Annotated in this window: 96 protein-coding genes, 1 tRNA gene and 1 CRISPR repeat array (1 of these 98 running past the window's edge); of the genes, 43 read left to right on the top strand and 54 right to left on the bottom strand. The window is 47.7% G+C overall.

The genetic code is table 11. The annotated features are described in order from the left end of the window. Positions 1-2,107 carry the 3' portion of a site-specific recombinase gene (locus J3491_RS03845; RefSeq protein ID WP_207969276.1) on the top strand. 359 nt of this gene lie to the left of the window's left edge, so 2,107 of the gene's 2,466 nt are visible here — the last part of the coding sequence; the start codon falls outside the window, past its left edge; its stop codon occupies positions 2,105-2,107. A gap of 246 nt (positions 2,108-2,353) precedes the next feature. Here the strand turns inward: J3491_RS03845 and J3491_RS03840 are convergent, their stop codons facing one another. After that, the gene (locus tag J3491_RS03840; protein WP_207969275.1) at positions 2,354-4,498 is read right to left on the bottom strand and encodes a heavy metal translocating P-type ATPase; all 2,145 of its coding nucleotides are present in this window, start codon (positions 4,496-4,498) and stop codon (positions 2,354-2,356) included. Positions 4,499-4,679: 181 nt separating this feature from the next. On the opposite strand from J3491_RS03840, the gene cadR reads away from it, so the two are divergent. Together cadR and J3491_RS03830 are read left to right on the top strand one after the other, a co-directional pair. Further along, positions 4,680-5,090 (top strand): Cd(II)/Pb(II)-responsive transcriptional regulator, encoded by a 411-nt coding sequence (gene cadR, locus J3491_RS03835; RefSeq protein ID WP_243456097.1) that lies wholly within the window; start codon positions 4,680-4,682, stop codon positions 5,088-5,090. 54 nt (positions 5,091-5,144) lie between these two features. Then, positions 5,145-5,477, top strand: coding sequence for a YnfA family protein (locus tag J3491_RS03830; RefSeq protein ID WP_207969274.1), 333 nt, complete (start codon positions 5,145-5,147; stop codon positions 5,475-5,477). An 86-nt stretch (positions 5,478-5,563) separates the two neighbouring features. On the opposite strand, the gene J3491_RS03825 is transcribed toward J3491_RS03830, so the two are convergent. From J3491_RS03825 to pdxA, 5 genes are all read right to left on the bottom strand, one after another. Next, the gene (locus J3491_RS03825) at positions 5,564-6,400 is read right to left on the bottom strand and encodes a symmetrical bis(5'-nucleosyl)-tetraphosphatase (protein WP_207969273.1); all 837 of its coding nucleotides are present in this window, start codon (positions 6,398-6,400) and stop codon (positions 5,564-5,566) included. 52 nt (positions 6,401-6,452) lie between these two features. Continuing rightward, entirely contained in the window at positions 6,453-7,316 is an 864-nt protein-coding gene (gene rsmA, locus J3491_RS03820) for a 16S rRNA (adenine(1518)-N(6)/adenine(1519)-N(6))-dimethyltransferase RsmA (RefSeq protein ID WP_207969272.1), read from the bottom strand. 420 nt (positions 7,317-7,736) lie between these two features. Further along, a complete protein-coding gene (locus tag J3491_RS11980; protein ID WP_243456095.1) occupies positions 7,737-8,207 on the bottom strand; it encodes a metallophosphoesterase family protein in 471 nt (156 codons plus the stop codon). Between the two features lie 69 nt (positions 8,208-8,276). Then, on the bottom strand, positions 8,277-8,540 hold the full coding sequence (locus J3491_RS11975; protein WP_243456093.1) for a metallophosphoesterase family protein: 264 nt from the start codon (positions 8,538-8,540) through the stop codon (positions 8,277-8,279). Positions 8,541-8,701: 161 nt separating this feature from the next. Next, positions 8,702-9,772, bottom strand: coding sequence for a 4-hydroxythreonine-4-phosphate dehydrogenase PdxA (gene pdxA / locus J3491_RS03810; protein WP_207969271.1), 1,071 nt, complete (start codon positions 9,770-9,772; stop codon positions 8,702-8,704). Between the two features lie 358 nt (positions 9,773-10,130). Between pdxA and dnaB the strand changes: the two genes are divergently transcribed. The 3 genes from dnaB to argF all read left to right on the top strand — a co-directional run bounded on the left by dnaB (position 10,131) and on the right by argF (position 14,027). Beyond that, the gene (dnaB, locus tag J3491_RS03805) at positions 10,131-11,534 is read left to right on the top strand and encodes a replicative DNA helicase (RefSeq protein WP_075100921.1); all 1,404 of its coding nucleotides are present in this window, start codon (positions 10,131-10,133) and stop codon (positions 11,532-11,534) included. A gap of 188 nt (positions 11,535-11,722) precedes the next feature. Further along, positions 11,723-12,832, top strand: coding sequence for an alanine racemase (gene alr / locus J3491_RS03800; RefSeq protein WP_207969270.1), 1,110 nt, complete (start codon positions 11,723-11,725; stop codon positions 12,830-12,832). A 271-nt stretch (positions 12,833-13,103) separates the two neighbouring features. Beyond that, on the top strand, positions 13,104-14,027 hold the full coding sequence (argF, locus tag J3491_RS03795) for an ornithine carbamoyltransferase (protein WP_100749686.1): 924 nt from the start codon (positions 13,104-13,106) through the stop codon (positions 14,025-14,027). A gap of 202 nt (positions 14,028-14,229) precedes the next feature. On the opposite strand, the gene rpiA is transcribed toward argF, so the two are convergent. From rpiA to J3491_RS03770, 5 genes are all read right to left on the bottom strand, one after another. Then, on the bottom strand, positions 14,230-14,889 hold the full coding sequence (gene rpiA, locus J3491_RS03790; RefSeq protein WP_075100924.1) for a ribose-5-phosphate isomerase RpiA: 660 nt from the start codon (positions 14,887-14,889) through the stop codon (positions 14,230-14,232). 162 nt (positions 14,890-15,051) lie between these two features. Further along, positions 15,052-16,362, bottom strand: a complete 1,311-nt coding sequence (locus J3491_RS03785; protein ID WP_207969269.1) for an arsenic transporter — start codon at positions 16,360-16,362, stop codon at positions 15,052-15,054. 65 nt (positions 16,363-16,427) lie between these two features. Next, positions 16,428-17,186, bottom strand: coding sequence for an arsenical resistance protein ArsH (gene arsH, locus J3491_RS03780; RefSeq protein ID WP_207969268.1), 759 nt, complete (start codon positions 17,184-17,186; stop codon positions 16,428-16,430). Then, positions 17,170-17,580 (bottom strand): arsenate reductase (glutaredoxin), encoded by a 411-nt coding sequence (gene arsC / locus J3491_RS03775; protein ID WP_207969267.1) that lies wholly within the window; start codon positions 17,578-17,580, stop codon positions 17,170-17,172. Before arsC ends, arsH begins: the two co-directional genes overlap by 17 nt. 43 nt (positions 17,581-17,623) lie before the next feature. Beyond that, positions 17,624-17,986, bottom strand: coding sequence for an ArsR/SmtB family transcription factor (locus tag J3491_RS03770; RefSeq protein WP_075100928.1), 363 nt, complete (start codon positions 17,984-17,986; stop codon positions 17,624-17,626). A 212-nt stretch (positions 17,987-18,198) separates the two neighbouring features. On the opposite strand from J3491_RS03770, the gene ilvA reads away from it, so the two are divergent. From ilvA to J3491_RS03735, 7 genes are all read left to right on the top strand, one after another. Beyond that, positions 18,199-19,752: a threonine ammonia-lyase, biosynthetic gene (ilvA, locus tag J3491_RS03765; RefSeq protein WP_207969266.1), complete on the top strand. Its 1,554-nt coding sequence runs from the start codon at positions 18,199-18,201 to the stop codon at positions 19,750-19,752. A gap of 270 nt (positions 19,753-20,022) precedes the next feature. Further along, positions 20,023-20,466 carry an RNA-binding S4 domain-containing protein gene (locus J3491_RS03760; RefSeq protein WP_075100930.1) on the top strand — a complete coding sequence of 148 codons (444 nt, stop codon included), beginning with the start codon at positions 20,023-20,025 and terminating at the stop codon, positions 20,464-20,466. A gap of 207 nt (positions 20,467-20,673) precedes the next feature. Then, entirely contained in the window at positions 20,674-21,171 is a 498-nt protein-coding gene (locus tag J3491_RS03755) for a low molecular weight protein-tyrosine-phosphatase (protein ID WP_207969265.1), read from the top strand. A 109-nt stretch (positions 21,172-21,280) separates the two neighbouring features. Further along, positions 21,281-22,420 (top strand): UDP-N-acetylmuramate dehydrogenase, encoded by a 1,140-nt coding sequence (gene murB / locus J3491_RS03750; protein WP_207969264.1) that lies wholly within the window; start codon positions 21,281-21,283, stop codon positions 22,418-22,420. Continuing rightward, the gene (locus J3491_RS03745; protein ID WP_207969263.1) at positions 22,410-23,222 is read left to right on the top strand and encodes a YdcF family protein; all 813 of its coding nucleotides are present in this window, start codon (positions 22,410-22,412) and stop codon (positions 23,220-23,222) included. The genes murB and J3491_RS03745 overlap by 11 nt, the downstream gene beginning before the upstream one ends. A 228-nt stretch (positions 23,223-23,450) precedes the next feature. Beyond that, entirely contained in the window at positions 23,451-23,696 is a 246-nt protein-coding gene (gene ccoS, locus J3491_RS03740; RefSeq protein WP_100749694.1) for a cbb3-type cytochrome oxidase assembly protein CcoS, read from the top strand. A gap of 112 nt (positions 23,697-23,808) precedes the next feature. After that, positions 23,809-24,687 (top strand): sulfite exporter TauE/SafE family protein, encoded by an 879-nt coding sequence (locus J3491_RS03735; protein ID WP_192992919.1) that lies wholly within the window; start codon positions 23,809-23,811, stop codon positions 24,685-24,687. Positions 24,688-24,919: 232 nt separating this feature from the next. Here the strand turns inward: J3491_RS03735 and J3491_RS03730 are convergent, their stop codons facing one another. Beyond that, positions 24,920-26,074 carry a DEAD/DEAH box helicase gene (locus tag J3491_RS03730; RefSeq protein ID WP_207969262.1) on the bottom strand — a complete coding sequence of 385 codons (1,155 nt, stop codon included), beginning with the start codon at positions 26,072-26,074 and terminating at the stop codon, positions 24,920-24,922. A 264-nt stretch (positions 26,075-26,338) separates the two neighbouring features. Beyond that, a complete protein-coding gene (locus J3491_RS03725) occupies positions 26,339-26,554 on the bottom strand; it encodes a cold-shock protein (protein WP_075100936.1) in 216 nt (71 codons plus the stop codon). Between the two features lie 339 nt (positions 26,555-26,893). Between J3491_RS03725 and aroQ the strand changes: the two genes are divergently transcribed. Beyond that, complete coding sequence (gene aroQ / locus J3491_RS03720) at positions 26,894-27,421, top strand: type II 3-dehydroquinate dehydratase (protein WP_207969261.1); 528 nt, start codon at positions 26,894-26,896, stop codon at positions 27,419-27,421. A gap of 140 nt (positions 27,422-27,561) precedes the next feature. Further along, on the top strand, positions 27,562-28,863 hold the full coding sequence (locus tag J3491_RS03715; RefSeq protein WP_207969260.1) for an ABC1 kinase family protein: 1,302 nt from the start codon (positions 27,562-27,564) through the stop codon (positions 28,861-28,863). Positions 28,864-28,891: 28 nt separating this feature from the next. On the opposite strand, the gene J3491_RS03710 is transcribed toward J3491_RS03715, so the two are convergent. Beyond that, a complete protein-coding gene (locus tag J3491_RS03710) occupies positions 28,892-29,722 on the bottom strand; it encodes an ion transporter (RefSeq protein ID WP_075100939.1) in 831 nt (276 codons plus the stop codon). Between the two features lie 333 nt (positions 29,723-30,055). Here J3491_RS03710 and J3491_RS03705 point away from each other — a divergent pair, with 333 nt between their 5' ends. Further along, positions 30,056-30,805 carry a YebC/PmpR family DNA-binding transcriptional regulator gene (locus tag J3491_RS03705; RefSeq protein WP_075100940.1) on the top strand — a complete coding sequence of 250 codons (750 nt, stop codon included), beginning with the start codon at positions 30,056-30,058 and terminating at the stop codon, positions 30,803-30,805. 85 nt (positions 30,806-30,890) lie between these two features. Here J3491_RS03705 and J3491_RS03700 read toward each other — a convergent pair whose 3' ends face one another. Beyond that, complete coding sequence (locus tag J3491_RS03700) at positions 30,891-31,463, bottom strand: methylated-DNA--[protein]-cysteine S-methyltransferase (RefSeq protein WP_207969259.1); 573 nt, start codon at positions 31,461-31,463, stop codon at positions 30,891-30,893. Positions 31,464-31,546: 83 nt separating this feature from the next. Continuing rightward, on the bottom strand, positions 31,547-32,596 hold the full coding sequence (gene ftsY / locus J3491_RS03695; protein ID WP_424108343.1) for a signal recognition particle-docking protein FtsY: 1,050 nt from the start codon (positions 32,594-32,596) through the stop codon (positions 31,547-31,549). A 716-nt stretch (positions 32,597-33,312) separates the two neighbouring features. On the opposite strand from ftsY, the gene J3491_RS03690 reads away from it, so the two are divergent. The 3 genes from J3491_RS03690 (at position 33,313) to J3491_RS03680 (ending at position 36,699) form a co-directional block, all read left to right on the top strand. Next, a complete protein-coding gene (locus J3491_RS03690; protein WP_172953096.1) occupies positions 33,313-33,474 on the top strand; it encodes a hypothetical protein in 162 nt (53 codons plus the stop codon). 88 nt (positions 33,475-33,562) lie between these two features. Continuing rightward, positions 33,563-35,125, top strand: coding sequence for a M16 family metallopeptidase (locus J3491_RS03685; RefSeq protein ID WP_207969258.1), 1,563 nt, complete (start codon positions 33,563-33,565; stop codon positions 35,123-35,125). A gap of 47 nt (positions 35,126-35,172) precedes the next feature. After that, positions 35,173-36,699, top strand: coding sequence for a M16 family metallopeptidase (locus tag J3491_RS03680; RefSeq protein WP_243456091.1), 1,527 nt, complete (start codon positions 35,173-35,175; stop codon positions 36,697-36,699). 114 nt (positions 36,700-36,813) lie between these two features. Here the strand turns inward: J3491_RS03680 and J3491_RS03675 are convergent, their stop codons facing one another. Next, positions 36,814-37,401 (bottom strand): hypothetical protein, encoded by a 588-nt coding sequence (locus J3491_RS03675; protein WP_207969256.1) that lies wholly within the window; start codon positions 37,399-37,401, stop codon positions 36,814-36,816. Positions 37,402-37,588: 187 nt separating this feature from the next. Next, entirely contained in the window at positions 37,589-38,491 is a 903-nt protein-coding gene (locus J3491_RS03670; protein WP_243456089.1) for a D-Ala-D-Ala carboxypeptidase family metallohydrolase, read from the bottom strand. Positions 38,492-38,791: 300 nt separating this feature from the next. Here J3491_RS03670 and rodA point away from each other — a divergent pair, with 300 nt between their 5' ends. Both rodA and J3491_RS03660 read left to right on the top strand, forming a co-directional pair. Continuing rightward, positions 38,792-39,934, top strand: coding sequence for a rod shape-determining protein RodA (rodA, locus tag J3491_RS03665; RefSeq protein ID WP_207969254.1), 1,143 nt, complete (start codon positions 38,792-38,794; stop codon positions 39,932-39,934). Between the two features lie 611 nt (positions 39,935-40,545). Next, positions 40,546-41,160: a septal ring lytic transglycosylase RlpA family protein gene (locus tag J3491_RS03660; protein WP_075100948.1), complete on the top strand. Its 615-nt coding sequence runs from the start codon at positions 40,546-40,548 to the stop codon at positions 41,158-41,160. A gap of 111 nt (positions 41,161-41,271) precedes the next feature. Here the strand turns inward: J3491_RS03660 and radA are convergent, their stop codons facing one another. The 11 genes from radA to J3491_RS03605 form a co-directional block, all read right to left on the bottom strand. Beyond that, positions 41,272-42,711, bottom strand: a complete 1,440-nt coding sequence (gene radA / locus J3491_RS03655; protein ID WP_207969253.1) for a DNA repair protein RadA — start codon at positions 42,709-42,711, stop codon at positions 41,272-41,274. A 94-nt stretch (positions 42,712-42,805) separates the two neighbouring features. Beyond that, positions 42,806-43,516: an LPS export ABC transporter ATP-binding protein gene (lptB, locus tag J3491_RS03650; RefSeq protein ID WP_243456105.1), complete on the bottom strand. Its 711-nt coding sequence runs from the start codon at positions 43,514-43,516 to the stop codon at positions 42,806-42,808. 123 nt (positions 43,517-43,639) lie between these two features. Then, a complete protein-coding gene (gene lptA / locus J3491_RS03645; protein WP_100749759.1) occupies positions 43,640-44,167 on the bottom strand; it encodes a lipopolysaccharide transport periplasmic protein LptA in 528 nt (175 codons plus the stop codon). A gap of 104 nt (positions 44,168-44,271) precedes the next feature. Next, complete coding sequence (gene lptC / locus J3491_RS03640) at positions 44,272-44,853, bottom strand: LPS export ABC transporter periplasmic protein LptC (protein WP_075100951.1); 582 nt, start codon at positions 44,851-44,853, stop codon at positions 44,272-44,274. Then, positions 44,850-45,416 (bottom strand): KdsC family phosphatase, encoded by a 567-nt coding sequence (locus tag J3491_RS03635; RefSeq protein WP_207969251.1) that lies wholly within the window; start codon positions 45,414-45,416, stop codon positions 44,850-44,852. Before J3491_RS03635 ends, lptC begins: the two co-directional genes overlap by 4 nt. A 120-nt stretch (positions 45,417-45,536) precedes the next feature. After that, on the bottom strand, positions 45,537-46,529 hold the full coding sequence (locus J3491_RS03630; RefSeq protein ID WP_075100953.1) for a KpsF/GutQ family sugar-phosphate isomerase: 993 nt from the start codon (positions 46,527-46,529) through the stop codon (positions 45,537-45,539). Between the two features lie 218 nt (positions 46,530-46,747). Then, a complete protein-coding gene (gene hfq / locus J3491_RS03625) occupies positions 46,748-47,242 on the bottom strand; it encodes an RNA chaperone Hfq (RefSeq protein WP_207969250.1) in 495 nt (164 codons plus the stop codon). 353 nt (positions 47,243-47,595) lie between these two features. Then, complete coding sequence (miaA, locus tag J3491_RS03620; RefSeq protein WP_207969249.1) at positions 47,596-48,747, bottom strand: tRNA (adenosine(37)-N6)-dimethylallyltransferase MiaA; 1,152 nt, start codon at positions 48,745-48,747, stop codon at positions 47,596-47,598. Positions 48,748-48,919: 172 nt separating this feature from the next. Continuing rightward, positions 48,920-50,836: a DNA mismatch repair endonuclease MutL gene (mutL, locus tag J3491_RS03615; RefSeq protein WP_207969248.1), complete on the bottom strand. Its 1,917-nt coding sequence runs from the start codon at positions 50,834-50,836 to the stop codon at positions 48,920-48,922. A 45-nt stretch (positions 50,837-50,881) separates the two neighbouring features. Then, entirely contained in the window at positions 50,882-51,412 is a 531-nt protein-coding gene (gene tsaE, locus J3491_RS03610; RefSeq protein ID WP_207969247.1) for a tRNA (adenosine(37)-N6)-threonylcarbamoyltransferase complex ATPase subunit type 1 TsaE, read from the bottom strand. Then, positions 51,402-52,016: a 6-pyruvoyl trahydropterin synthase family protein gene (locus J3491_RS03605; RefSeq protein WP_207969246.1), complete on the bottom strand. Its 615-nt coding sequence runs from the start codon at positions 52,014-52,016 to the stop codon at positions 51,402-51,404. Before J3491_RS03605 ends, tsaE begins: the two co-directional genes overlap by 11 nt. A 257-nt stretch (positions 52,017-52,273) precedes the next feature. Between J3491_RS03605 and htpX the strand changes: the two genes are divergently transcribed. Further along, on the top strand, positions 52,274-53,188 hold the full coding sequence (gene htpX, locus J3491_RS03600; RefSeq protein ID WP_207969245.1) for a protease HtpX: 915 nt from the start codon (positions 52,274-52,276) through the stop codon (positions 53,186-53,188). Positions 53,189-53,313: 125 nt separating this feature from the next. Here htpX and J3491_RS03595 read toward each other — a convergent pair whose 3' ends face one another. After that, a complete protein-coding gene (locus J3491_RS03595) occupies positions 53,314-54,585 on the bottom strand; it encodes a saccharopine dehydrogenase family protein (protein ID WP_207969244.1) in 1,272 nt (423 codons plus the stop codon). Between the two features lie 431 nt (positions 54,586-55,016). Then, positions 55,017-56,234: a carboxynorspermidine decarboxylase gene (nspC, locus tag J3491_RS03590; protein WP_207969243.1), complete on the bottom strand. Its 1,218-nt coding sequence runs from the start codon at positions 56,232-56,234 to the stop codon at positions 55,017-55,019. Between the two features lie 90 nt (positions 56,235-56,324). On the opposite strand from nspC, the gene J3491_RS03585 reads away from it, so the two are divergent. Next, positions 56,325-56,990, top strand: coding sequence for a DUF924 family protein (locus J3491_RS03585; RefSeq protein WP_207969242.1), 666 nt, complete (start codon positions 56,325-56,327; stop codon positions 56,988-56,990). Positions 56,991-57,285: 295 nt separating this feature from the next. Here the strand turns inward: J3491_RS03585 and J3491_RS03580 are convergent, their stop codons facing one another. Together J3491_RS03580 and lpxB are read right to left on the bottom strand one after the other, a co-directional pair. Beyond that, complete coding sequence (locus J3491_RS03580; RefSeq protein WP_207969241.1) at positions 57,286-58,134, bottom strand: ribonuclease HII; 849 nt, start codon at positions 58,132-58,134, stop codon at positions 57,286-57,288. Positions 58,135-58,272: 138 nt separating this feature from the next. Then, the gene (lpxB, locus tag J3491_RS03575) at positions 58,273-59,604 is read right to left on the bottom strand and encodes a lipid-A-disaccharide synthase (RefSeq protein WP_243456087.1); all 1,332 of its coding nucleotides are present in this window, start codon (positions 59,602-59,604) and stop codon (positions 58,273-58,275) included. Between the two features lie 326 nt (positions 59,605-59,930). Between lpxB and J3491_RS03570 the strand changes: the two genes are divergently transcribed. Beyond that, positions 59,931-61,013, top strand: a complete 1,083-nt coding sequence (locus J3491_RS03570) for a 3-deoxy-7-phosphoheptulonate synthase (RefSeq protein ID WP_100749718.1) — start codon at positions 59,931-59,933, stop codon at positions 61,011-61,013. 162 nt (positions 61,014-61,175) lie between these two features. Here J3491_RS03570 and pepN read toward each other — a convergent pair whose 3' ends face one another. After that, positions 61,176-63,818: an aminopeptidase N gene (gene pepN, locus J3491_RS03565; protein WP_207969240.1), complete on the bottom strand. Its 2,643-nt coding sequence runs from the start codon at positions 63,816-63,818 to the stop codon at positions 61,176-61,178. Positions 63,819-64,367: 549 nt separating this feature from the next. Here pepN and J3491_RS03560 point away from each other — a divergent pair. The 3 genes from J3491_RS03560 (at position 64,368) to J3491_RS03550 (ending at position 66,657) form a co-directional block, all read left to right on the top strand. Next, positions 64,368-65,048, top strand: a complete 681-nt coding sequence (locus J3491_RS03560; protein WP_207969239.1) for a DUF6231 family protein — start codon at positions 64,368-64,370, stop codon at positions 65,046-65,048. 206 nt (positions 65,049-65,254) lie between these two features. Then, positions 65,255-65,773, top strand: a complete 519-nt coding sequence (gene pal, locus J3491_RS03555) for a peptidoglycan-associated lipoprotein Pal (RefSeq protein ID WP_207969238.1) — start codon at positions 65,255-65,257, stop codon at positions 65,771-65,773. 116 nt (positions 65,774-65,889) lie between these two features. Continuing rightward, complete coding sequence (locus J3491_RS03550) at positions 65,890-66,657, top strand: 4'-phosphopantetheinyl transferase family protein (protein ID WP_207969237.1); 768 nt, start codon at positions 65,890-65,892, stop codon at positions 66,655-66,657. A gap of 154 nt (positions 66,658-66,811) precedes the next feature. On the opposite strand, the gene J3491_RS03545 is transcribed toward J3491_RS03550, so the two are convergent. Continuing rightward, positions 66,812-67,711, bottom strand: a complete 900-nt coding sequence (locus tag J3491_RS03545) for a hypothetical protein (RefSeq protein ID WP_207969236.1) — start codon at positions 67,709-67,711, stop codon at positions 66,812-66,814. A gap of 594 nt (positions 67,712-68,305) precedes the next feature. Here J3491_RS03545 and J3491_RS03540 point away from each other — a divergent pair. Beyond that, a complete protein-coding gene (locus tag J3491_RS03540) occupies positions 68,306-69,064 on the top strand; it encodes an IclR family transcriptional regulator (RefSeq protein ID WP_105245544.1) in 759 nt (252 codons plus the stop codon). A gap of 168 nt (positions 69,065-69,232) precedes the next feature. On the opposite strand, the gene mmsB is transcribed toward J3491_RS03540, so the two are convergent. The 8 genes from mmsB to J3491_RS03500 form a co-directional block, all read right to left on the bottom strand. Further along, positions 69,233-70,186 carry a 3-hydroxyisobutyrate dehydrogenase gene (mmsB, locus tag J3491_RS03535; protein WP_207969235.1) on the bottom strand — a complete coding sequence of 318 codons (954 nt, stop codon included), beginning with the start codon at positions 70,184-70,186 and terminating at the stop codon, positions 69,233-69,235. A gap of 92 nt (positions 70,187-70,278) precedes the next feature. Beyond that, the gene (locus tag J3491_RS03530) at positions 70,279-71,544 is read right to left on the bottom strand and encodes an enoyl-CoA hydratase/isomerase family protein (RefSeq protein WP_207969234.1); all 1,266 of its coding nucleotides are present in this window, start codon (positions 71,542-71,544) and stop codon (positions 70,279-70,281) included. 61 nt (positions 71,545-71,605) lie between these two features. Beyond that, entirely contained in the window at positions 71,606-72,388 is a 783-nt protein-coding gene (locus J3491_RS03525) for an enoyl-CoA hydratase (RefSeq protein WP_207969233.1), read from the bottom strand. Positions 72,389-72,454: 66 nt separating this feature from the next. Next, the gene (locus tag J3491_RS03520; RefSeq protein WP_207969232.1) at positions 72,455-73,615 is read right to left on the bottom strand and encodes an acyl-CoA dehydrogenase family protein; all 1,161 of its coding nucleotides are present in this window, start codon (positions 73,613-73,615) and stop codon (positions 72,455-72,457) included. Positions 73,616-73,854: 239 nt separating this feature from the next. Continuing rightward, positions 73,855-75,339 carry a CoA-acylating methylmalonate-semialdehyde dehydrogenase gene (locus J3491_RS03515; RefSeq protein WP_207969231.1) on the bottom strand — a complete coding sequence of 495 codons (1,485 nt, stop codon included), beginning with the start codon at positions 75,337-75,339 and terminating at the stop codon, positions 73,855-73,857. Positions 75,340-75,651: 312 nt separating this feature from the next. After that, positions 75,652-77,691: a propionate--CoA ligase gene (locus J3491_RS03510; protein ID WP_075100975.1), complete on the bottom strand. Its 2,040-nt coding sequence runs from the start codon at positions 77,689-77,691 to the stop codon at positions 75,652-75,654. 231 nt (positions 77,692-77,922) lie between these two features. Beyond that, complete coding sequence (locus J3491_RS03505) at positions 77,923-79,593, bottom strand: fatty acid--CoA ligase (protein ID WP_207969230.1); 1,671 nt, start codon at positions 79,591-79,593, stop codon at positions 77,923-77,925. A gap of 311 nt (positions 79,594-79,904) precedes the next feature. Further along, a complete protein-coding gene (locus tag J3491_RS03500; RefSeq protein WP_207969229.1) occupies positions 79,905-81,083 on the bottom strand; it encodes an MFS transporter in 1,179 nt (392 codons plus the stop codon). Between the two features lie 567 nt (positions 81,084-81,650). On the opposite strand from J3491_RS03500, the gene J3491_RS03495 reads away from it, so the two are divergent. Then, positions 81,651-82,397 (top strand): hypothetical protein, encoded by a 747-nt coding sequence (locus J3491_RS03495; protein WP_075100978.1) that lies wholly within the window; start codon positions 81,651-81,653, stop codon positions 82,395-82,397. Positions 82,398-82,680: 283 nt separating this feature from the next. Here J3491_RS03495 and J3491_RS03490 read toward each other — a convergent pair whose 3' ends face one another. Next, a complete protein-coding gene (locus tag J3491_RS03490) occupies positions 82,681-83,199 on the bottom strand; it encodes an RrF2 family transcriptional regulator (RefSeq protein ID WP_207969293.1) in 519 nt (172 codons plus the stop codon). Positions 83,200-83,270: 71 nt separating this feature from the next. Next, positions 83,271-84,524 carry an NnrS family protein gene (locus J3491_RS03485; RefSeq protein ID WP_207969228.1) on the bottom strand — a complete coding sequence of 418 codons (1,254 nt, stop codon included), beginning with the start codon at positions 84,522-84,524 and terminating at the stop codon, positions 83,271-83,273. 226 nt (positions 84,525-84,750) lie between these two features. On the opposite strand from J3491_RS03485, the gene J3491_RS03480 reads away from it, so the two are divergent. Then, positions 84,751-84,981, top strand: a complete 231-nt coding sequence (locus J3491_RS03480) for a hypothetical protein (protein ID WP_100749732.1) — start codon at positions 84,751-84,753, stop codon at positions 84,979-84,981. 116 nt (positions 84,982-85,097) lie between these two features. Here J3491_RS03480 and J3491_RS03475 read toward each other — a convergent pair whose 3' ends face one another. Then, entirely contained in the window at positions 85,098-86,591 is a 1,494-nt protein-coding gene (locus tag J3491_RS03475; protein ID WP_207969227.1) for an aldehyde dehydrogenase family protein, read from the bottom strand. A gap of 308 nt (positions 86,592-86,899) precedes the next feature. Here J3491_RS03475 and J3491_RS03470 point away from each other — a divergent pair, with 308 nt between their 5' ends. From J3491_RS03470 to J3491_RS03450, 5 genes are all read left to right on the top strand, one after another. Continuing rightward, complete coding sequence (locus tag J3491_RS03470) at positions 86,900-87,517, top strand: TetR/AcrR family transcriptional regulator (protein ID WP_201585738.1); 618 nt, start codon at positions 86,900-86,902, stop codon at positions 87,515-87,517. Between the two features lie 230 nt (positions 87,518-87,747). Then, a complete protein-coding gene (locus tag J3491_RS03465) occupies positions 87,748-88,965 on the top strand; it encodes an iron-containing alcohol dehydrogenase (RefSeq protein WP_207969226.1) in 1,218 nt (405 codons plus the stop codon). 100 nt (positions 88,966-89,065) lie between these two features. Further along, positions 89,066-90,115 (top strand): NADP-dependent oxidoreductase, encoded by a 1,050-nt coding sequence (locus tag J3491_RS03460; RefSeq protein ID WP_207969225.1) that lies wholly within the window; start codon positions 89,066-89,068, stop codon positions 90,113-90,115. 170 nt (positions 90,116-90,285) lie between these two features. Continuing rightward, positions 90,286-90,963, top strand: a complete 678-nt coding sequence (locus tag J3491_RS03455) for a type 1 glutamine amidotransferase domain-containing protein (protein WP_207969224.1) — start codon at positions 90,286-90,288, stop codon at positions 90,961-90,963. A gap of 66 nt (positions 90,964-91,029) precedes the next feature. Continuing rightward, on the top strand, positions 91,030-91,662 hold the full coding sequence (locus tag J3491_RS03450) for a glutathione S-transferase family protein (RefSeq protein WP_207969223.1): 633 nt from the start codon (positions 91,030-91,032) through the stop codon (positions 91,660-91,662). Positions 91,663-91,796: 134 nt separating this feature from the next. Here J3491_RS03450 and J3491_RS03445 read toward each other — a convergent pair whose 3' ends face one another. From J3491_RS03445 to cysS, 7 genes are all read right to left on the bottom strand, one after another. After that, complete coding sequence (locus tag J3491_RS03445; protein ID WP_207969222.1) at positions 91,797-93,137, bottom strand: D-arabinono-1,4-lactone oxidase; 1,341 nt, start codon at positions 93,135-93,137, stop codon at positions 91,797-91,799. After that, positions 93,125-94,372 carry an alanine racemase gene (locus J3491_RS03440; protein WP_207969221.1) on the bottom strand — a complete coding sequence of 416 codons (1,248 nt, stop codon included), beginning with the start codon at positions 94,370-94,372 and terminating at the stop codon, positions 93,125-93,127. Before J3491_RS03440 ends, J3491_RS03445 begins: the two co-directional genes overlap by 13 nt. Before the next feature lie 413 nt (positions 94,373-94,785). Continuing rightward, positions 94,786-95,430 carry a pyridoxamine 5'-phosphate oxidase gene (pdxH, locus tag J3491_RS03435; protein ID WP_207969292.1) on the bottom strand — a complete coding sequence of 215 codons (645 nt, stop codon included), beginning with the start codon at positions 95,428-95,430 and terminating at the stop codon, positions 94,786-94,788. A gap of 79 nt (positions 95,431-95,509) precedes the next feature. Further along, positions 95,510-96,880, bottom strand: coding sequence for a phosphoglucosamine mutase (gene glmM / locus J3491_RS03430; RefSeq protein WP_207969220.1), 1,371 nt, complete (start codon positions 96,878-96,880; stop codon positions 95,510-95,512). A gap of 238 nt (positions 96,881-97,118) precedes the next feature. Continuing rightward, positions 97,119-98,591: an IMP dehydrogenase gene (gene guaB / locus J3491_RS03425; RefSeq protein WP_075100990.1), complete on the bottom strand. Its 1,473-nt coding sequence runs from the start codon at positions 98,589-98,591 to the stop codon at positions 97,119-97,121. A gap of 438 nt (positions 98,592-99,029) precedes the next feature. Then, complete coding sequence (locus tag J3491_RS03420; RefSeq protein WP_243456084.1) at positions 99,030-100,991, bottom strand: mechanosensitive ion channel family protein; 1,962 nt, start codon at positions 100,989-100,991, stop codon at positions 99,030-99,032. Between the two features lie 320 nt (positions 100,992-101,311). Then, positions 101,312-102,772, bottom strand: coding sequence for a cysteine--tRNA ligase (gene cysS, locus J3491_RS03415; protein ID WP_207969219.1), 1,461 nt, complete (start codon positions 102,770-102,772; stop codon positions 101,312-101,314). A 197-nt stretch (positions 102,773-102,969) separates the two neighbouring features. Here cysS and J3491_RS03410 point away from each other — a divergent pair, with 197 nt between their 5' ends. Then, a complete protein-coding gene (locus J3491_RS03410; RefSeq protein WP_207969218.1) occupies positions 102,970-103,581 on the top strand; it encodes a cob(I)yrinic acid a,c-diamide adenosyltransferase in 612 nt (203 codons plus the stop codon). A 106-nt stretch (positions 103,582-103,687) separates the two neighbouring features. On the opposite strand, the gene J3491_RS03405 is transcribed toward J3491_RS03410, so the two are convergent. Next, complete coding sequence (locus J3491_RS03405; protein ID WP_207969217.1) at positions 103,688-104,653, bottom strand: hypothetical protein; 966 nt, start codon at positions 104,651-104,653, stop codon at positions 103,688-103,690. Between the two features lie 347 nt (positions 104,654-105,000). Here J3491_RS03405 and J3491_RS03400 point away from each other — a divergent pair, with 347 nt between their 5' ends. From J3491_RS03400 to J3491_RS03370, 7 genes are all read left to right on the top strand, one after another. Next, complete coding sequence (locus J3491_RS03400; protein ID WP_243456082.1) at positions 105,001-105,762, top strand: glycerophosphodiester phosphodiesterase; 762 nt, start codon at positions 105,001-105,003, stop codon at positions 105,760-105,762. Between the two features lie 481 nt (positions 105,763-106,243). Next, complete coding sequence (locus J3491_RS03395) at positions 106,244-107,422, top strand: acyl-CoA desaturase (protein WP_207969289.1); 1,179 nt, start codon at positions 106,244-106,246, stop codon at positions 107,420-107,422. A gap of 511 nt (positions 107,423-107,933) precedes the next feature. Continuing rightward, positions 107,934-109,400, top strand: coding sequence for a protein adenylyltransferase SelO (locus J3491_RS03390; RefSeq protein WP_207969216.1), 1,467 nt, complete (start codon positions 107,934-107,936; stop codon positions 109,398-109,400). Between the two features lie 381 nt (positions 109,401-109,781). Further along, positions 109,782-112,103 (top strand): NADP-dependent malic enzyme, encoded by a 2,322-nt coding sequence (locus tag J3491_RS03385; protein ID WP_075100997.1) that lies wholly within the window; start codon positions 109,782-109,784, stop codon positions 112,101-112,103. A 212-nt stretch (positions 112,104-112,315) separates the two neighbouring features. Further along, positions 112,316-113,503, top strand: a complete 1,188-nt coding sequence (locus tag J3491_RS03380; RefSeq protein ID WP_207969215.1) for a tRNA nucleotidyltransferase/poly(A) polymerase-related protein — start codon at positions 112,316-112,318, stop codon at positions 113,501-113,503. Positions 113,504-113,596: 93 nt separating this feature from the next. Beyond that, positions 113,597-114,409 carry a pteridine reductase gene (locus tag J3491_RS03375; RefSeq protein ID WP_207969214.1) on the top strand — a complete coding sequence of 271 codons (813 nt, stop codon included), beginning with the start codon at positions 113,597-113,599 and terminating at the stop codon, positions 114,407-114,409. A gap of 96 nt (positions 114,410-114,505) precedes the next feature. Continuing rightward, a tRNA-Ile gene (locus tag J3491_RS03370) sits at positions 114,506-114,582 on the top strand. Between the two features lie 118 nt (positions 114,583-114,700). Then, positions 114,701-115,339: a CRISPR direct-repeat array (repeat unit 29 nt; unit sequence CGGTTAATCCCCGTGCTTACGGGGAACAG). Positions 115,340-115,343: the final 4 nt, after the last annotated feature.

Raw genomic sequence — 115,343 nt, 5'->3', positions numbered from 1 at the left:
TAAGCGCTCTGATGAACGCTGGCTGGCCAACATCGAGCGCGACAAGTGGGATGCGCTGGTCGAGCTATTAAAAGTCAATGAGCAGCATCTGGACCTAGTCGCTACCGCCAAAAACAACATATTAAACGCCATTATTATCTTATCGTACCGCATTAGCGGCATTGGCTTGCACCCCGATCTGATGGAGTCGTATCCTCAGATACTCAACTACTCTGCGTCTTTTGTCGCCCAAAACCAAGAAGCCGTGCTGTTTGTCAATCAGTATCGCCAAGCCCACGAGTTAGATACGCTGACAGACATCACACCCGAAAAAGCTGTAGACCCAGCGCCCTTGCTGGTCATGCTTGAGCAGTGCGAAGGCATCGTCGCCACCGTACGTAAGCGCATTTATAAAACAGGTATCTCTATTCGTCTGACCAACATGATGCTGCGCCTTGATCAAAGCCTGCAGCGCATGCGCATCTTGACCGAGCTTGTGACCGATGATCATCAAAAGCGAGATCATGCGGTGATTGAGCTGGTGCAGACGCTGATTACCACGGCCAATCGCCGCTATAGTATTGGCTATTTGATTGACAATAATACTAAACTGCTATCGCGCAAAGTCACAGAAAACGCCAGCCGCGTTGGTGAGCACTATATCAGTACCGATAAAGCTGGCTATCAAAAAATGTTTAAAAAGGCCTCTATCGGCGGTTTTGTCATTGCCTTTATGGCTACCATCAAGATACTGGCCTATCAATTGGCCTTAGCGCCAATGGGACGCGCGTTTGTTAATAGTATGATTTATGGCTTGGGTTTTGTATTCATTCATGTCATTCGTGGTACAGTCGCTACCAAGCAGCCGGCCATGACTGCTGCGGCCATCGCTTCAACGATATCGGACGGCTCGGGCAAAAAATCACGGCAATTGACCAAGCTCTCAGAGCTGGTGGTCGACATTTTGCGCACGCAGTTTATCGCTATCATGGGTAACGTCATGCTGGCTATCCCAGTTGCTTTGATTATCTCGTTTGCATGGCTACAGTACACAGGCGCACCGATGATCGACACCACCAAGGCTGAGCACCTCCTGCACGACCTTGATCCTTTTCGCTCATTGGCTCTGCCTCATGCTGCCATCGCTGGGGTTTATTTATTCTTATCAGGTCTGATTGCAGGCTATTACGATAATTTGGCGGTTTATAACCATGTCGGCGCGCGTATCCAGCGTCATCGACTCTTGCGATACGTACTGCCCAAATCTTGGCTCCAGCGGCTGGGCGGCTTTGTCGAGGCCAACCTCGGCGCTATCATGGGCAACTTTTTGTTCGGTGTGTTTTTGGGCAGTACGGCTACCATCGGCTTTATATTTGGGCTACCGATTGATATCCGCCATATCGCCTTTGCCTCAGCCAACCTAGCGCATGGATTGTTTAATATCTCCGCCGACCAAATCAGCTGGAGCGTGATTTTATTGTCGATCCTAGGAGTGGCGCTAATCGGCATCGTCAACCTGATGGTCAGTTTTTCTCTGGCGCTGTTTGTCGCGCTACGCTCCAAAGAAGTACGTTTCTTTGAATGGGGCCGTTTGACCAAATTGGTGTTTGGTCACATTATCAGTCATCCTTCTGACTTTTTTTGGCCACGTGACAAGCCCATGAAATATGCGCGTATCGATAGTCAAGGACACATGATATTTGATGACACCTCGGCACAAAAAAGCGGTAAACCCCTCCCAAGTAACTATGTGGTACGCCGCCTATCCGATGTCAGAATACTGCCTGAGTCCAAACAGGCAGGGGCACAAAATGCGCAGACCAGCACCGACATATACTACGCCAATCAGCCAAAAGGCGATCATATACAGCCGCATGCACCGCCGAAAAAAGTCATCGACTTAGATGACGGCCTCGTCGATGAAGAGCTAAACAGTGTACCGTACGCCAATGATATTCAATACGGCAAAACCAACAATCTGTCAGCTGATAGTAGCGCGCAAAACCAGCGCCATCGTACTGACCAAAATAGTGCTGACCAAAGCATGAGCGCCCCTGATAGCAAGCCTGCAGGCGATGCCAAAACGCCACTGCCAAAACCCAAAAAACCACCAAAACTGCCCAGTTAATACGGGCACTTTGCTTATGTCGAACTGGGGTTTATATAGGGCGTGCCCTTATTTTAAAAATGGTGATAAAAATGAGATGAATGGCAGCCAAACATTGTGATTAGACATTTTGATCAAACATTGTCATCAAACAACGAACACAGCACAGAGAATATCGAGCTATTAGTCAGCTAATTGACAGCATTTGGCCAGAGTTAGCCATCTTTAACCCATTTAGATGATTATCTATTGAAGTAAGGGCGTTTGCTAATGGACGTTTTTAAAACGCATTAAACGTAAAGCATTAAGTGTAACCAGCACGGTTGCGCCAGTATCAGCCAATACCGCGATCCATAAACCCGTGATACCGAGTACCGTGGTGATTAGAAACACTGCTTTTAGGCCCAGCGCAAAAATTACGTTTTGATGAATATTGGATAAGGTTGCCCGCGACAATTCAATCAGATGAGCGACGTCGGTCACGCGACTTTTTAATAAGGCGACGTCAGCCGTTTCAATCGCGACGTCAGTACCACCGCCCATCGCGATACCGACATCGGCAGTCGCTAACGCTGGCGCATCATTGATACCATCACCAATCATCGCTATTTGGGTTTTAGTCTTCATCTCTTCTATCAAACGCAGCTTATCTTCGGGCAACAGCTCAGCTTGCCACTCTATATCTAGATGACTAGCAAGCGCTTGAGCAGTAAGGCGGTTGTCGCCCGTCAGCATCATGGAGCGAACCCCCATTGCATGAAGCTGTGCTACGCCTTCTTTGGCATCGTCCCGCAGCTCATCTCGTAGCGCGATTAGCCCGAGCACCTCACGGCTTTGCTCATCGAACAGCACCGACACCGTTTTTCCTTCATTTTGTAATGCTTCGATTTGGGCATTTTGTTTGGCGGTTATTGAGGTTTGGTCGGCGGCATATACAGGAGAGCCGATGGTTAAAGAGCGCCCAGCTACCGTTGCATGTACAGCTTTACCTGCAGTCGCGTGAGCCTTAGACGCTACTGGTATGGCAATATTGGCCGCTTTGGCGTGATCGATGATGGCTTTTGCAAGCGGATGGTTAGAGGCGGACTCAACACTGGCAAACAGCGCTAATATCGCATTTTTATCTTGAGCATCCATATACTGCTGGGCAAAAGTGACAACATCGGTCACGCGGGGTTTGCCTTCCGTTAACGTACCTGTCTTGTCAAAAGCAACCGTATTGACGCGACCAATGGTTTCTAACGCGCTCCCACCTTTGATCAGTAAGCCGCGGCGCGTACCAACAGCCAGACCCGAGGCGATAGCGGCCGGTGTGGATAGGACGAGGGCGCATGGACAGGCGATGAGCAATAGTGCCAAACCGCGATATAACCAAGTTGCCCACTCCCCGCCCATCACTAACGGCGGAATAATAATAACTAAAGCGGCAATCGCCATCACTGCTGGCGTGTAGTAGCGGCTAAACTTTTCGATAAAACGTGCAGTGGGCGCTTTGGAGGCTTGCGCCTGCTCCACTAGCTCAATGATTCGTGCAATGGTATTGTCAGCGGCTGTTTTTTCTACGCGTATGTGCAGCGCGCCCTCCATATTGATGGCACCTGCAAACACCTTGTCGCCTACTGTTTTGGCAACGGGGATAGACTCGCCGGTGATGGGCGACTCATCAAGGCTAGATGCGCCCTGAGTAATAATGCCGTCAGCAGACACCTTATCGCCCGGGCGTACCAGCACCAAGTCATCGATTTGTAGTGAAGACGCCGGTACATCGCGCTGCCCGCCTTGTGCGTCAAGTAAAATTGCAGTCTTTGGCACCAGTGCCGCCAAAGCCCTAATGCCAGCACGCGCGCGATCAGCAGCCACGCTCTCTAGTAGCTCGCCGACTGAGAATAAGAATACCACTGCTGCTGCCTCTTCAGGCTCACCAATAATAAGCGCACCAATTGCCGCAACCGACATCAGCATCTCAATCGAAAAAGGCGTGCCGGTCGACGCTAAGGCAAAGGCTTTACGAGCAAAAGGAGACACACCCACAATGACGGCAACAGCAAATGCCCACATGCCATAATCAGAAAAAACCACCGATAGCGCGTAAGCGGCGCTCATCAACACACCAAGACCAATGACTTGCTTGCCTTTGCGGCTTTGCCACCAACGTGGCTGCTCTGTAGCGGATGGACTCTCGCTACTTAGATCGGTTGATTGATCCGTTATGGCAAATATACCAAACCCGAGGCGCGTAATGGTTTTTTCGATGTCACTAAATTGCGTCTCTCCATCAGGCGCTAATGTTAGCGTTAACTTTTCGGTGGCAAAGTTAAGCTGTACATCAGAGACGTCAGGCATACGGGCGAGCGCCGTTTCAATTTTACCGACGCAACTGGCACAGTCCATACCTTCGATATGATATTGCATAATTATTTTTCCTAATGCGTTGTCCTCATAACTTGTACTGCTATAAGCATTTTTTAATAAATCTATTATGAACCCTATAGTGGCTTTAGAGTCAAGGCGCTTTATATCTGACGTCATAACATTGATTTATTAGCCATTGAACTTTATAGTTACTCTAATGTTTAATGCTCAAGAGGCAGCCATGCTGATTAAAATCGGAGAACTCGCTAAACGCACAGGCGCGACAGTAGAAACCATTCGTTACTATGAGAAGGAAGGATTACTGCCTGAGCATTCACGCAGTGCAGGCAATTATCGTTTATATAATGACACGCACATCGAGCGTCTACAGTTTATCCTGCACTGTCGTACGCTTGATATGACGTTGGATGAAGTACGGGTGTTATTGCAGTACTGGGATGAGCCTGACAGAGACTGCGGTAATGTAGATGCCTTATTAGATGAGCATATTGAGGCGGTAGAAGTTCGTATTAAAGAGTTGATGCAATTAAAACAGCATCTAATGGATTTGCGAAAAAAATGCCTATCTAGCGCACCCGCGGTATCCTGTGGAATATTAAATGCTCTTGCTGATAATTCTTGTCATCAGTAGAAGCATCAGCCGCATTGTTTAGACGCTACATTATAAATAATCAAAGGAATAATTTTGTCTGAATTAAAAACTGTCGGGCTTTTTGCCATTACTGCACTAGCAGAGATTGTAGGCTGCTACTTGCCATATTTATGGCTAAGAGAAGGGAAGTCAATATGGCTGCTTGTTCCTAGCGCCCCTAGTTTGACCGCCTTTGTTTGGCTGCTGACTTTACATCCAACCGCCGTTGGTAGGGTTTATGCGGCTTACGGTGGTATGTATGTAACGATTGCAATTCTATGGTTATGGGCTATCGATGGTGTCCAGCCAACAACGTGGGACATATTAGGCACATCAGTGGCACTACTAGGCATGGCTATTATCATGTTTGCACCGCGCACTACATAGTGCAATACCCCATTGGCGACAGCCATTGCTCTCTTCAAGCCTATTAACAGACGACCTAAAACGAAATTAGCTAGCTATCGTCCTCGTCACAAGCTTGGACAGTGTGCGCTTGAGGTAACAACCTTACCATCGCTCAAGCGATAAGCCAGTAAGTGATTGCCCCATACACAGCCACCGTCTAGCGCACGTGCATGTGGCAGATCAACTTCGGCTTTGAGCGCCGCCCAATGACCAAAGAGTATCTTACGCGTACGCGGTACTTGCCAGTCAAACCACGGTGCGAAGTCATCAGGCATCGGCTCTTGCAGCCCTGCACTAAAGTCAAACTCTAAGGTGCCATCTTGTTTGCACAGGCGCATACGTGTGAAGTAATTGGCAATCGCACGCAGCTTAGTATAGCCGCTTATCTGTGCATGCCACTTATCAGCTGTCTTACTATATAGGTTAGGCAATAGCGCATCAAGCTGCGGCAAACTGCTTTGCAGCGCCGCCTCTAACTGCCGCGCATAATCAGCCGCAGCCTCGATGCTCCAATGCGGCGGCACACCCGCATGCACCAATACCGTGTGCTCATCAGGATAAGCCAATACTGACTGATGACGCAGCCACTCTAGCAACTCATCACAATCTTCAGCAGCAAAAATCGGCGCAGTCTTGTCTTTATTTTTGAGCTTTGCCGCGCCGCGCCAGACCGCAATCAAGTTGATATCATGATTGCCTAGCACGGTCGCCGCTGCGCCCTGCTCACACAGCGACTTGACATGGCGCAGCGTGCTTAACGAATCCTCACCGCGCGCGACCAAGTCACCTGCAAACCACAGTTTGTCTTGAGTCGGGTCAAATGCTAACGTGTTTAGTAATTGACGATAAGCGGCATAACAACCTTGCAAATCGCCGATGACATACTGATGACGAAACCCCATAAACCCTCAATAAATCAATCTATAAAATCATAACCAACAAACAGTAGGCTTGCTATACAAGCAAATGCCGCGAATGATTGCTTAGCGCGACAAAGTCTTGGACACTCAGCGTCTCAGGTCTGGCTTGCGGGTCGATGGCACAGGCAGCAAAGTCCGTTTCGCTTAGCGTCGGCAACAAAGTCGAATTTTTAAAGATAGCACGCAATGTCTTACGGCGATGATTGAAAGTCTCACGAACGACGATAGCAAAATACTCTTCATCTTCTGCCACCACTGGCTTGTCGATATGCGGAGTCAAGCGAAAGACGGCGCTGGTGACTTTAGGTGGTGGATTAAACGCACCGCGTGGCACTGTGAGTAGATAGTCGGTATCACAGTGATACTGCATGATGACCGATAGACGGCCATAGGTCTTGCTACCGACATCCGCGGTGATACGCTCAACCACTTCTTTTTGTAGCATAAAATGCATGTCTTGAATGACATCTGCAAAGCTAAGCAGATGAAAAAGTATCGGTGTGGAGATATTATAAGGAAGGTTGCCCACCACCCGCAGCTTACCACGCTCAGCGCTATACAGCTCGCGATAATCAACGTGCATGGCATTGTCTTTGATGATAGTAAAGTTCGGATGGCTGTTGGCACCGATACGGATACGCAGGCTATCGGCCAAATCACGATCCAGCTCCACCACCGTCATCGCATCAACTTCTGCCAATAGCGGCTCAGTCAGCGCGCCCATTCCCGGTCCAATCTCAATCAAATTATCGTCGCGCTCTAAACGAATGCTATCGACAATTTGGCGAATAACGCTGGTATCATGCAAGAAGTTTTGACCGAAACGTTTGCGCGGCTGGTGTTTGGCAGTGCGTAGACTGGAAGCAAGGCTTTGAGCATCAAAAGTAGTTTTGGACATAAAAAGGTCTTAATAGATAAAAGATAAAGGGGTTATAACGCTATGGCAGCAATGTGCTGATTATATATCAATGAATTATAACACAGCTCATCAAGGCACTCGCAATACTGGGCGACAATGACTGATGCCTGATATCCACGCCCTAGAAGGACGTGGTTTTACGGCGTTAGATGATAATAGCACTGTCTTTTTGCGATGTTTTATTAGCAAACTACCTCTACCTTAGCACAACCGACACATTGCTTTTTTTTGTTCTTAAACCATTTGGTATATTCTTGGTTATATATGGTTTTCTAGTGAGAAATTGAACTTTTGGCTGTGGGCTAATGGTAGCAATGGTTTGGTTTATGGAGATAGTTCTAGTGTATTTGTGAGTGAACATATAGCTGATATTTCGAGATTATTTTTAATTTACCATACTTACAAAGCTCGTCCAGTTTTTAATGCAAACTCCCAATCTTTGCGATTGTTTTTTAAAGCCAGTTTCGCTGCCGCTTCAAAATTATAAGGGACTTTGATATGTTCAACTTTCCACTGTTTCCCTTGTTCTGTTTCAGTACCTTGTACAAGAGCATAGCTTGCATCAGGAGAGTAGTTTTGCATTTTGTGGACAACAGGCAAATCATCAGCATAGGCAGGGTAGCCCACACTCCCAGTATTGATTACAATTTGACCTGTCGATAACTTTACCATACGCGGGGTGTGAGTATGACCGCATATGATAATAGGCTTATCAATATCGTTAAGTATGCTCAAAATATCTGAATCGCTACGAACTATTGGCTGACCAGTTTCTACATTTTCTAACAGATATACCATGTCATCAGTTGGTGAGCCGTGGCATAGATAAACATCTCCATCTAATTCATAGTCGAAAGGCAAAGCCTTCATCCATTGAATAGCCTCATTGGGCAAGTCTTCTACAATAAACTGTAGAGTTGGGTTGTAAATACCCCATTATTAACACAACGTCATCGTAGCTTCATAAATCTGCCTATCTTGGTTGCCACGAATAGTAATAATATCTTTTTGATGTTTCATCAATAATTCATAAGTGGCTTTAGGCGCAATTGGACCATATAGAATATCCCCAAGGTTAACAATTTGATTAACATTTCTTTGTTTAATATCTCTTAGTACAGCTTCGAGAGCGAAAACATTACTGTGTATATCTGAAATGGCAGCTATAGTAATTGTCGGCTTAGCACCTTTGGAATACGACATTACAATTATTTCCTTTAAAAGGTTTTTTTAAAAATATTCAAGTATACCCCAAGGGAAGCAGCTAATTTAACCTTCACCCCTATTAACAGACCACTGAAAACAGACTGAATATAGTAGAACCACCTATATTAGATCTTGTTTGATATCAAATGACAGGTATATCAATGAGTAAGTGACTTCTCAGCCATCTCATTAGCCATATTTAATGCTTGATACAGACTGGTAGCACTGGCACCCCCACTCCCTGCTAGGTCTAACGCCGTGCCATGATCCACTGACGTGCGTATATAAGGCAGCCCCAAGGTAAGATTGACTGTATCGCCAAATCCATGTGATTTGAGCACTGGTAGGCCTTGATCGTGATACATGGCGATGACCGCATCGCAGTTTGCCAAGTGTCTGGGGGTAAACAGCGTATCAGCTGGCATCGCCTCAGAGATATTAACCCCTGCAGCGATAAACTCACGCAATACGGGATTGATAATCTCTATCTCCTCTACTCCCAAATGCCCGCCCTCACCTGCATGTGGGTTTAGACCGCAGACCAAAATTCGTGGATGCATCAGACCAAATTTTTCTTGCATATCATCGATGACGATTTGTACTGTTTGCCGCACATTATTAGTGGTGATGGCAGCAGGGATGTCCTTTAAGGCCAAATGCGTGGTGACGAGCGCCACTTTCATGGCTTGATTGGCAAGCATCATCACCACTTTATCGCAGCCACTTTGCTGCATAAAAAACTCAGTATGACCGCTGAACATGGTACCATCTGGCAGTCTGATATCGGCATCGATCAGTGCTGACTTTTGTAATGGTCCTGTGATAATGGCCGCAATGGCTTTGTAGGTAGCCAACTGATGGGCAATCTCTAATTGCTGGGCGACCATGGCTGAGTTGCGCGTATTAATTTGTCCACAAACGACGGATTGAGCACAAGGCGTATTTAACAAAATAAACGCATTGCCATCATGAGTACTCATATGCATCTGCTCTAAAAAGTTATCAGCTGCTATGCCTAAATCGACAGTTTGCCAGCGCGGACAGCTTCGTAGTACGCCCGCTGCCAGCAACATATCAGCACGCTTTTGTAGCGCGGTATGATCGGCAGTGACCCATATAGGACGCGCAAAGTCTTGTAGCTTACCCTCAGCTGCCAGCATCAGCACGATATCCATACCGATACCAGCAGGTTCACCGGTAGTGATTAATAGCGGCAATTTTTTTTGCATAGTGAAAGCCATCCTGTAGTGATATTAAAATTTTGATTTAATTATATTTTTATTAGAAAAACCAGATTTCCTCGTTAAGTTTAATCTTAAACATTCTCGCTCATCAAAGACGGTGTTTTTATAGATAATTACTTATAACGTCCGAAAAAAGGGCAGAATGTGTTAAACTTTCGCCTTTCATTGTAGCATTTACTAGCAAGCATTGAGACCACGTTTGGTACCTCGAGCATAACCGTGCGTCGCCTTTGTTTTGTTGCGTCGTTTTGCTGCACTATTACTAAAATGAAAACCTTACCACATACCCATCTATACCTTTTTTATAGCATATTTATACCGACTTTTGACACATTAGGCACTCATGGCAGACAACGACAAATCCGACGACTTACTCAATCAGACACCGCCGCATAATATCGATATCGAAAAGGCGCTACTGGCCTCTTTGATGAGTATTGAAGAGGCGTATGACAAGATTGCCGATATCGTCACCAAAGACGATTTTTATGCGGGTCGGCATCAATACATTTTTGATGCGATTGCCCATTTAGCTGCCGTTGGCGAGCCTTATGACACTGTGATGGTCCATGACTGGCTAGAGGCACAAAAACTCCTAAAAAGTGCCGGCGGCGACAGCTATTTGGCAGATATTTTGAGTCAAAGCCCAGCGACCCTATTTAACCTCACCGCCTATGCGCAGCGCGTACGTGAGCTCTCCACCTTACGCCAGCTGATTACCACTGGTAACGATATGCTGGCGCTGGCATATAATCCAAAAGACCAAACGGTCAGTGATATTTTAGACAATGTCGAAAGTAAGATATTTAGCATCAATGAGCAGCATAATAAACGCGCCGAGCAGCGTGGGCCTGTCGGTATTACCTCGGTGCTGACCAATGTCATCGACCAAATTCAAGAACTAAAATCCAACCCCGATGGCATGATTGGCTTACAAACACCCTTTGCAGAGTTAAACAATAAAACGCAAGGCCTGCAATCTGGCGACTTAATCATCGTCGCCGCCCGTCCATCTATGGGTAAAACGACCTTTGCCATGAACTTAGCAGAAGGTGTATTGTTTAATGAAGACCTGCCAGTGGTGGTGTTTTCTATGGAGATGCCCGCTGAGTCTATCGTCATGCGTCTGCTATCCTCTTGGGGGGCGATCAACCAAACGCACCTGCGCTCAGGCCAGATGAACGAAGACGAATGGGCGAAGATGATGAACGCCATTCAGCATCTACAATCAAAGCATCTGTACATCGATGACAGTACGGCGCTACCGCCCTCTGAGATGCGCTCACGCTGCCGGCGCATCGCCAAAAACCATGATGGCAAGCTAGGCGCTATCGTGGTCGATTATCTACAGCTGATGAAAGTCCCGAGCCTCGATGGCAACCGTGTGGGCGAAATCTCTGAGATCTCTCGTAGTCTAAAGGCGCTCGCACGTGAGCTTGAGTGTCCGGTCATCGCCTTATCACAGCTTAACCGTAGTCTGGAAAACCGCCCAAACAAACGCCCTATTATGTCGGATTTGCGCGAATCAGGGGCAATTGAGCAGGATGCCGATTTGATTATGTTCATCTATCGCGATGAGGTTTATAATGAAAACTCAGACCTCAAAGGCGTGGCCGAAATCATCATTGGTAAACAGCGTAACGGGCCCATTGGTACCGTACGTTTGGGCTTTGAAGGCCAGTTTACCCGCTTTATCAACCTAACGCCTGAGTACTATCAAGGTGTCAGTTTTGAAAATGATGAATAACCCCAAACGCTCACGATTGAACATTGAATAAAACCCAAACAAATCATCACGAACCGAACCCTAGCCAGTGCGGTATCAGCGCCATTGATATCGCATTGGCTTTATTACTTCACCCCCTTTTTATTCGATGTATTTGCTCATAAAACAAGTTGATTTATCAAATCACGTTGCCAATAAAGAAGCCCATTATGCGTACCATTACTATCAAACCAAAAGCCCTCACTCATAACTTATACCAAGTAAAAAAACTGGCCCCAAGTGCTAAAGTACTCGCCATGGTCAAGTCCAATGCCTATGGTCATGGCGTGGCTGCGGTACTGCCCGCCCTGCAGCAGGCTGATGGCATCGGCGTGGCTACTTTGGCAGAGGCTCTAGAGGCGCGGCAGTTGGGCTGGCATAAAACCATTGGACTCATTGAAGGCGCCTTTACCGCTGATGAATGGCAGACCGCCATTGCCCAAGATATCAGCTGCGTGATTCATCATGAGCCGCAGCTGATGTGGGCGCTAGACAACATCCCACCTGCCAGCAGTGCCACGCGCGTGGTTTGGCTAAAATACAATACCGGTATGAATCGCTTAGGATTTGATGCCAAAGGCGTTATCGATGCGGCGGCGCAGCTACATGCAGCCGGCTATCAGCTGATTTTGACCACCCATTTTGCCAATGCCGATGACAGCAGCCACCCGCTAAATGCGCTACAAATTCAGCGCTTTAACGACATGCTGCAAATCTTGAAAGAAACGGTCAGCCAAGAGGTAAAAGGCTCGTTGTGCAACTCAGCAGGTATCGTCAATTTTGCAGAACATCATCATGACTGGGTACGCCCTGGTATTATTTTATATGGCAGCTCACCGGTCGTCGATCAAAGTGCAGCTACGTTAGACTTGCAGCCTGCAATGGAGTTTTGCGCCCAAATCATCGCCTTGCAGACAGTCAGCGCTAATGATGCCATCGGCTATGGCAGCTTATGGTCAGCACCGCACGATACCAAAACCGCCCTCGTCAGTATCGGCTACGGTGACGGCTACCCTCGCGTCATCAGCACTGACGCCTATGTGACCGTCATCAATGCCGCAGATCAGCAGCGCTATCGCTGTGCCGTACTTGGACGCGTGGCCATGGATATGATCGTTATCGATGCCAGCGCGATGCCAGCAGACACCGCCTTAAACAGCAAAGTCATCTTATGGGGTGAGGCACCGCACGTCGATGAAGTCGCAAGCCACGCTGGGACGATCAGCTATGAGCTATTATGTCGCCTGAGCACGCGCCCAGCCCGTATAGCCGCTCACTAAATACCTAAACTTGAATCACTGACAGGTTTGGCATCCTGACTGGCAAAGGGTTTTATGTCATTAGCCAGTCTACGCACACAGATGGTATCGGGCGTCTATAGCAAGTAATACCACAACCATATAAAAGGGTGCTGACTTGAGAAAATTGGCCGTTTACATTGGGCCTAATTGCGCTATACTAAAAGTTTGTTGTCACCCCAGTGTGCGCGTTGAGCGCTGCTGCACAAGACTGATAACGTTTCACTGACTGCGATTGACTGCTAGGACTACTATGAGTTTGCGCCATTTTTTGACTTTATCTGATTTAACCCAACAAGAACTAGAAACCCTTATCAAACGCGCAAGCGAATTACGTAAGATGCAACATGCAGGCGAGGTCTATCAGCCTTTTGTTGGCCGTACGCTGGGCATGATTTTTGAAAAATCCTCTACCCGTACGCGTATCTCGTTTGAGACCGGTATGGGGCAATTTGGCGGTAGCGCCATCTTTTTATCACCCAATGATACCCAGCTGGGCCGCGGTGAGCCTTTAGAGGACTCAGCCCGCGTCATCTCAAGCATGGTCGATATCATTATGATTCGCACCTTTGGTCACGAAAAAGTCGAGACCTTTGCTGAGTACTCTAGTGTTCCGATTATCAATGCCCTTACCGATGAATTCCACCCTTGCCAATTGCTCGCCGACATGCAAACCTTCTATGAGCATCGTGGCAGTATCAAAAATAAAATCGTCACTTGGGTTGGCGATGGCAACAATATGTGCGCCTCCTACATGCAAGCGGCCAATCAATTTGGCTTTGAGCTGCGCGTGGCCGCGCCTTATGGCTTTGAGCCTGATACCGAGCTAATGAAACGCTTCTCGCATTGCGTGAGTTTGGTCGAGGATGTACAAGACGCAGCAAAAGACTCGCACCTTATCGTCACTGACGTGTGGGCCAGTATGGGTCAAGAGTCTGAGCAAAATACACGCGCGCGCCGTTTTGCACCCTATCAAGTGACGCCCTCATTGCTTGATAAAGCCGACCCTGACGTGGTGTTTATGCACTGCTTGCCTGCGCACCGCGGCGAAGAAATCTCTCACGACATGCTCGATGATCCACGCTCCGTGGTCTGGGACGAAGCCGAAAACCGCTTACATGCGCAAAAGGCCCTGATGGAGTTTTTGCTCAAGGATAAGATTAAACTATCGGTTTAGCTGATCGATAATCGAGTCGTTTAAAAGCCAATCTTTTTTTAAAACAGATAGCAAAAAAGGCAGATTACTTATAGTAGTCTGCCTTTTCTTAGTTCCAAGTTCTTAGTTTCAAGTTCTTAGTTTCAAGTTCTTAGTTTCAAGTTCTTAGTTTCAAGTTCTTAGTTTCAAGCGTTAAAAGTTTAACGATAAATAATGACGCTTATTAACGCGTTATCGTTTCAACTCCATTACTACTCGCCTTTAGCAAAACATCGGCTTGATTGGCGGCAAAGATACCATTACAGACCACGCCGACAATATTATTCAGCTCTTTTTCAAGCGCAATAGGATTGCTGACATCTAAATCATAAGTATCGAGAATGACATTGCCATAATCAGTGACAAAATCCTCACGGTAGACTGGCTCACCGCCCATTTGTGCTAGCTGACGCGCCACATAGGAGCGCGCTTGCGGCAAGACTTCGATCGGCACAGGAAACGACCGGCCTAGTATATCGACGCGTTTGCTCTCATCGACCATACAGACGAACTTATTAGACGCTGCAGCGACGATTTTTTCACGCGTCAGCGCCCCGCCGCCGCCTTTAATCAGTTGCAGATGAGCATTAACTTCATCAGCACCATCAATATAGACATCAAGCTGGCCTGCAAAGTTTAGATCGACAATCTCGATACCCAAAGCACGCAATTTGTCTTCTGTTACTTGTGAGCTGGCCACCGCGCCAGCAAGCTTGACCTGCGGCAATAGCTCAATCAGACAGTTCACCGTACTGCCCGTCCCTACGCCAAGTATCATGTCATCTTCGATATAACTTAGAGCAGCTTTGGCTGCGGCTTGCTTTTGTGCTTGCTGATCACTCATCATAAATCCTTGGCAGAACAAACGTTTCGTCTTAAAAAATTAAAAGTTAAGAAAGGTAAAATGCGCGGCTATTATAACCGATGACTTCGATATATGTCAGCGTAAAACCAATTCTAATAATGAGGTATTCCTGCCGTAATTGATAACCAATATAAATGACTTTTAAAGTCCAGAGACATGAGGCAACCAAACCACCAAAGCCAACAGCGTAGCTAGTAACACTGGGGGCGTGATAAGCAGCCCGATTTTCATATACTGCCCCCAGCTGATTTTATAATCTTTTTCTGCTAAGACATGCAGCCATAACAAGGTCGCAAGACTGCCAATGGGCGTAAACTTCGGCCCCAAATCATTGCCAATGACATTGGCATAAACCATCAGCTCGCGAGTGGCAGCCGGTACTTGCGCGCTATCGATAGCCAACGCACCTACCAAGGTCGATGGCATATTATTCATAATAGAAGCCACAATCGCTGAAAGAAACCCCGTCCCTACTGTCGCGATAATATTGCCCTGCTGCCCTAACCAGTTGAGTATTTGAGCACCATAAGCCGTCAGTCCTGCGTTACCCAAGCCATACACCACCAAGTACATACCGATTGAAAACAAGACGATTTGCCAAGGCGCGTTGCGTACGACATCAGGCACCGAAACAACGGCATCTCGCCCGCCTTGCCACCAGCGCCCAGCGATGGCCATTAATACCAATGCCGCTGCTCCAGTGACCAAGGAAATAGGCACACCTAGTGACTCGGTGGCAAAATACGCAACCAACAACAATGCTAATAGCGGAAAAGCGGCTTTAAACACCAGCGGATCTTCGATAGCAGACTCTGGTGCGCTAAGATTGTCAATAGAATAGTGTTTTGGGATTTGGCGGGCGTAGACCATCCATAGCACTGCTAATGTCGCGATGACAGAGACGATGTTGACGGGCACCATAACCGCCGCATAACGCCCAAAGCCGATATCAAAATAATTGGCGCTGACGATATTGACCAGATTAGAAGTCACTAACGGCAAACTTGCAGTATCAGCGATAAAGCCCGTGGCGATGATAAAAGCCAATGCCGATGGCGGCGAAAACTTAAGCCGTAGCAAGATGGCGATGACGATCGGTGTCAGGAGTAATGCAGCGCCATCATTGGCAAAAAACGCGGAGATAAACGCGCCCAGTATAACAATCATGGGAAATAACAAGCGCCCTTGCCCATTGCCAAGTCTCGCCACATGGAGCGCCGCCCAACCAAAAAACCCTGCCTTATCCAAGATAAGCGAGATAATAATCAGTGCCACAAAGGTAAAGGTCGCATCCCAAACGATATCCCATACCACAGCGACATCGGACAATTGCACCACGCCAAAAGCCAAAGCGATCAAGGCCCCGCCCAGCGCGCTCCAACCAATGCCCAAACCTTTAGGCTGCCATATCACTAAAACCAAAGTCACGATAAAGATAATGAATGCGAGCATGGAGCAACCTTATTTAATCTGGCTTTGTTAACCGTATTGGTTTAACCGATTGAATTTATAACAGCCTAAATCGACTTTTGATTGACACGCTGTGATAGCTCTTCGGCACTTTCCACCCGCTCAGAGTATCTATCGGTCAGATAGGCTGAACGTCCACGAGTCAACCACGTAAACTTCACGAGCTCCTCACAGACATCGACAAGGCGCAGATATAAAGGCGACATATCCATGCGATTGTCATCGTTAAATTCTAAAAACGCCTTAGGAATCGAGGATTGATTGGGGATAGTAATCATCCGCATCCAGCGCCCCAGAATACGCAGCTGATTGACAGTATTAAAGCTTTGACTGCCACCACTGACTTGCATTACTGCTAAGGTTTTGCCTTGGGTTGGGCGTACGCCGCCCAGTGCAAGCGGAATCCAATCGATTTGTGCTTTCATAATGCTGGTGATGCTGCCGTGACGTTCTGGACTCACCCACAGCATGCCTTCTGACCACTGCGCCAGCTCGCGCAGCTCTTGAACCTTTGGATGATCGCTATCAGCATCATCTGGCAGCGGCAACCCTGATGGATTAAACATCCGCACCTCGCAGCCGTACCAACGTAGTAGTCGGCTCGCTTCCTCAGCCGCTAGCCGAGAAAATGAGCGCTCACGTAACGACCCATATAACACCAGTATCTTAGGCGGATGACGTGGGTCAGTTGGCGCAACCAATGACTCAATATCGATCGGTTGTAGTTGACTGGCATCAATATTGGGCAGGTCATCTAACTTTAATGAACCCTCTGCTTGAGGTTGATTTTTATTGGCTGTTGTCATGATAAATCGTCTCGCCGTCTTCTTTTGTAAAGCTGCTCACTGGGTTTTCTAACAATTCAAACACCCGCTCTGATGGTCGGCATAAGGCTGCGCCCTTATCCGTGACCACGATAGGACGATTGATTAAGATAGGATGGGCCATCATTGCATCGACAATATGGTCATCAGACAACTCAGGATTGTCTAAGCTCAGCTCATCATTGATGGCTTCTTTGCTGCGTAACAGCTCTCTTGGCAAGATATTCATCTTTGCCAATAGCGCAACCAGCTCGTCACGGCTCGGCGGGTTTTTTAGATACTCCACCACTTCTGGCTGCTCACCTGATGCCTTTATGATGGCAAGCGTATTGCGAGAGGTACCGCAGTTTGGATTATGAAAAATTAATGGTTTCATAGCGATATCACCTATTTTTTGAATCTAGTTATTAGGGTGTGCTTTACAGACTGTCTTTTTTATCAGATTTGGCAGTCTCACAGCCACTTAAGCTGTCTATGAGCGAAGCACACAATTCTGGATGTCCTGCGCAGCAGTCTTGCAACAAAAACTGCACGACCGCCTCCATATGCGACAACGAGGCGCGATAGATTATCTGCCGACTTTGGCGTTTTGACACCACCCACCCTGCTCGTGCCAGCACGGCTAAATGCGCGGACATGGTGTTATGCGGCACAGATAGCTGACGGGCTATTTCACCTGCAGGCAGGCCGTCAGGCTCTTGACTGACCAGTAGTTTAAAGGCTTTTAGACGCGTGTCTTGAGAGAGCGCAGCGAAGCTTGTAATAGCATTAGTTATTTCCATATGTCCAATAATACAGACATATAAAAATAATGCAATACTTATGAATTCATTATCTTATAAGAAGACTGTTTTTTACTCAAAAACCATCAAGACAGTAAAACCGCTATAAAAACTGCAATTGTGTCTTGCAAGATAGGTAAAATCAGCATAGGCTAATCTATTTCGTTTTTATTGTTATCTATACTTTTTATCGACAATTTTTAGGGGTCATTATGCTATCACATTGGGTACGTGCCATCTTGCAAGCCACCGTCTATGACGTTGCTATTCAAACGCCACTAGAAGCAGCTCCCAAGCTGACCCAACGTTTTGCTAATGACATTCGTTTTAAACGCGAAGACCTGCAACCGGTCAAATCCTTTAAATTGCGCGGCGCTTACAATCGCATTAGCCAGCTATCTGATGAGCAAAAAGCACGCGGCGTCATTTGTGCCTCAGCAGGCAACCATGCGCAAGGTGTTGCTTACTCTGCGAGAACACTTAATCTTAACAACATCATCGTCATGCCCACCACTACGCCAGACATTAAAGTCGATGCGGTGAGAGCACTTGGGGGCAATGTCGACTTGCATGGCGACAGCTTCGATGAGGCCAACCGCTACGCGATCAATCGCGCCGAGACTGAAGGCCTGACCTTTATCCCGCCTTATGATGATGAGCTGGTGATCGCGGGACAAGGCACCATCGGGCTTGAGCTCACCCAGCAGTGGCGCAACATGGATTATGTGTTTGTCGCCGTTGGCGGTGGCGGACTCATCTCAGGAGTCGCCGCGTTTTTGGGAGAGGTCGCACCGCACGTTAAAGTCATCGCTGTAGAAGCGGAACAATCGGCATCACTCAAAGCTGCTTTAGAAGCCAATGAGCGTGTTAAGCTTGAGCAAGTCGGTCTGTTTGTCGATGGCGTAGCGGTGGCGCAAATCGGTGAGCTGCCCTTTGATGTGGTACGCACACAAAAAAGCGATGGCTCCGGGCCTATCGTCGAGCCAGAAGTCGTGACTTGTACTAACGATGAAGTCTGCGCAGCGGTCAAAGATATCTTTGAAGAAAACCGTAGTATCGTTGAGCCCGCGGGTGCCCTGTCGGTCGCTGGTATGAAAAAATACATCAAAGCGCATGATTTACAAGGCAAAAACTGCGTCGGCATCATCTGCGGTGCCAACATGAACTTTGACCGCCTGCGTTATATCGCTGAGCGCACCGAAATCGGCGAGAAAAAAGAAGCCATCTTTGGTGTGACCATTCCTGAGCAAACGGGCGCTTTCTTAAACTTCTGCCGTAGCCTACATGGACGTAACATTACCGAGTTTAACTACCGCGCCGATAGTCAAAAATCGCCAGACTCGATGGAGCCTGCTTCAATCTTCGTCGGTATCGCGCTAAAAGAAGGCGAAAAAGAGCGACACACCATCAGCAAACAGCTGGCAGATGATGGCTATACCGCTCACGATTTGACCGACGATGACATCGCTAAATCGCACATCCGCCACCTCATCGGTGGCCATGCCCATGTCGAAAACGAACAACTACTAAAAGTGGTCTTTCCAGAGCGTCCTGGCGCATTGCTGACTTTCTTAGAAAAGCTTGGCGATGATTTTAATATCACCTTGTTCCATTATCGCAATCATGGCGCGGCTGAGGGGCGTGTGTTGGTCGGCCTACAAGCCTCGATGAGTAACTCGCGTCAACTGCAAGACGCCCTGCTAGATATCGGCTACGAGTGCACTATGATTAATGATAATATCGCCTATCAGTTGTTTTTAAAATAAGCAAGATGTGTCAATCACCATTGCCCACCTAGCTTAGTTTACACAGCTTAGACGATCGATAGTTTTTGGCACAGTATAACTCTCAACGGCTTGTCTTTATTAAGGCAAGCCGTTTTTTATCCTGTACTGTGCTATGATCTGCTGATGGTATCCTTTATTAGCGTGACCAATTAGGGCGTTATCAATAGCACCCTCAGGCTAAGTTGCTCTTTTAATTTATAAAAAAAGCACCATTTATGATCATAGTTTATTGATATCTATGAGGTTTTGATGAGTAAACACAATAAAAACCATAATCAACCAAGTCATAGCCAGTCAGGTATAGCACGCATGCGTATCGATAAATGGCTGTGGGCAGCACGGTTTTATCGGACACGCACGCTCGCCAAAGAAGCGATTGAGAGCGGGCGTGTGCATTATGCTGGCAGCCGCGTAAAGACCAGTAAAGAGATTGCCGTTGGTGACGAGTTGCAGATTCGTCAAGGCTCCGCCACTGCCATGACCGAAAAAACCGTCATCGTCGAGGCGCTAAGTGCCCAGCGCGGTAATGCCTCGACAGCACAGATGCTATATTCAGAGACCGAGGAGAGCGAAAAACGCCGAGCATACTATGCCGAGCAGCGTAAGCTTGCCAACCTTGCCCGTCCTGACAATAAACCCAACAAAAAAGAGCGTCGTGATTTGCAGCGCTTTAAAAACAAACAACACTCATGATCGAAACCCGAAACATCAAGGACTACCTACTTTAGGTATTCTTGGTAAATGTACTGTGAATATCACAGATGTCACCGTGCTCTTCGCCCTTGCCATTTCATGTATTAACCGTTAGGCTAGGGACTATTTTAATCACTGACATGCTAATAAGCCGCATCCCCTATGCTGGTCTTAATGGCATGTTTTTTTGTTATAAAAGGTCATAGTATGCTGATAAAAGCCTGTACCCCATCCTCTGTGTTATTGGTTTGCTTGGGAAATATCTGTCGATCGCCCACGGCCGAAGAGATTTTTCGGCAGCAAGCAGCGATTGCCGGCCTGTCCCTAAAGGTAGACTCAGCAGGCACAGGCGACTGGCATATCGGTCATGCGCCAGATGAACGCTCGCAGCGCCATGCCAAATCTCACGGCTATAACATCAGCAAACTGGTGGCTCGCCAAGTCAGCGCTGACGACTTTCGTCAGTTTGACTTGATACTGGCCATGGATAGCCAAAACCTGGCGGATTTGCAAGCCATCAAAGATAGCCTGACAGACCCTGTAGACACTCTAGCCAAGCTGGCTTTGTTTAGTGAAGAAGACCCCACTTACGGCGGCGATGATGTACCAGATCCTTATCATGGCGACGCTGAGGACTTTGAGGAAGTCATAAAACGCATTGAATCAAGTGCACAAGCTTGGATTGAAAGCTGGAAAACATGCTAGCGATAAGGTCCATATTTTTGCTACTTTTATGAGTGGTATCCTTTATAATAAACCCCGTACTAAATAAACCCCGTATTATTTGTTCTTTATCTGCCATATAGGCTACGTTATGACCTTAGTTTCACAGCGAGATGCTCACTTAGCGACTCAGACTCACTCGCCAGCAGATGCCCTACTGCGTCATGCCGTCGATTTGTCTCATCATAACACCATGGCCTTAGCCTGTAGCGCTGATACAGTCATCACCTTGCATGACGAAGCGCAGATTGACGCATTGATGGTAGATAAAACAGCGGCCATTAAAGAGCGCCCTCTCTTAATCCTCTCAGGTGGCAGTAATGTATTACTGCCTGCCAAGCTAGATGCCGTTGTCTTGCAGCCCATGATGCGCGGTATCAACGTGGTCGCGCAAACAGACAGTTATATCGATATTGAGGTCATGGCAGGCGAGAACTGGCATGACCTGGTGACTTATACCGTTCATCAAGGCTGGTACGGTCTTGAAAACCTAGCCTTGATTCCTGGTCTAACAGGGGCGGCTCCTGTACAAAACATCGGTGCTTACGGCGTACAGCTCGAAGACCATTTGTTATATGTTCGCGCCTATCATCTGCCTACTCAAACATGGCAGCAGCTATCAGCGGCACAGTGTCAATTTGGCTATCGCGACAGCATCTTTAAGCGCACGCCCAATACTTGGCTCATCAGCCGGGTGGCCTTTCGCTTGCATCTTCATGAAGCCCAAGTAAAGGTCAACTATGGCGATGTACAGACAGTAGCGCAGCGTTATGCCGATGCGCAAGGGTATCAGCACCTCACCCCAGCGCATGTGATGCAAGCGATCATCGATATTCGCCAACAAAAACTGCCCGACCCAAAGCAGCTACCCAACTGTGGCAGTTTTTTTCAAAACCCTATTATTCCTCAAGCGCAGTTTACAGCACTGCAAACCACCTATCCTGACATTGTCGGCTACCCCATGCCAGATGCGATGATAAAAGTTGCGGCTGGCTGGTTAATCGATCAAGCAGGACTCAAAGGTGGCGGCATTGCACCCATCATGACGCATCAGCAGCAAGCCCTTGTGTTGACCAACCACCAGCCTTATCAGGCGACGCAAAATGATGTGGCCACCGCGCAGCACCATATTGCCCAAGTGGTATACGAAAAATTTGCCATACGTTTATCACGTGAGCCAGTATGGATAAACGCTGATGGCTCGATTGGGTACGATGAGCATGCGGCCTAAACCATCATGGTCGATACGCTTATGGCGGCATTATCTGCGCATGGCTGAGCGCTTTCTAAAGCTGCTTCGTATTATTAATATCACTTTTTTATTGGGCACCACGTCCATCATTTTGCTACTAATTAGCTTATTTACCCCTTTGTTTTCTCAAGCCGTTGTCTATATCCTCTCCTTATTACCGCTACCAAACGTGCCATCAGCTGCCATGAGCTCACCGCCGACCGCTTATGTGGTGTTGGGAGGCGGCTTGACCAATGATCATAACAATCAAATCATTCTCAACAGCTACAGTCTTAACCGCGCCCGCACGGCTGCGACGGCCTATCATGACTTACCCTTACCTATTGTGTTAAGCGGGGCAGAAGCGCCTTGGCTTGGTCAATGGCTCATCGAGCATGGTATTGATGGTCTGATCAGTGAAAATGCCAGCATGAACACCTGCGAAAACGCGCGCTTTACCGCCAAGCGTATCCCGCTGCATCACGTGTATCTGATTACCGATAGCTATCATATGGCGCGTGCGCGCAGACAATTTGCCCTAAATGGTATCAACAGCACCCCACTGATCGCCCCTTTGCCGGTAAGACGCGACTGGCACAAACCTGCGCAGAATTTAACGCACTCACGGCGTGCAGTGTATGAAGTAGCCGCCTACTTGCGCGATGTGATAAGGCCTCAAATGGATTGTCGCCACGCCAATGATGTAAGCGAGCAGCAACTACTGACGCCTAGAGGCAATGTGGCCAAGACAACGCCCAAAGCAGAACAAACCATAGAAAACCAAACCATAGAAGAAGAATAGCATTCATATGGTTACGGCCATGCGTTTACAGTCAATACGATATAAAAACGATATCACGTTTCATTGGATGACTTGATAGCGATGTCTCCAAGCTCTAAGCAACCAATCTCCGAGTATTTGATTTATTTGGATTCGACCATACTTGCTTATTAGTTGGCTGCTGTCCAGCCACTAGTAGGGTCAATGAGTGTATAATAAGAGCAGAAACTGCTAGAAAAGAGATCTACCATGCTCAGTATATTTTTATTAATTCCATTAAGTCTGATGCTGTTTGTGGTTGCCATTTGGGCGGTGCGTTATGCGGTCAAATCCAATCAATTTGAGGATTTAGACAATGCCTCTCAGCGCATCATTTTAGATGATCGGCAAGAGCGCCGCCAAACCATGCAGACTCATGAGCGCGCCACTACCCATCAGCAGACTGATGATTCAGATAGCGTATCGGTGCAACCACAAGACCGCGATAAACTTTGAACAATTAAGGCGTTAGTCATACACGGCTGGTAGTCCTTTGATATGGTGCTATTTGACGATCAGCCGTGTCATATCATTAGACCAACTTTTTACTATTTTTAGGAGTTACCCTATGACCACAGCGTTACTTGTTGCGGCATTACTAATGGGATTTTTTGGCTCACCGCATTGCTTGGGTATGTGCGGCGGACTGGTGACTGCTTTTGGACTGTCGATGAAAGATATTAGCCCAGCCAAGCGCCGCGCTCTTGTCTTTACTTATCATTTTGGTCGTCTGAGCAGTTATGCACTGTTAGGTTTGCTGGCAGGATTTATCGGTACGACGGTGTTAGAGCCACTTATGAAAGGCAATAGCTTGCCACGTATTTTATTGGGCTCAGTATTGGTCTTTGTTGGTGTGACCATGCTTGGCGCGCCTTTTTTAAATAAGCTTGAGCGCTTTGGTATGCGCTTTTGGCAATATCTCAGCCCGCTACGCCAAAAGGTCTTTCCCCTAAATACCTTTCCACGTGCATTGACAGCTGGTCTACTTTGGGGCTTTTTGCCTTGCGGTTTGGTATATGGCGCCCTACTCATCGCGGTGGTCGCTCACAATCCTTTGGGCGGTGCAGCGTTGATGTTTGTCTTTGGTCTTGGCACGGTGCCGATGCTGGTCGCCACCCATGAGACAGTCGGCTGGTTACGTGAAAAAATTGGCCGCTTTCATCTAAGACAGCTCAATGGCGCAATCATGGTGCTGTCTGGCTTGGCTGTCGTTGCTATCCCTATGGTCATGGCAAATATGCACGGTGGACACGGCGGTGGCCATGGGCAAATGGATCATGGTAGTCACTCGGCGATGATGTCTGATGCAGACAGCACAGGTCATCATGATATGAGCCAGATGGATCATGATATGACGCCAGCGATGGATAGCACAGTCGACCATAGTATGCATGATATGAGTGATGACGCCATGAGTCATCATGCACACCATGAGCCGTCTTCGTAGACATCATACATTTAAAAGTATCAACAGCTAAGGCTGGTCTTGATTTCGACATCATCGTATTTTACTAAGACACTTTAGCCAAAAGCCCTTAACCTCACCACTGAGATTAAGGGCTTTTTGTATGAATGCGTATCCTCAACTTAATTGCTAGGGCGTGCCCTCAATTCAATCGATAGCCATCTAAATGAGTTGGAAATAAGGACATGCCCGAGCCTAGACGACAAATATCGCCCTACTCCTGCCACTGCTCTAACGCAAATTTTGTATCCAGATGCTTTTCTAATGCTGGGATATTGAACGCATCATCTTCGCTGACAAAGCTAATACTAATGCCTGTCTGCCCAGCACGGCCAGTACGGCCAATACGGTGTACATAATCATCTGGTTGATCAGGCAAGGTGTAATTGACCACATGGCTGATATCATCGACATGAATCCCGCGACCTGCGACGTCTGTGGCGACCAAAATAGCAGCATGACCGTCTTTAAAACGCTGCAAATACTTCTCGCGTTTTTGCTGAATCACATCGCCCGATAGCATGACGACTTTATGAGATTGGCGCAGCTTATGATACAGACGTTTGACTTGGTCTTTGCGATTGGCAAATACGATAACTTTTTCGACATCGCTATCACTAATAATGCGCTGCAAGGCCGTCAGCTTTTGATCTTCTGTCAATAGATAAAAGTGCTGATCGACCAGCTCACTGGTTTTGTGCTCAGGCTCGATCTCAACAAACTGCGGCTCATGCAGCCAGCGATACGCCAAGTTCATCACATCTTGGTTGAAGGTCGCGGAAAAAAGAAGACTCTGACGATCAGTATTGGCAGGCATGCGCCCGACCAACCGCTTGATGTCGGGGATAAATCCCATATCCAGCATACGGTCTGCTTCATCGAGCACCAATACCTCAACGCGATCCAAAAACACCATGCCTTTATTGGCAAGATCAATCAGACGCCCTGGCGTCGCTACCAAAATATCCACGTACTGACGCTCAAGCTCATGCTGCTGGGTTTCGTAATTGGTGCCGCCCATGATACAGACGCTATGCAGTGAAGTATATTTGGTCAAGGCAATACAGTCATCAAATATCTGCTGAGCAAGCTCGCGCGTCGGTGCCATCACTACCGCACGTGGCTCTCCCAAATAACGCTCTTCGTCACTAGTAAAAGGCCGCTTTAACAGCGCCTCCATAATGGTCAATAAAAACGTGGCTGTCTTCCCTGTCCCTGTTTGGGCTTGGCCGATCGCGTCTTGATTGGCCAAAGTATGCGGCAATATCTTTGCTTGAATGGGTGTCAGCTCGGTAAAACCCAAATCACTGACGGCACGTAGGGTCGGATTTGATAACGGTAAATCCGTAAATTTCTTAAAATTACTCAAAAAAAATATCCTTTTAGATAAATAACTTATTATAAATAATCAGATGCTAATCGCTGATGAATGACTCACTCGCTATCTTCATAAGACCGTATATTTAACAGCCCATACACAGCGCATCGCGTAAGCACAAAAAAAGCCAAGCCCGGTATCGTATCTTACCCATGCCGATTTTTTAGCATAGGTAAGACCAGACGGGCTTGACTCAGTAGTATATCAGTAGTTTGTACAGACATTATAGCGAAACCGCCGTAATGACTGGATAGATTACTCTTCCATTTTTCTGACTTCTTCAGCCTGAAGGCCTTTTTCACCTTCTACCACACTGAACTCAACCTTTTCGCCATCTTTTAAAGAACGATAGCCATCACCTTGAATCGCACGGAAATGGACAAAAATATCTTCTCCGCTGTCACGTTGAATGAAACCAAAGCCTTTTGAGTCATTAAACCACTTAACGATACCTTGCTCACGAGCTGACATAATATTACTTCCTAAAAAAGTCCGCTTAGCCCCAACTTCCTTTGCAACATTGCATATAAACGGGGTCTAAGATTGTGAAATCAAAAACTTAAGAGTACTGTTCTAACCACTATCTTTAAGCTCAGCCTTTGAGTAGGCTTGTCTCATCGATAGTAACAAACGGTAATAGCAACAAACTTGCAAGAATTGTTGCATAAAAAATATCATAGCACGGGTTTTTAGCAACATAAAGACTTTTAACTTGCTTTTTGCTAATAAAAGAGATTTTTGCCGTAATTTTTTTATCGTCCGCGACCTAAGCTGGTATGATTAACCGATTTAATAACCAAAGAGACCACTATGTCCACCACCTCTTCTGTAGCCGCTACTCACTCTTTTGAGGCCAATCGCCCAAGCGCGCTTTCTTATAAATTATTGCTGGTCAACGGCGTCAATCTAAACCTACTCGGCAAACGTGAGCCTGAAATATACGGGCACACTACATTAGCAGAGATTGAAGAACGTTTGATCGCTCGCGCCGCCGAGCATGGCGTTGAACTGATATGCATCCAATCCAACCACGAAGGCCAACTCGTGGACGATATCCAGCACTACGGACTGCTTGCCGATCCAGCGGCGCAAGTTGATGCGATCATCATCAACCCTGCCGCCTTCACCCATACCTCCGTCGCCCTACGTGATGCACTATTGGCCACCCAAAAGCCCTTTATCGAGGTACATTTATCCAATATTCATGCGCGCGAACCTTTTCGCCAGCACTCTTACTTAAGCGATATCGCGGCGGGTGTGATCTGCGGTTTGGGACAGCAAGGGTATCAGATGGCCCTTGACTACTGGTTGACCCATACCTATTTGGTCAGCCAATGACTAAAGGATGCCTACGTTTTACGCGCTCGCTAAAAAAGTCGTCATACAAGGTTACCTTAGGCACACTAGTCAAACAGCAATCACTTGATTAAAATAATAAAATAACAGATGAGCACACAATCCACTACAAGGTGATATGAATGGCAAAAACCTCCGGAAAACGCTTTATGAAACTTGCTGGCATGACAGCAAGCATCGCCGGTAAAGCCGCTAAAAACTCATTTAAGCACCTATCAAGCGATGAAGAAAAACGCCTGCAAGCCCGCTCAGAGCTGATGCAAGATGTGGGGATTCAAATCGCTGAGACCTTGGGTGAGATGAAAGGTGCGGTGATGAAAGTGGGACAAATCGCCTCGCAATATAAAGACGTGTTTCCACCTGAGGTGGCAACGGCGCTAGAAAAACTCCAAAAAGACGCGCCGCCGATGCCATATACTCAGATACGCGCCCAGATTGAGCGCGAGCTAAAAGCACCAGTAGCAGAATTATTTAGTGAATTCGAAGAGACGCCGTTTGCTGCCGCCTCCATCGGGCAAGTACACAAAGCGGTGTTGCCATCGGGGCAAAGAGTCGTCGTCAAGGTTCAATACCCCAATGTCGATGAAAACTGCGACAGTGACCTCAAACAAGTGCGTATGGCGCTTAAAATCGCCGGCGTACTCAATATGAGCAAACAATTGCAAGAGCAGCTGTTTCATGAAATACGCCAAAGCCTGCACGATGAGCTAGACTATATTAAAGAAGCGCACAATCTGCGCGTGTTTGGGGCGTTTCATGCAGAGGATACGGGTATTATTATTCCCAAGGTCATCAGCAGCCACTCGACCAAGCGAATCTTGACCCTGACAGAAGAGATGGGCGAGACGCTTAGTGTCGCGGCAACATGGGATAATGATATCAAGCAAAAAATCGCCAAGCGTTTGTTTCATTTTACTGCAGGCCAGCTGTTTGAATTATACCGTATGCACTGCGACCCACATCCTGGCAACTTTGCCTTTCGGGAAAATGGTAGCGTCATCGCCTATGATTTTGGCGGCATTCGTAGCTATAGTGACAGCGAGGTGCAGCTGTTTAAGCGCTTTGCCCAGCATGCCATCAAAGGTGATGTTACAGCCCTTGAGCAAGACTTAATCGCCCTAGATATCCGCCGCGATGATGACAAACACATCCCGGGTGAATTTTATGCAAAGTGGCTGTCTATCGGGCTAAAACCTTTATCCATTTCACCTTATCATAAAGGCGCTTTTGATTTTGGCAACAGTCAAGTACATCATGAAGTCATCACGCAGATGCGTACTTCCTTAAAGTATTTTGGCCAATTTCAGCCGTCTGCGATGACCATGATGCTGGACCGAACGGTATCTGGCCAATATTGGAACTTGGTCAACCTAGGCGTGATTATCGACTTATCACCGCTCGTCGATGACTATATAAAGCTTTGATTTATATAGCTTTGACTTCCTCCCCGCCCTAAATGTGCAGCGCATGCCCGCAGCGATCACAAAAGTCGGCACCGACTGCATGTCCAAACTTACCACAGTTTGGACAGGTCACAGGGTTGAGCTGCGGGCGCATATTACGCGCCAGCTCCGAGGTAAAAATCCCTGTCGGCACAGCAATAATAGAGTAACCTGTAATCATGACCATGGTCGCAATGGCTTGACCCAGCGGCGTTTTGGGCGACATATCACCATAGCCGACCGTGGTCATGGTGACAACCGCCCAATAGATGGACAGCGGAATACTGGTAAAACCATTCTCCGGCCCCTCGACCACATATATGATCGAGCCGAAAATCGTCACCAACAGCACCAAAGATAAGAAAAACACAGTGATTTTTTGTTGGCTGGTGCGCAGCGCTGATGCCAAAAACCCCGCTTGCTGCATATAGGCCTTGAGCTTGAGGACACGAAACACACGTAAGATACGCAACACACGTATCACCAGCAGATACTGGACGCCGACAAACATCAAGCTTAAATAGCTTGGCAACACCGACAATAAATCGACAATACCAAAAAAACTAAAAGCATAGCGCAAACGATTGGGCGCTGAAAACAATCTCAGCGCATACTCAATGGTGAACAAAATGGTAAAAAACCACTCTGCGTACAAAAACAATATGCCATACTGCAAGCGCATATAGAGCACACTGTCGAGCATGACCACCGCCACACTCGCCAAAATCGCAATCAACAACACAATATCAAACAGCTTACCCAAACGGGTATCAGTCCCTTCGATAATAATATGAATGCGGTTACGCAAATGGGTAATGGCTTCAGCGGTTGGTTGCTTCATAGAGTCAGTAACATCATAGAGTCAGTAGCGCTATCAACCCAAAGGCGACAGGCTGCCAATGAATTAAAATGCGCAGGATAAGGGCAAGTTGGTCAAACGACACAAAACTGGTTTATAATATTGCTCACTTATAGCAATCAATACAATCTATAAGTTGCCACAGTGTAACAAAAAAGCACTATCAACGACATACAAATCGTTCATGTGCCAGTAGTTCTACTACCTTGAATAGACAGACCAATCATATAATAAAAACAGATGATGTAGTAATAAATGGTTGTTATTCACCGTTTTTTCGCTCAACCAATAACACGCAAAACTTAAGGATGTCATATGGCAGGCCATTCAAAATGGGCAAACATCAAACACCGTAAAGCTCGTCAGGATGCGGTAAGAGGCAAGGTATTCACCAAAGTGATTCGTGAGATCGTCTCAGCCGCCAAACAAGGTGACCCTGATCCTGATAAAAACCCTCGCTTACGTGCCGCTATCGAAAAGGGTCTATCGGTGAACATGACCCGCGATACCATCAATCGCGCTGTTGATCGCGGCACAGGCGGCGGCGATAACGAAAACATGGAAGAAGTCAGCTACGAAGGCTATGGCGTCGGCGGCGTGGCGGTATTGGTCGAGACCATGACCGACAACCTCAATCGAACCGTCAGCGAAGTCCGTCATGCTTTTACCAAATACGATGGCAATCTTGGTACCTCAGGCTCAGTGGCTTATCTGTTTACCAAGCGCGGCGAGATTACCTTTAATGATACAAGCTTAGAGGACGAGGTCATGATGGCGGCGCTGGATGCTGGTGCCTTAGATATCGAAAATGATGGCGAGAGCTTGATGGTCATTACCGAGTGGGAAAGCTTTGGTCAAGTCAAAGACGCGCTCAATGCCGCAGGTTTGGTCTCTGACAATGCAGAAGTGACCATGTCACCCTCTACCACCGCTGAGATAGATAACGTCGAAGATGCCGAAAAGGTCATGAAAATGATCGACATGCTCGAAGACATCGACGACGTCCAAGAAGTCTATAGTAATGTGAGCTTCTCCGCTGACGTCATGGCACAGCTCGAGCAGTAGTTTTCACTATACAAAATAGCCTTCACTATACAAATAATAAAAAAGAGGCCAAACGTATTTAGCGTTTGGCCTCTTTTTATATGGCTTACCCTTTATAACTTATCCTTTCTAGCGCCAGTAAATGCGCTTTTTTGTCCAGACCGCCAGTATAACCGCCAATTTTACCATCGCTTGCAATCACGCGATGACACGGCACGATAATACTAAAAGGGTTTTTGCCATTGGCATTGGCAACCGCGCGAAAGCCTTTTGGGCTGCCCACTCGCTTTGCTAGCTCAGCATAGCTGATGGCCTCACCATAATTGATGCCTTGCAAAGCCTGCCACACCCGCTGCTGAAACTCGGTGCCCAAACTCATGTCTAGCGGCAAATCAAAGGTTTGCCGCGCGCCGCTAAAATACGCGGTTAGCTGCGTGATGGTGTCAATAAGTAGCGCTTGAGCTGGCTTATTTTTGCTTAGGCTATTTTTTGCGATAAAGCTAAAGTCTTTATCACAAAGACCATGATGTTTTTTTAGCTTAGCAATGGACTTTGAAGAGTGCCAACTGTCCCCAGCTTGTAGCCAGTTGACCTCCACCAACCTAGGCCTATCCTGCGCGTGCCCATTCGCAATCAATGCGACTCGATGCGATGCAAATACCGCTTCAGTGACTATCATGATGCCTCCTTGCTCCTACTGATACGCTCACTCGTTTTGGGTCATCACTATTTTGCTTGTTCACCCAAATCATGCTAGCAGTGCTACACTTTGTCATCGGTCTCAAACAAAGCGGCGACAAACTGCTTAGGACTAAAGGCACGCAAGTCATCAATCGACTCTCCCACGCCGATATAGCGAATCGGCACGTCCGTTGTTTCAGCGATATTAAAGACCACTCCGCCTTTGGCCGTACCGTCTAGTTTGGTGACGGTGATCCCAGTCAATGGTACAACTTTATTAAACAGCTCGACTTGATTGATGGCGTTTTGTCCGGTGCCTGCATCAAGGACGATCATGCCTTCGTGCGGCGCGCTAGGATCAGCTTTTCGCATGACACGCACTACCTTTTCAAGCTCCGCCATCAAATGAGTCTTGTTTTGCAAGCGCCCAGCCGTATCAGCGATTAACACATCGATGTTTTTGGCTTTGGCCGATTGCATGGCATCAAAAATCACCGACGCACTGTCAGAGCCATGACCCTGTGCCACGACTGGTATGTCGTTTCGCTCACCCCAGATTTGCAGCTGCTCGGTGGCTGCCGCGCGGAAGGTATCACCTGCCGCGAGCATGACAGATTTACCCTCGCCTTGTAGACGCTTGGCAAGCTTACCGATGGTGGTGGTTTTTCCGACACCGTTGACGCCGACCACCAAAATAACAAAGGGTTTTTTGCTGGTGTCAATAAGCAGCGGTGCAACCTTTGGTGTTAAGATATCAACCAGCTCATTTTGTAGCGCTTTATAAAGGGAGTGGGCATAAATCAAGTCACCACGGTCGGTCTGCTCGGTGAGACTTTTGATGATACGATTGGTGGCATTGACCCCTATATCGGCGACCAGTAGTTGATCTTCAACCTCTTCTAACAGTTCATCATCGATCTCCTTGCCGCCGATCAAAATACTAACCATGCCTTCGGCTAGGTTTTTACGTGACTTACTTAGCCCCGTTTTCATACGGTTAAACCAGCTGCCTTTTTTCTTGTCTTCTGCCGCCTCTGCTGCTTCAGATGTAGGCTGACTGGCTGCTGACGTACGAGTCGCACTAACACTTTGGCTATCGCCTAGTTTTTCTTGCAATGGCATGGCCGGGATAGTGGAAACAGTACTGGGCTTAGGCTGCGGCGGTGCTGATACGGCGTGATCACTGGTGTTATTATCACTCTCTTTAGCATCATCGACCGCGTGCTCATCCGTTTCAGTATGCGTCGTCGATGTGTGACTGATGTCACCTTGCTCATCAAGCGTCACAATGGGCGCGCCTAAAGCGACATTATCTGCACTATCTGCCGCAGAGCCATTTGTAATCGCAGTTGTGTCCTTCTGCGCTGTGTGAGGATCCTCTTGATGTTCAGGCTCATCGATAATGGGCACCGATTGCGCTGGCAGACTGGGTAAGGTAATATCATCGTCATCTAAATCGTCTAGATCGCCATCTAGATTGATGACCACACGACTGCTATTATTTGGGTTGTTCATAAGCTTGCCCTAAAAGTTGTTGCTATCAATAATTTGATTATTTTAAATGGTTTGGTATGTAATCCGTTTTCGCTATCGACGAATCCCAGCGTGGCGGATTATTTTGGTCTAGTTTAGCATAATTACAAGTGCGCTCTGCCCTACCATATCGGACAATCGATAAATGCCTTGGGTGTGAGGATTCAGGCGTGATGCCAAGTAAGTTTGGCTTAAGGTTTGGACACAAAAATCCGACCTTATATCTCCCAGACTTCGCCTACTCTACAGAGTCTTATTTAAAGATTGCCTTATCCAAACACAGTCATCTTTCATCATTATTTTTGGAAACAATTATGTCACTACATTCTTATCATAAACGCTTGAGCAAAAAAATCACCAGCATCGGTTCGGCATTATTATTGACGAGCATCGCCTTCTCGATGACTGGGTGTAGCACGACTCAAGAAATCAAGCCGACTGCCAGCGTCATGGTTGGGGCGCACAAGTCTATCTAACTGCGTGCTTTTTCGCCATGAATCATACGTCTGATTGATTGTTTTTTGTCTGTTTATTTGCTGCCATTTTATATAAGTAGAAGCTACCATGTCACTGCCCTTTTTATCGTCTGTACCCTCTGCGCCTTTATCTGCTCTATCATTACGCATCGCGTGTGCGCTAGCGTTGGCAACAACCCTAAGTGCTTGCCAAACCAGTGCTATCAGCCCACCTTCATCAGCGGCGACACCGCTTAGCGAAACGCAAAGCCAAGCAGGCCAAAAGACCGATAACAGCGCCCAACACGCTAGTCGTTCTCAGAGTGCATCGGCCTTGAGTATGGACATGTCAGGCCGCCATGAGTACCAGTTAAAAAACGGTTTAAAAGTGGTGATTAAAGAAGACCACCGCGCTCCTGTCGTGATGACACAGGTTTGGTATCGCGTTGGCTCGGCAGACGAGCCGGTCGATAAAGGGGGCATCTCGCACCTGCTTGAGCATATGATGTTTAAAGGCACAAGCGATGTATCAAGCGATGACTTTGAGCGCTTGATTGCCAAGTTTGGCGGGGTCAATAATGCCTTTACCAGCTACGACTACACCGGTTATTACGAGCTGTTCCCAGCCAACCGTTTTCCGCTAGCGCTTGAGCTAGAAGCTGACCGTATGAAAAACCTTATATTCAATGCAGATGAGTTTGCCAAAGAGCATCAGGTGGTGATGGAGGAGCGCCGTCAGCGTACTGATGACAACCCGCTTGCCAAAGCTTACGAATCATTTCGTTTGCTTGCGCTGCCTGATAGTCCAAAGGGCGAGTCGGTCATCGGCCCCATGGATGAGCTGGCGTCTATCACGTTGCCTGATTTAAAAGACTGGTACAAAACATGGTATGCACCAAACAACGCCACGTTAGTCATCGTCGGCGATGTACAGCCAAAAGATGTATTGACGCAGGTGCAGCGCTACTTTGGGCAGCTAACGCCAAGTCATCTACCCAAACGCCCAGCTGTCAGACAACCAGGCTTTCGCGGCTACCAAAAAGTCGACTCTGAGCAAGCCGTACAAGTACCCGTCTTGCTGATGGGTTATAACGTCCCAAGCCTTGTGACTGTAGATAAAAACGATGAAAAACAAGCCTATGCGCTCTCGCTCGCTCAGGACGTCCTAGATGGTGGCCTCTCTGCCCGTCTAGAGAGCCGCTTGATACGTGAGCAGGGTCTACTGACCACAGTCGGCACGTCCTATGATCTGTTAGATCGCGGTGACGGGTTGTTTTTGATTCAGGCAACACCGCGCGAAGGCGTCAGCTTAGCACAAGCTCAGCAAGCCATTATCGATGAGATAGAAAAACTAAAAACCGACCCCATCGCCACCGATGAAATCAGTCGCGCTAAGACCAACACCGTCACAGGCCTTATCTACGCGCAAGATAGCATGGAGGGTCAAGCACGTATGATTGGCTCACTACAATCTATCGGGCTCGACGATCGGCTACTGGCCGAGCTACCAAGCAAGCTTGACAACATCACAGTACAAGACATTCAGGCGGCGAGCAAAAAGTATCTGGTAAAAAACAACTTGACTGCGATGCATATCATACCGCCCAAAGAGACTGAGCGAGAAGGGTCCGTGCAAGAAAAGCTTGGACAACAAGACGCTACAGATAAATAAGCCTCAATCAGTCGCCTGCCAAATACATGATGAATAAGAAGAAAACCATGAGCCATACTAGTGATTTATTGCAAGTAATCAAAAGACCCTTCAGCTATAAACTGTCACAGCTTAGCAGCGGGGTATTATTGAGCCTGACCACACTGGTCATGCCAGCGCAAGCAGAGTCTACAGCCACAGAAGAAAACCGCAGCACTGCAATCGTCGATACCAGCGCGCCTATTGCCGCCTTATCTAAGCTCAGCAGTTTGGATAAGGCGGCGCCTTTAACCGTCACTGTCCCAGCGATTGAGCAATTTACGACCAGCGCTGGTGTGCCCGTGCGCTTTGTCCAAACAACCGCGCTGCCCATCGTCGATATCGATCTACGCTTTAACGCCGGTAGCGCCCGCGATATTAGCATACGCAAAGAAGGTTTTGGCATTGCCAATATGACCGCCACCATGCTGACACAAGGCGCCAAGCACTTAGATGAAACGGCGTTTACACGAGCCGTTGAGACCTTAGGCATCAATCTGAGTAGCCGCGCCTACAAAGATATGTTTATTGTTTCGCTACGCAGCTTATCGGATGATGTGCACTTATTGCCAGCTGCCGACTTGATGACGCAGATGCTCACCGAGCCTGCTTTCAATGATGAAGTATTGGCACGAAACAAAGCACGCTTGCTGGTCGGCTTACAACAGCAAAAACAAGACCCAAGCAGCCTGGCGAGCATTGCGTTTAGTCAAGCACTATACGGCGATCATCCTTATGCGCACCCTTCAGTTGGCACCCTTGAGACCGTACCAAACATAGACAAACAGCAGCTTATCGATTTTAAAAACCGCTATCTGGTCGCGGCCAATGCCTCTCTTGCTATCACGGGTAACCTCACCTTGGCGCAAGCAAAAAAACTGGCTGAGGACATTACCACCACACTGCCCTCCGGTCAGCCTGCGCCTGAGCTTGCCGAGCCAAAGCCCCTCACCCAAGCCAAGCATATTCATATACCCTTTCCCAGCACACAAACCACGGTGCTAATGGGGCAACTGGGTAGCAAACGCGCGACCAACCCAAAAGAGCAGCAGCAGCAAACCAACTTTGCCATCGGTAATGACATATTGGCAGGCGGTGATTTTAACGCTCGCCTGATGACTGAAATCAGACAAAACCTTGGCTACACCTATGGTATCTCAGGCGCTATGAATCCGATGCTAACACGCGGCCCGTATCAGATTGGGTTTTCGACCCGCAATGACAAAGCGCGTGCAGCCATTGATTCAAGCCTAGCGGTTATTCAAGAGACTTTGGATAATGGTCTTACCCATGATGAGATACGTCTGACCAAAGACAGCCTAAAAAACAGCTTTCCGATGGGCTTTGCCAGCAATGCAGGCATCAATGGTTTACTGGGTATGATGAACTTTTATCAACTACCAAACAGCTACCTAGACGATTATGTCAATCGTATCGATCAAGTACAGCTCGCTGGCGTCAATCAAACCCTACGCGATACATTGCAGCCTGATGATTTTTTGATTGTCACTGTCGGGCAGGTAGATCCTTGGCAAGACAAGCAGGCTAAAAAATAGCGCCAAATACCTCTCGGTGATAAAACAAACCGCCGTAAAAAATGGACGATGCCATGTGGTATCGTCCATTTTTTATTTCATGTTTTATGACTTAGATTCTATGATTGAGCGCTATTAATGTACATCAGAGACAGTAACGGCAACATCATAAACCAGATTTTCAGGTTTATACGTCGCGCCATTGTAGCTTAAGCGAATCACATGCTTATCATAAGAGCCGACCTGATAATCACCGTTGGCAAAATTATGCAGCGTTGGGACGATAAGCAAAGCTTCTAGCTGACGATTGTCTGTTTGCACAGCAATCACTTTCCCCTCTCTTGCATACAAAAAATAATCGCAGTAATCATCGACCATGACTTCAGCGGTACGCTCGACTACCGGACTGCCTACCTTTTCTTGGATAAGCTTTGGGCAGACATCAGAGCGACCAGAGGCCAATCTGGCATAAGAGTTTCTAATATTGTCTTTAATCTCTTGGGCATTTTGCTCAGCTTTGGCTTTATTGTCATTCATGACTGCTTTGTCTGCCCCTGCCGCGCCGTTTTCAGAGAAGCTCTCTGAGCTACAAGCACTGACGGCCAAAAGCAATAAAAAACTGACACCAAAAAACGTTAAATGTATATTACTTGACTGCCAAAACCCTGTCTTCGATTTATCAATCATGGCAGTTGCCACTGTGGTTATATACCGCTTTTTCATAAATCCCGCTTGTCATAAACGCCTGTTGTTACCTTATTTACCCAACAATATTTACCCAATAATATGGCATGATCAATCAATCAAGCATGCGCCACTTATCGCTATTGTATCAGCACTATTATAACGGCTTTGGCCGAAATTTATTAGGCTCTGTGCTCCCTTAGGTAAAACGGTCGTTTTTCTTGAGCTAATAGCGACATGATGAGCTACTACTGGCATGATTAAAGCCCCATTTTCGGTAGCCGTCGGTATCTAGGTGAATCGCCCCTGTGGCATATAGCCCTAACCCAAAGTTGTGCGCTTCTCCTTGATAGTGCCAAAACTGACACAGGCCATCTTGCATGGTGCTCAGTCGCCACAGATCGTCTTGGTATTCTGGCACCCAAATATCTATGGCACTTGCATTCATGTGTTTACTACTCGCAGCACCGCCGGCACACTCATTGAGCCCAGGGCTGCGATATACCGACCGTATTTCACTGGTGGCAGGCAATACACCTTGATGCTTGAGCTCGCTATATAATCGCAACGTCGGTACGATATTTGCCCACAGCTCTTGCGGTGGCAACTGGTAGGGCTCATAGCCACACTTGCTCCAGCTGCGTGCTGTGGTGAGTAGCTGCGACAAAGGCGGTACGTTTTGAGCGCCAACGCGAGCGCTGAGATAACGCTGATAATCAGCCACTTGACGGGCGCGGTAGCTGTTGCTATTGAGCCATGCATGAAAATCCATACTAGAAAAATCACGATAGGCATTATTGTAAGTATTGCGCGCGGTGTTATAGCGATTGTTGGGGGACGTATAGCTAGGTGGACGCTGCTTGATATTGACACGCTTGTTTTCTTGTATGGACAAGCTCGACTCAAAATCACGCTGTTTTTGAGCAATCAAGCTTTGCATACTGTCGCCCGATACGGCATTCGCGCCGCTGAGCATGGTCACGCCCGGACTATGATTAGAGTCACTGTTGTTAACATAAGCATTTGCCGTGCTGCTACCGTGTCTGACTTGAATACGGCGCTCACTATCGTCACTTATAATAACGGCATGAGTAGTGATACTGCTGGCACCTAGCATGAGAGCCAGCATAGGCTGATAAATTTGCCTATAGAGAGATTTTTTTGTATGAGTCATCGCAAGAAACTGCCGCTAAAAACGTTTTATCGATACTATCAAATTTTCAACAAGCAGGCTAAACTATCGCTTCTAAATAGAGGTCAAAAATTTACAAATAACACTTATGCTTAATAGTTTTATAATTACGTGACTTTATTGCTTATGTGTTACCTTATATACGGTAGGCTATCGATACTAAGACAACATCGTTAGGTTTGATGTCTTATTTTTGGCTCCCCCATTTTTTATACCAATTGTCAGCCCCACTTGCCTATGTCTTCTAACCCGCAATACCGTTTTTCACGTCAGAGCCATCATTTAGGCCAAGGTCATGCACCGACGCTGTGGCAACGTATTCATATCGACCCCTGGCTGACCCTCTTGTTATTGACGGTCTGCTGTATTGGCTTGACGATTTTGTACAGCGCCGCCGGTCAGGACGTGGACATGGTCATCCGTCAAGTGGTCAGTTATGGTGTGGCGTTTGCTGTGATGTTTACCATGGCGCAGATCCCTCCTAGCGTTTATCGAACCTTTACGCCCATCTTTTATGTCTTAGGGCTTATCTTATTGGTGTTGGTTGATATCATTGGTGAAGTTCGGATGGGTGCTCAGCGCTGGATTAACCTTCCAGGGTTCGGTAGCGTGCAGCCCTCAGAGTTTATGAAGCTTGGGATGCCGATGATGTGTGCTTGGTTTTTGTCCAAGCGTGACCTGCCGCCCTCTTTTGCAAGCATTATCATTACCTTAGCCTTGATTATGGTTCCGGTGTTGTTGATCGCAAAAGAGCCAGACCTAGGCACATCGTTATTGGTCGCGGCCAGTGGGATTTTTGTGTTGTTTTTAGCTGGTCTGTCTTGGCGGCTGATTTCCGCGGCTGCCATTCTTGCCGTACCTTTTGTGGCCATTGCATGGAATTTTTTATTGCACGATTATCAGCGGACGCGTGTCATGACGCTGCTAAACCCAGAGGCAGATGTCCAAGGCGCTGGTTGGAACATCATACAGTCCAAAACCGCTATCGGTTCAGGCGGACTCACTGGTAAAGGCTACCTTGAAGGCACGCAGTCACATCTGCATTTTTTACCAGAAGGTCATACAGACTTTATCATTGCTGCATTCTCAGAAGAGTTTGGCTTGCTTGGTGTATTACTGCTAATGTTTATTTACTGCTGCCTGCTGTCACGGGCGTTATATATTGCCTTCACGCATCCTGATATCTATAGCCGGCTGCTGGCTGGCGCCATCGCCATGTCGTTTTTTGTGTATATATTCGTCAACGTTGGCATGGTTGGCGGCTTATTACCCGTGGTTGGGGTGCCGTTGCCATTCATCAGTTATGGCGGTACAGCCATTGTCACCTTGATGGCAGGCTTTGGCCTACTGATGTCTATTCATACGCACAGACCAAGCTAAGACTACGTTCACCTATCGCATAATCCAACATTTCTCCTCAATTATCCTCTAGTACCAACCCATAGTTGGTTGGTACGGATAGATATTAATCCTTGTTTTTTACAAATAATTGCGTTACCCTCTTTTTATTGCCCTATGATACATAACCCGTACATAGGTGCTAAAAAACTTTGCATTCAATTATATTTTGGTTGTAGCTCAGCCGTATAGTTAGCGACTTGTAGATTGCAGGCTTGCAAAGACACTACTTAATTAACGGTTTAATAACAAAGTTACACTTAACACTTCTCAAACCCTTGATTAAGTTAGCAATGTGCCTTATATATTTGGCATCGTCTTTTCTCCTAAGATCGTTATCGTTTAAATCAAGTATGTATCGTTAACCATCCTTTGAGCGTTTCATAAGTAGTTAGGTCTAAAAACCACTTATGATAATGACATAAAATTAACGTATATCAATACCTAGAAAGCCTTTGGTTGTCATCAATATATATCGTGATGAGAAGGCTTTGGAGTGCTCGATACCGCTGGATTGGTCCAACGTTGTAGCGCTCCATCTAAACCTCAGAATAATAGAGTTAGGTTTTGATGTATAAGTTATCGAGGTATCTATGAATAAGCGTTTATCTGGTTTACTGACTGTGTCAGCTGTTTTGTTCGCTGGCTCTGCAGCGGCGACTCATGCAAACGCTGCTGAAGCAAAAACCAATCTTGCCATGATTTCGCAAGACAACGCCGCCCATATCGATCGCGTCTTAAGTGAGCTTAGCCGTCAGCATGACGGCGCATCAAGCTTGGTTAAGTCAGCACGCAAGCCAACATCGTTGGCACTAAGCAGCTCATTACTGGCCAGTGATACCACAGAAGTCAGCAACGACGAAGATGTATTAGAGCGTCTCACTGCCGTGGCTTCTAACTCTGTGAGCAAATTTAAACAAACAGGGCTTGCCTCTTGGTATGGTCGTAAGTTTCATGGCCGCAAAACAGCCAGCGGCGAAACTTTTGACATGAATGGTTTGACTGCTGCTCACCGTTCTCTACCTTTGAACTGCTATGTCAAAGTAACCAATAAAACCAATGGCAAAAGTGTCGTGGTTAAGGTGAACGACCGTGGCCCATTCCATGGCAATCGAGTATTAGATTTATCTTATGGCGCTGCTAAGCGTTTAGGCATTACCAATAAAGGTGTCGGTAACGTATCAATCGAGCGCGTTGCAGGACCCTAATACTGGTTTGATATTTAGTACATAGCACTAAAAAAGCACCCAACTTGAATAAGTTAGGTGCTTTTTTTATTTTAAAGGTCACTCATAGCGCCTGCTCGAGAAAAACTCCCCTCATAACTCAAAAGCACTTTCGATGGCATCATCTAGACGCTCCACCGCGATGACGTTAATTCCTTTAAACTGCGCCGCACCTTTTGCAGGCGCATTGGCCTTAGGAATAATGGCATGCTTAAAGCCATGCTTCATGGCTTCTTTGAGCCGTTCTTGGCCATTGGGTACGGGACGGATTTCACCTGAAAGACCCACCTCACCAAACACCGCTAGCGAAGACGGCAAAGCGCGCTCTTTGATACTTGACGCGCACGCAAGTAATACCGCCAGATCAGAGCCTGTTTCTATCACTTTGACCCCGCCGACGACGTTGACATAAACGTCTTGACCGCTGGTATGGATGCCGCCATGACGATGCATCACTGCCAGCAGCATCGATAAACGCTGAAAATCTAACCCCAATGCCATGCGCCTAGGCGATCCTTGTGAGTCGTCCACCAATGCCTGCACCTCAACCAATAGCGGTCTTGTGCCTTCGCGGCTGACCATCACCACTGAGCCTGCAACCGGCTTGTCGTAACGGCTCAAAAAAATCGCTGAAGGGTTCGCCACTTCTTTGAGACCTAAATCCGTCATACCAAAGATACCCAGCTCGTTGACTGCGCCAAAACGGTTTTTGACTGCGCGAATCATTCGAAAACGAGAGTCTGACTGCCCCTCAAAGTACAGTACCGTATCGACCATGTGCTCAAGTACGCGCGGGCCCGCAAGAGTACCCTCTTTGGTCACATGACCGACCAAGAATAACGCGGTACCTGTCTGTTTGGCATAACGGGTCAACATCGCGGCTGACTCTCGAATCTGACTGACGCCGCCCGGTGCCGAGCTAATGGCGTCGGTATAGATGGTCTGAATAGAGTCAATAATCGCAATCGCCGGCTGCTCTTGGGTCAATGCAGCACAGATGGTCTCTACATTGGTCTCCGCCAATACTCGCAATCTATCGGCTGGCAGCTCTAAGCGTTTGGCACGCATAGCGACCTGAGCCAATGATTCTTCGCCCGTCACGTACAGCGCACTACCCGCCAACGAGTCGGCGCGCGCCATATTGGTCGCTGTCTGCAAAAGAATGGTTGACTTGCCGATACCAGGATCACCACCGATCAGCACCACTGAGCCTGCGACCAAGCCGCCACCTAGTACGCGATCGAACTCGCTGATACCTGTCGGCAAGCGTGTATCCAGTGTGACGCTCACCGCATTGAGTGGCATCACCGCACTATGCGTCCCTGAGTAATTGCCGGTCGCGGCAGTACTGGCCGTACGAGGAGTGCCACGGCTGGCCGTAGATTTTGCCGCGCTTTTGTTATGATGCGGCATGCTGACATTTGGGGCTTCGACCAGAGTATTCCATTCACTACAATCGCTACACTGCCCTGCCCATTTACCAAAATGCGCACCGCAGCTTTGACAAACATAACTGCTCTTATTTTTTGCCATAATTTATGAGCCTTTTTTAGGTGTTTGATTGATAATACCAATAACCTGAGTACCTAGCCCCCATCATGGTAAAAAAGTATGAAAGATGGTTGGTTTATACTTGAAAGTCTTTACCCAAGTATACTGATTTCACCAACTCATTTTCTAGCACTTCACAAGAGGTACCTTCAGCGATAATGGCACCTTCGGAGACGATATAGGCTTTTTCGCAGATGGCCAGTGTGTCTCGCACATTATGGTCAGTAATCAGGACGCCGATACCGCGATTTTTTAGGGTCAAAATCACATCTTTGATATCGCCGACAGAGATAGGATCTACCCCAGCAAACGGCTCATCTAACAAAATAAACTTCGGGTCAGCCGCAAGAGCACGGGCAATCTCACAGCGGCGGCGCTCACCACCAGAGACGCTCATGCCCAAAGATTTGCGCACATGCTCTAAATGGAACTCACCAATGAGTTTTTCAAGCTCTTGGCGCTGCTGAGCGGCACTTAGTTCTGTCCGCGTCTGTAAGATCGCCAAAATATTGTCTTCGATAGAGAGCTTACGAAATATTGAAGCCTCTTGCGGTAGATACCCAATACCTGCCCGCGCACGCTCATGCATGGCGTATTTGGACAGATCCATCTTACCGAGTGTCACGCGGCCTTTGTCCATATTGACCAGCCCGACTACCATATAAAAACTGGTGGTTTTGCCAGCACCGTTCGGGCCTAGCAGTCCCACCACTTGTCCTTGTTCGACAGAAAACGAGACGTCCTTGACTACCCAGCGCTTTCCATAGCGCTTACCCAAGTTTTGCATAGACAGTCGGGTGCTTGAGACCGAGGCTTGCTGGGCGACTACAGGGTCAATACTTTGATTATCACTCATAACTTACTCATGTTTTGCAAAATTCAGGCACGACAACAAAAGCTGCCTTGCCGTCTAACGTATACCACTTTGGCTGCTGTTGGCATTGGGCGGAAACACCAGCTCTACGCGCTGATTACCACCGGCAGTGGCCTCAACATCGCCGGCTTTTAAGCTATAACGAATGACATTTCCTGCAAAACTTGCGCCGTTTTGCACCAGTCTGGCATTGCCAGTCAGCGTGATGATGCCAGTGACGGCATTATAATCAATCTTATTGGCTTGACCTTTTGCTAGGCCTTTTTCTCGTGTCACGATTTGCTGCATCGTCGCTGGTCGGCCGGTCGCCACTGCAGAGTTGATACTGCGCTGCTGAGATAGGTTGACCGTGATATTATCTGCGGTCATCTTAAAAGTCCCTTGAGTAATAATCACGTTGCCTGCATAGCTGGTGACCCCTGTACGCTCGCTATACGTGGCCTTGTCTGCCAATAGTTTGATCGGCTGGTTGGCATCTGATGGCAGAGCGTGGCTATAAAGCGGCAGCGCAACCAGCATGAGCATCGGTAGCGCGCGCAGCGTAGACAAAAATTTAGGTTTCATAAACATCACTCGTCTTATAATAGATAGGAGGACTTGCCGCCAACTGGGTTCTTTCAATGAGCTCTTTAAATGGGTACTATAAAGAGCCACTTTAAATCGGCTCTTTAAAACAGTGCCTTGTCCTGACGCTGAGCTGGCGTAAAGGCGACCGCTACTTGCCCAAATTCATAATCGCCAGTCTCAAGATTGGCTGTCATAGTGGCCGCTTCAAAACGGTTTGCCCCTTGCTCGATTTTCACAGGTGCTTCGCTATACACTTGTCCTGATTTGGTATTGCCCTTTAGCGTACTGCCCGTTACCTTGATAGGCTCGACCTCTTTATCCGGATTGCCTTCACTGATGAGGGTAAAACCGCCAGACAAGCTAAGCTCCCCTGTCTGCTGGCTGATAGCGGCACTCCCCGCCTCAATACGATAGCGCTGCTCGGCAGATGGTTCCCAGTTCATGGTAATACCGGACATCTCATCGAGATTGGTCACAGGGTTGTGGGTCAATGATTCGGCGGTCAGTTCGTATTCTGTCTCGCCTTGCTCGTTGGTCTGTACAGCCTTGATGTCCGTTGCTTCATAGTCGACATCGGTCGCTTCCATACTGACCGGCGGGGTTATCTCGCCTTGCTGCTGAAAGAACCAACCAGCGATACCAGCGATAATCAATGCCAGAACGATTAATACACGTGTATTCACAGTCCCTCATCCCCAGTTTGCGTTTGCTCAAGTGTATAATGCGCTATAAAACCCTGATAGTGCCCATGACCCTTTAAAATCAAATCGCATATCTCGCGTACCGCGCCTGTGCCACCCGCTCTCGTTGTCACCATGTCGCTGCGTTTGATAACCTCGGCATGAGCATTAGGGACAGTGGCGGCAAACCCTACGGTTTGCATCGCTTTGATATCCGGTAAATCATCGCCCATATAGGCACAGTCTGCTGCTGTGATGTTGAGCGCAGGATCCAGCATCGCTAACAACTCAGTCAATGCAATCAGTTTATCATCACGACCTTGTACGACATAATCCACACCCATCTCACGGGCGCGCTTGTCGACCATAGGACTGCTGCGCCCTGTGATAATGGCAGTCAAAATACCATAGCGTGCCAACGACTTGACGCCGACGCCATCTTGTACAGAAAAAGCCTTGGTCTCGGTGCCATTGGCATCATAAATGATTTGACCGTTTGATAAGATACCATCGACATCCATCACCAAAAGTTTGACTTTCCCTGCTTTTTTGATTAAGTCTTGCATGATATCTCTCTTTTATTATGTTATAGATAGTGATTAAACTGCATGCCCTTTAGCGGCTAATGATCTTGGTTTTTGTTTAGTGGCGCTTTGTGTTACCCACTGTACTTTTCGCAATAAAAGTTATTTTACACCAGCCTTTAGTAGATCATGCAAGGTGATGATGGCCTCTAAGCGGTCTTGCTCATCGATGATAAGTAGCTGACTGATGCCGTTTTCGTTCATCACGCTTAGCGCATCCGATGCTCGCATGGTCTTACTGACACGGCGAGGATTACTGACCATCACCTCATGCATCGGTGTTTGTAAATCAATGCCTTTTTCTAAGCCACGGCGCAAATCCCCGTCGGTAAAAACGCCAACCACTCTATCGCTATCATCAATCACCACCGTCATACCCAAACGCCCAGCTGACATCGTAAAGAGGGCGTCTTGTAAAGGCGCTTGCTGATGAATAAGCGGCAAGTCTTCAGACTTGGTGTGCATCAAGTCTTCCACGCGCGTCAGTAGCTGGCGACCAAGCGCGCCTGCTGGATGTGACAACGCAAAATCTTCTGAGGTAAAATTACGCGCATGTACCAACGCCACTGCCAACGCATCACCTAATGCCAACGTCGCTGTGGTACTAGAAGTCGGCGCTAAATTCAGTGGGCAAGCTTCTTGCGACTTGCCGAGTGTCAATACGATGTCCGCTGAACGGGGTAGCATGCCACGCTTATCACGGCTGATACTGATCAGCGGAATCTCTAGACGCTTGACCACGGGAAGTAGCATCTTGATCTCATCTGACTCGCCAGAGTTGGAGATGGCGAGCAGCACATCGCCTTTGACCAGCATCCCTAAGTCGCCATGCCCTGCCTCGCCTGGGTGCATAAAAAACGCAGGCGTACCAGTCGAGGCAAAGGTCGCCGCTATCTTGCGCCCGATCAGTCCCGACTTACCCATCCCCGTCACCACCACACGGCCCTGACAGGCCAAAATAATATCGCAGGCTTGGGCAAATCGATCATCTATCTGCTCTGTCAACAAGGCCAACGCAGAAATTTCCGTATTGATGGCTTCAATAGCAGTGCTGATAAATTGCTCGTGGGTGAGATTGCTTTGGGTATTACTCATGGATCCGCTCTATTGTTATCATGAATCAACTGTCTATTTTACTATACTATCGTCAATATTAATAATATCTTCAAACGTACTGAGAGGCGCGGGTATTAGAGTATCAACGCCCCATTGCTTGTAAAAGTATAAAAACCATATAAAAAAAACCTACTATAAAGCAGGTTTTAATTCTATCAATCATATCGCATCGCGGCGTTTACCCTGTACTAAGCCGCCTAGCCGTTATCGTCGTGAGACCCTTCGTCTGTGGGCGATTCAAAGCCGCGATCTTGACCAAATCCACCGCGCTCAAACCCACGATCTTGACCAAAGCTACCACGCTCAAACCCGCGATCTTGGCCTTGACCAAAGCCGCCACGGTTAAAACCGCTACGACTCGAAGCAAACCCACGCTCTTCAAAACCGCCGACACCCGCAGGGTTGCCGCCTCGTTCAAACCCGCCGCCTTGATAACCAGTTGGACTAACGCCTTGTGTTTGACTACCCGTGCCAGTAGTACTGCTACGTGGGTTGCGTGCTGGCACTACTGTTGAGATGGCATGCTTGTAGACCATTTGGCTGACCGTGTTTTTGAGCAGTACCACGTATTGATCAAACGATTCGATTTGACCTTGCAGCTTGATACCATTAACCAAAAAGATAGAGACAGGAATGCGATCTTTGCGCAGCGAATTCAAGAACGGATCTTGTAAAGTTTGTCCTTTTGACATGAAGTCTCTCCTAAATATTATATAATTATGTTTTGAGCGCCAATTATTTTAAGTGTGGCTTTCATTATAATGGCTGAAGATAGATACAATGATACGCTTTCATCAAACGCATCCAAATAAACACGCATGCTATGTGAGTTATTCTACTTTATCGCGAATACATCTTTATTGTAAATAATTAAGTAACCACTTGTTTCATAAAGGCTTTCTATAAACAAAGGTCAGTCAATATCCATAAAGACCGCAATAATTAGGCAATTCCCACTAGTTTACTAGGTTTAAATTATAACAGTTATCTACATTATATTTTGAAACTAATTGTCATTATTTTTTACATATTGATAAAACATGCGTTAATACAAGTAATCTCTGACGTGGGCCATGGTATCAAATGTCTGTAGCGTGATTGGATGAACGGCTTGTCGATCACTAGGATGGGCAAGCGAGTGCGCGTCATTGACCCGCGTATCAGACAGAGCGGGCAGCTGCGTGAGCTTACGTAGCCATGTGTACTGACGCTTTGCCAATTGCCGAGTGGCGTATAATGCCTTATTTTGCATTTGCTGACAAGCAAGCCGCGCACGCTCACTGGCAGAGACAGCCGCTTGATCTTGTGATGACGGGGTTAAAAAAGCATCATAAAATAGCGCTTTGTCCAAGTGGCTGTGCTCAAAGACTGGGTGGTCAATCTGGACGAGATACTCTAGCACTTGCCGATAGCCAACGCAGCGCATCGAGGGCATGTTAGGCGTTAACGAATGACGCTCAAGCAGGCCTAGGACTTCAGCGACTAGCCCTTCTTGCCACATGATATCCAAGCGCTGCTCGATGCGCTGATGTAACCACGAGCGATCTGGCATGATGGCCAGCGCATGCCATTGTTGGTCTGTATTGTGCGCGAGGGCTTGTTTGGGCTGCTGCTGCCAGTCACTGATCGCTGTATCCGTTTGCAGATACACCTCGACCGCGCGAGTGATACGCTGCGTGTCAGTGGCATTGAGACGCCGATGACTGATCGGATCCACCTTTTCCAAATAGCCATACAGCGCATCGATACCGTCCTCTTGCCGCCACTGCTCTACGCGCAGGCGTACTGCCTCATCACTATCCGGCACAGGTGAGAGCCCATCTAGCAGCGCCATGTAATACATCATGGTACCACCGACCAGTAGTGGGATTTTGCCGTTTTGATGACAATCTTCAATCAGCCGCGCCACATCACTGACAAACTCCGCGACGCTATAGCTTTGCACAGGATCGATAATATCGACCAAATGATGCGGATAACGCGCCAGCTCCTTTATTGTGGGCTTGGCGGTTCCGATATTCATCTCACGATATATCAGCGCTGAGTCCACTGAGATTAGCTCATAGCGTCCTGTGTCGTATAGCTCATACGCTAGCGCTGTCTTGCCACTGGCGGTAGGCGCCATCAAACACACCACGCTGTTGTCCGCCAAATTGGGATTTAAGCGATAAGACGAGCTATCAGAGGAGAGTTGCATAAAACGACCTTTATAAATGATTTTTATATAAATTGTGAGCCAACGCCACACTAACTGCCTTACACATGCTAAAGCACAATGGCTAATCGCAGAGTATATGATAATTATTGTAGGGTTTTTATGATAAGGTTGATGGGTGATTGGCTCTAGAAGACGAGTGCTGGTGATATGGTTATGATACTGACGGCGTGGCGGCTGATAGCATCCATGCGATTAACCGACTGCCCGTTACCGAATAAATGGCATGGTTACTTAGCAAAGCCTGTAAGTCAGCCTTAAATGCTAACGCATCTGGCATCGACATCCGCTGCCCTATCTTGCTTAGTTGCTGATTGATATCAGTGGCAATGCAGGCTTGATCTGTATCAGTACTATCCGTCCACCGATTGGGCGCAAACAGTAAGCTAAGCTGCGACTGCCATACGGCGGCACTGACAATCGAGCATTGACCTTGATGATAAAACAGCAACCACGGCAATGTATCTTTATCTATAAATGTGTCTTTATCTATATTTGTAGCAGCAGAGTCCATGAGAGGCTCGATACGATGCAAGCTGTCCAAATGGATGACCTCTAAACAGACGAGGTCTAAATAAAACGTCTTTAACCCATACTCTGTAGAGGCTACCTGCGGTGCGGCATCCCTTGACTCACCCAGCGTCTTAGTCGAGGCTTTGCCTGCTGGCGCCGCCGTTGCCGTGCTATCTGGGTTTTTGGATAGCTCATAGGGCTGCTGGTATTCACTGACTCGTCTGCTGGACTGCCGATACTGCAGCCGTGATGAGCTATCGTATTGATCATTGGTGGCGACTGCAGATGACAGCCAACGCTCAGCATCTGACCTATTGTCTGAGTGGCTATTGGTAGCATTGTAATTTGCTGATCGCTTATCTTTTTTGTGAGTAGGCTCATCTAGCAGCTGAGCCGGCATAATGGGCTTTAGCTTAGCACGAACCGCATGATTGAGATGCGCCATGATGTTGTTTAAAGGACTGATCTTAATACGCTGTTTGGTCGGGTGTACATTGATATTGAGCCACTCGGCTGGCAACTCAAAATATAGCGCGTAACCCAGACCCGCCAGCCGCGCGCTTTGGGCCAATTGACGCAGCTGATTGCTGATAATCGGCTCTTTGACCAAACGGCCATTGACGTAGAGCAGCTTTGGCATACTCTGTGCCGACGCCACTTGTGTCTCGACACTGGGCCACAACCAGCCATGGACACGGGCTCTATCACCCCACCCCATCCCAGCATCGGATGCTAAAGACTGCTGTAGTAGACCCGACAGATCAAGCATAATCTCAAGCGCATTGGTCGTCAAAGCAACCCCCAATGCTTGCTCTAGCCGTGATAGCGATAAGGGGTTTGGACTGTTTTGATGGGCATTAGCACTGCAGTTGGTCGCCCAATCTTCCGCCTGATTACGCTCGGTTGGCGTTCCATGAGAGGTCATCGGGTTGGATGAGAGTAATAGTCGTTTTTTATTATCGTGAAACAGACTCAGTGCTACGTCTGCGCGGGCCAAAGCCACATCACGAACAATCGCCTCAATATGACCAAACTCCGTGGCAATAGATTTAAGATTGCTGCGCCGAGCAGGAACATTAAAGTACAAGTCTTTGACCGTAATCGTCGTCCCACGATGGTGCACCACGGGCGTGAGCGTCGGTATATCAACCAGCACGCCTGCAACCTGTAACTGACGGCCGACGCCGCTATCGTCAGGGCTACTGGCCAAGGTTAAGCGAGAAACCGCCGCCGTCGCGGCCAATGCTTCCCCGCGAAACCCCAACGTCGTAATCCCTTGTAGATTGGCCACATCTGCAATCTTACTGGTCGCATGACGGGTAATCGCCATCACCATATCATCAGGATGAATGCCAGTACCATTATCTATCACCTCGATCATACCCATGCCGCCTTGAGTCACCCGTATCTCAATGTCGCTTGCGCCAGCATCAATGGCGTTTTCTAGCAACTCCTTTACCACGGCAGCCGGGCGCGTCACCACTTCACCTGCAGCCAATTGATTGACCAGCAGCGGTGGTAGTTTTTTGATACGGGTCTGAGGAGGAGTCTCTGGCATTTAAAAGGTATCGTTATGGCATTAAAAAAGCAAAGTAGACAAAAACTAAATATGTAAAGCAGACAGATCTATGCCTTGCGCCTGCCCTACTCTGGATAGACGCAGCTCAACATGCCGATGCTCTGTGTCGTTATCACAGTCATCGCTGGTGGCTTGGGTGATGTCGATAAATACGCTGGGCGGCGGCAAGTAGCTGTCTGCTCGGCTGGCCCATTCTATAATAACCAGCGCGTTTGGCTCATCTAGATACTCATCAAAGCCGATAAAAGACAGCTCTTCTGGATCTTGTAGCCTATAAAGATCGGCGTGATAGACCGGTTTTATTGAGCCATCGCTTTGTGCGATCGCATACGGCTCTACCAATGTATAAGTCGGGCTTTTGACTACTCCTGCATGACCAAGCGCTTGTAACCAGTAGCGGGTCAAGGTCGTCTTGCCCGCGCCCAAGTCACCTGCCAGCCACACACTACCACTTAGCGATAGCGCTGCTAACTGCGCCGCCAAACGCTGGGTATCATCTTCTGTACGCAGCGTCAACGTTTTGGTATTTTTGGCTGCTTTTGTATTACTCGACATCACGATTACCTGCCTGTACTTGCATGGTGACTGAAGGATTGGTAAAGCGCTCACCGCGGATAAGCTTGGCATAAAGCTCAGGATCATGCCATTCGCTTCGTACTTGCTCACTAAACTCAAAATCTTCTAAAATAAGCTTACCCATTTGCACGTTTGCCACATCATCAGCGAAGCACTGAGCGTAACCTGTGGCTGTTTCGTGGGCTATCACTGAGTACACACTGACGTCTGCTTCGCCGTTTTGCATTTGCGTCTGCGCTAGGATTTCTTGTGCCCAAAAAAATATCACACGCGAAAACTGCTCAGCTGAGGGTGATACTGGCAAACTGATCCAGCGCGCGCTGAATTTTTTGCAAGCAGCGATATACTCAGGATCGTCTTTGTTCCAAAAACAAATGGCATGATCAAAACTGTCAATGATGTCTTTGATCGAGGATTTTAATAAACCAAAATCATAGACCATCTGCCCGTGATCCAAACGCGTGGCCTCAAGTATCAGCTCAATCTGATAGCTATGACCATGAATAGAGTGCTTGCAACGCTCTGAGCTGCAGTTACGCACAATATGAGCGTTTTCAAATTTAAACAGTTTACGAATACGCATGATAATCAACCAAAAAAGTAAGCATCTTCGTGCCAACTATGAATAATATAAATCGTTTGCCGTGCTGACTTATCAGCCTGTGGCCCATTATAGCAAATCAAGATGACTCCGTAAGTAAGCACTGACGAATACATGTATTATTGCCTGCCATATTATATTTAGCAGGTTATAATTGTCTGCTGTTTGTTTTAGCTGTTATCGCAGTCGCAGGGTCGCGCCTAAGACTGTGGACGAATTTTTATGAGGAAGTTAGCGTCATGATGCGTATTGGATTGTTTTTATTAACCAACTTAGCGGTGATCGTAGTATTTAGCATCGTGTTTGGGATTTTGTCCCGAGTTTTTGGGGTTGGTGGCGTACATAGCGCAGGCGGGATAAACTATGCCAGCCTAGCCATTATGTGCGGTGTCTACGGCATGGTCGGGTCGATGATATCGTTATTTATCTCAAAATGGATGGCAAAAAGATCAACGGGAACGGTGGTCATTGAGGCACCAAGCAATGCCACTGAGCAATGGCTGATAGATACGGTCGCCAAACAAGCGCGCGCGGTCAATATTGATATGCCTGAAGTGGGTATTTTTAACAACTCGCAGCCCAATGCGTTTGCCACAGGCTGGAATAAAAACAAAGCGCTGGTTGCCGTCTCATCGGGTCTACTCCAGAATATGACTGCAGATGAAGTAGAAGCGGTATTGGCGCATGAGATTGGTCATGTGGCCAATGGCGATATGGTCACACTTGCACTCATTCAAGGGGTGGTGAACGCCTTTGTGATGTTCTTTGCGCGTATTATCGGTAATTTCGTCGATCGCACTGTGTTTAAAAACGAAGGCGAAGGCCCTGGTATTGGCTACTTTGTCACCAGTATCGTGATGGATATCTTGCTAGGATTTTTGGCATCCGCCATCGTTATGTGGTTCTCACGCCTGCGCGAGTTTCGTGCTGATGAGATGGGCGCCAAGCTTGCCAGCCGTGACAAGATGATCAGCGCACTGGATGCCCTGCGTCCTGCTGAGCAGCGTCCAGACCAGATGCCTGAGAGCATGAAAGCCTTTGCTATCTCGTCTGGGCAGTCTACAGGCTTTAGTATTGCAAACCTTTTCCGCTCACACCCAACACTGGATGATCGTATCGCGGCGCTGAGAAAGTACAATCCTAGTGAAGCGTAAGCCATTGCTCTAAAACGACAGATAATGGTAGATATCAGTATCAGCGCTGCTATTATCTTGTAAAACCAAGCATAAAAAAAGCCTATCTTTTAAAGATAGGCTCTTTTATGACATAAACTTACTGACTAAATATCAAACTCAAGCGCTCTATCACCATTGGCGTCTTGAATACGGGTTGGCAAGCCAATCTTATTGAGTAGATTGATAAATGGCTTAGCATCCAGCTCTTCGACATTGACCATCTGACCGGCGTCCCATTCGCCAGTGGCGACCAGTATCGCAGCAGCGACAGGTGGCACGCCTGCGGTATAAGAGATACCTTGGCTACCAACTTCATTGTAGGCGTCTTTATGGTCTGAGACATTATAAATAAATACCTCAGTATCGACGCCATTTATCTGGCCCTTGACCTTGTCACCAATGCAAGTCTTGCCGGTATAGTTCGGAGCCAGCGAGCTTGGGTCTGGTAGTACCGCTTTGACCACCTTTAGCGGAATAACTTCTTGCCCTTCGGCGGTCATCACCGGCTGCTCAGACAATAGACCTAGGTTTTGGAGCACGGTAAAGACATTAATATAGTGCTCGCCAAAGCCCATCCAAAAACGAATATTTGGCACATCTAGGTTGGCTGATAAAGAATGAATCTCGTCATGCCCACTTAAGTAGCTGTTTTGCTCGCCAACGACTGGCAAATCGTCGGTACGCTTGACTTCAAACATCTTATTCGACTGCCATTTGCTGTCCTGCCAAGAGTACACCGTACCGGTAAACTCACGGAAATTAATCTCAGGGTCGAAGTTGGTGGCAAAGTACTTACCGTGACTGCCGGCATTGATATCGATAATATCGATATCCGTCACTGAACCTTTATCCATCATGTCATAGCCCAGACGCGCGTAGGCATTGACCATACCTGGATCAAACCCTGCACCCAAGATTGCCGTGACATTATTGTCAGCGCAGCGCTGCTTGCGTTTCCATTCGTAGTTGTCATACCATGGCGGCGTTTCACAAATCTTACGCGGATCTTCATGGATAGCGGTGTCAATATAAGCCGCGCCCGTCTCAATACAAGCTTCTAACACCGTCATATTGATAAATGCCGAGCCGACATTGATTAGAATTTGAATCCCTGTATCGTTGATAAGATCGATAACAGCTTGACTATCCATGGCATCGACTTGATGGGTATGCAAGACTGCCGCTTGCTTAAAGCTGCCTTTGTCCTCGACGCTTTTAGCGATAGCATCACACTTATCTTTGGTACGTGAAGCAATGTGAATCTCGCCCAGCACATCATTATGCATCGCACATTTATGCGCGACCACTTGCGCGACACCGCCTGCGCCAATGATGAGTACGTTTTTTTTACTAGCTTTGGTTTGATTTGTGTTCAATGAACAATCCTCCTTTGTGTCCCTGTCGATACCATCGATACTGGCTATGCAAAACAGAAACGAGTGAATGATATGCGTGAATTAAAAAGGAAGACCGAGGAAAACCCACGCACCCGTCGAACAAAGCACCCTTTTTGTTTGTAGGCGCTTTGTTCGACGCGATTATAACAATTTTTATCCCACTATCGACAAAAATAATGTAGAAAAAACCAATGAATTTAAAGTTTAAACCCTTACCCTTAAGTCTTTGTTTTTGATAATTTAACTTTAACAACGAAGCCTTATATAGTCAATCCGATATAAAAACGATACAGTGAGATGAAAAGTTGTTTTTCGCAGCATCTGTCTGCGTAGGCACAGCAAGCAAGAAAAACAACTTTTCATTGAGCGGCTTGATAGCCATGTATCTGATTTATTTGGATTCAAATATACTAAGACAAGCTGGCTTTGTAATCTTGATAATCAAATTCGCGCTGCACATCAATACTGCCATCTAGACGTCGAATCACAATCGCTGGCATATTAACACCATTAAACCAGTTTTTCTTAACCATGGTATAGCCTGCCGCATTACCAAACGCAACGGTGTCGCCTACTTGCAGCTCATGCGCCAAAGCATACTCGCCAAAGATATCGCCAGCCAAGCAAGAGCGTCCGTAGATAATAGTATTGTCAGCAGCGTCTTGTTGTACTTGTTCGACAGGCAGCACCTCCACTGACTCTGCATTGACAGAAGTGATTGGCGCAGACTCACGATATATCAGCAAATCCAGCATATGCGCCTCGATAGAAGCATCGACGACGGCGAGGTTTTTGTCATTGTGCATGGTGTCCAGCACTGTTGTGACCAGCGTGCCGGCGCCATGAATACTGGCCTCACCTGGCTCAAGATAGACTTGTACGCCGTATTTTTCACTAAAGCCTTTTAGTCTGTCGGCTAATTTTTCTAGTGGATAACTAGGTGCGATAAAGTGAATACCGCCGCCGAGGCTCACCCACTCAAGCTGCGCTAAAATATCACCAAACCTGTCTTCGATATCAGCCAAGCTTGCGCTAAACGCCTCAAAGCTGTCGTTTTCACAGTTGTTATGAATCATGACCCCTGTGATATCACCAAGCACTGCGGCAATCTTATCTTTGTCATGCTCACCAAGACGGCTAAAAGGACGGGCAGGATCAGCGATGATAAACGACGAGTTACTGGTCTTTGGGTTGAGACGTAGCCCGACTGGAATGTCCTGTGCATGCGCTTTATCTTTGAAGGCATGCAGCTGCGAGATGGAGTTAAAGATAATCTTGTCCGCGTAGCTTAATACTTCATCGATTTCATCCGCGCTATAGGCGACACTATAGGCATGGGTTTCTTTTTTATCACTGTTATTGGCATCGCTGTTGTTACCAAAAGTCTCATAGCCCAAACGCACTTCATTGAGCGAAGACGAGGTCGTACCATGCAAATAAGGCTGCATCACATCAAACACGCCCCACGTGGCAAAACACTTGAGCGCAAGCAAAGCCTTGGCACCAGATAACTCACACAGACGTGCGATAATCTGCATATTGGCAACGATTGCCGTTTCATCGAGCAAATAATAAGGCGTAGGTAGAGAGGATAGATCAGAGGTTATTACAGTGTTTTCAACATTCATAAGTGGTTACCTAATCGCTGCGGTTGGCATCATGACAGATATAAATAATTGCGCTATAGTAGACTAAATTCACTATAATTAGAATATCTTATGTCATTATCAACCGATTATTCCAGCGCGGCGAGCCAAGCCAATTTATCTCAGCTTGAACCAAAAAATATCAATTTAGCGCATCTTGATGCCGATGCGCGGGCGGTTTTAGATTTTTGGTTTGATAAAGACAATGAGGCGTATTGGTTTGAAAAAAACGATGCCTTTGATCAAAAAATAAGAGAAAAATTTGGTAAGATTTGGCAAGCTGCCAAACAAGGTGAATGTGTCACTTGGCGTATCGCCAACGCCGCAGCAGATAGTAACAGCTCCATCACTGCTCTAGCAGGACGCTTGGCTGAGATTATTGTACTCGATCAGTTTTCGCGCAATCTGTGCCGCGGGCAAGCCAATGCCTTTGCACAAGATGGCATGGCACTGATATTGGCGCAAGAAGCCATTCAACAACCACATTTCGACACCCTACCCGCGCAGTGGCGCAAATTTATGATTATGCCATTTATGCATTCTGAATCTTTGATGATTCATGAGCGCTACTTGCTGCTCTTTGAGCAGTTAGATGACGCGATGACACTCGACTTTGAGCACCGTCATAAAGATATTATCGAGCAGTTTGGCCGCTATCCGCACCGTAACGACATATTGGACCGAGAGTCGACAGCGGCAGAAGAAGCCTTTTTAGAACAACCAAACTCATCGTTCTAAGAGGCGTTCGACAAAGCATGTCCTAGTAGTTCACTTCACCTGTGGTAAAACTAAACGACTGCTGCTGTAAGGTCTTACTGCTGGCTTTGCTCTTGCCGACGTGCAATCTCACAGCTTTTTAAATCATCGGTCATTGGTCATGATAAAAATAAAAAAGCATACCTCGTCAAATAAGTTCATTAAAGCTTACGAAACGTAGATTAATTACCTTAGAGTCGCCTAAAAAATACTCTCTGTCAGTACCATGGTTGAATGTGCAACACGCCCTAACGATAACGAGCATAGTCGGCGTTTATCATTCGCTCTCCAGCGCCCTTCTTATAGGGGCAAAGCTGCGCCTATGCTCTGGTAACACACCAAGCGTCGCAACGGCTGCCATATGAGCGCGCGTTGGATAGCCTTTGTGTTTGGCGATGCCATACTCAGGATACTGCGCATCTAATTCATACATGGCCTTATCACGGCTCACCTTTGCCAATATACTGGCTGCGGCGATACTGGTATGACGGCCATCGCCCTTGACCCATGCTTGACAGTCAAGCATAGCGGGCGCTATACCTGCCTTGGCAAGCTTACCACTGTCTAAATCAGGGCAGCGATTGCCATCGATTAGCACTTCGATAAAGCGATGACCTACAGCGGTCAAATGGGCGGCAACTGCTTGTAGCAGCTCCTCGGTACACAAACGCATACCGAGCATCGTCGCCTGCAAAATATTGATTTGGTCGATGACGGCGGCCGGTATCTCCGCGATGATATACCCGACCGCATACTGCTGCACCAAGGGGTAGAGCCTGTCACGCTTTTTTTCACTCAACTGCTTGGAGTCGGTCAATACAGACAGCGGGGTATCCTTTAGCGGCTGCGCTTCTATGAGCCCCGACCACGCGGCAGGTAGTAGCGCCGCGGCGACATTGACAGAACCTAGCAAAGGCCCGCGGCCAGCTTCATCGACACCTATCTGTAGTGGCAAGGCCGCGCCCTTTGTCGTCTGCCCATATTGGCTTTGTAGCTCCGAGGTATGTAGTTGACCAGACAAATGGATGGGCGCTGCTAGTTGAATATACTGCCCTTTGATATCGACTTGCTCAATACGTACATCAATCGATATCAAAGGCTGGGCACTACTAGATGGGTTACTCATAACACTGTTATATCTTTTTTTAAGGGGTGAAAGTTGGACTTAGTGACATTGTCTTTAGCGTGGCTTTTAGCATTGTTCTTAGTATGGTTTTTAGCACTTTGTCATAACAGTGCTGCCATATGGCACAGATGATATGTGTTATTGCTGGTGGTTTTGCTTATACCATTGCTCGATGACGCTGTTTGCCGGCTCATGGTTACTTTGCTGCTGTAATAGCTGTTTGGTGGTAAGCAGATCGCTCATTTGCTCGGCATAGGCGCGTGGCTGTAATAAACGCATCACCGTACGGCAGATATTGTCCCCACTCGCCTGCTCTTGTATCAGTTCAGGCACTATCGCGGTATCTGCTAGGATATTGGGCAACGCCACATAAGGCACTTTTACCAGACGCTTGGCGATCTGATAGGTCAGCTGATTTAACTGATAAATCACCACCATCGGTCGCTCAAGCAGCATCGCCTCTAGTGTCGCGGTGCCTGAGGCTAGCATCACCACATCGGCTGCTGCCATCGCTTGCTGACTAAAGGTTGGCTGACTATCATCGTAGACCACTACGATAGCGGCGCGCAGCTGTTCTGAGCGTTTATCGATGACATCTTGCACGATATATTGATGGTTTTGATCCACAGTAGGGATGATAAAACACAGTTTTGGGTCCAATAATATCAATTTTTGAATACCATCAAGCATCAAAGGCAATATGGCGGTAATCTCCCCGCGCCGTGATCCTGGCATCACGCAAATGAGCTGACTGACTTCATCAAAACGATCAATAAAAAACTGCTGCAAGCCATCATTATGCCAGACCAGCTCACTGCGGCGCTGATTGATAGGTGTCGCGAGTAGCCCTTGATCTATGGTGCGTAACAGCGGATGACCGACACAGACTGCTGGGTGGTTATGACGCTCATAGACTGGCAGCTCAAACGGAAACAAGCACAGCACCAAATCGGTGGCTGCTTTGATATTATGAATACGCGACTCACGCCATGCCCAAATAGAGGGGCTGACATACTGAACACAAAACACCCCTTTAGACTTTAGTTTTTTTGCGACCCGCAGATTAAAATCAGGCGCATCGATACCAATAAACCAGTCAATAGCAGCGTCTTGAAACGCTGCTAATAACTCACGGCGTGCCTTTAGTAAATCTGGCAATTGTGCCATTACCTCGACCAGACCCATGACAGCCAATCGCTCTAATGCAAAGATGCTTTGTAATCCTTGTGCTTGCATCTTGGCGCCGCCGACCCCGACCCAAACAATATCATCGCGCAGATTGTTCATCTGCTGCATAAAGTCGGCACCCAAGCTATCACCTGACACCTCGCCTGCGACGATACCGATGACCAGTGGACCCGCGTTTGACTCAGGTACCAAAAGCTCAGCCGTGCTGTGACTCTTAAGCGTCTGTACCGCTGCGTCTGGCGTCACACCAAGGGAGTGGTTAAGGGTAGCAAAATCTGTCATGACAAGCTCTCGATATGAAGATGATAAAGGTACGATAAAAACAATTATAAAATATAACACATGTCAGCAGCTATAAGGCCTGATAACGCTAATAACGATGCTCATTGATGCTGCCATCATACGTGACGACGGCCAAAATAGCTAAATTGACTCACAAAAACCACGCGCCGCCTGTTTTTATACCCAACGCAGGCGTCACAATGATAACTGGATTTTGGCTTCCTCATTCCAGTTATCAGTTAATTAACTGTATGACTGCCCTTGTCAACCAGCGCTTTTGTCCGCATAATGAATATCCCTATAAATCAGCTAGACGATATATAACCATGACAACACCAGTTACCCATAATGCAGATATTGACGACGTGAATATTGAAAAATTCATTCCTTTGATCACTCCCGCTGAGCTAAAAGCTGAGCTGCCTTTGTCAGACAAAGCTTATAATACCGTCCTAAAAGGTCGCAACACTATCCAAGATATCTTGGACGGTAAAGACAAGCGCTTGTTTGTGGTCATCGGCCCCTGCTCTATTCACGATATCAAAGCCGCTCACGAATACGCCGATCGTTTGGCGGTATTGGCAAAAGAGATCGAAGATAGCATATTTGTGGTGATGCGTGTCTATTTTGAAAAACCCCGTACGACGGTGGGCTGGAAAGGCATGATCAACGACCCTGACATGAATGACAGCTTTGATATCGAAAAAGGCTTGCGTACGGCGCGTAAGCTTTTGTTAGATCTCAACGAAAAAGGCTTGCCGTGTGCCACCGAGGCCTTGGACCCAAATACGCCGCAATACATGCAGGATTTGATCAGCTGGTCAGCCATTGGTGCGCGTACCACTGAAAGCCAGACGCACCGTGAGATGAGCTCAGGTTTGTCTTGTCCAGTGGGCTTCAAAAACGGCACCGACGGCGGAATGACAGTCGCGGTCAACGCCATGCAAGCGGTCAAAGAAGGCCATAGTTTCTTAGGTCTATCAGCAGATGGCAAAGTCTCTATCATCAAATCAAAAGGCAACCCTTACGCTCACGTGGTATTGCGCGGTGGTAATGGCAAACCAAACTATGATGAAACGGCGGTAGCACAAGCCGAAAACGCACTGGCCAAAGGCAAAACCAATGGCAAAATCATGATTGACTCAAGCCATGCCAACTCAGGTAAAGACCCATATCTACAACCAATGGTCATCACGAACGTCGCCGAACAAATCCAAAACGGCAACAAATCCATCATCGGTATGATGATCGAAAGTCACCTTAAGGGCGGCAATCAAAAGCTGACGGCTGACTTAAGCCAGCTTGAGTATGGCAAATCTATCACCGACGGCTGCTTGGATTGGGACAGTACGGTCACAGCTCTATACAAGCTGCGTGATATGGTCAAAGACGTCCTGCCAAATCGCTAACTCTCAATACAAAGAGCTATCGTCTAGCTAGCACGCCCAGCATTGATACTGTACTGTGATACGCTAAAAAAAGCCCGCCCGATACACATATCGGGCGGGCTTTTTATGGCTGTCTTTATTTAACTTTTTTTAATTTGATGACTTTTATTCAGCCATCCTATCCTACTCGCCTGTAGACCCAAGCACACTCTCTAAACTCTCAAGTACATGCTTAGACGATACCTGCTTTTGTAAATCAAGCAGCTGCTCATGCGCCATCTGACGGCGCGGCTCAGCCAAAGTGTTCCAGCGCGCCAGCACTTGTAGTAAGCGCGATGCCAATACTGGATTGGCAGTATCCAGTTTTTTGATGACACCAGTATAGATATCCAGTCCATCAGCTGTCCAGAGTACGGTAGGCTGCGAGGCAACGGCACCGACGACCGAGCGGACACGGTTGGGCGTATTCCAATCAAAGTCCTTATGGATAAGCAATGCAGTGATGTCGTCAGGGGTGACCGTATCGGCAGACGCCTGCACACTAAACCACAAGTCAATGACCAAATCATTGTCTTGGAAGCGCTCATAAAAATCTGCTAGATAGTCATCAGCTTTTGCCAGTTGATGATTGACCATGACCTTTAACGCGCCAAAACGCTCTGTCATACAGCTGGCATTATCATACTGCCGCTGTGCCCATTCAGCAGCCCCAGCAACGTTGGCGGTCACTGCCATATCGAGCACCACATTACGCAGCGCACGTCTGCCGCGAGCATCGGCACTGTCTTGATATGCCTGTATGGGTAGTTGCTTATAAAGCTCTGCCCACTCATCTTTTAATGCCAAAGCCAGCTGTTGATATAAACCTTCACGCTGCGCTTTGATCGCCTCTGGGTCATAGTCCTGCGGAATGGCAGATGCCAGCTCCTGCGCCGATGGAATATCCAGTAAGCGTGCCGCCAGCATCGCATCCTCGGCGGCAAGCGTTGGCAATGTCTGCGCCAGTGCATGCAGATAAATATCTGGGCTGCTTTTCTCGCCTTTGTTTTGTAGCAAGATACGATTGACCAGCATCTGCGTCACTTGCCAGCGGTTAAAACCATTGGTCTCGTGCTCAAGTAAAAACGCCAAGTCTTCATCTTGATAGTCATAATTGAGCTGCACAGGGGCACTAAAGTCACGTAATAGCGATACCACAGGCTCGCTGGTCACATTTTCAAAGACGAAGGCTTGTGTTTGTTGATCAAGCAGCAACATACGCTCGGCGACGATATTGCCAGTATTTCGCTCAAACAGTGCCGTCGCTACAGGTATCGGTAAGGGCTTTGGCGCATCAAAACCTGCGACATGACGGGTTTTTTGACTCAACGTAATGGTCAACGTCTGCGTATCGCTGTCATAGTCTTGATGACCTGTCACCACAGGCGTGCCAGGCTGACGATACCAGTCGATAAAGTCCTCAATCTTGCTATCGGTAATACTGAGCGCAGATAAAAAATCTTCCACCGTCACCGCTTGCCCATCATAACGGCGAAAATACTCATCTGTCCCTTTTCGGAAGTTGACTGGCCCTAGCGTATTGGCAATCATACGCACGATTTCCGCGCCTTTTTCATAGACAGTCGTCGTATAAAAATTATTAATCTCAACAAAGCTCTCAGGGCGCACAGGATGCGCAAGCGGCCCTGCATCCTCGGCAAACTGATGCGCGCGCAAGGTGGCCACATCATCGATACGCTGTACCGCGCTTGATTGCTGATCGGCAGAAAAAGACTGATCACGATACACTGTAAGTCCTTCTTTTAGACACAATTGAAACCAATCACGGCAGGTAATGCGGTTGCCCGTCCAGTTATGAAAATACTCGTGGGCGATGATAGATTTGACACTAAAGCTGCGCGCATCTGTGGTTGTCTCAGGACTAGATAGCACGCAAGCAGTATTAAAGATATTTAAACCTTTGTTTTCCATCGCGCCCATATTAAATTGACTGACAGCGACGATCATATAACGGTCTAAATCATAAGCGCGGCCATAGTTGACCTCGTCCCAGCTCATGGCGTCTTTTAGCGCCTGCATACCGACATCGCACTTATCGATATCGGCAGACTTGGCATAAAGCTCAAGCGTCACCTCGCGCCCTTCACTGGTGGTATATGAATCCGTCAAGACGTCCAAATCAGCGATGACGCAAGCAAACAAATAGCTTGGCTTGTTGGTCGGGTCATGCCAGATGGCATAATGGCGGTCTGCTGTACCACTGACGTCGCCTGCCTCTACCAAATTACCATTGGCCAGCAGCGTTGGATAACGCTTATCCGCCTCCAAGCGCGTGGTAAATACCGCCAGCACATCAGGGCGATCTGGATAAAAAGTGATCTTACGAAACCCCTCAGGCTCGCACTGAGTGACAAACATAGTATCGTCGCCACTGCCCGCCATATATAGCCCCTCAAGCGCTGTGTTGGTCTGCGGGCAGATACGCACCTGTATCTCTAAAGTAACGTCATCAGGGGCATCTGCTATCGTCAGCTTGCCTGCCCTATGTTGATAGCGCTCGGAGGACAATGACTCGCCGTTCATAGTGATCGCCAGTAGCGCCAAATCCTCACCAAATAGCACAAGATCCCCTGCACTTTGGCGCACCATCTGTAGCGTGCTAGCTACCTGCGCGTGGTCTTCATATAGCTTGATATCCAAATCGACCGTTTCGACAGCAAAACTTGGCTTTTGATAGTCTTTTAGATTGATTTTGCTGGGTGCTTGCGGTGGCACATCAGGCATTTCAGGATTGATAATTTGGGCGTCTGTTTCAGCAGTAGACATGGGGGTTCCTATTGTTATTTATAAAAAATACGTGTGATTAAAATTCCTAGCGCTTCCTAGGGCGTGTCTTTATTTCAAAAATGGTGATAAAAATGAGATAAATTGCAGTCAAACAAGGAAAATAGCGCCGTTAATATCGGGATATTGACCAGCTGTTTGACGATGTTTGGCAAAATTTGGCCATTTTTAGCCCATTTAGATAACTATCGAGTGAATTGAAGACACGCCCTAACCTTAACACCTAAAAGCCCTCTGTTAGATTTTAAGTTTTTTAGGTTTTTTACGTGGTTTAGCTGTTTATTTTTTAGCTACATTGGCCTAAATCACCAAATTTCAAGAGCAGCTCCCTAGATTTCAAGAGCAGATCCCTAGATTGTGGCGCTGATAATCCGCGGCTGATAGTCAAATTTAAATGAATCAGTCAGATAGCTGGCTTTGGTAAAAATAGTAAGCTTAGTCGTTCCAAGCCTCAATTTTTCATTGGATAATGCATACCAAAATGATTTAATAAAGGCACTGACGATTACCATTTGAGAAACGGCCTATCATATGACAAAGCAATCCACGCGTCGCGCAGAGGTGACGCTACCTTTATTAATAGCTTATATCGATGCGCTATTGCCCACTCTAGCACAGGAAACTGATGCGCAGACAAACACTCAATCAGACAGCAAAAGCACCAAACATAAAATTGACGATAAGCCCGAGCTACTGCCCGATCTACTGTGGGTAACCGAAGACAAAAACACGCTAGCGTTATTAAATACCGCGCTTACCAACCATGCTGCTTTTCAAGCCAGCGATACCACACAGCCCGCTGACAAACTTGCCTCATCAACCTTACTGGCGCTCAACCAACAGCCAGTATCTGAGCGGTATGAGCTGGTGTGTTTTTGGCTGCCGGCGCTATCAGCAGAGCAGCTACAGCAGTATATCCCATTACTCATGCGCTATCGCGACCTGTATGCCGCCCATCTGCTCATCGCCCTTGAGCACAATATCGACTTGCAGCCCTACGGGTTTACCCCGTTTGATATATTACAGACTTCTACTTTGACAGAAGATACCGACCTATCAGATGCCGATATGACCCAGATGCCTGCCGCCGCCCATGCTTTTGGATCAGCGACACTGTGGCAATTTAATCTGTATGACTACAAACAGCTGCCTAACTGGCTCAATGCCGACTACTGGGCAAACCCTGAAAACTGGGGCAAGCACCGCTGGTAGTTTGTCTTTCTGCCTCGATATCAGAGCATTTATCAAAACGGCTATATATATAACAAAACGAGCATATCTGATTGTAAATTCTCGAGTTATTTACAGTAATACTACTTACATAAAGTAACACTGAATATATGATAAATGGTAATTGCCTGAGTTTTATCGAAGCAGTTTACAACAACAACGTTAATTAAAAATTTTAGGAGCTCACCATGTCAATTCGTTTTTCTAAGCTTGCAGTTCTCGCTGTATTGTCAAGCGCTGTCGCAATCACTACAGGCTGTGCGACCAAACGCGCCACCTCTGAAGTTGTGGTTGCCCCGCTAGGAATCCCAGGCGGTCAGACGGGCTATAATGGTGCCGTCATCGTAGACAACGCTAGTACCGTCGTCACTGGCGCAGACAACCTACAAGCCGTCGTTTACTTTGCCTTCGATAGTAGCGAAATCACCGCACAAGCGGCCAATGTCCTCAATCAACACGCAAGCTTGCTACGCTCAAACCCAGCCGCTGGCGTAGTGATTGCTGGTCATACCGATGAGCGTGGTAGCCGCGAGTATAACATGGCGCTAGGCGAGCGCCGTGCCCAAGCAGCGCGTGACTATCTGGCCGCTCAAGGTGTCGCGGTCAACAATATCCGTATCATCAGCTACGGTGAAGAGCGCCCTGCCACCGCTGGCACCACCGAGGCCGCCTATGCGCAAAACCGCCGCGCGGAGCTGTCTTATTAAGACAAGCCCCATACGCTCGTATTACCAATCGTCAACGTAATACTAAAAAGGCCCAGCAATATCACGTTGCTGGGCTTTATACTTCCTACTCCTACATAAAACCTGCGGCTACACCTATGCCCTTATACTTGACACAAACTCATAATGTGAGGCTTGGGCCTACGACATGGTGTGCCACCGCGCATGTCCACGCCCTTGCCAATAAGCATATCAATAAACCGCCCTATCTAAGCCGATACGCCCTAAACCTCCCTATGGATGATACCCAGCAGTGGCAGTATTGCCGTGCGTCTGCAGACATATCAGAACCTGATCGGGCGCAGCAGCAGCGCCAACTACAACGGCAAGGCGTACGGCTGTTGTTACAACAGCTACTCACCAAGCTACAGATAGACGATACTTTAGATGAATCAGCCTTTCCTTATCAGCTTGCTCGTAGCAAATACTACGTATGCTTTAGCCATACAGGCGCAAAAAATACAGACGATACTGATAATAGCAGCACTCAGCCAACGAGCTGTCTAGACAATCAGGTGGCCGTCATTCTCAGCCAGCATCGTCCTGCTGGCATCGATATAGAAGCAAATGAGGTAGCTTGGCAGGTGGTTCGGCGTTTTTATGCTGATAAAGAAAAGGCGGTATTGCAACGACTGCCTGCATGGCAGCGTGATGCGATAGCAAAGCAGCTATGGCAAATAAAAGAAAGCTATATCAAGGTATATCAATACACCCTCGCGCAAGGGCTAGGTATCGACTACGCTTATCTGATTGAGGATTTGATAGACAGCGTGATAGACGGCCATCATCTGATGACTGTGATGGATAAAAAAACAGGGTACCGTATCGCCATCATTCCTAGGCAGCATATTGTACTGGTGTTTTGATGAGGATATCCAGCCAACATCTAAGGCGTGGCATGTCCTCTATCTAATCGCTAGTCATCTTACTACTGGTTACTACTTAACGCACAAAAAAACGACCCTAATAAATAGGATCGTTTTTTGTTTATTTAATAACAGCCAGTAGACTGTGATTAAATTAGAAGCGGTAAGTTGCACCAACTTTTACGATTGGCAACCACTCAAGATAGTTATCACTCTTTAACTCTCTTTGTGCTTCAGCTGCTACTTCAGCTGAAGTTTTGCCTGAACCAATGTTACTGCCTTTTACGCCTACGTTATTAGATGTACCGTTTGTACGAACAGTAGCGTCTGTCTTACCTAGATATGCTGCACCAAGCTCACCGAATAGACCAAAGTTTTCAGTAATATTTGGACGGAAACCAATAGTCGCATAAGGCGCTAGTTTGTTGCGGTGTTCGATAGTACCTTGTAAAGAACCTACGTCATTGGCGTCATATTCCACACCATCAATCTTATAGATACCGCCATTTTGTGGGTTAGCAGTTACATCGATATCGTTATCCGGTACGATGATACCCGCGCCCATAGTAAACCAATTGCCAGTAGGACGTAATTGTACGCCTAGGTATGGGTTACTAAAGTCAGAGTCTACATCATAGTTTACGTCGTCGATATCAATATCGCCGCCAAATAGCTCGGCAACATCACCACCTGCCCAACCGGCTTGTAGTTCAGTGTTTTCGTTCAAACCCCAAGCGATATTGGCACCATAACCTAGTGTACCAACTTCAGCACTGACAGCGGCTGGGTTGATAGCGGTTTGGAAGAAAGTCTTAGTACCACCAACGACGGCACCAGTGGTGTTACGTACCACACCAGCATCAGCATTGTATGCATAAGCAGGTTCTGCTTCATAAGCGACCGCAACTGGCTCTGCCTCATAAGCAACCGCAACTGGCTCTGCTTCATAAGCGACAGCTGTGTTGTCATCAACAACGACAACTGGCTCAGCTGCTAGTGCAGCAGTTGAAGCCAAAACGGCAGCAGAAATTGCTGTTAGTTTAATAAGTTTCATAAATACTCTCCTAAAGTGTGGAATAACTCGCCCAAAAAAATGACAATTTAGTTCTTTTTAAATCCATCATTTTGTTGAGCAGATTAAAACAATTTTGGCTCAAAAAGTCACCCCTACAGACGCGCTTTTTATTTGCCATTATGTAAAGATTGCATAGGTATTGTAATAATTGCTACATCAACCGGCAAAACTTCGACTTTCTGTTACACAACGCTCTCAAAGTGATCCAACAGCGTAGACATGATTTTTAAGTGACTTAATACTCATGTAAGGATATTACAAAATATGTCATTATCATCGCCTACTGACGTCTCAGCTTCAATAACAGTTATATAGCTTATTACTACAGATTGTTGTGTTTTGTGAGTTGACGTATCTAAGGGTGTTTTTGGACAAAAAAATCAGTTAGGAAAATAAACGACATAAATGTCTTGATATACCGCGACTAACGTTTGTCTAAACGTTATATTGTGCTAAATTAGAGACAGTAATAATCCAGTTACAAAGCCTCAGGTTTATGATTTTTTGTTATAATTATTAACGCGTTGCAAGCGACTGCGCTTTCTCCTTTTTTATTATTATCGAGCCATTTATATGCCTAAAGTATCGTCGATTACCCGTGTGTTAGAGATTATAGAAGCGGTGTCTTATGCTTCTAAGCCGCTCTCTCCACTTGAGCTATCGCAAGAGCTGGACATTCCAAAACCGACCATCCATCGTTTGATTCAAAATCTGGTGGATGAGGGGTTTGTCACCGTTGATATCGGCGGCGGCATCATACCTGGCAAGCGAGTACGCAATTTGAGCGTTGAGCTGTGGCAGCAGCGCCAGTTTTTTAATGAGCGGCAGATGGTTTTGCATAAGCTGGTCGAGGAGATCGAAGAGACTTGCGGGATTGCGATTCCTTATCATATGAATATGCTCTATACCAACCGCGCACAGACCTCACTACCCTTGCAGATTTATCTGCCTGTGGGCGTCAAGTCTCCGATGTGGTGTACGGCAACGGGTAAGCTGTATCTGAGCCAGCTCTCCACCACCAGCCGTAACAAGATATTGAAAGGCTTGCCTTTGGATAAGTTTACCAAAAACACCATCACAGATATCGATGCGCTCAATCAAGAGCTGGATAAAATCGCTGAGACAGGGGTCGGTATCGACAACGAAGAGTTTATCTCGGAGATGGTGGCGGTGTCTGTGCCTGTATTAGATAAGAAGTCACGTTATCTGGCCTCTTTGTACCTGCATGCGCCGACCATACGCGTGTCATTAGACGAGCTGATGACGCATGTGCCGCGCCTGCAGACAGCCGCTCAGGATATTCAGGCTTTGGTCTATGAGCTACAAAACTAAGTAGGATTTTATAACCAAAAGGTCTGCGCTATCACAGATAGCGCAGACCTTTTTTGCTTTGGGGCGAGTGTCTTTAGTAGCTTTGTGCGTTCGAGACAGATATTTCAAAGACTAGATATTTCAAAGGCTAAGCAATTCAAAAACTAAGCAATTCAAGAATTAGGCACTTTAAGACAACACCGAATGGTCATGACGCCCCATGATACTAGAAAAATCTTTGTCGCCATTTTCGCGCGCGTGATCGTCATAGAGCTCTGTCGCCTTGGCACCCATCGGTGTCTCGACCGCGGTATCTTTGGCCGTTTGCATGGCAAGGTTGAGGTCTTTTTGCATCAGCTTACTCATAAAGCCGCCTTTGTAGCCCTTACTCGATGGCACGTTTTCTAACACCTGAGGATAAGGGTTATAAACCTCCAGCGTCCAGTTGCGCCCAGAGCTTTGTAGCATGATGTCAGACAATACTTTGGCATCGAGGCCGTTTTTTACGCCTAGATTGATGGCCTCTGCCGTCCCTGCCATCAAGATACCTAAGAGCATATTGTTACAAATTTTGGCGACTTGTCCTGCTCCATGCTCGCCTGCATGAAAGATGTTTTTGCCCATCACCGCCAGTATCGGCTCTGCTTTGGCAAATGCGTCGGCACTACCGCCAACGATGAAGGTCAAACTACCAGCGATGGCACCGCCTGTACCGCCAGAGACGGGCGCATCTAAAAAGTCTATACCAAGACCAGTTGCGGCGTCTGCTACCAATCTGGCGTCAGCGGCAGCGATGGTACTACTATCGATGACCAGTGTGCCCTTGGGCAGCTCTGCTAGCAAGCCATCAGATCCATTCTCACCTAGATAGACAGAATGGACGTGCTTGCCCGCTGGCAACATACTAATCACAACATTCGCATTGCTCGCCGCCTCTTTTGGGCTGGTAGCGACGCTGGCACCTGCTTGCTGCAAGCGCGCGGTTGCCTCTGCAGACAAATCATAAACCGATAGCGGATAGCCTGCCTTTAATAGGTTTTCTGCCATCGGTGCGCCCATATTACCAAGACCGATAAAGGCAATCGTTGGTTTTGCCGCGGCACTCTTTGTCGTATTTTTGCTATCTGTGTCCTTTATACCCATCTCATCGCTCCTTGATGATTGATTTTTTATGTTATTGCCAGTAGCACCTGCTCGGCTGCCTAGGCAGATCTGCTCTTATTTTTAGTAGGTTGTTAGTGATTGATAATCTGACTCCCCAAAGCCTCACTGCCCAGCCAGCCTTCCAATGGATGCTCGCCTGCCGCATAGGGATTGGTGAAATGCTGATAAATGTATGCCTGTCCATCGGCACTGAGACAGTCTGCCAATGAACGCGACCAATTGGGCTTGCGGTCTTTGTCAATCAGCAGTGCCCGTACGCCTTCTTTGAAGTCAGGATTGGCAGCGCAGTGTACAGCGACATTGGCTTCTAGGTACAAGACCTGCTCAAGCGATAGGTCTGCAACTTGATGATACAGTGCATAAGTCAACGCCACTGTCACAGGGCAGCCTGCTCGATAAGTGGCAACAGCGCGCTGCGTCCAGCTGTCTTGCGCAAAGTCGGCATCTAACTTCTCCAACGCCGCGTCGCTTTGCAAGATGGCATCAATATCACCCAATCCGCCGCTATTCATTAACTGTCCAATGGCATGCCAATAGGTGGCCAATTTACTAGCGGGCAATTCGGTGACAGGCTGCGCCGCCAGTGCACGGCTAACAATATCGTGATCGTGCGCGCTGTTATGCTGGCGCTGATGACTTATGTCTGTACGGTGAGCGGCATGCTGCCAATCGCTTTGTTTGAGACGTTGTAAGATGGCATCATAATCGCTGCTGCTCACGGCATACTCAGCTAGATTGGACAAGATGGCATCGTTGCCATTACACATCGCCCCAGTCAGGCCTAAAAACAATCCCATCTTGGCGGGTATACGCTGCAAAAACCAACTACCAGAGGCATCAGGGAACAGCCCAATGGTCACCTCAGGCATGGCAAAGCGCGTACGCTCAGTGACCACACGGTGGCTACACCCTGCCATCAGCCCCATACCGCCGCCCATAATGATGCCATCGCCCCAGAGTATCAGCGGCTTGGAATAAAAATGCATCTGCCGATAGAGACGGTACTCATGACCAAAAAACTCTGTCGCATAAGGGTTAGGTAGTGGCGCAGACTCTGACATGCTGTCATATAGCTTGCGAATATCACCACCTGCACAAAACGCCTTGTCGCCTGCGCCCTTGAGCACCAACGCCACTACCTGCTCGTCACGCTCCCACTGCTCTAATTGCGCAGCCAACAATTGACACATCTCGACACTTAGGGCGTTGAGAGATTTTGGTGTGTTAAGCGTCATAATACCAATGAGATGACCACAGTCTGTCTGTTCAGTATCAAACAATACTGGCGCGGCGGGCGTAGCAGCGTTTTGATTGTTGTTATCTGTTGAGGTTGTCATAAAAAGACCTACAAAAAGTAAAATGAATATTAGGGCGTTTTATCAATACGGTCTTGGGCGTTTATTTATTTTGCCAAGTTGGCTGACGTTTTTCTAAAAACGCTTGCACGCCTTCGCGCTGATCGTTGGTATCAAACAGCTTTACAAATGCTTCGCGCTCATGGATGAGGTTTTGCGCAGGCGGGTTATGTCTAGCTGCTTGGATAAGGGCTTTAGAATAACTGACGGCAACAGGAGACTGTTTGGCAGCTTTTTTTGCCAACGCTTGTGCTGCTTGTAGTCCTGCGCCTTTGTCCACGACCTCCTCAACCAAACCGATACGTAAGGCCGTCTCGGCATCGACGTGTTCGCCGCACAATATCATACGCTTGGCCCAGCCTTCACCCACCAACATCGGCAGATTTTGTGTACCACCAGCACAAGGCAATAACCCCACACCCGTCTCTGGTAGTGCCATCTGGGCGTGTGCTTCTGCGATACGGATATCACAGGCCAGCGCGCACTCAAGCCCGCCGCCCATCGCGTAGCCGTTGATGACTGCAATACTCACGCCGCGATAAGCTGACAGGGCTTCAAACGCTTCGCCAAAAGCAATGGCCATGCTGATGGCTCGGCCTTTGTCACCGTCTGAGAAATTATTTAGGTCCGCCCCTGCTGAAAAGAATTTTTCACCATCGCCATGAATGATTAGGGCATATACCTCATCATTGGCATTGAGATCGGTCACCAACTGCTTGAGCGCGGGCAGACTATCCATCGTCCACGTATGAGCAGGTGGATTATTTAGTGTCACGGTGGCGATGTGACCATCAATAGCTAGGTTGAGATTAATGTAATCCGTCATAAGTAATCCTTTATTTTTATCACCATTTTTGAAATGAAGACACGTCCTAAAAACCCAATACCAAGATTAGCGTAGCTGGCTCAGCACATCATCTTGCATCAGCTGACGCGAGACGATCACGCGCATGATCTCATTGGTGCCTTCTAGTATCTGATGGACGCGCAAGTCTCGCACGTGACGCTCAAGTGGATACTCATTGAGATAGCCATAGCCACCATGCAGTTGTAGTGCTTGGTTGGCCACATCAAAACAAAGATCGGTAGACAGACGCTTTGCCATCGCACAATAGGTCGATGCTTGGCTGTCTTGATTGTCGACTTTGTTGGCCGCCAGATACAGCATTTGCCGTGCGGTAATGGTCTGGGTCAACATATCAGCAAGCTTGAATTGCACCGACTGCAGACTGGCAATCGGGCTACCAAATTGACTGCGCTCTTGCACATAATTGGTCGCGGTCTCAAGCGCCGACTGCGCTGTACCGACCGCACAGATACCGATATTGATACGTCCACCGTCCAAGCCTTTCATCGCAATACGAAAACCTTGACCTTCCTCGCCGATTAGATTTTCGGCTGGGACTTTGACATCTTTAAAACTGATGGTGCGTGTGGGCTGTGCTTTCCAGCCCATTTTGTGCTCATTTTTGCCGTACTCAATGCCATCGCTATGGGCATCGACGACAAACGCCGATATGCCTTTTGGACCGGCACCCCCTGTTCGTGCCATGACGACCAGTACATCGGTCGCGCCTGCGCCCGAGATAAAGGTCTTTTCGCCATTTAACACATAATAGTCGCCCTGCTTGTCGGCTTTACTGCGTAGTGAGGCCGCATCCGAGCCGGCATTGGGCTCGGTCAAGCAATAACTGCCAAGCCACTCACCACTGACCATCTTTGGTAGATATTTTTTACACAGAGTATCGCTGCCATACTCACCGATCATCCAGCCTGCCATATTATGAATACTCATATAAGCGGCGACCGCGGTATCGCCCCATGCCAGCTCTTCAAACACCATGGCGGAGTCTAAGCGCGGTAGCCCAAGGCCGTCATACTCCGGATTGGTATACAGCCCCAAAAAACCAAGCTCGCCGGTTTTTTTGATGACATCGATTGGGAAATGTGAGGTGCGGTCCCACTCAGCGGCGTTTGGTTTGAGCTCTTTTTGAGCAAACTGTTTGGCGGTTTGGCGAAAGGCGATCTGGTCGTCGGTCAATGAAAAATCCATGGGGTCATCCTTGTGCATGCATTACAAATAGAGTAAAAATGGGTCAGCCGTGCCCGTTTTAACGTCGGTTAACGGTATGATTGATACCGTATCGGTCATGATACAGTATCGGTCATAAAATGTCGGGTTATACAGTATAACAGCGGTATAACGTCATCGACACATGCTTGCATGGCAAAAATACACATGGCGACAATCAGCAAGATAGACACTATACCGCAATGACACAGACTAAGGCCTTATATCGAAATAGTGGTATTGACCCCGCGGCTGGCCTCGTCATCAAACCAGCGCGCTGTGACCGTCTTGGTTTGGGTATAAAACTGCACCGCTTGTTTGCCATAAGGACCCAAATCACCGAGTTTACTGGCGCGTGAGCCTGAGAATGAGAACATCGGTAGTGGCACAGGAATTGGCAAGTTAATGCCGATCTGCCCGACCTGCACGTCTTGCTGGAACTTATGTGCTGCGGCCCCTGATTGGGTAAAGATAGCAGTGCCGTTGCCATGCGGGTTGGCATTGAGTAGCTCAATCGCCTCATCTAAACTATCGGCGCGCATGATACACAGCACAGGGCCAAATATCTCTTCTTTGTAGATTTGCATGTCGCTTGTGACATTATCAAAGATAGTCGGCCCTACAAAGTTGCCTTTTTCAAACCCTTCAACCGTGATACCACGACCATCAAGCAGCAAGCTCGCCCCTTCTTCTACCCCTGTACCGATTAGATGCTCAACGCGTGCTTTTGCTGCAGGAGAAATCAGAGGCCCCAAATCCTTATCGTTTTTACCAGCAGATACCACTAGGCTCTCGGCTTTGGCCTTTATGTCATCGATCCACTTGCCTGCCGCACCGACCAGCACCACGACAGATAGCGCCATACAGCGTTGACCTGCTGCCCCAAAGGCTGCGCCCGCTAGCTGATTGAGCGTTTGCTCTTTATTGGCATCTGGCAAGATAACGCCGTGGTTTTTTGCGCCCATCATACACTGAGCACGTTTGCCTGATTGGCTAGCACGCTCATAGACATGCTTACCCACAGCGCTAGAGCCGACAAACGACACCGCTTTGATATCTGGATGATCACAGATGGCATCAACTGTGGCCTTACCACCATGTACGACGTTTAGCACGCCTTCAGGGACACCCGCTTCGACGGCCAGCTCAACCAAACGCATGGTCACCATCGGGTCTTGCTCAGATGGCTTTAGGATAAAAGTATTGCCCGTGGCAATCGCCATCGGAAACATCCATAACGGAATCATCGCTGGGAAGTTAAACGGTGTGATACCCGCACAAACCCCAAGCGGCTGCCAGATACTATAAGTGTCAACACCTGAAGCGACATTTTCGACAAAATCACCAATTTGTAGGTTGGCAATACCTGCAGCATGCTCGACCACTTCTAAACCGCGGAACACATCCCCGCGCGCATCAGCGATGGTTTTGCCCTGCTCTGCTGTCAAAGTCTCTGCCAGCTCATCCATATGCTCGCGAATCAATTGCTGGTATTTTAAAAAGATACGTGCGCGCGTGGTGATGGGTGTTTTGCGCCATGTTTGAAAGGCTGTTTGAGCCGCGGCGACGGCTTGATTGATTTCATCATCTGTGGTCTGCGGCACTTTGGCGATGACCTCTTGGGTAGCAGGATCGGTGATATCGATCCACTCGTTGGTAGTAGAGTCTACAAACTGACCATTGATGAGCTGCTGAACGTGGTGCATAAGATATCCTTATCTTGTCTGCGAGACGACCATGTCGAGGTGTCTAGTTATACTTAAAAGGGATAAAAAACCAGAAGTTTTTATGGACTAATAAATAATTTAAAATGATTTATTTCGTATCGTTATTGACTATAGCAATAAAACAATTTTAGGGTCAAGGGCTTTATCAAACTTTTATCTAAGATTTTTGGTTATCTGCATTTTCTTATCATCAAAAACCAAAAAGCCCATGAGCGTGCATGAGCTTTTTGGTTTTTAGATTGTATTTTGACTTATTGATCAAGCCACCATAAGACAAGATTCGGGCGTGTCCTAATAATCCTGCATAGATTGTTTGACTGCATCGATTGCAGCTGGATTATCGAGTGTCGACATATCGCCGGTGGGCTTGTTTTCTGCTAAGGCGCGAATAGCGCGGCGCAAGATTTTGCCAGAGCGGGTCTTTGGCAGTGCTTGCGGGAAATAAATAGCTGCCGGTCTTGCGATACCGCCAAGCGATTTTACCACCGCGCCGATGACCTGCTGCTCAATGCGAAAGCGGTTTTCGGTCGTTTTCACTTGTTCATGATCTTTTAACACACAAAAAGCGATCGGCAGCTCGCCTTTTAACTCATCTGCAATACCGACGACCGCGCACTCCGCCATCTCAGGATGGGTGCTGATGGCCTCTTCCAGCTCTTGGGTACCGATACGATGACCGGCGACATTGATCACATCATCGGTGCGCCCTAAGATATAAAAATAGCCGTCTTCATCAGTGACTGCATAGTCTGAGGTTGAGTACTGCTGACCATCAAATAAGCCAAAATAGCTACTCATAAAGCGCTCATCGTTGCGCCATACGGTGGTGAGACAGCCAGGCGGTAGTGGTGCACTGATCGCCAGCAAGCCTTTTTCGCCTGCCGCGCATGGCTCGCCCGTCTCTTCGTTGAGAACCCGAGCATCATAGCCATACATGGGATAACCAGGTGAGCCTTGCTTGTGCGGTTTGTGATTGAACTTGGGCGTGTTACTCAAAATCGGCCAGCCGGACTCTGTTTGCCAATAGTGGTCTAAGATCGGAACGCCTAAATGCTTGGTCAGCCAATTGGCTGTTGACTCATCAAGTGGCTCGCCTGCTAAGAAAAACGACTTGACGCTTGAGACATCATAGCGCGTCATCCATGTCTCATCTTGCTTTTTGAGCATACGCACACCCGTCGGTGCGGTAAATAAGATATTGACTTTATTGGCCTCGACGATTCGCCACCAGATACCTGGGTTTGGGCGATGCGGCAGACCCTCATACATCACACTGGTCATTCCAGCGAGCAATGGTGCATAGATGGTATAAGAATGCCCGACCGCCCAGCCGATATCTGATATCGCCCAAAAGGTCTCGCCTGCCTTGCCATCATAGATATAATCCATCGAAGTGGTCAGGGCGACTGCATGACCGCCGGTATCGCGCTGCACACCCTTGGGTGTACCTGTGGTACCAGAGGTATAAAGCAAATAAGATGGCGTGTTGGACTCTAGCCACACAGGCTCAACAATGGCATTGGCTTCGCAGCTAATGCGGCGCTGCTCAGCATAGTCGACATCGACGGCTTGCGGCTCAAATGGTAGCACCCCGCGATTGACCACCAATACATGCTCGGGCTTGACCGTGGCTTGCGCCACACCTTGATTGACCAAACTCTTATAATTAACCACTTTACCGCCGCGTAGACCTGCATCGACAGTGATGACCATTTTTGCCTCAGCATCATCCATACGAATGGCGAGGTTATGCGCGGCGAAGCCACCAAATACCACCGAATGCACCGCACCGATACGGGCGCAGGCTAGCATGGCATAAGCGGCTTCTAAAATCATCGGCATATAGATGATGACACGGTCGCCCTTGCCGATACCATGACGCTGTAGCACATCAGCAAAATAGTTGACTTCTTTATAAAGGTCATTGTAGGTCAGGCGGCGCTTGGCATAATCGGTATATAGCTCGACATGGTTACCCAAGTCCTTGAACGCATCAACAATGGCAGGAAAAGTTTCTATCAGCTCTTGGTTAATCTCAGAAGACAGCCAAATAAAAGCATCTTGCTCGGCGCGCTCTGCTAGATGACGATCGACACAGTTATAGCATAGGTTGGTTTCGCCGCCGACATACCATTTGGCAAAGGGCAGATTGCTGTCATCGAGGATTTGCTCAGGCTCTTTGTGCCAATAGATACGCTTTGCTTGCTCCGCCCAAAACTGCTCTCGATCATGAATTGAGGCGTGGTAGATATCTGCAAATTGAGAGGCGCTGTCGGCCATATTGGTGGCTGACTCTTGAGTGGCAATAGGAGTTTGAATGGTGTCGCTCATAATAGCTGTCCTTAGCGTGACGATAGGTGGGGCAATAGGGCCTTATCAGACATTATCATAACAACATGTCTAAATGAGGTACTGGTCATCCTTACCAGAACTAAAAAAACCGATACGTTATGTATCGGTTTAAAATGTAGCAGAGCAATCGATAAAGGTCAACTATTATGCCTATATTCTCATCGATATTTTAGCATAGGCAGGGGCATTATGTGTGCCCATTTTTGTCTATCAAACCTCTGTTTGATCGGCGTACATCTCTCGCATGACTTTTTTATCGTGTTTTCCGACTGAGGTCTTTGGCAAATCATCGACAAACTTAAACTGACTTGGGACGCCATATTTGGGGATGATACCACGCTCGACTGCTTTTTCTGCGATGGCTTTGATATCTTCGACTTTAGTATCTTGGCAGGCAGGTTTTAGGACAACCAACGCCAGCGGACGCTCGCCCCACTGCTTATCACGCACCCCAATTACCGAGACGTCAGCTACCGCTGGATGCAGCGACAAAATCGTCTCAATCTCTAATGATGATATCCACTCACCGCCTGATTTGATCACATCTTTTAGACGATCAGTGATACGGATATAGCCATCAGAGCGTATGTATGCGATATCTTGAGTGTGCATATAGCCGTTTTCCCACAGCTCTTTGCCAGCATCGTCATTTTTTAGATAGCTTTGGGTTAGCCACGGCGCTCGTAGTACCAGCTCGCCTGTCTTATCTTTGCCTGTGCCTACTGGCTGGTTGTTTTCGCCCCATATCTGCGCATCGACCATCAGTACTGGTTTACCCGTCATACAGCGGCGAGCAACATCCTCTTCTTCGCTCATTTCAGGCTCATCAAGACTAAACGCCGTCAGGCTAATCAAAGGCGCTGTCTCTGACATACCGTAGCCAGTATAGACCTCAATGCCTTGTGCTAACGCAGCCTTTGCCAGACCCTCTGTCAGTCTTGAGCCGCCGATGATCATTTTTAGACCATTGAAGCTGGCCTCGCGTTCTTGTGCTTCTTTTAGCACCATTTGCAAAATCGTCGGCACACAATGGGTGACACTGACTTTTTCGTTGATTATCAAATCCAGCAGACTGTCGGGGGCATAGCGACCTGGATAGACTTGCTTTAGGCCGACCATGGTGGCGGTAAACGGAAAACCCCACGCATGTACATGAAACATCGGCGTCATGGGCATATAGACGTCGCCGTAGCTGACGCCTTGCTTGTTGGGCAACATACCTAAGGTTGCTGCTTCTGTGAGCGTATGCAACACCAGTTGACGATGGCTAAAAAACACGCCTTTTGGATCGCCTGTCGTACCTGAGGTATAAAAAGTCGTGGCGATGGTGTCTTCATCAAAATCTGGAAAATCAAACTCACTATCAGCCGCTGCCAGCAGTGCCTCATACTCTCCTGTGACGCGGTTTTGATTGCCGCCAAACACGCCCTCGTACGACACTCCATTGTCATCTAGCCAAATAATATGCTCGATACTGGAGTTTTCAAACTGATAGTCTTTGACCAACGGCGCAAACTCAGAGTTGAGCAACAGCACTTTGGGCTTGGCGTGGTTGATGGTATAGAGGATTTTTTCTGGTGATAGGCGAATATTGACCGTTTGTAAGATATACTCTGACATCGGAATCGCAAAATAAGACTCAAGATAGCGGTGGCTGTCCCAGTCCATGACCGCAATCACGTCGCCGGCATCTAAGTGGAGGTCTGCCAGCACATTGGCTAAACGATTGATACGCGTAAACAACTCTTGATAAGTAAATCGCTGTTTATCTGCGTACACGATTTCTTGCTCGAGCGAGACCGTCTTAGCACGATTAAGAAGCTGTTTGACAAGCAATGGATAGTCATAAGCAGCAGGTGCACTGTGATAGATATTTGACATAAATGTAACGTCCTTGTCTTTCGTTTTTGTGGATAACAGATGCTTATAAGTAAAGCATGAAACATCCAGATTGTTATTATTTTTTCTTACTGAAAAGTCAATGCCAAACCTTTGTCAGCCAAGTACCTGTTCTAAATAAGTACCTATTTTAAAATAGGTTAACTATATGAAGTATGAAGACTGTTGATTGATAGTAAGAAAAAAGCCATGCCATGTAAAGCGGTCTCATGTAAAGAGCGCTAACCGTAGGGCTGCGTACCTCGCCTATCTGCTTTGCCGATATTCTACTTTGCCGCTATTCGACAAGAGATTTACGCGGCGTGCGGCTTGGTCTTAATCATCCCCATACTGGCGACCAATAACGCCAAAACCTGTACAAACAATAATAGCCACACCGTCAGCGACCACTGCCCGCGCGCATAGGCGATGCCGCCCAGCCATGCACCCAGCGTGCCACCTGCATAGTAACCCATATAATATAGACCCGACGCCAAAGAGCGGCCTTTTTTGACATTGACCGCGATATAACTGATGGTCGCCGACTGGGTAATAAACACTCCAGACGACATCACCGCCAGCCCAATCACCACGCCCCAAAGCGGCGCGACCAATGTCAGCAGTACGCCAAGCATAGAGACCACCACAGCCACGCGTACCGTACGCGCTGAGCCAAAGCGGCGCAGCAATGTGGTAGAAAGCGGCGTGATGATCACCCCCAGTAAATACACGGCAAAAATATTGGCAAGCGCCCCAGTGCTCAGCTCATAAGGAGTATCTGCAAGGTGCAAATTGATAAAGGTAAAACAGCCAACCAACGAAAACAGCACGCAAGCGCCCAATAAGCAAGAAGTCACCACGTAGCGATTGACTAAGTGCTCGCCGAGCGTCTGTATCGCCGAGCGAAAGTTTGGATTGGCCACAAACTGCCGCGACGCAGGCAGCATCTTCGTAACCCATAAAGCGCCAAGTAGCGTCATCGCCGCCATCACATAATAGCCTGCACGCCAGCCGATCAGCTCATGCAAATGCCCCAGCAAAAACCGGCCCATAAAGCCGCCGAGTACAGAGCCTGATACATAAAACGACATCAGCTCTGTGACCGCACGCCCCTCAAACTCCTCGCCGATATAAGCAATCGTCACCACCGTGATACCGGGTACAGACAACCCCTGCAAAAACCGCCAAACCCCCATCCAGCCGATGCTCGGGCTTTGGGCGATAAGCGCCGTTGGTATCGCCAAAAACAATAAAGCACCAACAATAAACACCTTGCGGCCGACAGCATCAGACAGCATACCCAAAAAGGGCGACATAATCGCAATCGCCAGTACCGTCGCGCCAACCACCATACCCGCCTGCACTTCCGTGGCAGCAAAGTCTGTGATAAGCACTGGCAAGATAGCCTGCACAGAATAGACCTGCAAAAAAGCAAACATGCCGATAAGCCCCATGGTCAGCTTTAATACCCACGAAGGCGAATAGTGTGGCATGTTTGCGTGATATGCTCTCTCGCCATTTGAGTGGTGAGCGTCGGCGACGTTGCGACTTGTTGTATGATGTATTGGTTTCAAAATAGTGCTAACTGTATTGGACGCCGCTGAGACAAGCCAGACGTCGGTGATAGATAAGAGAGGTGATTTACTTGACAACTTGCAGTATAGACGACGTACGTAGTAAGCTTTGAGCAATTTTAAACAATGAAGTATTTATACGATCACTCCTACAAGACAACATTTAAAAACAATGTTTATGAAGCAATGCTTAGAAACTTGTCAGTTGAAGGATTTTAGCACAGCGGCGCGCCACTTCATGATAAAAAGAGTTTAATCACAAAATCTAGAGCGTGTCCTTATTTTTACATATCTACATTGCTGCTATCTTTTTTATAACAGACTTTGGGCGGCAAAGACCTAATACTTGTTAAGTCGCGTTGAGCACTCTTGTAGACCTTGATGCTTTTTTTACCGCTGGTTTTGATGTTTTTATTAGAGGCGACATTTTAGCTATTTTTTACGTTTATCGTTTTTTTACATCATTTTCATTATAAGGAAGACCATATGTCAGATAAAATTCATGATTTGGGTGCAGGGTTTTGGAACATACGCGGCACCTTTCGTTTGGGCGGCGTGCTGAATATCGGTACGCAGTGCTCACTGGTGCAATTAGACTCAGGCAAATTTATTTTTTTAGACAGCTATGGGCTGACAGGCGACGTGCGCGATGAAGTGATGGCCTTGACCAATCAGGGGCAAGATGTCGAAGCCGTCCTAAACGTCCATCCGTTTCATACCGTCAGCTGCGCGCAAATGGCCAAAGACTTTCCGCAGGCGACTTTTTATGGCAGTCGCCGCCATCACAAACAAGTCCCCGACGTACAGTGGGCTGATGATTTGGTCGAAAGCGAGGCAGTCGCCAAGCGCTATCCTGAGTTACAGTTTTCTCTCTCACAAGGCATCCATTACATCTCACCTAATGAGATGATACATGCAGGCTCACTGCTCGCCTATCATCCGGCCAGTAAAAGCTTGCACGTCGATGATACTTTTATGAGCCCTCCCGTCAAGTTGTTAGAAAAAGTGCTTCCTGAGTTACTGCTGCACCCAACCACCAAAAAAGCGCTCAAAAATGAGACGAACGCTGGCAAAACATACTGCGACTGGGCGACCAATCTGGCTCACGAATGGCGCGATGTACGCAACTTTTGTGCCGCGCACTCTTATTTGGTGAGGTTTAATGAGGGCGAGTTTGAAAAGGCACTACTAACAGCCATCGATAAAGCACGACCAAAGCTAGAACAGGCTTAGTTTGAAATTAGGCTCAGTTTGAAATATAAGTAGGATATAGTCAGTTGCACACAAAACTGTCATAAGTTCCAAAGCGCTACTGGGATGAATTTTGCGCAGCCTCTGTGTATACAGCACGCAAGAAAAATTTATACCAGTAGCGCTATAACATTTTTAAATTAAATCTACTATACAACAAAAGGGAGCCGCATTAAGCGCGCTCCCTTTTTGGTGCACTCTTTTCGAATAAAACAGTGATTCATAGAAGATAAAATCAACAAAACTGCTTTTCATAAAAACGCGTTTAATGAAACAAAGCAGTCGCCAGCTCGTCTTTATTATCGATAATGTCAGCCAGTGTATATCTCTCCAACACACTGACAAACGCCGTCAACGCCTCAAAAAACACGCTTTTAAGCTGGCATACAGGCGTAATCACACAGCCTACCGGTTTAGAGCTGTCCGCGCCTTCTGCATCGATAAGGGTAATCGGCAATCCTGCTGAGCGCGGCTGGCGCGCTTCACCAGCTACTGGTGTGGCAAAACACTCAACCAAATCAAAATCAGGCTCTATCTGTTTGATCAGTACACCCAAATTAATGTCCTTTGGCGTGACAGCCAGTCGAATGCCGCCGCCCTTACCGCGCACACTCTCTATATAACCAAGCTGACCCAATTGATGAATAATCTTGGTCAAGTGACTCTTTGAAATATGATAGCTACTGGCAATATCGCTGATGTTTGCCAATGTCTCAGGCGTGGGTCTCACCGCCAGATAAATCAACGAGCGCAGCGCATAATCACTATAATTGGTCAATCGCATCTTATCGTTCACTTATTCTCATAAAGTTGTTAGCCCGTTGGCATTATTCTAATGTCAGTAGCTAAGCAGCATCATCCAAACAGGCCATCGGGTCTTGGGCGTGCCAGCATCGGCAGATAACTCAGGCAAAATAATACAAAGCAAGCTATCCACGCCCCTTGAGCAACCATAATCCATAGCAGATAATGACTCATATCAACCAGCGGTAACAACACACGGCTAATAAACACCAGCACCATCAGCACATACATGACAGTGACAGACCTCGGCGGCTGATGGATATTGCGTCCTGTATGTCCAAGTGATACCCGCGTCATCATCGCTACTGTCATCATACCGATACCTGCAATCGCCAATCCATGCATGGCAATACTATGAGTATAACCGAGCCATGGCTGCAGTGCATACAGTAAAAAACTCAGACACATACCCAAAAACGCAATATACAACGACCATAATAACGGCTTTTGCCAGATGCCGCGATGATACCAGCCCACTAGACGTATGATATTGACCACTGCCACTCCAAGCGCCGTCACAGTCAGCAAATACTTATTGGGATAAAACAAATCCACGATAAAAAATGCCAAAAAGAACAAAAGGCTTGCGATATCTTGGCTTTTACTATTGCGCAAGGTCACAGTTTGTTTGACGCCATCGGCATCCGCCACGCTCAAACCGCGCTCGATAAAGAATGGTACCACGCGCCGACCAATGGTCAACACCAAGCCGATAATTAAGTAAAATCCCAGATAGATACCGAGTTTTGTCATACTCATATCGGCACTGATAATGCCCCAATAGCACAGCCCATTACCCAACGTTAGCAATGCCAGTTTGGCTAAGATACCCATCTGCTTGTACTGCTTGACCTGTAATACCGCGCGAAAGACCGCCAAGGCCATCAGCCCCACAAACAATAGATCAAACGCGGCCGCCGCGTACAACCACACGACACTACTGCCAGTCACCGTCACACCCAGTCCAAACGCCAGCCAGCTTAAACGCGCCAGCAGCCAACACATAAAGATACCCAGCAGCCGATAACCATAAGGCATCATCACCCCAGTCCACGCCTTCACCGCTGTCAACAAAAACCCTGCCACCACTGCCAGCGCATACCCATAGACCATCTCATGACCATGCCAGTACAGCGGGTTTAATACCTGCGCATCAATATCGGTATGGCCTGTAAACACCAACGCCCACAACGCCATTATGATGACAGCAAACAATGCCGCCCCACTAAAGAAGATGCGAAAGCTCAAATTGAGTATGGGGTGCGGCGAGCTTGGCGGCTTGCTGGGTAGATTGATAGTGTGCATAACTGTCTTATTAATATAAAGTTAAAAGATAGCGCTATAACATTCATATTAAATGAATGTTATAGCTTATACAATACCATTGTTAAAAAGTCATTTATCCATTGTCATAACAGAGGTTATAACAGATATAGAGGTTGTGATAGATATAGTGACAGCGACTATTACACTCCTGTTATTGACTCTCATATCCTCGACTGCTTAAATGGTTTACTTCTAGGAGACTATTATGACTGAAGAACATGCAGCGGACGAAAAACGCAAAATCATCAACAGATTTTTGACCACCCTTACCAAAGAACAACCTCAAATGTACTATGCGACGACCTCTGAGATTTCGCGTAGCATTTATACAATGATCAAAGAGCATACCAACCGTCTATCGGTAGAAGAGCAGGCACTTGTCAGACAAATGACGGTCGAAGAGATTGAAGCGTTACTTGGCTTTCACTCTCGCTAATCTCAGCTATCATACCTCTCGCTTATTATACCTTTCATTTATCCTAAACAAAAAAAAGACCGCACTGATGGCGGTCTTTTTTTGCGCTCATTGAGCAAGCACGGCGCATGAAGCAATTAAAATGGGTACTGACGCGGCTCGTTTTGCATAGAGATCCAGTGCGTTCTGGTAAATTCTTCGAGCACCCATTCACCATTAAAGCGGCCGATACCTGAGTTCTTTTCACCGCCAAAGGGTACATTACTCTCATCGTTGACCGAGATGTCATTGATATGTGTCATACCTGCGCGAATACCGCGCGCAAAGCGCAGGCCTTTTTGCATGTCTGCTGTAAAGACGGCGCTAGACAACCCATACATCGAGTCATTGGCAATGGACAGCGCATCTGCTTCATCTTTGGCGCGAATGATACCGACCAGTGGCCCAAACACTTCATTGCGCGACAAGTCCATCTCGCGGGTGACTTCGGTGAAGATGTGCGGCGGCACCACCTGTCCTTTAATCTCGCCGCTTAATAGCATTTTGGCGCCTTGTTGCTGGGCTTTGACGATTTTTTCTTTTAACGACTTGACTTGTTTTTCATTGATAATAGGCCCAACTGCCGTATATTCTTGGCTTGGATCTCCGACATTTAGTGTCTTAACATGTGCCAAAAAACGCGCCACGAAGTCATCATAAATGTCATCTTCGACGATGATACGGTTGATAGCGATACAGATTTGACCTTGATGTAAAAACTTACCAAAGGCGGCCGCTTTTACTGCTTGCTCGATATCAGCATCTTTTAGGACCACAAACGGACTGTTACCGCCCAGCTCTAGCGCAACTTGCTTGATGTAGTCGCCGCCATTGGCCAGCTCACCGATATGCTTACCGACCGAGGTCGAGCCTGTAAATGACACAAAACTTGGAATATCATGGGTAACGATGGCATCACCAATCTCTTCGCCTGCACCGACGACGACGTTCAGCAAGCCTTTTGGCAGTCCTGCTTCTTCAAAAACCTTAGCGAGCAGCAAGCCACCAGTGATCGGCGTGTCGCTGGCGGGCTTGAGCACCACGGCATTACCCAGTGCTAATGCAGGAGCGATAGAGCGCTGAGTCAAATGGAGCGGAAAATTCCACGGGCTAATCACCGCCACGACACCGATTGGCTCACGGTATACAAAGTTTTCTTTACCAGCGGTGTTGGATGGGCGAATCTGGCCATGGACACGATTGGGAAAAGTAGCCGCCTCTAGCGTAATCGCTCGCGCGCTACCAAACTCTACCATCGCCTTAATACGGGTACTGCCCGACTCTTTGATAAGCCAATCTACGATTTCTTCTTGGCGCTGATCCAAAATATTGACCACTCTGTACAAGACAGCGGCTCGCTCGGCTGGGGTTTGCTGCGCCCAGCGCTTTTGTGCCGCGTGCGCTGCTTGATAGGCGGTGTCGAGCTGCTCTTTGGTGGCCTGCTGAATCTCCACCAGTGTATCGCCACTGTAGGGGTTGATATCGGTATTGACACTATCATCTTGGCCGCTTTGCCATTCGCCTGCGATGTATTGTAGATGAAAATCCTCATACGGTTTTTGACCGATTTGATTATTGGTATTAGTTGACATAATTATCCTTATTTATCTTATATAATAAAGTAGTAAAAATAGTAGCAACTTGCTAGACGACTGGTCTAATGCTACCATAGCCAATATAGTGACGAAACGTATCTTGCCTTCTGCTGTGTTGAATAAACGTAACGAGCCTATCCCTGATAGCGTCACAACATATATCAATAAAACGTATAATATATAATAAAGGGAAACCCCCTATCGTAGCATGACGGCTACAAGACTCACCGTCATATAATCACTGACTGATGTAGCCAATGTTTACCCTAATTCTTTCAAACCCCATAATAAGAGGACATCTCCCTATGTCTACCAACTTAACGTCTGCCAATGCAACGACCATCCCTCCTGATACTAAAACTCACCTGCTAGATGTCGGCTACCAGCTCATTGCCAAAAAAGGCTTTACCGCCGTGGGTATCAAACAAATACTAGACACCGCTGGCGTCCCGAAAGGCTCGTTTTATCATTACTTTACGTCAAAAGAAGCCTTCGGTGAAGCCATCATCAGTCACTATTTTGTTAACTATAAAACGCGTTTGGATACCATTGGTCGTCGTCACAGTAACGCACAGCAAAAGCTTTATGATTATTTTCAAAACTGGTATGACACCCAGCAAAACGGCTGCGATCACGAAAAGTGCCTTGTGGTCAAGCTCAGTGCCGAGGTCGCTGATTTGTCTGAGCCGATGCGTATTGCCCTAAACGCCGGCTATCAACAAACCATTAGTTGGCTGGCTGAGCAAATCAAAGCTGGCTGGGCAGATCAGTCGGTGCCCCGCCCTGAGAATATCGCTGCTGAGAGTATGGCAAAACGCTGGTATTTTGCGTGGCTTGGTGCCAGCTTAATCGCCAAAACCAGTCAAACCAACACACCACTGGCAGAAGTATGGCAAATGACCACCTCACAAATGGGACGCTAAGCCCACCGCTTATCGTCGTCTTTGTTTGAGTAAATATCGATATCACCCGACGGCCAGCCTGCCTGCACTGAGTAAGCTGATTAAATAAGATTTCTGAGTTATAAGTGTTTTTTGTAAACATCTCTAGACGACCGGTCTAATTGATGTACAATGTGCGCCATCGTAAAAGATAAGTGATTTTATTTTTGCTGTCTTTTTTATCAGACAAACAACATTAACTGAGGAACCTTATGAATAACTTTCAATACTACAATCCCGTACGCATCGTCTTTGGTGAAGGGCAAATCAAAGAACTATCAGAGCTTGTCCCGCAAGATGCTCGCGTACTCATCACTTATGGCGGCGGCTCAGCTGAGCGCACGGGCACCTTGGATGAAGTCAGAACAGCGCTCAAAGCCAACGGTCAGCGCGATATCTTTGAGTTTGGCGGTATTGAGCCAAACCCAGAGTTCAACACCCTGCTAAAAGCGGCGGATATGGTCAATGAGCATGATATCGACTTTTTGCTTGCCGTTGGCGGTGGCTCAGTGATTGATGGCAGTAAGTTTGTCGCCCTTGTGTCTTCCTTGACCACGCAAGACGGTACGGTCTCACGAGATCAGGCGTGGGAAGCGCTGACCAGCTATTGCAAAGATATAGACTCAGCGGTGGCGCTAGGCGCGGTATTGACCATTCCTGCGACTGGCTCAGAGATGAACTCAGGCGGCGTGGTCAATCACAGTGACCGTCAGGCCAAGCTACCATTTGGCAACCCGCTTGCCTATCCTAAGTTTTCTATCTTAGATCCGACCAAAACACTCACCTTGCCTGAGCGCCAAGTGATGAATGGGGTGGCAGATGCATTTGTCCATGTGATGGAGCAGTATCTCACCTACCCTGTCAACGCCAAGGTACAAGACGCGTTTGCTGAGAGCCTGTTAAAGATTTTGATCGAAGAAGGTCAGGCGGTAAAAGCCGATGCAGAAAACCTCGAAACTCGCAAAAATATCATGTGGACAGCGACCATGGCGCTAAACGGTCTTATCGGCGTCGGCGTACCACAAGACTGGACAACGCATATGATCGGCCATGAGCTGACCTCGCTACATGGTATCGATCACGCCCGCACGCTGACTATCTTACTGCCATCTGTACTACGTGAGCTCAAAGACAGCAAAAAAGAAAAACTGCTTCAATACGCTCGTAACGTTTGGGCCATCGACAGCAATACTGATACAAAACAAGACGATGACAGCATTATCGAAACTGCTATTGTATATACCGAGGACTTTTTCCGTAGCCTTGGTTTACCTGTCAGCTTCGCAGATGCCGCGCTCGATGAGTCAGCGATTGACCCTATCCTCCAGCAGCTTGACGCTCATAATATGGTAAAGCTGGGTGAGCATAAAGATAATGACTTAACGGTATCACGTCGTATCTTAGAGCGGGCGCTAACTGGCGCGGCTTAATGGTCTTTTCATAATCAGTGAATAACTATCGGCAGCCATGCTTCGTTTATTGGCTGCTCGATCTAAAACCATCAATCAATAACAAAAAAGGATGCTTAGAATGAGCTTTGATGCCCAACAAAATCAAACAACAAACCGTCAAATTAAATTGGCCAGCCGCCCAACTGGCGAGCCAAAACCTGAAAACTTTGATATGGCAACCAGCGATATCCCAGCCCCCAAAGATGACGAAATGCTACTGCGCACCGTCTATCTATCATTAGACCCTTACATGCGCGGACGTATGAGCGACGCCAAAAGCTATGCCGATCCGCTAGAAGTGGGCGATGTGATGATGAGTGCCACAGTTGCGCAAGTGGTCGAGTCCAATATCGACAATTTTGCCGCAGGCGACTTGGTCGTGTCCAATTCAGGCTGGCAGGATTATAGCGTCAGTAATGGTGAAGGCGTGGTCAAGCTAGACAAAGACATGGCAAATCCTTCTTACGGTCTGGGCGTGCTTGGTATGCCAGGGTTTACCGGCTATATGGGTCTGACCGATATCGGTAAACCACAAAAAGGCGAGACGCTCGTCGTTGCTGCGGCCACCGGCCCTGTCGGTGCCACCGTCGGACAAGTGGGCAATCAGTATGGACTGCGTACGGTCGGTATCGCAGGCGGCGCGGATAAATGTGAGTTTGCGGTTCGGGAGCTGGGTTTTGATGTCTGTATCGACCACAAAGCCGATGATTTCGCCGAACAATTAAAAAATGCCTGCCCAGATGGTATCGACATCTATTATGAAAACGTCGGCGGCAAGGTATTTGACGCGGTGATGCCCCTACTCAACGCCCATGCGCGCATCCCTGTATGTGGTCTGGTATCACAGTACAACGCCACGGATTTGCCTGAGGGTAAAGACCGCTTGGGCATGCTAATGGGTCTGATTTTAAGACAACGCTTGACGGTCAAAGGTTTTATTATCTTTGAAGAGTACGGCGATCATTTCCCAGAGTTTTTGGAGACTATGGGTAAATGGGTAGAATCAGGCGCGGTGAAAACCAAAGAGCACATCACTGACGGCTTAAACAATGCACCTGATGCTTTTGTCAAAATGCTCAATGGTGAAAACTTTGGTAAAACCGTCATCAAAGTCGCTGATGTTCAATAACTCAAAACCCCTAACCAAATAACGACTTCTCAACATAACGGGTTAAAACCGCTACTGAAAACTAAGTGTTAACCCGTAATACTGTTAGGGCTCGGTTTATTTAGCACCCTTTTTAAAATGAGGACACGCCCTAGCTTACGCCGAAAATTACAGACATAAAAAGGACAATTATGAATATTTTAATGGTACTCACCTCGCACGACAAACTCGGCGACACCGGTAATCAAACAGGCTTTTGGCTAGAAGAGTTTGCTGCGCCTTACTATGCTTTTTTGGACGCTGGTGCCAACATCACTCTCGCCTCTCCTGCTGGCGGTCAGCCGCCACTCGATCCTAGTAGCGATACCGATGATGCCCAAACCAAAGACACCAAGCGCTTTAAAGCAGACAGCGACGCACAGCAACATCTTGCCACTACCAAAAAACTCGCTGACGTCGATGCCTCCGATTTCGACTCAGTGTTTTACCCAGGTGGACATGGCCCGCTATGGGATTTGGCTGTCGACCAAGACTCTATCAAATTAATTGAAAGTTTTATCAAGCAAGACAAGCCTGTGGCCTTGGTTTGCCATGCCCCTGCTGCCCTCAAAAACGTCAAAGTCGATGAGGAGTATTTGGTCAAAGGCAAGACGGTGACAGGTTTTACCAATACTGAAGAAGACGCCGTTGGCCTAACTGATGTGGTGCCGTTTTTGGTAGAGGATATGCTAAAAGCCAATGGCGGCCACTACAAAAAGGCGGCGGACTGGGAATCTTTTGTCGTCGAAGATGGCTTATTGATTACGGGTCAAAACCCAGCATCATCAGAAGAAGCAGCAAAACGCTTAATGACGAAACTGAACGGTTAAGCGTTTGGTGATTTATATTTCGGTGTTTTATATAATGGAAATGAACTCTCTAAAAAGGCTGGCATCATGATTCGCTTACATCATCTCAATCAATCACGCTCATTACGTACGCTATGGCTATTAGAAGAGCTGGGCGTCGCTTACGAAATCGTCAGCCATCAGCGTGATGCGACCACGCATCTGGCCCCAGACAGCCTAAAAGCAGTCCATCCACTGGGCAAGTCACCGGTTATCGAGATGGATGGTCAGTTATATGCGGAGTCAGGCGCTATTACTGAGCTGCTGATTGAGCGTTTTGCGCCCAAGCGCTTGCGCCCTGCGACCGACAGTAGCGATTATGGCACTTATCTGCAGTGGATTCATTTTGCCGAAAGCTCTTTGATGCTGCCGCTGCTGCTCGAGCTTTTTACCAAAAAAGCAGGCGTGGAGGACAATGCGTTTTTAGATGGCTATATCAGTGCCGAAAAGCATCGATTGCTCAGCTACCTAAACGATGAGGTGAAAGATAAAGCCTTTATCGTTGGCAATAAGCTAAGCGGTGCTGATTTCATGCTATCGTTTGACTTGATTATGCTGGCCAAACGTCATGCTCTGGCAGACTATCCGCATATCGAGCAATATGCGTTGCAGCTGGCTAGCCTCGATAGCTATCAGCGTAGCATGCGCTTAGAGGTCAATTACGATCAGTCTATTGGTTAGCTTTTTACTGTTTATCGATTAGCCTACGCTAGCTGTGGCCTAGCGTAGCGATAGCGGATAAAAAAAACAGCTCTACAGAGAGCTGTTTTTTTGTATTCTTGTTAGGGCGTGTTGAACATTCACAAATAGACACACTATAGGCGATGATTTAAAAACTTATCTTCAAGCCAGCGATTCATAAACACATTGTCTGGGTCGTACTCACGGCGTATTTGCAAAAACCGATTGAGCTTAGGATAGAGGTTTTGTAGCTCTATATGGCTGAGCTTATTGACCTTGCCCCAATGCGGGCGACCCTGCCATTTTTTCATATACTCATACAGCCATTTAAACAGTGGCTCACAGTCCATACCTTTATAAACGTGAAAAGACAACACCGCACAGTCCTCACCTTGGGTTGGGCTAAGCATTCCTGTCTCGCCTTTGTGGGTGCGCACCTCAATGGGAAAATGTGAGTGTTTATTGTCTTTGAGCAAGATTTGGTTGACCTCAGTGATACAAGCATCAAAATCTGAGAGCTTAATAAAATACTCCGACTCGTTAAATTTTACACCGCGCGGGGTCGGAAACACTTCGTAACTGTAGCCCTCTCGCTTAGTGTTGGGGATAGAGTTGGCGGATATTTGACTGACTTTTTTGCTCCATTCAGGGTTCATGCGCGCCAGCTCACACAGCACATAAAAAGCCCCATTGAGCGTCACCACGCTGTCAAACGTATCTTTGAGCTTTTGCGCGTGACTCATCGGTTTTGGCTCAATGACCGAGAGCGTTTTTTGCTGTAATTTGTTGGTGCCAGGAAATAAAAACCACTCTAAATGACGATGCGACTGGGTGTTTTTATGAAAGTTTGCCAAACCATCGGCAAAATCCATGACCTCATTACGCTCTTGTAAACCATATAGATCGACGACTCTGAGCGTCAGCTTGGTAAAGACGCCCAGCATGCCGAGGCTGACATGCAGCGCATTGCCCAAATCGTCTGTCTGCGGGTTGCCGCGCTGATGACTGTGCAGCTCGCCGCGCCCATCTACCCACTCCCAGCCCACCACTTGATTGGCGATAGAACCAAGAGTCATTCCTGTACCGTGGGTTGCGGTGCTGGCCGCACCTGCGATGGTCTGCGCTTGGACGTCGCCCATGTTTTCAAGCGCAAGGCCATGCGCTTTTAGTGCCTCACCAATCTCATGTAAATACGTGCCTGCATGTAGCGTTGCCAGCTTAGCCTCGGTATCCACTGAGATAAGCCCGCGCATGTGATGCAAGCTGACAGCAATCTCTTCAGGTTTGGCGCAGCCACTAAAAGAGTGCGCCGCGCCCGTGACTCTCACGCGTTTTTTATCTTTTCTTGCCTGCTTGATGATATCTTGCAGCTCTACTACCGAGGCGGGCATCAGTTTTTGCTCTGGCTGCGCGCGCTCATAGCCTACCCAGTTTTGCCATTCGTTATTTGCTTGCCACTGTTTTAATGAAAACATCTGCCGTCTCCTCGGTAGGTTGTCATCGTTGCCGCCACATCCTTGCGGCGGATAGAGGTATGGTTTATAGCCTGCTCAGCTGTGCCCTGCGGCATCTGATCAGCGCCTTCATAGCAGACCAGCTCATTGAAATGCTCGCAAAGCTCGCCAGCTTTGGCATGACGACACCAAACCGCATCGCCAATCTTTAGGCTTGTCTCTGACACGGTACGTTTATCCATTTTCATGGGCGTTTGCACCTCACCAAATCCCTCGTCATTGAGTATGGTGAGACCAGCGGGATAATGTACCACAGGAGCTTTGTCAACGCCTACGGCGCCTGAGGCGATAAAGCCGCCGCCATGACATGTGATCACGTCTTTTTCAGGCTGGCGCGTCACCGGTAACACAAACCCTGCTGCCGCTCGAAAGTCCTGCATGCTCTCCATATAATCAAAGTAAGCAGGCTTATAATAGGCTGAGCCTACTGTTACCTCGGTAATCTCAGGCTGACATGCGGTAAAATCCATACTGCCGCTGCCGCCGCCATTGACCAGCTGCAACGCATAGCCTTGTTTTTTTAGCCAATTCACCATAGCACCGCGGCGCTGACTGACTTGCTTTTGGGAGCGGTGTTTGAGTAGTTTAATAGCAGGTGTCAACAACGCCTTGCCTGGTAAATGCTCGGGCAAGCCTGCAATTTGCGCCTCGTAACCCATCGCAGCGACGAGATTGATATGATCTGACTTTTTTATGTGCTTAAGCAGCGCTTTGATGTCTTTTTTGTGCATCAGTGCCGAGCGTTTGGTGCCAAAATATAGCTTAGGCAGTGGCATCGACATATTGATATCCAAGCAGACATCGATTTTGACGCCGTGCTCGATACCGATGCGCTCCAATACCGCCACATGCTCCGGACGATCGACCATCCAAATCATCACCGCTCCCTGCTGGGTGTATTTAAGGGTTTTTGCCACGCTGATGGTATCTAGGGTCGGATAAGCGCAGAGAATATTGTCAAAGCCGTTTTCGAGCAGATAGACGGACTCATCGGCCGCATAGGACATAAGCCCGATAAAATGAGGTGATCTGTCTTTTATATAATGTAAAACATCGATGGAGCGTATGGACTTGGTGGCCAGACGCAGATTGACGGCTTGGGTTTTTTGATTGACCAGCGCGATATTGTGATCGAGCGCATCCATGTCGAGCCATGCCTGTGGCGTTTTGGGTGGAATAATGTGTACAAAATCCATTTTGCTTTCCTTGTCACAACGAGCAGACACTATCCTATGTCTTTTATAGGTTCAAATTTAGATTGATGGTTAAACTGAGGACACGCCCTAATATTTAGTGGTACTCGTCTACTCAGTGGTATTCGCCCTAACAGTTACAGAGCTGCAATTACCGAGGCAAACCTCTATCAATCCGCATCATAGTGTGAACCGAGAATATAGCGCCGTCAAGCATCTCAGCGATAAAATAAAACACTTGTCAGTTATTTTTTCTCTCAACTGTATCATCACCCTCAATAGTATCGCCATGGTACCGATTACACTGATAAAAAAAGACCCAAGCGAAACTTGGGCCTTCTGCGGTAATGATGAATATTAAACAATAAATGGCGCAACAAAAGGACGAAGTCGGTGGTTACAAAAAGCGTGCTTGGCTATGGTAATAGCCGCTTGGTCTGCCAGTTGTTGTTATCGTCTTTGCTATAGACGATACGGTCATGCATGCGGCTGGCGCGCCCCTGCCAAAACTCGATATGTTCAGCAGTAATCTCATAACCGCCCCAAAACGTCGGCGTCGGCACCGGACTGTCGCTGGGATAGCGGCTTTGTAACTGAGCAAATTTTTGTTCCATCACTTCCCGATTAGCCACTTCTCCGCTCTGTGGCTCGCTCACCCATGCGCCAACTTGACTGTCGTGAGGACGCTTTTGAAAATAAGCCGCTGACTTGCCCGCGTCTATTTTGGCAATACGGCCACTGATGCGAATCTGACGCTCTAGCTCATGCCAAAAAAACAACACCTCAGCGTTGGGGTTTTCACTGATATCTTGTCCTTTAGCGCTGTCGTAATTGGTATAAAACACCACCCCTGTCTCAGTAATCTCACGCAGCAATACGATACGGACGCTGGGCTTAAGATCCGCGCCGCAAGTGGCCAGACTCATGGCATAAGGCTCTTGTACTTTTTGCTCAATCGCCTCAGTCATCCATGCGCCGAGTAGCTCAAATGGAGAGGTGGGGACTGACTGTTGATCTAAAACGCCTTTTTCATATGACAAACGCTGATCGGTAAAATCCATACTCATGGCAACTCCTTTATATAATATACAGTGTGACTGCTGATCATGATTGATTTTCATAACCTTTAACGGCAATCAATTAGCCCAATACCGCCTTGATCTGATCCGCCAAATCATTGGCCAGCACATCACATTCTATCTCGTCGTCGGACTCAACCATGACTCGAATCATCGGCTCTGTACCTGATTGCCGAATGAGTAAGCGACCACGACCTGCCAGCGCCGCACGCGCTTTGTCAAAGGCGGCCACCAGCTCAGGATACTCAAACGGGTCTTTCATCTCAGACAAGCGCACGTTGACCAGTTTTTGTGGTAGCACGTTAAACCCTTCGACCAAGTCACTAAGCGCACGGCCACGCGCTTGCATGACAGCCAGCACCTGCAAACCTGCGATAATCGCATCGCCTGTACGGCTTTTATCCAAACATAAAATATGACCAGATGGCTCACCGCCCAGTATCCAACCATTGGCCTCAAGCGCTTGCATCACGTAGCGATCGCCTACTTTTGCACGGACAAAGTCAATCTCAGCGGATTTGAGCGCCAGCTCTAGCCCCATATTACTCATCAACGTACCGACCACGCCCTTAGCTTTGTCTGCGCCTTGGGTGGCGAGCACGTATAAGATCCCATCACCATCGACCAACGCCCCCGTTTCATCGACCATCACGATACGGTCACCGTCGCCATCTAGCGCGATCCCGACATCAGCACCATGCTCGACGACCGCTTTTTGTAAACCTGCTGGATGGGTCGAGCCGCAGTCAGCATTGATATTGATGCCATCAGGCGCATGATTGATGGCGATAACATTGGCACCCAGCTCACGCATGACTCTCGGTGCCACGCTATAACCGGCTCCGTTGGCGCAGTCGACGACGACGGTAAGATGGCTTAAGTCATACTGATAAGGAAAGCTGCCTTTACAGAATTCTATATAGCGACCTTTGGCATCGTTGATACGATTGTTTTTGCCAAGTTTGGCAGGATCCACAATAGGCATGATGGTGTTATTGTCTGCTTCAGAGGCACTCATGATGGCGGTGAGCTTGTCGTTAATGGCCGTCTGCATCTCATCGGTCAGCTTTTTACCATCGCCCGAAAAAAACTTGATGCCATTATCAAAATAAGGATTGTGCGAGGCGGAGATGACCACACCGGCATCCGCATTAAAACTGCGAGTCAAATGCGCAATGGCAGGCGTCGGCAATGGGCCGAGCATATGGACATCCACCCCTGCGGCATTAAAGCCCGACTGTAGCGCCCCTTCTATCACATAACCTGACAGGCGAGTATCTTTACCGATGACCACACTGGGCTTGCGCGATGGATTGGTATTATTCTCTATTAGCACCCTGCCTGTCACATAACCCAATTTTAAAATAAAATCTGGTGTGATTGGGGATTCACCAAACTTCCCACGAATACCATCGGTGCCAAAGTAGCTCATTATCTATCTTCCTCACATATAAAAGTAAAAGGCCGTCTCAGAGATCGGCACTACTGTTATTATTGTTACTGTCATTATAATCACTGTTGTTGTAATTACTATGGCTATAATCCATTTTGGTATTTTACAAAAAAAACAGCCAACAATAACGAGGCATTGTTGGCTGTTTGTATCTTAACGTCTCTGTAGTCGTGCAATCTGGCAAAAACGCAGCACCTACAATAGGTAGGACAACAAATTAGTTCACACGGTAGTTTGGTGCTTCTTTGGTGATTTGCACATCGTGGACGTGCGACTCTTTCATACCAGCAGACGTCACCTTGATAAACTGTGGTTTGCTACGCATATCTTCGATAGTCGCAGAGCCTGTGTAACCCATTGATGAGCGCAAGCCGCCGACCAACTGATTGACGATGCCAGCTACTGGGCCTTTATAAGGAACGCGGCCTTCGATACCCTCTGGCACCAGTTTTTCTACGCCGTCTTTGGCATCTTGGAAATAACGGTCTGATGAACCATTTGAGCCTGACATGGCACCCAAGCTACCCATGCCACGATAGGCTTTGTAGTAGCGACCTTGGAACAACTCGACCTCACCTGGTGCCTCCTCGGTACCTGCCATGAGCGAGCCGACCATGATGCACGATGCACCAGCGGCGATGGCTTTTGCCATATCACCTGAGTAGCGGATACCCCCATCAGCAATCAAAGGAATGCTGTCTTGTAGGGCGCTTGCGACATTGTCGATTGCTGAGATTTGAGGCACACCGATACCAGCGATGATACGCGTGGTACAGATAGAACCAGGGCCGATGCCGACTTTTACCGCGTCTGCACCTGCATCACGTAATGCAAGGGCTGCATCACCGGTGGCGATGTTACCGCCAATCACTTGAACGTTAGGATAGTGTTTTTTGATCCACGAGACTTTTTCGATCACACCTTTTGAATGACCATGCGCAGTATCTACCACGATGACATCGACGTCTGCTGCGATCAAAGCTTCGACACGTGCCTGCGTATCTGCGCCGGTGCCGACAGCAGCACCAACCCGTAAACGACCTTGCTCATCTTTACACGCATTTGGGTTGTTTTCGGCTTTGGCAAAGTCATTGACTGTGATCAGACCTTTTAGGCGATAGTTATCATCGATAACGATGACTTTTTCAATGCGATGCTCATGGAGTAAACGCTTGATGTTTTCGTTGCTCTCGCCTTCGTGTACGGTGACCAGCTGATCTTTTGGTGTCATGATTTTGCTGACAGGCAGTGATAAGTTGGTTTCAAAGCGCCAGTCTCTGTGAGTGACGATACCGACCACACTATCTGTGCCTTTTTCGACAACAGGCACGCCTGAGATGTTGTTGTCTTCGGTCAACTGCAATAGCTCACCAATGGTCATCTCTGGATGTACCGTGATAGGGTCAACCACTGTACCTGCTTCAAATTTTTTCACACGGCGTACTTGCGTGGCTTGTTTGGCGATATCCATACTCTTGTGCAAGATACCCATCCCGCCTAGCTGCGCCATAGTGATGGCCATTTCAGACTCAGTCACCGTATCCATAGCGGCAGAAACCAGCGGTAAATTCAACGTGATATTTTTGGTCAAACGGGTGGTCAGATCAGCAGTTTTTGGTAGGACTTCAGAATAGGCTGGCAATAATAAAACGTCATCAAAGGTTAAGGCTTCATCGACAATTCGCAACATACAGACCCCTAGTGGTGGTTATTTTGATGGGTGGGATTTTCGCGATAAGACAATCAACCAAGATCACCAGTATGACTTTACGATAGTCAAAGCCTTATGTGTTGCAGGCTTTTTATCATAGAGCTTTCGATAATAGACAATGAGCCAGTCGTTGTTTGTCTAAAAACCCTTTATCACTAAACAAACACCAGTACTTGAAAATTGCCATTGATTTATGAGTGACAAATTTGCACAAATACAGTGCAGACTTATCTCTTAATCGCTCATTTATCCCTTAAAAATAACGCCATATTATAACAAATACGCAGGCACCTCGCATGCTTATTTATCAGCTTATTTTGTAGAATTGATAAATATCATACAAACAGGCGCGCATTTGCGCTATCACTCAGACAGCGGCACGGGATTAACTGGCGTATCGAGTACAGATAGCGCACCTCACGCTTCGTGTTGCTTCATGATAAAACGCTCAGCGGGTAGATATGATTTTTGCTCACGATAGAGATAATGTAGCATCTGTTCACGTACTTGACACTCAAGATAAAAGGCATTCATCGGGCCGTCAGAGGCTAGGCTCCCTCTTAATTTGATGGTGTTTTCGCTCAGCGATACCGTGACCATCTCAGGCTCAGTCTCACCATCCCATAAGTCGTTATCTTTGACCAGTGAGATAAATTTTTTGCGTATGGCCTCGATATCAGCACCATAATCCACGTAAAGATAGACCACGCAAGTCTGATGCACCTCGGTATGAGACCAATTTTCTACAACCTCGGTAATCAGTCGGCGCATCGGTACGATCAATCGGCGCTCATCCCACGTCTTTAGCACCGCATAGGTATAACGCAAATCTTCAATTGTCGTCCAATCCCCCTCCATCATCACCGTATCGCCAATACGCACAGGCTGAGTCACCGCCACTTGCACCCCTGCGATGATATTGCCCAAGATAGGCTGCGCAGCAATACCGATAACCACACCCGCGATACCAGCTGAGGTCAATAATGTCTTGCCAAGACCCTCCATATTGGTAAATTCGCTAAGCCCAATCCAGATACTGCCCAAAATCATGACAAAGATAAAGACGCGGCGAAATATCGATACATAAGTACGACGACGACGCTCTTTATCAAAATGCTCTTCGGCCAGATTTTCGATCTGCATGTTTTGATAGCGATTGGCAAAAAAGTTAATAATCCGAATACCAAGCCATGAGGTGCTAAATACCAGTCCAATCCAAATCAGCGGGCGGGTCGATGAGGCCACCGCATCTAGATAAGGAAAGCCCCCTGACACTAAGGTAAACACCAATGAAAAACTGATGGTAAAGGTCAAAGGTACCGTCAATTTGCTGACAAGATCTGCTACCCCATGACTACTGCCGACGTAGTTGCTGTACTTTTCATCATCGATATAGCGACTGATGAGCTTTTCAGTGCCCTTACTTAGTAGCCAGCCCGCCACCATAGTCAACAAGAAAAACAAAACGAGTGCTAAAAACTCCCACAAAGCAATACTAAAAAACTGTATTTTTAACCAGGCAGGCAGATAGCGCTCAAACTCTGCCGGATGGTACTGCGCGTATAGGTTATCGATATTGCCTACTGTCTGTGCGGAAAACACCCAGACAGGTGCCTCCTCCCCAACTCTCACGCGCTGCAAATAAATAGGCACGCGGCGCTCGCGGTAGTCGATATAACCAAGCTGAATGGAGCGTCTGGCGATGCCCATCACGCTGCTGTTGTTACCCAGCGGCGGCTCAATAAGTCCATCCGGACGATCTGGCAAATCATCAAACACATACAACTCTCTTTCGGACAATAAAAAATCCAAACGCTTGGAGAGCTCAAGCGCGCGGCTGCGCTGAGTGCTTTGGTCGATCAGATTCATATTCAGCGCGTAAGCGGCCAAGTCATACTGCTGTTTCATCACTGCCGACTGAAAAAACTCTAACGTGGCAAGCGGCGTGTTCAGGTTTGGCGGCTTAGATAACGGCGGCAAGCCTGTATTGAGCCTATCCAAAAGATAATAGCTCTCATGATATTCACCCGTCAGACCCGCATTACCCTGCAACTCACCTGCCTGCTCTACCGCGCTACGCTCAGTGGGGTCAAATATCTCTTCTTTAATCGCAGAAACACTGACGCTGCCATCACTCATCGAGTCTAGCTGCTGCTCGGCGTATTCACCAAAACCATCTGGCTGGGCAACAGCCTCTATCGCCGCGCCGAGCGTCAGGACAAAAAACATCACCAGTATTTGCCATATCATAGCGCGCCGGCTCTTCTGCGACTTGTCATTGATCAGCCGATGGCCAATAGTGCGATGGCAAATAAAGGGTATGACTCTATCCGTGTCAGTCTGATGATGTTCAGCAGCATCCGTGTGAGAAGTATTCATATATCGACGGCCAGTAAGTTGCGTAAGTTGTATGAATTTGTATAAAAAATAAGCGTATCGTACAAGCGTAAGAATACCGTAAATGCGGTATCAAAACCGTTTGGTCTTGGTACAAGGCGTATAGATATTTTATTTAATACCTTGCGTGCTGTCCCAACGCCGCGCACAATAAGCACCTTTAGCACGTGGCACATAGTATCTTGCATGCCAACTTTATTTAGGATCGACTATATTTATTTTGAGTACAAAAAAAAGCCAGCATCAAGCTGACTTTATATGTAAAAAAACAAGTATGATCGTATAAGTCCGCTCAAATCCACTTACGCGCGGCGCCATGTGGTACCAGCGCGGCTGTCTTCAAGCTCGATACCCGCCTGTTTTAACTGCTCGCGTATCTCATCGGCGCGGGCAAAGTTTTTGCTGGCTTTGGCATCATGACGCTCAGTGATAAGCGCATCGATAGCAGCATCATCTAGCCCATTATCCGCCTGCTCTCCGGTCGCCGCTTGCAAGAACTGCTGTACAGGCTGCTGCAAGAGATTTAACACTTGTGCCAAGGCCTTGAGCTGCTGAGCTGACTGCCATGCCGCCGTCACATCTTCAGCTTTAACGGCTTTATTGACATCTCGAGCCAAGCCAAACAACACACTAATCGCCGTTGAGCTATTAAAATCATCATTCATGGCTTTGATAAAGTCTTGTCCAGCAGCACTATCGTAAGCTTCAGCCACTAGCTCTGCATTGATTATGATTGACTGCCCTTTTTGTTGCTCGGCCAATTTTAGCGCGTTGTATAGTCTGCTTAGGCTATTATGCGCTTCATCCAAAGCGCTGTCTGAGAAATTTACTTGACTGCGATAATGGCTCGATAATAAGAAGAAACGCACCGTCTCAGGTAAGTATTTCGCGGTCACATCACGAATGGTAAAGAAATTGCCCAGTGACTTCGACATCTTTTCGCCATCGACATTGATAAAGCCGACATGCATCCAGTTACGCGCGTACTCGCAGCCTGTCGCGGCTTCTGACTGGGCGATTTCGTTTTCGTGATGCGGGAACTGTAGGTCGTGACCACCGCCATGGATATCAAAGGTATCACCTAGGCATTTGGTCGACATCGCTGAGCATTCTATATGCCAGCCAGGACGCCCTTGTCCCCAAGGCGACGCCCACTGCGGCTCATCGGGTTTGGCCGCTTTCCATAAGACAAAGTCGAATGGATTGCGCTTGTCAGTCTCGACCTCAACACGCGAGCCTGCCTGCATATCATCCAAGTTACGCTTAGATAATTTGCCATAATCAGCAAAGCTATCGACCGCATAATAGACGTCACCATGATCCCCTGCATACGCATAGTCATTGTTGACCAAGTTGCCAATCATCTGCTGCATCTCGTCGATATGATCGGTCGCGCGCGGCTCAGCATCTGGCATCTGGCAGCCTAGAGCGCTCGCATCTTGGTGCATTGCATCGATAAAACGCTGGGTCAATGCACCAATCTCTTCGCCATTTTCACTCGCCCGCGCGATGATTTTGTCATCGATATCGGTGATATTACGGACATAATTGACGTCATAGCCTAGCTGCGCAAGCCAGCGCACCGCCATATCAAAGGCCACCATCACACGCGCATGACCGATATGACAATAATCATAAACGGTCATCCCGCACACATACATGCCGACCTGTCCTGCTTTGAGTGGTACAAACTGACGCTTGCTACCTGTCAGTGAATCATAAATGGCCAGCTGAGACATCGCATCGGCAAGTGGTGTGGTCATAGTTAAAAAGCCTTTGATATAAATAAGTGGAATACAAACAAAACAGACAAAAAATCACGCGCAGCGATCAATGAGCTATCATAAACTCTGCAGCGCGATAAAACTTAACCCATTATCTTAGCGAAAACCGCCATAAAATACTACAATGAGCACATAACTAACACCACTGAACGATAAAAACTGCTAAGGATATCAAGATGGGCAACCGTTTGAGTAAAATATATACACGTACCGGCGATGATGGTAGCACCGGCATGGCAGATGGCAGCCGCGTGAGCAAAGCCGATATCTTGTTTGGCGTGATGGGTGATATTGATGAGCTAAACTCACACCTCGGTATGGTACGCGCGTACTTGCAGCAAGGCGCTCTATCAGCATTTAAGACGCAGACGGACGAGTCCGAGCTTTCTGAGGCGTTGGCTATTATTCAGCATCTTTTGTTTAATATCGGTGGCGAGCTTGCCATGCCAGAATATGAAGGCGTGAACAGCATGCACATTGAATGGCTAGAGCAACAAATCGATGCAATGAACGCTACCTTAGCGCCACTAAAAGACTTTATCTTACCCACTGGGTCGTTGCTGGTTAGTCAGCTGCATGTCGCACGTAGTGTGTGTCGCCGTGCTGAGCGCCAAGCAGTCCTATTACAGCAAGCGCGCCCGCACGCAATCCGTGCAACGGCCATCAGCTTGATCAACCGTTTGTCTGATTGGTTGTTTGTCGCGGCACGTTTTTGCACAGACCCTGAGCAGGTCTCTGAGGTGCTTTGGGACAGTCAGGTGTTACAAAACTTCGCCAGTGATAAGTAGCGGGCCCGAGACATCTGATATATACAAGCAAAAAAAGAACCCGTAACGTAAAGACGTTACGGGTTCTTTTCTTCTAAAAACCACTATCATTACTGATTTTTATGGATTAATAAGTAGCGCTTTCATCTTCGATAATGACCATATCGATGCTGTCATCTTTTGGCACTGCTTTTGGCGTCGCAGGGGCAGCAGGCTCACTGGGAGTCGCAGCACTGTTGGCTGCTGTACTGCTTTGCGAGCTAGCACTAGCGCTTTCATTTTGGTTATTGGTACTTGGCACCTCGATGGTCGGCGGCGTAGTAGGCTGGATCGGACGAATCGGCTCGACTGGTGTGGCAGCGCGCGGCTGACGCACAGGTGCTGACTGGCGCTCATTGTCTTGTGCAGCAGCGCGGCGTTCTGCTTCACGCTCGGCGCGGGCAGCATCCATCGCCGACTTAAACACGGAGCCTGCCATGACATCAGCCACGACAGTGAGAAGCGCGGGCTGACCTGCGATTCGCGTACTTACTTGCCCGCCTTGAGCGCCAACGACATAGGTAAAGGCGTCATCCACGAGCATGTTGTTATTGATACGAATGTTGTTTTGCGCAAGACGAGACTGCAGGCTTGGCTGATTGTTGGCCGCTTGCACCTGACTGGCTTGATACAAATCCTCACTTGGGAGCGTCATACTGACGCTCGCCTGACACGTCGTCATGCCATTGCTGTTGGCTGCTTGTAGTACTGCTGCGTTTTGTACATCAATCACAACACCATTGGTCTTATCAGCAATGCTAGCGCCTGCAAGGCTGATCTCGGCGTCATTTGCATAATTGGCAGCGAGCGTCTGTGCTTGTTGATTGAGCGTATTTTTTAGTGTCGTTTTGAGGCGATCTTGCACCATAGGATCATCACAGCTGACTGCAGTAGCAGCAGCATTTTCTGCGGCGGACTCTTGCTCTGTCAGCTCAGCGGTCTCTGTCGTCTCTTCTTTTTCTGAGCGATCACAGCCGACAAGCGCTAAACCACATACCATGCCAATACCAGCCACTTTTTGCCACTTGCTCACACTCTTATTTGCTACGCTCATATGTATTTTGCTCCCAATTTACTAATTCGTACCGTCACTGACGGACAGTGATTGATGTTCAAACCAAAACCCTAGCTGCCAGCGGTTAAAACTAAATTATTATACGGTGTTTGGGTGAAATGGTCATTAGTGTCTGCCATGGATATACAAATAACGTCCCTCATTCGCCACAAAACCTGCGTTTGGTTGCAAAAACATAACAATGACATATTTATATAGGGCGTGTTGAACATTTTGATTCATTGAAGGTTAAATCTAGCGCCCACCATTTTGATTCATTTTGGTTCGGCATTTGCCCAGATAGCAGTCGTAAATGTTGTTAGACGTCGCCTATCTCAGGCGATATGATGAGCCTAAAACACTCGTTACTGTATCTGATGATAAACTTTAAAAACACGCTGTTACTCGGTCATCGCGGCGCGCGCGGTGAAGCCTTAGAAAACACCTTACTTGGATTTCAGCATATCGGGCGTCTAAAAAACCATGGTTTGGCTGGTGTAGAGCTCGATGTCCAGCTAAGCGCTGATGGTCATTTAGTGATTTTTCACGATGAGGATTTGGCGCGGATGTGTGGCCAGCAGTCACGTATTGCTCAGCTGACTCTAGCGGAGATCAGACGACACCTACAGCTTGGTCATCCTATTATTACCCTAGCCAGTATTGCCCAGACGTTGCACGAGTTTTCTGTCATTGAGCTTGAGATCAAAACCCATGAGCGCACCGATTATACTGCGCTTATCCAAGCGCTAGCCCGCGATCTGATTGACACGCCGCTGATTCATTTACCGATTGTACTAACCAGCTTTGACACCGAGCTGCATGTGCGTCTGCAGCGGCATCATCAGCTAAAACGCCTACCGCGAGGTTTACTCATTCGCACCGCCGAAGCGCTGGCGACCGCGACCAATACTGCTTTGCAGTTGGGCTGTGTACAGCTGGGCGTGCATTATCCGCTGCTGAGTCGAGCCATCATCGCTCATAGCCACCGTTACAACTTGCCTGTGAGTGCGTGGACGGTCAATGATATCGACACCATACAGCAGCTAATCGACTGGCAGGTCGATGTCATCATCACCGACTTCCCCAGTCAGATACTGGGCCGACAATAGGTTACGGTTGCACTGTTAACTTTTTATTTATAGTTTCTGACTCTCCCTCAATTCTGAGACATGGGTTTTTGTACATATCTACTGTAACACTTACACTTCTCCTTCATGTCTGATAAGTCTATCGCTATTTTGACCTATCCAGTCTATAATCCATACAAGTTGTTGTTATTTAGCAATATTTTTATAGTGCATAAGTGTTCACTTTATTGTTTTTTTAGGGTACCATAGACGCTTAAATGAATACCGTTAGGGATGTTATATGATTGCAAAAAAAGCACTTGGCTTACCGCTTAAAGGCTTACGTTTCGCTATCAAATCTGGTGACACGCTTGTTAAGACCGCCAGCACTCAAATCACACGCTTTAAAACGCGCTTTGATGAAAATAAAACGAAAAGCTCGCTCGGTGAGCAGCCAGTTGCCAAGCGCAACTATGCACATATCGATGCGCCAGTTGCAGGGTCTCAAGAAGCAAGTATCGACATGCGCGAGTTTGAGTTTACCAAAGCGCCGATCAACTGGATTCCAGCCACTATCTTAGTCGCCACTCCGATTGCGGCTGCGATCATCACGCCGTGGTATTTGTTTACTCACGACGTCAGCGCACCAGTTTGGGGCGTGTTTGGCGCTTTTATGGTCTGGACTGGCATTAGCATTACTGCAGGCTATCACCGTCTGCTGTCGCACCGTGCATATAAAGCCCATCCTATTGTCAAAAACTTTTTATTGCTTGGCTCAACCCTAGCGGTACAAGGATCAGCATTTGACTGGGTATCTGGGCACCGTAGCCATCATCGTCATGTCGATGATCGTTTGGATGACCCATACTCTGCCAAGCGCGGCTTTTGGTTCAGTCATATTGGCTGGATGCTACGCAACTACCCTAGTGGTAAGTTCGATTACAAAAACATCCCTGATTTGACCAAAGATCGTGTCTTGCAAATCCAGCATAAGTATTATGGCTTGTGGGTGGTTGCTATGAACGTCGGTATGGTCGCTGCGATTGGTTGGCTATTAGGGGATGTTTGGGGCACGCTCATCATTGCAGGCCTGCTGCGTTTGGTATTGACGCATCACTTTACCTTCTTTATCAACTCCTTGTGTCATATGTTTGGTACGCGCCCGTATACCGACACCAACAGTGCCCGTGATAACTTCTTTTTGGCGATATTTACATGGGGTGAAGGCTATCACAACTACCATCACTTCTTCCAATACGACTATCGTAATGGTGTCAAATGGTGGCAGTATGACCCAACCAAATGGCTGATCGCAGGGCTATCAAAGATCGGTCTGACCAGTGAGCTGCGTACGGTCGATGACACGACCATCAAGCATGCTGAAGTGCAAATGCAGTTTAAAAAAGCCCAGCAGCAGATCGAGACGGCGACAGCAGGTGGCATCGACATTCCTCATGCGATGAAAAACTTTCAAGATCGCATTAAGTTTGAATACGACGCCTTTATGCAGACTGTTGAGGAGTGGCAAGCGCTAAAAGCCAAAGCCATTGAGCTGAAAAAGACTGAATATGCTGATCGTTTGCATGAAGTAGATGACAAGCTAAAACACGACTATGCAAAGATTGAACAAAAAATCCTTGAGCACAATAGCAACCTAAAAACTGCTTTTCGCTCAATCGGTCTTAGCAAAAAAGCCGCTTAACTGCGCTTAACCTCATAGCGACTGAGTTTGATCGCCAAGCTTGGCCTTTAAAACTCAGTCTTGAAAGCTTGGTCTTTAAAACCTAGCCCTCAACACTCAGTCTTGAAAGCTTAATTAAGCAAACCACCTGAAGTTTCTCCTTCCCTCTATCTGTCATGGATAGAGGGATTTTTTTATCATTCATTTATCATTCGTACAGTGCGATATTCAAACGACGATAGTCCATCCAACATACCAGTGCCCCTGTTGATACCAGTAGGACGATACCTGTCTTAAATTAGGTTGACTATACTATGTAAAGCGAGCTTGCCAGCACACCATACGATGATGACTTTTATAAAAACATGCTTGATTACAAGAGATGGACACAGTGAAACGCGGCGCTATCCGTGCTGTGCTATAGTGCGCGTAGCTGCCTATCAATCGAACGCTTAACCAGGCAATTCATACTCATTACTTAGTACCAAAATAGTACCAAAAAACCAATACTCTAAAAGTAGGAAGGGCTTGTATGCGCTATCAAAACACCTATGTCACGCTTGACACGCGCCTGTATCACGAACAGCCGCCGACGCCTTTAGAGCGTCCGCGAGCCGGCCATTTTAATACTCAAGTCGCGCAGCAGTTGGGCTGGGCAGAGGATGATACGCTCATGGCTCGCTGGGTCGAGATCCTAGGCGGACAATATGTGCCTGCTGAGTTTAGACCCTTGGCCATGGCTTATGCTGGTCATCAGTTTGGTCAGTGGGCGGGGCAATTGGGCGATGGTCGCGGGCTGCTTATGGCGCAAGTCATTGATAATAATGAGCAGCGACAAGACTTACATCTCAAAGGCATCGGTCTGACGCCCTACTCGCGTATGGGAGATGGCCGCGCGGTCCTTCGTAGCACCATTCGTGAGTATTTATGCGGTCACGCACTTACCCAGCTTGATATCCCTTCCTCAAATGCCTTGGGCTTTGTCGTTTCTGATACGCGTGTGCGCCGCGAACGCATGGAGGCTGGCGCTGCACTAATGCGGGTGGCAGACAGCCATATTCGCCTCGGCCATGTCGAGTGGATCGCAAGCTTTGCCCCTGATTTGCTCGGTGAATTTACCGACTATATGATTGATACTTATTATCCAGAGTGCCGCGAGAGCGAAATACCTGTGCTCGCATTTTTGCAAGCCGTCGTTGCGCGGACGGCACGAATGATTGCCGATTGGCAATTGATCGGCTTTGCCCACGGGGTGATGAATACCGATAACTTGTCCATCACCGGCAGCACCTTGGATTTCGGTCCGTTTGGTTTTATGGAGCGCTTTAATCCTGCTTGGATCAATAATCACTCTGATCATACGGGACGCTACGCCTATCAAAACCAACCAGCGATTGGTCATTGGAACCTAAACGTTTGGTTGCCGCATTTTATGCGTTTAGACGGCGTCACACGTGACGCATTAGCCGACTGTCTTGCACCTTATGAAGCGACGTTTATGCAGCACTATCAGCAAGGACTGTGTCAAAAGCTTGGACTGCCGCATCGAAGCGAGAGCCTCAGTGTGGCTTTTGAGTGGTTGACTCTATTAGAAGACAACTCACTCGACTATAGCAACAGCTTTCGGGCTCTACTTGGCCTGCTGGCGCCAGAGGATTATCCATATGAGCATCAATTATTGACCACCATGACTGCTGAGTTAAGCCCTGAGGCGCAGCAAGTGTGGCAAGATTGGTCAGCGCGTTATATTAGCCTCATCGAGTCTTCAAAACTCGCAGAGGCGCAGGCTACCATGCAGGCGCACAACCCTGTCTATATACTGCGTAATAGCATGGCACAAAGAGCCATTACGGCTGCACAACAAGGTCAGTTTGAGGAAGTGGATCGCGTCTTTACCTTGCTTGCGAATCCTTATCAAGTACAGGATATCGCAACAGAGCTCGATACCCTGCCACCCGACCCTCATGCGCCGCAAATGCCGATTAGCTGCTCTTCATAATTGGCTTAGCCATTTAATACCTCAGGCAACACAAAACAGTGTCTTTGGCCTCTATAGACTGTAATATTTTGAAACATTATGAAATTAAGGTTGATATGTCATGGGGTTTTTTGGCATTATCAACCAGCGAAATAACGAATATCATTTTATTATATTATTCGCATAATTGGGCCGAGTTGACTAGGCAGTGAATTGCCAATAGTGCTAGAATAACGGTTTTCACTGGATTGCTTTTTTGGCCTGATATTAAACTGCCGATCATAACCCTTTTAATGCCGATGTTCTCTTTGATTATTATCATTCAATAAGCGTTGAGACGGCGGCGTTATTTTTTTATCTCCATTTACTTTATTCCAATTTATTCCAACCATGGCAATTATTATGAATGACGATACCACTTTGAATACGGATACCCACAGTTCAGAAAAAGAGCAGTTTGAACAAGCTGCCTTGCACTATCATGAGTTTCCGCGCCCAGGTAAAATCTCAGTCACCCCTATCAAACAGCTGGCAAACCAGCGTGACTTGGCCTTGGCTTATTCGCCAGGGGTAGCAGTACCTTGTCTTGAAATTGAAAAAGATCCAAAGCTTGCTGCCAAATATACAGCTCGCAACAACTTGGTCGGCGTCATCACCAACGGTACTGCCGTCCTAGGTCTGGGTAACATTGGGCCTTTGGCATCTAAGCCTGTGATGGAAGGTAAAGGGGTACTATTCAAAAAATTTGCTGGCATTGATGTTTTTGATATCGAAATTGCCCAAAACGATCCAGACAAGTTTATCGAAGCGGTTGCCTCTCTTGAGCCAACCTTTGGTGGTATCAACCTAGAAGACATCAAAGCCCCAGAATGCTTCAAAATCGAGCGCGAATTGCGCGAGCGTATGAACATTCCGGTGTTCCATGACGATCAGCACGGCACGTCTATCATCGTCGCGGCCGCCATGCTCAACGCCTTATTAATCACTGGCAAAAAAATCGAAGAAATCAAAGTGGTGTGCTCAGGCGCAGGTGCCGCTGCCATCTCTTGTCTAGATATCATCTGCGCGCTTGGCGTCGATAAAAACAATATCATCGTATCAGACTCTCGCGGTATCATCAGCACCAGCCGTGAAAATCTAGACGAAACCAAACAGCGCTATGCTCGTGACATCACCGCGACGTCTATCGAAGAAGTCATGGACGATGTCGATATGTTCTTGGGTTTATCAATGCCCGGTACCTTGACCGAAGATATGGTTCGCCGTATGGCAAAAGACCCAATTGTCTTTGCCCTTGCCAACCCAACCCCTGAAATCATGCCTGAGCTGGCCCATGCTGTCCGTCCTGACGTCATTATGGCGACTGGTCGCTCAGACTATCCAAACCAAGTAAACAACGCCCTTTGCTTCCCATACATCTTCCGCGGCGCTCTAGATGTAGGCGCAACCGCAGTCAACGAAGAGATGAAAATTGCTTGTGTAAAAGCAATCGCTGCTATGGCACATGTCGAAGCCACCCCAACCAGCAACGTCAAGAACATCGAGCAGATGAAGAGCTTTGGCCGTGATTACTTAATTCCAGGCCCACTAGAGCCAAACCTCATCATCGAGATTGCCTCTGCCGTTGCCAAAGCCGCCATGGACTCAGGCGTTGCCACCTTGCCTATCGCTGACATGAACGCCTATCGTCAGAGCCTATCTGAGTTTGTCTATAACTCAGCGTTTGTGATGAAGCCTGTCTTTGCGCGTGCCAAAGCGGCACCAAAGCGTATCGTCTACTGTGAAGGTGAAGACAACAACGTCCTACTGGCAGTGCAAGTTGTGGTCGACGAAGCGCTTGCCCACCCTATCTTGGTCGGTCGCCCAGCTGTCATCGAAGATCATATCAAAAGACTCGGTCTGCGCCTAAAAGATGGTGAAAACATCACTATCGTCAACCAAGACGACGATCCACGCTACAAAGACTACTGGCAAGGATACTACGAGAAAAACAAACGCCGCGGCGTCAGTATCGAGCTTGCCCGCCGTGATGTACGTCGCAAGACCACGCTAATTGGCTCGCTACTGGTAGACAATGGCGATGCGGATGGCATGATTTGTGGTACGTTTAGTCATTATCAATTGCACTTAGACTATGTCCAAAGTGTCATTGATAAAAAAGAAGGCGTTAGCGACTTTTATGCGATGAATGCGGTACTGATGCAAGATCGCAACATCTTTGTCGCGGACACTTATATCCACGAAGACCCAACAGCAGAGCAATTGGCTGAGATGACCATCTTGGCCGTTGAGCAGCTACGTCGCTTTGGTATTACGCCTCGTGTCGCTCTCGTATCACACTCAAACTTCGGTACCTCAAACCGTGACAGCGCGGTGAAGATGCGCAAAGTCTATCAAATCTTAACCGATATGAACGTCGATTTTGAATTTGAAGGTGAGATGCAAGGTGATGCGGCGTTGAACGAAAACATTCGCCTAGAAGACATGCCATCAAGCCCACTAAAAGGCTCGGCGAACCTGCTGATCTTGCCAACGCTAGATGCAGCAAACATCGCCTTTAACTTACTAAAAACCGCGACAAATAGCGCTTCTATCGGCCCTATCTTGTTGGGTACCAGTAAGCCTATCCATATCCTAACACCATCAGCAACCGCGCGCCGTGTGGTCAACATGACAGCACTTGCCGTGACGGAAGCTCAGGATTTGGAAAACGAAAACCAATAATGGCATGATGATGTTTGTCGCATCGACATCCCTTCGCTCGTTACTTCAAATTTCAAATATTGTACCAACGTAAAGGACGCTAACCTCTATGGATAGCGCTCCTCTGTTATACTAAAACCAGCCATCGCCATCTCAGTGCGATGGCTGGTTTTTTATTGTCATTGACTGATGGCACATATCAGTCCTAACTTGCGCGATAATACGAGGCTATCATGCAGATTTATCTTGTTGGCGGGGCCGTCCGCGACCAGCTACTAGGACGACCTATCAAGGACAAAGACTACGTCGTCGTGGGCGCGACAGTGGCACAGATGCTCAGTGCTGGGTTTGTACAAGTAGGCGCAGACTTTCCGGTGTTTTTGCATCCAAAAACGCATGAAGAGTATGCGCTAGCGCGTACTGAGCGCAAACAAGGCGTCGGCTATCAAGGCTTTAGCATCCATGCCAGCATCGATGTTACTTTGCAAGAAGACTTGCAGCGCCGTGATCTGACCATCAATGCAATGGCGATAGAAGTCACTAGCCTAACCGATGACACGCCGCTGACAGGCGAGGTGCTCGACTACTACGGCGGATTGGATGATCTTGCGAATAAGACCTTGCGTCATGTCTCACCTGCGTTTAGTGAAGACCCTTTACGGGTACTGCGCACCGCACGATTTTATGGGCGCTATTATGATTTGGGCTTTACCATCGCTGAGGAGACACTGGCATTGATGCGCCAACTGGTCCACTCAGGAGAGCTTGCTCACCTCAGTAGTGAGCGTATTTGGCAAGAATCGAGCCGCGCGATGATGCAGCTCTCCCCGCATGTGTACTGGCAGCAGTTGTTTGATATCGGTGCACTTACCGAGTATTTTGCGCCATTACATGGGGCTTGGAATAATACGCATATAAGAGAGACGGTGCAGACGGCACTATATTTTGCCGGTCAAATGCAGCTGAATTTATCACAGCGCTGGGCGCTACTGATGACAAGCCTGAGCGCTGATGTGTTTACAAACGCTCACACAGACTCTGGCGTTGAGACTGTCTCTACGACAAACAACATCAACCAAATTGGCAACATGGTCAAGGTGCCCAAAGTACATACTCAGTTTGCTACTTTGTTTGTCCAGCAGCTCCCTACCCTAGCCGCTGTCAATGAGCTGGATACCGCTGAAAGAATTGACCTCATACAAGCCTGCGGCGCTCATAAAGCACCTGAAAAGCTCTCACAGCTGTTGGTATGTAGTCATACTTTTCAGTTAGCAAAGCAGCATCGGCAAATGATGCTGGCTCTCAATAGCTTTCACGCGATTGGTATGGAAGACATCGAAGCCGGGCTTCGAGGGCCAGAAATTGGTGCAGCATTACGGCAAGCGCGCATAGATCATCTGGACACTCAGCACCTCTCTTAGATGAGGATAACCGTCAAAGTGCGTCCTGATATAACTCTTAAGATATAGTACTGATACGACTTTATTCCTTTGTACCAAAAATACAGATAGACTATGAATCAAGCTGTTATCCCTACTCAGTCGGCAACTGCCAGCGCAGGCACGCCTGTCATGCTCGTTACTGGCAGCGCCAAACGTATCGGAGCTGCTATTATCAAAGCGGCGCATACTCAAGGCTACCGAGTCATTATCCACTGTCGTCACAGTGAGCAGCAAGCAAAGGCGCTCACTGCCGATCTCAATCGCCGCCGTCCTGATAGCGCGGCGATGATCGTCGCTGACTTAAAGCTGGTCAATGAGCCTAAGCGTCTAAACGACTTTGTAGCGAACATCATATCCTGTTTTGGTCAGTTGGATGTATTGGTGCATAACGCCTCGCGTTTTTATCCTAGCCCCCTTGGTAGCATTAATACTCAGCAGTGGGACGAGCTGTTTTTGACCAATGCCAAAGTGCCGTTATTACTCAGTCAAGCATTCTTGCCTCATCTACAAACGCAGCGCGGCTGCATCATTAGTTTGCTAGATATCCATGCTCATGATAAGCCATTTAAAGGCTATAGCGCTTATAATATGGCGAAGGCTGCGCATCGTATGATGGTGCAGTCCTTGGCGCTTGAGATGGCACCTAGTGTACGAGTCAATGGTGTCGCGCCAGGCGTCAATATATTACCCGACGCTGATAGTGATCAGGCCCTCAATGATGATGATCAAAAGAACATCCTCAGCTCCATACCGATGCAGCGTATTGGTCGTCCTGATGAGATAGCCCATAGCGTGCTGTATCTAGCACAGGCCAGCTATGTCACAGGCGAGATTATCACCATCGATGGTGGACGCCATTTGACTTTGGCAGGTGGTAGTGTTTGATCAGAAAAACAGCTGATTTTGAATAATATCTGTCTGACAGGCTATCTTTTACTTGAAAATTAAAAAAAATCAGGTATCATTATGCGTCTAACGTTAGGGCCCATAGCTCAGTTGGTTAGAGCAGAGGACTCATAATCCTTTGGTCGTAGGTTCAAGTCCTACTGGGCCCACCATATATTGAAAAACGAGAAACCCTTACAAGCATAAGCTTGTAAGGGTTTTTTATTGTCTAAAGACAGTTCTGATTATCAGATGTTTACTAGTAATATCCTAAAGACCCTACTAAGCGTACGGTTAATCCCCGTGCTTACGGGGAACAGGTGCGATTGAGATCTGCCTGACGCTGATTGAGCGGTTAATCCCCGTGCTTACGGGGAACAGCCGGTATCGTTTGCCACGCCAGCCCCCGGCGGCGGTTAATCCCCGTGCTTACGGGGAACAGTTCTAAAGTAAAGACCTATACAATCATTATTACGGTTAATCCCCGTGCTTACGGGGAACAGTTTGCTGATTCACACGATGCAATAAGAGCAGCCGGTTAATCCCCGTGCTTACGGGGAACAGCCTTTATCAGATTTACCTAACTTTTCATCAATCGGTTAATCCCCGTGCTTACGGGGAACAGACTAAATTGTCTGACAATAGCGTTAATCCGTGCGGTTAATCCCCGTGCTTACGGGGAACAGATTCTCACTCTCTCTATTAGATAACGATTAGTCGGTTAATCCCCGTGCTTACGGGGAACAGGATTTGGCCAACGTGGGCGAATATATGCAAGCCGGTTAATCCCCGTGCTTACGGGGAACAGAAAGCTGTCAACAATCTCAGCATTGCGCTGTTCGGTTAATCCCCGTGCTTACGGGGAACAGATATCTTTATCGGTTGATCCAAGTAAGCATAACGGTTAATCCCCGTGCTTACGGGGAACAGCGTC

The sequence above is a fragment of the Psychrobacter halodurans genome, assembly GCF_017498075.1.
GTDB classification, from domain to species: Bacteria; Pseudomonadota; Gammaproteobacteria; order Pseudomonadales; family Moraxellaceae; genus Psychrobacter; species Psychrobacter celer.
This window is presented reverse-complemented; position numbering and strand designations above follow the sequence as displayed.

Bases quoted from the DNA above. Each gene is read 5' to 3' on its own strand.
- J3491_RS03840 (WP_207969275.1), bottom strand. From the start codon at position 4,498: ATGCAATATCATATCGAAGGTATGGACTGTGCCAGTTGCGTCGGTAAA.
- cadR (WP_243456097.1), top strand. From the start codon at position 4,680: ATGCTGATTAAAATCGGAGAACTCGCTAAACGCACAGGCGCGACAGTA.
- J3491_RS03825 (WP_207969273.1), bottom strand. From the start codon at position 6,400: ATGGGGTTTCGTCATCAGTATGTCATCGGCGATTTGCAAGGTTGTTAT.
- rsmA (WP_207969272.1), bottom strand. From the start codon at position 7,316: ATGTCCAAAACTACTTTTGATGCTCAAAGCCTTGCTTCCAGTCTACGC.
- J3491_RS11980 (WP_243456095.1), bottom strand. From the start codon at position 8,207: ATGAAGGCTTTGCCTTTCGACTATGAATTAGATGGAGATGTTTATCTA.
- J3491_RS11975 (WP_243456093.1), bottom strand. From the start codon at position 8,540: ATGTCGTATTCCAAAGGTGCTAAGCCGACAATTACTATAGCTGCCATT.
- pdxA (WP_207969271.1), bottom strand. From the start codon at position 9,772: ATGCAAAAAAAATTGCCGCTATTAATCACTACCGGTGAACCTGCTGGT.
- dnaB (WP_075100921.1), top strand. From the start codon at position 10,131: ATGGCAGACAACGACAAATCCGACGACTTACTCAATCAGACACCGCCG.
- alr (WP_207969270.1), top strand. From the start codon at position 11,723: ATGCGTACCATTACTATCAAACCAAAAGCCCTCACTCATAACTTATAC.
- argF (WP_100749686.1), top strand. From the start codon at position 13,104: ATGAGTTTGCGCCATTTTTTGACTTTATCTGATTTAACCCAACAAGAA.
- rpiA (WP_075100924.1), bottom strand. From the start codon at position 14,889: ATGAGTGATCAGCAAGCACAAAAGCAAGCCGCAGCCAAAGCTGCTCTA.
- J3491_RS03785 (WP_207969269.1), bottom strand. From the start codon at position 16,362: ATGCTCGCATTCATTATCTTTATCGTGACTTTGGTTTTAGTGATATGG.
- arsH (WP_207969268.1), bottom strand. From the start codon at position 17,186: ATGACAACAGCCAATAAAAATCAACCTCAAGCAGAGGGTTCATTAAAG.
- arsC (WP_207969267.1), bottom strand. From the start codon at position 17,580: ATGAAACCATTAATTTTTCATAATCCAAACTGCGGTACCTCTCGCAAT.
- J3491_RS03770 (WP_075100928.1), bottom strand. From the start codon at position 17,986: ATGGAAATAACTAATGCTATTACAAGCTTCGCTGCGCTCTCTCAAGAC.
- ilvA (WP_207969266.1), top strand. From the start codon at position 18,199: ATGCTATCACATTGGGTACGTGCCATCTTGCAAGCCACCGTCTATGAC.
- J3491_RS03760 (WP_075100930.1), top strand. From the start codon at position 20,023: ATGAGTAAACACAATAAAAACCATAATCAACCAAGTCATAGCCAGTCA.
- J3491_RS03755 (WP_207969265.1), top strand. From the start codon at position 20,674: ATGCTGATAAAAGCCTGTACCCCATCCTCTGTGTTATTGGTTTGCTTG.
- murB (WP_207969264.1), top strand. From the start codon at position 21,281: ATGACCTTAGTTTCACAGCGAGATGCTCACTTAGCGACTCAGACTCAC.
- J3491_RS03745 (WP_207969263.1), top strand. From the start codon at position 22,410: ATGCGGCCTAAACCATCATGGTCGATACGCTTATGGCGGCATTATCTG.
- ccoS (WP_100749694.1), top strand. From the start codon at position 23,451: ATGCTCAGTATATTTTTATTAATTCCATTAAGTCTGATGCTGTTTGTG.
- J3491_RS03735 (WP_192992919.1), top strand. From the start codon at position 23,809: ATGACCACAGCGTTACTTGTTGCGGCATTACTAATGGGATTTTTTGGC.
- J3491_RS03725 (WP_075100936.1), bottom strand. From the start codon at position 26,554: ATGTCAGCTCGTGAGCAAGGTATCGTTAAGTGGTTTAATGACTCAAAA.
- aroQ (WP_207969261.1), top strand. From the start codon at position 26,894: ATGTCCACCACCTCTTCTGTAGCCGCTACTCACTCTTTTGAGGCCAAT.
- J3491_RS03715 (WP_207969260.1), top strand. From the start codon at position 27,562: ATGGCAAAAACCTCCGGAAAACGCTTTATGAAACTTGCTGGCATGACA.
- J3491_RS03710 (WP_075100939.1), bottom strand. From the start codon at position 29,722: ATGAAGCAACCAACCGCTGAAGCCATTACCCATTTGCGTAACCGCATT.
- J3491_RS03705 (WP_075100940.1), top strand. From the start codon at position 30,056: ATGGCAGGCCATTCAAAATGGGCAAACATCAAACACCGTAAAGCTCGT.
- J3491_RS03700 (WP_207969259.1), bottom strand. From the start codon at position 31,463: ATGATAGTCACTGAAGCGGTATTTGCATCGCATCGAGTCGCATTGATT.
- J3491_RS03690 (WP_172953096.1), top strand. From the start codon at position 33,313: ATGTCACTACATTCTTATCATAAACGCTTGAGCAAAAAAATCACCAGC.
- J3491_RS03685 (WP_207969258.1), top strand. From the start codon at position 33,563: ATGTCACTGCCCTTTTTATCGTCTGTACCCTCTGCGCCTTTATCTGCT.
- J3491_RS03680 (WP_243456091.1), top strand. From the start codon at position 35,173: ATGAGCCATACTAGTGATTTATTGCAAGTAATCAAAAGACCCTTCAGC.
- J3491_RS03675 (WP_207969256.1), bottom strand. From the start codon at position 37,401: ATGAAAAAGCGGTATATAACCACAGTGGCAACTGCCATGATTGATAAA.
- J3491_RS03670 (WP_243456089.1), bottom strand. From the start codon at position 38,491: ATGCTGGCTCTCATGCTAGGTGCCAGCAGTATCACTACTCATGCCGTT.
- rodA (WP_207969254.1), top strand. From the start codon at position 38,792: ATGTCTTCTAACCCGCAATACCGTTTTTCACGTCAGAGCCATCATTTA.
- J3491_RS03660 (WP_075100948.1), top strand. From the start codon at position 40,546: ATGAATAAGCGTTTATCTGGTTTACTGACTGTGTCAGCTGTTTTGTTC.
- radA (WP_207969253.1), bottom strand. From the start codon at position 42,711: ATGGCAAAAAATAAGAGCAGTTATGTTTGTCAAAGCTGCGGTGCGCAT.
- lptB (WP_243456105.1), bottom strand. From the start codon at position 43,516: ATGCAAAACTTGGGTAAGCGCTATGGAAAGCGCTGGGTAGTCAAGGAC.
- lptA (WP_100749759.1), bottom strand. From the start codon at position 44,167: ATGAAACCTAAATTTTTGTCTACGCTGCGCGCGCTACCGATGCTCATG.
- J3491_RS03635 (WP_207969251.1), bottom strand. From the start codon at position 45,416: ATGCAAGACTTAATCAAAAAAGCAGGGAAAGTCAAACTTTTGGTGATG.
- J3491_RS03630 (WP_075100953.1), bottom strand. From the start codon at position 46,529: ATGAGTAATACCCAAAGCAATCTCACCCACGAGCAATTTATCAGCACT.
- hfq (WP_207969250.1), bottom strand. From the start codon at position 47,242: ATGTCAAAAGGACAAACTTTACAAGATCCGTTCTTGAATTCGCTGCGC.
- miaA (WP_207969249.1), bottom strand. From the start codon at position 48,747: ATGCAACTCTCCTCTGATAGCTCGTCTTATCGCTTAAATCCCAATTTG.
- mutL (WP_207969248.1), bottom strand. From the start codon at position 50,836: ATGCCAGAGACTCCTCCTCAGACCCGTATCAAAAAACTACCACCGCTG.
- tsaE (WP_207969247.1), bottom strand. From the start codon at position 51,412: ATGTCGAGTAATACAAAAGCAGCCAAAAATACCAAAACGTTGACGCTG.
- J3491_RS03605 (WP_207969246.1), bottom strand. From the start codon at position 52,016: ATGCGTATTCGTAAACTGTTTAAATTTGAAAACGCTCATATTGTGCGT.
- htpX (WP_207969245.1), top strand. From the start codon at position 52,274: ATGATGCGTATTGGATTGTTTTTATTAACCAACTTAGCGGTGATCGTA.
- nspC (WP_207969243.1), bottom strand. From the start codon at position 56,234: ATGAATGTTGAAAACACTGTAATAACCTCTGATCTATCCTCTCTACCT.
- J3491_RS03585 (WP_207969242.1), top strand. From the start codon at position 56,325: ATGTCATTATCAACCGATTATTCCAGCGCGGCGAGCCAAGCCAATTTA.
- J3491_RS03580 (WP_207969241.1), bottom strand. From the start codon at position 58,134: ATGAGTAACCCATCTAGTAGTGCCCAGCCTTTGATATCGATTGATGTA.
- lpxB (WP_243456087.1), bottom strand. From the start codon at position 59,604: ATGACAGATTTTGCTACCCTTAACCACTCCCTTGGTGTGACGCCAGAC.
- J3491_RS03570 (WP_100749718.1), top strand. From the start codon at position 59,931: ATGACAACACCAGTTACCCATAATGCAGATATTGACGACGTGAATATT.
- pepN (WP_207969240.1), bottom strand. From the start codon at position 63,818: ATGTCTACTGCTGAAACAGACGCCCAAATTATCAATCCTGAAATGCCT.
- J3491_RS03560 (WP_207969239.1), top strand. From the start codon at position 64,368: ATGACAAAGCAATCCACGCGTCGCGCAGAGGTGACGCTACCTTTATTA.
- pal (WP_207969238.1), top strand. From the start codon at position 65,255: ATGTCAATTCGTTTTTCTAAGCTTGCAGTTCTCGCTGTATTGTCAAGC.
- J3491_RS03550 (WP_207969237.1), top strand. From the start codon at position 65,890: ATGCCCTTATACTTGACACAAACTCATAATGTGAGGCTTGGGCCTACG.
- J3491_RS03545 (WP_207969236.1), bottom strand. From the start codon at position 67,711: ATGAAACTTATTAAACTAACAGCAATTTCTGCTGCCGTTTTGGCTTCA.
- J3491_RS03540 (WP_105245544.1), top strand. From the start codon at position 68,306: ATGCCTAAAGTATCGTCGATTACCCGTGTGTTAGAGATTATAGAAGCG.
- mmsB (WP_207969235.1), bottom strand. From the start codon at position 70,186: ATGGGTATAAAGGACACAGATAGCAAAAATACGACAAAGAGTGCCGCG.
- J3491_RS03530 (WP_207969234.1), bottom strand. From the start codon at position 71,544: ATGACAACCTCAACAGATAACAACAATCAAAACGCTGCTACGCCCGCC.
- J3491_RS03525 (WP_207969233.1), bottom strand. From the start codon at position 72,388: ATGACGGATTACATTAATCTCAACCTAGCTATTGATGGTCACATCGCC.
- J3491_RS03520 (WP_207969232.1), bottom strand. From the start codon at position 73,615: ATGGATTTTTCATTGACCGACGACCAGATCGCCTTTCGCCAAACCGCC.
- J3491_RS03515 (WP_207969231.1), bottom strand. From the start codon at position 75,339: ATGCACCACGTTCAGCAGCTCATCAATGGTCAGTTTGTAGACTCTACT.
- J3491_RS03510 (WP_075100975.1), bottom strand. From the start codon at position 77,691: ATGAGCGACACCATTCAAACTCCTATTGCCACTCAAGAGTCAGCCACC.
- J3491_RS03505 (WP_207969230.1), bottom strand. From the start codon at position 79,593: ATGTCAAATATCTATCACAGTGCACCTGCTGCTTATGACTATCCATTG.
- J3491_RS03500 (WP_207969229.1), bottom strand. From the start codon at position 81,083: ATGCCACACTATTCGCCTTCGTGGGTATTAAAGCTGACCATGGGGCTT.
- J3491_RS03495 (WP_075100978.1), top strand. From the start codon at position 81,651: ATGTCAGATAAAATTCATGATTTGGGTGCAGGGTTTTGGAACATACGC.
- J3491_RS03490 (WP_207969293.1), bottom strand. From the start codon at position 83,199: ATGCGATTGACCAATTATAGTGATTATGCGCTGCGCTCGTTGATTTAT.
- J3491_RS03485 (WP_207969228.1), bottom strand. From the start codon at position 84,524: ATGCACACTATCAATCTACCCAGCAAGCCGCCAAGCTCGCCGCACCCC.
- J3491_RS03480 (WP_100749732.1), top strand. From the start codon at position 84,751: ATGACTGAAGAACATGCAGCGGACGAAAAACGCAAAATCATCAACAGA.
- J3491_RS03475 (WP_207969227.1), bottom strand. From the start codon at position 86,591: ATGTCAACTAATACCAATAATCAAATCGGTCAAAAACCGTATGAGGAT.
- J3491_RS03470 (WP_201585738.1), top strand. From the start codon at position 86,900: ATGTCTACCAACTTAACGTCTGCCAATGCAACGACCATCCCTCCTGAT.
- J3491_RS03465 (WP_207969226.1), top strand. From the start codon at position 87,748: ATGAATAACTTTCAATACTACAATCCCGTACGCATCGTCTTTGGTGAA.
- J3491_RS03460 (WP_207969225.1), top strand. From the start codon at position 89,066: ATGAGCTTTGATGCCCAACAAAATCAAACAACAAACCGTCAAATTAAA.
- J3491_RS03455 (WP_207969224.1), top strand. From the start codon at position 90,286: ATGAATATTTTAATGGTACTCACCTCGCACGACAAACTCGGCGACACC.
- J3491_RS03450 (WP_207969223.1), top strand. From the start codon at position 91,030: ATGATTCGCTTACATCATCTCAATCAATCACGCTCATTACGTACGCTA.
- J3491_RS03445 (WP_207969222.1), bottom strand. From the start codon at position 93,137: ATGTTTTCATTAAAACAGTGGCAAGCAAATAACGAATGGCAAAACTGG.
- J3491_RS03440 (WP_207969221.1), bottom strand. From the start codon at position 94,372: ATGGATTTTGTACACATTATTCCACCCAAAACGCCACAGGCATGGCTC.
- pdxH (WP_207969292.1), bottom strand. From the start codon at position 95,430: ATGGATTTTACCGATCAGCGTTTGTCATATGAAAAAGGCGTTTTAGAT.
- glmM (WP_207969220.1), bottom strand. From the start codon at position 96,880: ATGAGCTACTTTGGCACCGATGGTATTCGTGGGAAGTTTGGTGAATCC.
- guaB (WP_075100990.1), bottom strand. From the start codon at position 98,591: ATGTTGCGAATTGTCGATGAAGCCTTAACCTTTGATGACGTTTTATTA.
- J3491_RS03420 (WP_243456084.1), bottom strand. From the start codon at position 100,991: ATGAATACTTCTCACACGGATGCTGCTGAACATCATCAGACTGACACG.
- cysS (WP_207969219.1), bottom strand. From the start codon at position 102,772: ATGACCACACCACTTGCCGATGCGATGTCTCAGCTGGCCATTTATGAT.
- J3491_RS03410 (WP_207969218.1), top strand. From the start codon at position 102,970: ATGGGCAACCGTTTGAGTAAAATATATACACGTACCGGCGATGATGGT.
- J3491_RS03405 (WP_207969217.1), bottom strand. From the start codon at position 104,653: ATGAGCGTAGCAAATAAGAGTGTGAGCAAGTGGCAAAAAGTGGCTGGT.
- J3491_RS03400 (WP_243456082.1), top strand. From the start codon at position 105,001: ATGAGCCTAAAACACTCGTTACTGTATCTGATGATAAACTTTAAAAAC.
- J3491_RS03395 (WP_207969289.1), top strand. From the start codon at position 106,244: ATGCGCGAGTTTGAGTTTACCAAAGCGCCGATCAACTGGATTCCAGCC.
- J3491_RS03390 (WP_207969216.1), top strand. From the start codon at position 107,934: ATGCGCTATCAAAACACCTATGTCACGCTTGACACGCGCCTGTATCAC.
- J3491_RS03385 (WP_075100997.1), top strand. From the start codon at position 109,782: ATGAATGACGATACCACTTTGAATACGGATACCCACAGTTCAGAAAAA.
- J3491_RS03380 (WP_207969215.1), top strand. From the start codon at position 112,316: ATGCAGATTTATCTTGTTGGCGGGGCCGTCCGCGACCAGCTACTAGGA.
- J3491_RS03375 (WP_207969214.1), top strand. From the start codon at position 113,597: ATGAATCAAGCTGTTATCCCTACTCAGTCGGCAACTGCCAGCGCAGGC.